This is a genomic window from Paenibacillus solani (assembly GCF_001277345.1).
Lineage (GTDB): Bacteria > Bacillota > Bacilli > Paenibacillales > Paenibacillaceae > Paenibacillus_AQ > Paenibacillus_AQ solani.
This window is the reverse complement of the sequence record NZ_LIUT01000001.1, coordinates 2,805,042-2,920,384: the sequence shown is the minus strand read 5'-3', so window position 1 is coordinate 2,920,384 and position 115,343 is coordinate 2,805,042. Positions and strand designations below refer to the sequence as shown.

Genomic DNA, 115,343 nt, shown 5'->3' with positions numbered 1-115,343 from the left:
GGATTCAAAATAGCCATCGGGCTGATTATTCTAGCTATTCTTGATTATATGTACCAACGATACGACTACGAAAAAAATATACGCATGTCAAAGCAAGATATTAAGGATGAGTATAAAAAAATGGAGGGCGATCCACTGATCAAAGGAAAAATCAGGGAACGCCAGCGTCGAATGGCAGTTCAGCGGATGATGCAGGAAATTCCGAATGCTGACGTCATCATCACTAACCCGACCCACTTTGCAGTGGCGATCAAGTATGACGGGTCCATGATGGATGCTCCGCAAATCATTGCAAAAGGCCAAGATTTTATGGCTCTGCGGATTAAAGAAATAGCGAAAGACCATGGAATTATAACGATGGAAAATAAGCCGCTGGCACGCGCATTGTACCAACGGTCGGAAATCGGGGATTCGATTCCTGGAGACCTGTTCCAGGCCGTAGCGGAAGTGCTGGCCTATGTATATAAACTTAAAGGTAAAGTGAAATAACTAGGGACCGGAGGCGTCAGTGCAGTGAAAATAAAAGATCTTTCTGTCCTTGCGGGTGTAATTGGCATCGTACTCATGATGATTCTTCCGATCCCGATATGGCTGCTCGATGTACTGCTGATTATCAATATCTCGCTGGCGCTTATCATTTTGTTGGTGGCCATGAATACGAAGGAAGCATTGGACTTCTCGATCTTTCCTTCATTATTGCTCATCACGACGCTGTTCCGTGTTGCGCTTAATATTTCGACAACGAAGCTGATCCTGTCGGAAGCGAATGCGGGTGAAGTTGTCGCTACGTTCGGTAAATGGATAGCCAATGGTGAAATAGCGATTGGATTTATCGTCTTTTTGATCCTTGTTGTTGTACAGTTCATTGTCATAACGAAAGGTTCTGAACGCGTAGCCGAAGTTGCGGCGCGATTTACGCTCGATGCGATGCCAGGTAAACAGATGAGTATCGATGCGGATTTAAACGCAGGCCTGATCAATGAGCAGCAAGCCAGAGAACGAAGAAGCAAAATTGAGCGGGAAGCCGATTTTTACGGCGCCATGGATGGTGCGAGTAAATTCGTTAAAGGTGATGCAATCGCGACGATTGTTATCATGCTGATTAATCTGATCGGCGGATTTATCATCGGAATCTCGATTCATGGCATGTCATTCGGAGACGCGATGGGCACATACTCAATTCTCACGATCGGGGATGGATTGGTCAGCCAAATCCCGGCTCTTCTGATATCCACTGCTGCCGGGCTTATTGTTACAAGAGCCTCATCGGATGGAAATCTGGCCGATGATCTGACTGGGCAGCTCTTCTCCTACCCGCACCTCTTGTATATTGTTGCAGGAACGGTTCTTCTGTTGGGGCTCTTCACACCGATTCATCTGATTACGACCGCTCCGATTGCGCTCATATTATTCATTGCTGCGAGGACGATGCAGAACAACCTGGATCGCAAACAAGTGGAAGTGGAGCAGCTGGAGGAGGAACAGCAGATTGAAGAAGTCCGAAGTCCGGAGAGCGTGATCAACTTGCTCCAAGTTGACCCGATCGAATTCGAATTTGGGTATGGGTTGATTCCGCTTGCAGATGCACAGCAGGGTGGAGATTTGTTGGATCGGATCATTATGATCCGGAGACAGTGCGCACTTGAACTAGGACTTGTGGTACCGGTTATTCGCATTCGCGACAATATTCAACTAAAACCGAATGAATATGTCATAAAAATTAAAGGGAATGTTGTCGGCGGTGGTGAATTATTATTAAATCACTATCTTGCCATGAGTCCCGGGTATGAGGACGATACTGTAACTGGAATTGAAACATCCGAACCGGCATTCGGACTCCCGGCACTGTGGATAGATGAAGCTATGAAAGAACGGGCGGATCTTGCCGGTTATACGGTAGTAGATCCTCCATCCGTAGTTGCTACACATTTAACTGAATTAATCAAGCGACATGCGCACGAACTGATTGGTCGCCAGGAGACCAAAGCTTTGGTCGACAATATTCGGGAGACCTATCCTGTTCTTGTCGACGAACTCATTCCTTCTGTACTGACGATCGGGGAAGTACAGAAAGTACTGGCTAAGCTCCTTCGCGAGAAAATCTCGATTCGGGATATGGTGACGATTCTCGAAACCCTTGCCGATTACGGACATTACTCGAAGGATCCCGACGTTCTTACAGAATATGTAAGACAGGCCCTCTCAAGACAGATTACTCAGCAATATGCCCAAGACGGAGAGGCGATGCGGGTTATTACGGTTGGACCACAGCTGGAGAAGAAGATCGCTGAGAGCGTGCAGCAGAGCGATCAGGGAAGCTACCTTGCGATGGACCCGGTGTCGACACAGAGCGTGTTCCAGAAGCTCAGCGAGCAGGTGAACCGGATTATCCAGATGGGGCAGCAGCCTATCCTGCTTACCTCGCCCGCCATACGGATGTATTTGCGGCAAGTCATTGAACGAAGCATGCAGGATATACCGGTATTGTCTTACAGTGAGCTCGAGCCTAACGTCGAAATTCAAAGTGTCGGAGTGGTGAACTTATGAGAGTGAAAAGGTATATCGTCGACACGATGCCTGAGGCGATGCAGCATATCCGTACCGATCTTGGTACGGATGCCGTCATACTAAGCACGAAAGAAACCAAAGTGGGCGGATTCCTCGGTATGTTTACCCGGAAAAAGATCGAGGTGATCGCTGCGGTAGAACAAGCGGAGAAAGCTAAAGGCTCTTCCTCAGCCAGACCCAACATTATACCGTCCGTTCCATCAGGTGCGGTGCCCAAGGCATACCAGCGAACGGCCGAACAAGCAAAGCCGGCTGCGCCGAGCTCCAAGCCCCAGATAAGTAATACGGATAACATATCCGGAGCAAAGCAAGAAGAGGACTATAATCGATTTGCCACGATTCTTAGCCAGGTTGCCGCTTCTGAACAAATGGCCAGGGAACAACAAGCAGATAACCAGGCTCTGCAGACTGCAGCTACCACAGCATTAGAGCGAAGCACGGATCTTCCTGAGTCAGCTGCTTCCCACGCCTCAATACAGTCTTCCGGCGAAAGACAAGGAGAGCCATTAACTTCTAGGCTGGGGATCAGTGGATCTGAACAAAAGGTTTTGGAAGAATTAAAAGAAATGAAGGAATGGATTGCGAGATTGTCTCGGCAAAATCTCCAAGCGAAGCCTCTTCCTGAACCGCTGCAGCATATTCGCGACAAGCTTCTGAATCAAGACCTGTCCGCCAAGCTGACGGAAGAGTGGGTCACAACCGCGGAAGAAGCCTGGACATCCAGTCAGATGCAGATGAGCGAGGCGGAGCTGCTAAACGTGATCTATCAGCAGGCAGAGAAGTTTCTTGCTGACCGCACTGGGGACGGCGTTCAGCCTGAAACACGGATTGTGTACGTTGCGGGGCCAACCGGGGTGGGTAAGACAACTACAATCGCAAAAATAGCGGCGGAACAGCTGTTCCGTAACCAGCGCAAAGTGGGTTTCATTACTTCAGATACGTACCGGATCTCTGCGGTCGAACAATTGCGTACCTACGCTTCAATTCTCAATGTTCCGATGGAGGTTGTTCAATCACCTGGTGATATGCAGCGTGCCCTACAGAAGCTGCAGGAGTGCGATCTGATTTTGATGGATACGGCAGGTCGGAATTACCGAAATGAACTGCTCGTTTCCGAACTTCAGAGCCTATTCTCTCATTCCGATCAAAGTGAAACCTATCTTGTCTTGAGTCTGACTTCGAAGAGCAGCGATATGATCGAAATAGCGGATCATTTCAACAAGTATGCACTGGATAAGGTTATCTTCACGAAGATGGATGAAACGGGGAGTTACGGGTCTTTGTTTAATCTACTGGATGCCCATAACCTGCGCCTGTCCTATATGACCAATGGTCAAAATGTACCCGACGATCTGCTGCCGGCTGATAGTGAACAGTTAAGCCGTCTGCTTTTGGGAGCGATTCGCACATGAGTGATCAAGCCCAATCGCTTCGTCAGCTCGTCTCGGCACAGCCGGGAGGCAGTCCGATAGTAAAGTCCAATAGAACCGCTAAAATCATAACAGTCAGCAGTGGAAAGGGCGGAGTTGGAAAATCCAATTTCACATTGAACTTTGCCCTGACTATGCAAGCGATGGGGAAAAAGGTATTGGTGTTTGATGCGGACATCGGTATGGCGAACATCGATGTTCTTATGGGTGTAAGCTCCCAATATAGCTTATATCATCTTCTTCGCGGAGAGAAGAAGATTGAAGATGTGATTCAGTATGGACCAAACAAGCTTCCTTTCATTGCTGGCGGGTCGGGTCTAGCCGACATGATGTCCTTGTCTGAAGCTGAGATGGATTATTTCATAACTGAAATCGAACGCATTGCTTCCGAGATGGATTATATCATCTTCGATACAGGAGCTGGTTTATCCAAGGAAAATATGAAGTTTATCGTTTCTGCTGATCAATGTCTAGTTGTCACCACGCCCGAACCGACTTCCATTACCGATGCCTATGCATTAATCAAAGTAGTGCATGGCATGGACAACCAGGTACCATTCAGCCTGGTTGTGAATCGTGCGGGAGATGAGCAGGAGGCTCGGGAAGCAGCCAACAAAATTATACTGACAGCACAGCGTTTTCTGGATCTGGATATCCAGCTGCTCGGTTCGATTGCTGATGATACGCATGTTGTTCAAGCCGTTAAGAGGCAGGTTCCCTTTACTGCAGCTTATCCACGATGCAACGCATCCAGCGATATTAGGCGGATTGCACTACGATACATGGCCGTTCCTACTGCAACGGAGTCCGAAACCTCTAAGGGAATCAAAGGATTTATGTCTCGATGGCTCAAACGTACAAAGTGATTCTTTGTTTGGATTAATGGAAACAGAGGTGGACATCTATGAAGCCTTTTCGTGTGCTTGTCGTGGACGATTCTGCATTTATGCGGAAAATCTTTTCCGACTTCATTGAGCGTGACCCGTCTTTTCAGGTCGTCGGAACAGCAAATAACGGACTCGAGGCTGTTGAGAAAGTGATGGAGCTAGACCCTGACGTCATTACACTGGATGTAGAAATGCCGAAGATGAATGGGCTGGATGCTTTGAAGCTGATTATGTCTTCAGGCCCTCGACCTGTCATTATGTTGTCAGGCATCAATGAACAAGGGATGAGAGAAACCATACTCGCTCTTGAGGCGGGAGCATTTGATTTTATTCGAAAGCCTTCCATTTCTAATGCACTGGATATTGAGCAGGTGCGTTCAGAACTATTAAAGCAACTGAATGCAGCAATGCAGGCTAAACAGCGGAGGGCGTTGTGGGAAGAAGAAGAGCAAAGACGCAAGAGTGTAGACATAACGGTTCCTCTTTCGCCAAAGCTTTCTGACAAAACGCTGAACAAAAAGCTGCAGGTGAAGGAAACGAGGTCAGCAAACAAAGGGACTGAACAGCGCAGCAAACGTTCGGAATCCCATCCGTTGCCGACGAAATTGCAACATGCCGGTGAGAAGACAGCTCGAACAAAAGGGACGCTGCCTTCTGAATTTAAGAACAAGCGCACAGAGCATATACCAGCTGTGCAGGCTAAACCTGTTGCTCCACCGGAAATTGAGAATCAACCGCCGCGAGAGACCAAATCCCGGACTTCATTGGAATTGACGGATGTAGTTGCAGTTGGTTGTTCAACTGGTGGTCCAAGAGCGTTAAAAGTTTTTCTAGAGCAAATTCCAGGTGACTTTTGTGCTCCGATTGTCATCGTTCAGCATATGCCGCCAAGCTTTACCAAATCCCTTGCACAACGACTGAATTCATTCAGCGAGCTTGAGGTGATGGAAGCGGAGCAAGATATGGTATTGGAAAGAGGAAAAGCTTACATCGCTCCAGGCGGAAGCCACATGAGGATATATCGCACTGCCAGCGGCGACTACCAGATCAAAACAAGTCAGGATGAGATCCGAAATGGTCACCGCCCATCAGTTGATGTGTTATTCGAATCCCTGCTTCCCCTGACTGGGATCAACCGCCATGCGGTGCTGATGACCGGCATGGGAAGCGATGGGGCGAGAATGATGAAAAAGCTCTACGATGCCGGCGTGACGTCAACTTATGCGGAAAGTGAACAAACTTGTGTCGTCTACGGTATGCCAAGATCTGCTGTAGAGCTGGGGTGCGTGAACTATGTTCTGCCACTTCATGATATCGCACCAAGATTGGTTCAAGCTGTAAACAACGGAAAGTGAACTTGAAGAGGAGGTGTCTCTCAATGGACATGAATCAATATTTGACAATGTTTATTGATGAGTCAAATGATCATCTGCAATCATTAAATGAAAACATGCTTCAATTAGAAAGCAACCCGGACGATATCGGAATCGTACAGATTATTTTCCGATCAGCTCATACGCTGAAAGGTATGGCAGCTACAATGGGATACGAGGATTTGGCTTCACTAACCCACCAAATGGAAAATGTACTCGATCTTGTTCGGAACGAAAAGTTAAAGATGCAGGATTATATCTTTGACACACTCTTCAAAAGCTTGGACGCTCTTGAATCGATGGTGCAGGATATTACTGAAGGTGGAGACGGCAAATCGGATGTATCCTCCATCGTGGCATCTTTACAGTCTATTGTGCGTGGCGAGGGTGCTCCGTCAAGTGAGGGAGCCGCTGATGGCGCAAGTCCAGCTGTATCCATTAAGGGTATTGAACTGGATGAGTTTCAGTATTCTGTCCTGGATCAGTCCATTTCAGAAGGGCATCAGGTTTTATATATACAAGTTACATTGCGAGAGGATTGCCAGCTTAAGGCGGTTCGGGCCTACATGGTATTCGAGGCGCTGGAAAGGTCCGGAGAAATCGTGAAGACCTATCCTGATGTTCAAGAGATTGAACAAGGTGAATTCGATCGCGTATTTTCGTTGTATTACATAACGCAGAGAGAGACGGAGGACATTGATAATCAAATCAAGTCCATCTCCGAGATTGAAACTACGAGCGTTGTAGCACTTGACCATGAATCCTTACAGCAAATGGTACAGGAGAGCGCGGCAACGGCGGAAGTAGTGAAATCGAACGATTCAGCGGCGACACCTGCGCCTGTATCTCCATCAGAAACTACTGCTAACACGAATCCTGTCAAGGAATCTAAGGCTTCTGCTCCGCGTAATACAGGTGGTGGCAATCCTTCCAGAACGATCCGTGTGGATATCGAGCGATTAGATGTGCTAATGAATCTGTTTAGCGAACTGTTGATTGACCGGGTACGGCTTGAACAGCTGGCCAGTGAGTCCAATAATCAGGAACTGACCGATACCGTTGAGCATATGAGCCGGGTAAGCAGCGATCTGCAGAACATCGTGCTTAAACTCCGCATGGTTCCGGTTGATACAGTATTTAACCGGTTTCCGAGAATGGTTCGAGATCTTGCCAAAACATTGGACAAGAAAATTGATCTAATCATTACGGGTGCTGAGACGGAGCTGGATCGCACGGTTATCGATGAAATCGGCGACCCTCTGGTCCACTTACTGCGAAATTCGGCTGACCATGGTGTCGAACCCATTGCTGACCGAATCGCAGCAGGTAAACCGGAAACTGGTACTGTGCATCTGCGTGCATTTCACAGCGGTAACAATGTTTTCATTGAGATCGAAGACGATGGACGCGGCATCTACCGTGAAAAAATCCTGAAAAATGCGATTGCAAAAGGCGTTGTCACTGAAGCAGAAGGTGCATCCATGACTGATGATGAGGTCAATCAACTGCTGTTCGCACCAGGATTTAGTACCGCTGAGAAAATTTCAGACGTTTCGGGTCGTGGCGTAGGACTTGATGTGGTTAAATCCAAGATTGTTGCCTTGGGCGGCAATGTTACGATTTACTCAACGCCGGGAAAAGGGACTAATTTTTCTGTTCAGCTTCCATTAACGCTCTCGATCATTGCGGCGATGCTCATTCAGATGGGATCCGAGAAATATGCAATTCCGCTGTCTTCCATAGTTGAAACGGGTATCATCAAACGCGGGCAAATCAAGCATGTCCATGGCAGCCGCATGGTTCAGTTCCGGGAATCGCTTATACCGATCGTCTCGCTAAGCCGATTCTTTGATGTCCCGGATTTCGATGAAGAAGCGGAAGAGGAAACCGAGATTGTCGTAATCCGTAAGGGAGACCGCTTGGCAGCACTTACGATCGATGATTTCATCGGTCAAAGTGAAATTGTTATCAAGAATCTCGGCAAATATCTTCCGGCCATCCAGGGGATTTCCGGAGCGACCATCTTAGGAGATGGACAAGTTGCCCTCATCATCGATGCAAATGCATTTATCAAATAACGGAATTTAACTGGCATGCAGGCAGCACAATCTGAAGGAGGACTTATTCATGGGAGAAGAAATCAAGGTTATTGTCTTTAAACTTGGCGAGGAAGAATACGGCATCGAGGTAGAGAAGGTTCAGACCATTGAGCGAATGATGCCGATAACGCGTGTTCCCAAAACATTTGCTTTCGTCAAAGGGGTTATTAATCTGCGGGGTGTCGTGATTCCGGTCATTAATCTGCGCGGCCGTTTTGGACTTGATGAGATCGATGCAACAGATCAAACACGGATTATTATCGTGGCTGTGAATGAAATGCAAGTTGGCTTTATTGTTGATTCCGCGAGTGATGTCATTGATCTGAATACGGACAACATTGAATCTCCACCTGAGGTGGTCGGCGGAATTAAAGCGAAATATCTTCGTGGTGTTGCGAAGGTAGGAGAGGAACGCCTTCTCGTCATGCTGAATCTATCAGAAGTATTAAACAAGAGTGAGATTATTCAGCTGGAAGGCCTTGAGGAATAGACAGTGGAACTGTTTAAACACGGCAAAGAAGTTAAGATGGATGTTCTGAAGGAAGTAGGGAATATTGGAGCGGGCAATGCAGCAACCGCACTATCCCGCTTGCTTAACAAGCCTATCGATATGGCTGTTCCCAAAGTTCAGCTATTGCCTTTTGAACAGATCGCTGAAAGCGTTGGAGGGAGCGAGCAGCTCGTTATTGCCGTATTTTTACGGGTTGAAGGCGATGCTCCCAGCAACCTCTTTTTTATCATGAGTCCGGAAGCCGGCAAGAATCTGTTGCAGAATCTGGCGGGCATTGAAGTGTCGGAGGAAGGGCAGTTCTCGGATATGGAACAGTCCGCTTTGGGAGAGATCGGGAATATTCTGGCGGGGTCATACCTATCCTCGCTAGCCGATTTCACCAATCTATCGATGACGCCGACGGTGCCGGCATTGGCGATGGATATGGCGGGTGCGATCCTCAGTTACGGGTTGCTGCAGTTTGGAGAAATGGGAGACGATGCCCTCTTAATCAACACGACGTTCCTGGAAGGGCAGAACGAGGTAGAAGGACAGTTTTTCCTGATACCCGATCCGCAAACATTTGCTCAAATTTTCGAAGCATTGGGAGTATCCTTAGAGCATGATTGAAGAACGAAGCATCACGAAGGTAGCAATGGCGGACCTGAACGTCGCAGGTCCTAGTGGTATATTGCGTACTACCGGTCTTGGCTCCTGCGTTGGATTGACGCTATATGATCCGGTAACGAAGATTGGCGGAATGGCGCATGTGATGCTCCCATCCTCAGCAATTGCTAGAGAAGGTCAACTGAATCTGGCAAAATACGCTGACACAGCTCTTCCTATCTTGTTAAACAAGATGAGAGAGCTGGGAGCCTCTCAGGCACGCATGGTAGCCAAAATGGCCGGCGGAGCTCAAATGTTCGCTTTCGCTGGTTCCGGTGACACGATGAGGATTGGTCCCCGCAATGTTGAGTCTTGCAAGGAAGGGCTCGAACAGATGGGCATCAAGCTGATTGCCGAGGATACTGGAGGAAATTATGGTAGAACCGTTGAGCTCGACTGCACAACGGGTAAGTTTACAATACGCAGTGTACAAAAGGGCATAAAGGAATTGTAGCCATGAAGGGAAAACTCCGTTTTAATCTGATAGCTGGAATAGTCGGGTTTGTGTTCACATTTATTTTTTCCATCCGTAACAATCTGTGGATGACCAGTATGTACCGGGCTCTTCTTGCATGTGCGATCTGGTTTATTCTAGCGTTCCTGATGAATTGGGTGCTGGCAGCCATTACAGGACCGCGGGTCGATGGATCAGATGATGCAGAGATGCAGAACGCTCATGAACGAGGAACTGTTCTTGATTTATCTACGCCTGATGAGGATCGGGAGTTGATGGATTTGATTCAATCCGAATCCAGCCGTAAAGAAGGCGGAGACTTTGTACCGCTGAATCCACCTAAGCTGGTCTCAACGAAAGATCCTGAAGAACTGGCCAAGGCCGTTCGTCACCTTACGGAAGAATAAGGAGGGTGAAGGCAATTGGACGAACGTAAAGCTTCTGTGCTGAACCATGCGGAATTATGGAGTGCGTGGAAGGAAGATGGAGACCATGAAGCGAAGAAGAAACTAATCGAATATCATTTGCACATCGTAGACTATGTTTCAAGCCGATTGGCCATCGGTCTTCCGAAGAACGTTTCTAAGGGAGATTTGGCCAGCAATGGGGTAATGGGTTTGATTGATGCCATCGAGAAGTTTGATTACAAACGAGGGTTGCAATTTGAAACCTATGCATCTTGGCGCGTTCGAGGCGCTATTCTGGATTCGTTGCGTCAAGGGGATTGGGTGCCGCGTTCTGTCCGTGAGAAGGCGAAGAAGATAGAAACTGCATATCAGAAGTTGGAACAGAAATATTTACGCAGCGTCAGTGATTCCGAGATGAGCGATTATCTTGACGTGACCGAGAAGGAGTTCCGGCATATGTTGCAGGAAGTAGCTGTCATGACATTGACATCGCTGGAAGATCCGATTCGCGAGGAGGAGTCTGAGACCCGAATGTCGCTTCTAATTGATGAAAAAGCGAAGAATCCTGATCATAAGGTCCATGAATTTTTTCTGAGAGAAGCCCTGATGAAGGGAATCGGTAAATTAACTCCGAAAGAGCGGACCGTTGTTTCCTTGCTATATTATGAGGATTTGTCACTCAGTGAAATTGCTGAAGTGATGTCGCTATCACCTTCACGAATATCTCAGCTTCACTCTAAAGCGATTTTGAGACTTCGGGGCGCGCTCGATAAAGATCGGGATTTGCTAATGCAAAACGACTGACGCTTGCCATTTATGAAGGGGGTTCCTGGATTGTCTGTAGATTATGCATTGGATCAATACTTTAGCGTTACGCTATCGGATGACAAAATTGTTGCCTATATACAGCTCACCAACTGGGAGAAGGATTTTGCGTGCACCGTCGAGGCTCTTGAACAATTCTTAAGAAGTCATCAGGTACGCTATGGTCTTCAGCATGATATACTGCAGCGAATTGCAAAGCATGCAGAAGAATATCAGTATAGCAAGACGCCAATAGCAATGGGAACGGAACCTGTGCACGGGCATAACGGAAAAATTCAATTTACCGTTGATTTTGGAAATGAAGCAAATCTAAAGCCACTGGAGATTGAAGATGGCAAAGTCGATTATAAGGAAGTCATTCGTTTAAATAATGTAAAGAAAGGGCAATTGATCGCGACTCGTATTCCGCCCACCAAGGGAGTTCCCGGAACAGCAGTGACCGGAGAGGAGATTCCGAGCAAGCCTGGGAAGGAAGCACATTTCAAGGTTGGGAAAAACGTCGTCGTCAATGCCGAGAACAGCGCCATGTATGCTGCGCTGGATGGACTTCTTACCAAAACCGAAAAAGGAAAGATCAATGTTTTTCCGGTTTACGAGATTAATGGTGATGTTGATTACAGTACAGGTAACATCGACTTTGTCGGCACAGTTGTCATACGTGGCAATGTGCTTACCGGTTTCCGAATTAAGGCGGCCGGCGATATCCGCGTAACGGGGTTTGTCGAAGGAGCCGAGCTGGATGCTGGAGGCTCGATCGATATATCCGGTGGTATCATCGGTTATAACAAGGGTCATGTTCAGGCAGGCCAGGATGTCAAAAGCTCATTCATCCAAGATGGAAATGTGATTGCTGGTGCTAGTGTATTTGTCTCACAGAGCATCATGCACTCCAATATCCGAGCTGCTCAAAATATCGAGTGCAACGGAACGAAGGGGCTTGTGGTTGGCGGTATTCTGCAGGCTGGAGAGAAAGTAGTTGCCCGCACGATTGGCAATAGTATGTCAACAGCCACTGTAATAGAGGTTGGTGTTCTTCCCGAGCTGCGAAATGAACTGGCCGATTTAAGGGCCCAGTTGAAGCTTTCTGTAGAGAGCATGGATAAAACGGATAAAGCGCTTTATCTGTTAAATCAACTTGCTTCCTCAGGTCAATTGTCGACTGATAAGCTGGCGCTCCGAGTGAAATTAAATGCTACCAAAAAATCCAACATGGCGGAACAATCTGATCTCAAAGACCGAATGCTGGAGATTGAAAAGATGTTGGAGGATACCGGCAAGGCAAGAGTAAATGTAGTAAAGACAATTTATGGAGGTGCCAAGATCGTCATCGGGCGGTATACCCGGTATATTAAGGACCCCACACAACGGGTTTCTTTTTACTATCATGAGGGAGATATCACCATGGTACCGCTATTGTAGGATAAAAGAGATATCATTATTGTGTGGAAACGATCCTATCACATGAGGTGATTCCATTGAGTATGAAATCGGTAGAAATGCAAATTGCGGTACCCAGAACCCATGAAGCGGGGAAGGTGCATAATGAATTTCAGCAACGTCCGATGAACGATCAGGCGCTACTTGCAGGTGAGCAACTTAAGAACAGCCGGGCAGAGGCACAGCGCAGCTCGGAAGTGAGTGAGACGGCAGAAACGGCTGTACGCGATGACGGGAGCCGTCAATCCTCCGGTAAACAACAAGACGGGGGAGAAGCGAAATCGGACGAAATGACGGAGCATCCGGCAGAGCACCCGTATAAAGGCAAGAATTTCGATGTTTCGCTCTAGATAATTTAAGGCACAAAGGGGTAATAGATTTGAAACCTTGGATATATATCGTGCTGCTTGGTATAGCGGCAGTGTTGTATGCTCTGATGCTGCCGAAACGCCGCGAAGAGACCGTGTCCAGTGAGCGGGTGGTAAAAGAAGTGGAGAGCACTCTTGAGGCTTACATGGCGGAAGTTCAGAATGAGAATGAGCAGCTTGTTGAGCTGGTTAGTCAAATGAAGCAAGAACTTACGGCTAAGCAACAAGCGCAACAAGAGCAGGTTAGCGAATTGCGTCAACGCATGCTTGTGGCGGAACAGAAACTGACCGAATCCGACACGCGGCTGCGTATAGCAGAAGACCAGCTTACCAGAACCGCTACGTTATCCGAAGGATCAGCTGCTGCCACTTCAGAGGTTGAAGATATATCTCCTCCGGTTCCTTCCATCAAATCCAGATACGCGGAGCTATTCGATCTATATGAACAAGGGAAGTCGATCGATGTGATTGCCAAGAACACCGGCTTTCAACGAGGGGAAGTTCAGCTTATCATCCAGTTGGCCAAACAGGAGGAATCCGTGTGATCAAGAACCGTACATTTATGATGGGCGTTGGCACCGGTCTTGTTGTAGGCGCAGTGATGCTCCAGCTGATGTGGGTCGGTCAAGGCACAACGGCGTCGGTAACGCAGTCTCTAACGAAGGAAGAACTGACAGCTGCTGCGGAGGAATTGGATCTGCAAGTTGTTGAACGTTCGGATGAGCTGATGACGGAGAAGCAGTGGGAAGAGAAGAAGCTTGCTGGTAATGATGGCGGCGAGTCAGCCGATTCAGATTCTGCACAGAAACCTGATTCAGAGAAGCCAGCAATACCGCAACAGCCCAAACAACCTGACGCAGATGCGGTCAAGCAAGGATCTCCACAAGTAAATAAGCCAGTGGAGCCGAAAACTCCTTCGAAAGCCAAGACGTCTATACAAGTTCGTATTCCTGCAGGTAACAATCTCAGCGATGTGGCTAACAACCTCTTGACGGCAGGCGTAATAGAGGATAAACAGGCGTTTATCAGTAAAGCCACTGAAAAAAAGATCAACAGAGCCATCCAAAGCGGTACATATTCGTTTACAGCTGGTGAAAGCTACAATTCGATTATAACCAAAATCACAGCAAAACCCTCCAGCTAGCACACTTGGTTGAGAGTGGTTTTTCTTTGTGAATCAACTCAGAAATTAATATGCTGAAGTCCCCGGTTATGTACATAAAAGACATTGCAACCTGACCCTGGTTATGTTATAGTAATTGACGGTGTTAAAACACACGCCAGAGTGATTTCATTGAGGGTGCTTTCAGGAATGAGAGTCTTAATGGAAAATGATCTTGGCGGAGGGACACACAAAAACCAAACTTAGGAGGTGCGTGAAGATGGCAGTAATTTCCATGAAACAGCTTTTGGAAGCTGGTGTACACTTCGGTCACCAGACTCGTCGCTGGAACCCAAAAATGGATAAATTTATCTTCACTGAAAGAAACGGTATCTACATTATCGACCTGCAAAAAACGGTCAAGAAAGTTGAAGAAGCTTTCAACTTTGTGAAAAACGTAGCTGGAGAGAACGGTACAATCCTGTTCGTCGGCACGAAAAAACAAGCTCAAGATTCCGTGAAAGAAGAAGCAGAGCGTTGCGGTATGTTCTACATCAACCAACGTTGGCTCGGCGGAACATTGACCAACTTCGAAACGATCCAAAAACGTATCAATCGTTTGAAGCAACTCGAAGCTTGGGAAGAAGACGGCACATTCCAAGTACTGCCTAAGAAAGAAGTTATCCTTCTCCGCAAAGAGAAAGATCGTCTTGAGAAGTTCCTGGGCGGTATCAAGAACATGAAGGGTCTTCCTAGCGCACTGTTCGTTATCGATCCTCGCAAAGAGCGTATCGCAGTAGCGGAAGCTCGCAAATTGGGTATCCCAATCGTTGGTATCGTTGATACGAACTGTGATCCTGATGAAATCGACTATGTAATTCCAGGTAACGATGACGCGATCCGCGCTGTCAAGTTGTTGACTGGTAAAATGGCTGATGCCGTTGTTGAAGCTCACCAAGGTGAAGAAACAACAGCGTAATCGGGATTTAAACGTATAAAGAATGAATTTAATGAAAAGGGTGGTTGGTAGGTGGATAACCTCTCACTGCCCTTTTTTTAAGATGTCAGGACGGATAACATATGAAATTAACATTCTTCTGGCATGCAAGAAATACTTATAGCGGACTGTGTTTTTGAGAAGGGCGCATGAATATGAACGGCATCTTAAGCAGAACGCAAACATCAACTTACCAATTTGGAGGGAATTCTAATGGCAGTATCAGCTAGTGCGGTAAAAGAACTTCGCGAAAGAACAGGCGCAGGCATGCTGGATTGTAAAAAAGCGCTGGATGAAACAAATGGTGATATCGAAAAAGCAATTGCAGTTCTTCGTGAGAAAGGCTTGTCTGCAGCAGCTAACAAAGCTGGACGTATCGCAACTGAAGGCGTTGTAGAATCCTACATTCATGGCGGCGGAAGAATCGGTGTTCTCGTGGAAATCAACTGTGAAACCGACTTCGTAGGCAAAACCGATCAATTTAAAGAGTTTGCTCGTGATATCGCTATGCACATCGCTGCGGTAAACCCTAAATATGTTCGTCGTGAAGAAGTGCCAACGGAAGAGCTTGAGAAAGAAAAAGAAATCTTGAAAAACCAAGCTTTGAATGAAGGCAAGCCTGAGAAAATCGTTGAAAAAATGGTTGAAGGCCGCATCAACAAGTACTATGAAGAGTATTGCTTGCTGGAGCAATCCTTTATCAAAGATCCGGACAAAACAATCAACACGCTTCTTAACGAGAAAATCAGCACGATTGGTGAAAACATCTCCATTCGTCGTTTTGCTCGCTTTGAACTTGGCGAAGGCTTGGAGAAAAAACAAGACAACTTCGTTGAAGAAGTTATGTCCCAGGTGAATAAATAAGCCATAAAGGCTAATATAAGTTATAGAAAAGAGTGGAACACACCCGTGTTCCTTCTTTTTTAAGAGATATATAAACAAAAACGAGATAAGATTGTTATAAATTCGGTGTAAAGGCTACCCTTATCTCACAAGAAAGAATAGACTTTAGTCTTGATTAGACGAGTAGTAGTTTTCTACTTGAGACGGATGTTTTTACCCGATTTTTATAAACCGTCAAGCAGTGCCGGTGTGTCTGTCTGTCGTTTTTCAAACGGGCGTCGAATACATAGGCGCCGTCTTAAAGTGGAGGGTTATCATTTGGAACAGCCTGTATATAAACGAGTGATATTGAAAGTCAGTGGGGAATCCCTTTCAGGGCAGAATGGATATGGTATTGATGCTGAGACGATCTCTTCGATCGCTGAGCAGGTTCGTGAAGTTGTCGAGCTTGGTGTTGAAGTCGCCATCGTATGTGGCGGGGGAAATATCTGGCGCGGCATTGCTGGCAGCGCGAACGGAATCGACCGTGCGACAGCAGACTATATGGGTATGCTCGCAACGGTGATGAACTCTTTGGCCCTTCAGGATGCTTTGGAGCAGATTGATGTGCCGACTCGGGTACAAACCTCTATCTCAATGCAGCAAATTGCCGAGCCTTATATCCGCCGTAGAGCTATTCGGCATTTGGAAAAAGGCCGTGTCGTTATTTTTGCGGCAGGAACAGGGAACCCATACTTCTCCACCGATACGACTGCAGCGCTTCGCGCGGCGGAAATCGAAGCAGAAGTGATTCTTATGGCGAAGAATAAAGTGGACGGTGTGTACTCTGCTGATCCATTTAAGGATGAAACTGCCGAGAAGTACGAGCAGCTGACGTATCTAGACGTATTGAACAAAAACCTTGGGGTAATGGACTCTACAGCTTCATCGTTATGTATGGACAACAACATCCCGCTCATCGTCTTCGCTATTACGGAGCAAGGTAATATCAAGCGCGTCGTTTTGGGTGAAAAAATCGGAACGATCGTCAAAGGGAGTGTAGACTAATGCCGCAATCGGTGAAAAAGAATGCAGAAGAACGCATGGAAAAAGCGATCTTAGCTTTGAAACGTGACTTGGCTACTTTGCGTGCAGGGCGGGCAGCTCCAGCGCTTCTCGACCGGATTACAGTTGAATATTACGGAGCACCCACTCCGCTGAATCAGCTGGCTAACATTAGTACGCCAGATTCCAGAACGCTTATGATCCAGCCTTGGGACAAGTCGTCCTTGGCCGATATCGAAAAAGCAATCATGAAATCGGATATCGGACTAACCCCGGCGAATGATGGCAATCAGATTCGTCTCGTTGTACCTGCACTTACGGAAGAACGCAGAACTGATCTGGTGAAAATGACGAAAAAATTCGGCGAAGAAGCGAAAGTGGCCATCCGCAACATTCGTCGTGATGCCAACGATGACATTAAAAAATTGGAGAAAACAGATATTTCCGAGGACGAGTCCCGGAGACATCAGGATGATATCCAAAAAACGACGGATAAGTATATCGCAGAAGTCGACAAAGTCCTCGTTGCCAAAGAAAAAGAGATTATGGAAGTATAAGAGACTTATGGCCCCTCCTGTCAATGGTGGGGTTTGTCTCTTTTTTTGCAGAAAGATGCCTGGAGGAAATGGAATGATCAAACGGGTTCGATCGTGGTTGAATCAGGAGAACAGTCAGCAGACGCATCAGCTCTCTCCGGACAACATCCCCGAGCATGTTGCCATCATTATGGATGGTAACGGACGCTGGGCAAAACGGCGTGGTATGCCGCGGATCGTTGGCCATCAGAATGGTATGAAAGCTGTCAAAAGGACGGCCATAGCGGCCAATGACTTGGGAATCAAAGTGTTGACGATGTATGCTTTTTCTACTGAAAACTGGACGCGGCCGAAGGATGAGGTCGATTTCCTGATGAAACTTCCCCAAGAGTTTTTGGCCATTGAGTTGGAGGAGCTGATCGAGAAGAATGTCCAGGTCCGCATGATGGGGCATCCGGAAGACCTTCCTTCTCATACTCTGTCTGCCATGGAAGAAGCAGTTGCGAAGACAGCCGGTAATAACGGTCTCATTCTGAATTTTGCGCTCAATTACGGCAGCCGTAAAGAGATCACCGAAAGTGTTAAGACGCTGGGGCAAGAAGTACGTGATGGGATTCTTCGTCCAGAAGATATCACAGAGGAACTGATTAGCCAGCGGCTCCTCACAGGCGAGTTACCGGATCCGGATTTATTGATCCGCACCAGCGGCGAGCTGCGCTTGAGCAACTTTATGTTATGGCAGCTGGCATATAGCGAGCTATGGTTTACAGATGTCTATTGGCCGGAGTTCACCAAGGACCATTTGGTTGAGGCGATAGCAAATTATCAACAAAGAACTAGGCGCTACGGTGGTTTGTCGTAGCCGATGGAGGATGGAACGTTTTGAAACAGCGATTGATTACCGGAATTATAGCGGGAGCGGTCTTTTTAGGATTATGTTTCATTGGCGGTCTGTGGTACCATCTTCTTATTCTGGCGATGGCGCTAATCGGTTACTATGAATTTGTACGCATGACAAATACGGCACCATTCGGTGGAACAGCATGGATTGGTTATGTGGGGGTATTTCTTTTTGTTTTCCCATGGGGGCCACTTCAATTGAATTTTAATATGCCGTGGGGGTATGTTCTGTGGCTATTATTGCTCTTATTCATGCTCGTAACGGTGATTACGAAGAATACGATTGATATCAAGCGGGTTTCTTTACTGTTTTTGGCTTCGGCTTATATCGGCATCGGATTTTCGTTCATTGCGGAATCAAGACATGCGCCTGACGCTCATGGCGTATTCTGGACTTTTTTGCTTCTGGTTTCGATCTGGGCAAGTGATGCTGGAGCGTATTTTGTCGGTCGCTCGATGGGACGTCATAAATTATGGCCCTCCATTAGCCCGAATAAAACGGTTGAGGGTGCGCTTGGAGGCGTCTTGATCGCGGTATTATCAGCGCTGCTCTTTGCATTCTTCTCAGATGGACTCCTGACGGCTGGTCAAGCAGTTCTTATCGGGCTTTCCTGTGCCGTTATTGGCCAACTTGGGGATTTGGTGCAGTCTGCTTATAAGCGGGTCTATGGCATTAAGGATTCGGGTAAGCTATTGCCTGGACATGGTGGAATATTGGACCGGTGTGACAGCTGGATCGTCGTATTTCCATTTGTACATATATTGGGTCTCCTGCCTTATTAACGAAAGGAACGATGTGCATGAAGAAAATCAGTGTACTCGGCTCCACAGGTTCCATTGGTACCCAGACCTTGGACGTTGTGAGAAAACACCGGGAACAATTTCAGATTGAGGGACTTGCTGCGGGAAGCAATAAAGAATTATTACTTCAGCAGATTACGGAATTTGCACCACGCAAAGTATCTGTTGCCACAAAAGAGCTTGCTGACAGCATCCGCCATGAACTTCCCACCGGCACCGAAGTGTTCCATGGGCAGGAAGGACTCATAGAGATTGCGGCAGGAACAGATGCGGAGTTTGTGGTTACCGCCGTTGTTGGAAGCATGGGCCTCTCATCTACACTCGCTGCCATAGAAGAGGGAAAGACTATTGGTCTAGCCAACAAGGAAACGCTCGTAACTGCTGGTCACCTCGTGACGGCTCGGGCAGCGGCAAATGGAGTAAAGCTCTTGCCGATCGATAGTGAGCATTCGGCTATTTTTCAATGTTTAAACGGAGAACGGCATGAAGATATTGAACGGATCACGTTAACGGCTTCTGGCGGATCATTCCGGGATTACACCCGTGATCAGCTCGTTAATGTTACAGTGGAGGATGCGCTGAAACATCCAAACTGGTCCATGGGAGCTAAAATTACGATTGATTCCGCGACGATGGTTAATAAGGGGCTTGAGGTGATGGAAGCTCACTGGTTGTACAATATCCCGTACGAGCAGATATCCGTCCTTCTCCATCCGGAGAGCATCATTCATTCCTTTGTCGAATTCCGTGATTCGAGTATTATTGCGCAGCTTGGCAATCCGGACATGCGGGTTCCGATTCAATATGCGTTGACTTATCCGGAGCGATGGTCTTCACCTGCCAAGAGGTTGTCTTTAGCGGAAGCGGGCCAGCTGAATTTCCGGGAAATGGATCTTGAACGTTTTCCTTGTTTAAGGCTTGCTTATGAATGTGGTAAGATGGGGGGGACAGCGCCGACGGTATTCAATGCAGCGAATGAGATTGCAGTAGCACGGTTTCTTGGGGGCGAGATCTCTTTTCTACGTATCGAAAAAATCATCGAGGAAGTGGTGCAGCAGCACCAGCTTATACCCGAGCCCGAACTGGAAACGATTGAAGAGAATGACCGGTTAGCGCGCCAATTAGCTTCCAGGCTATAGTCTGAAGCCGTTTTTTTCGAAATCTCCCTTAAAAAAATCGGATAGCTTGTGATTCTCTTGTGGACAACAGGAGAATAATGATAATCTATAGGGACATACTGCGTTTCTGAGAGAAAAGGGGGATGTAAATAATTGGAAATGGTTCGGATCGTTTTTTTAACGGTGCTTATGTTTTTTGTAATCGTGACCGTGCATGAATGGGGTCATTATTACTTTGCCCGTCGTGCCGGGATTTTGGTCCGCGAATTCGCGATTGGATTTGGTCCAAAGCTGTTCTCATATAAACGCAATGAAACGCAATTTACGCTTCGTCTTCTTCCATTCGGTGGGTATGCACGTATGGCGGGGGAGGATCCGGAACTAGTCGAGATCCAGCCCGGTCAGACGATAGCGGTTCGATTGAATGCAGAGAATCAAGTTAAGAAGATTTATTTGGATCAACTGGATAACCGCAAAAATGTGATCCGCGGCGAAGTCCAGTTTATGGATATGGTGGATCGATTGTCGGTGAGGCTTGATGTGGATGGAGAATTTCAGCAATATGAAATCCATCCCCAAGCACATACGGTGGCCAAAGGTGTTGAGACGCAGATCGCGCCAAGAGACCGCCAGTTCGGCAGTAAGACGGTTGGCCAAAGAGCGCTTGCGATATTTGCCGGTCCGGTTATGAACTTTATTCTGGCATTCGTGCTCTTTGCACTTAACATCCAGATGGCAGGCATTCCCGTGGAAAATCCTACTTACGTTCAGATTGGTGAGATTACGAAGGGCATGCCTGCAGATGAAGCCAATCTGAAAGAGGGCGACATCATCGAGAGTATTAATGGGAACGCGATCGGTGCCGATTATCAGAAGATGATTGAATTGATTTCCGCATCCAAGGACAAGCCGATGGAATGGACGGTTCGTCGTGGTGATGAATCATTCGATCTTACATTGATTCCTCGGACGATGGAGGGAGAAGAAGGCGGCAAGGTGGGAATCATCCCAGAGCTTCCTACTCGCCCAGCAGGATTTGGAGAGACGATTACCGGCTCCGGTACGGCGATGGTAGATACAACGAATATCATCTTCCAGGGATTCAGGCAATTGATTCAGAAGTTTTCCATGGATGATTTAGGCGGTCCTGTACGAACTTTTGAGGTTACGGGTCAGATTGCCAAGCAAGGAATTGCACAGCTCACCAAATGGGCTGCGATTCTAAGTTTATATCTTGGCATTTTTAATCTGCTTCCAATACCGGCATTGGATGGAAGCCGACTGGTGTTCTTAGGGATCGAGGCTTTAAGAGGTAGGCCTGTTGATCCGAACAGGGAAGGCATGGTTCACTTTATCGGGTTCGCGATGCTGTTCCTGTTAATGATTGCCGTCACCTATAACGATATTTTGCGGTTGATAACCGGATAGCCTTGAGGTACGGCTCGGTGTGCCAGCCATAACGGAGCCGTACCTTTTTTATTGCATCATATACTGTAAGTTGCTCTAATTCAGAGCAGGCTATTGTCTCGGCTTTGCTCACACATATCGCCAATAACGTCTGTCCAGCACTCACAGTTGGGAGCTGCGGCCACGCGTTTTGATCAATGGGAGGAACAGGATTTATATGTCTAAAGAATCAAAGGATAAACAATTCGTGACAGAGATCACGCCGCAAGGAGAAGATTTTTCACGGTGGTATATTGATGTTATCAAAAAAGCGGACCTGATGGATTATTCCCCGGTTAGGGGTTGTATCGTCTTTAAACCGGACGGTTATGAGATTTGGGAGCATATCCAAGAGGAGCTGGATCGGCGTTTTAAGGAAACGGGACACCGGAATGCCTACTTCCCGTTGTTCATTCCCGAGAGCTTTTTCCAGAAGGAGAAAGAGCATGTGGAAGGTTTCAATCCCGAGCTGCCATGGGTAACGGAAGCAGCAGGCGAGAAGCTTGAAGAACGTCTGGCTATTCGTCCTACTTCCGAAACGATGTTCGGGCACATGTATTCCAAATGGATTCAATCCTATCGCGATCTGCCTGTGCTGATTAACCAGTGGGCAAATGTAGTTCGCTGGGAAAAGCGTACGCTGCCGTTCCTCCGCACCAGTGAGTTTCTGTGGCAGGAGGGTCATACCGCTCATGAAACGGAAACGGAAGCAAGAGCAGAAACGATGCAAATGCTTGATATTTATCAGCAATTTGTAGAGGATTACCTTGCAATTCCGGTCATCAAGGGACAAAAGACACCTTCGGAGAAATTTGCGGGTGCCGTGGACACATTCTCAATTGAAGCGATGATGAAAGACGGACGCGCTGTACAAGCAGGTACTTCGCATTATATGGGCACCAACTTCTCGCAAGCTTTCGAGATTCAATATTTGAATCGTGAAAATACGCTGGAATATGCTCATACAACATCCTGGGGTGTCAGCACGCGTCTCATTGGCTCCCTGATTATGGTTCATGGTGATGATCGTGGCCTGGTGCTGCCTCCTAAAGTCGCACCGACACAAGTCATCATGATCCCGATCGGTCCACCGAAGACACGAGAAGCGGTAGTGGGCCGTACGGATGAGTTGTTCCGTGAATTGAAATCTGCTGGCATTCGCGTGCGTGTAGATGATAATCCGGATGTACGTCCTGGCTGGAAGTTTAATGAATACGAAATGCGTGGAGTGCCGGTACGCCTGGAGATTGGTCCGCGTGACATGGAGAATGGCGTCTGCGTCCTTGTCTCCCGAATTACAGGCGAGAAGAAAGTCGTGGAACAATCCAACCTGACTCAAGAAGTCCAGAACATGCTGGCGCAGGTGCACCAGGAGATGTTTGAGCGTGCGAAGCAGTTCCGTGAAGATCATTTCTATTCCGTGGAGACACTGGATGAAATGAAAGACAGTATGGAAGAACAACGCGGCTTTACTTTGGCAGGCTGGTGCGGTTCGGAAGCTTGTGAGGATACCGTGAAGCAAGAGACCGGTGCTACGAGCAGAAACATCCCATTTGAACCTGCTGAGAAGAAAACCAAGTGTCTTGTATGCGAAGCAGAAGCAAAACATACCGTTTTGTTCGCCAGAGCCTACTAGTAACATGATATAATGATGTTCGGATCAAGTGCTAGGAAGTTATCAAGCTTCGCATTGGATCTGGAACTCTAACATCTGGAGCAAGCTTCCAGGTGGCAGTATGACGGACGCTCTTCCTTTGGGGCAGGACGAATGGGTGCTGCCGCCCTGGAGGCTTTATTCTGTTATATATCTGCTAAACGCAGATTATCTTCATTGAATGTAGGTCACTAAGAAGTTTGTATTATCGCTTTATGCAATGCAGGGGGAGGGAACCATGGGCACAACAGATGATAAAAGGAAGCGATTTGAACTGCTGATCAAGCAGGGAGAAGTTCCGGCCAATCTGGTGGAACCCTATTTTTTGGATGGTGTGATTGAACGGGTAGAGACGAGCAGAGCCAGTAAGGACTGGAGAATAACGTTGCTTAAGGAAACCTTGGTTCCGGCAGAGGTATACCGCACATTTTGTCTAAGAATTCAGGAGAAAATGGGGCATATCGCAAAGATCAAGTTTGTGTTCCGATATGGAAGCGGCGTTTCCGAGGCTGATATCGTGCAAGAATATTGGGGACTGTTCCTGGAATGGGCTCATCGTGAAATCCCTTCGGTCAACGGATGGATGGCAAGAGCCAAGCACGAGGTGCAGGACGGACAAGTCCTTCTCTCCATGTCAGATGGCATGTCGCTTGAGCTCGCCCGTAAGAAGCAGATCGATGAGGCCATTACCCGTTTTTTCCGCCAATACTTTGATCTCACACTCCGTGTTAAGATGCAGGTCGGGGATAACGGACAGGCAGCTTATGAGGAGTTCGAGCAGAAGAAGCGAGAAGAAGAGCTTAAGGTCATTGAGCAGATCATGAGCAGCATGGAAGCTGAATTGGATGCAGAGGATGAGGAAGAAGGCGATGTTCGCCTCCAGGTCGGGTATGACATCAAGGATCAGCCGGTTCCAATCCAGGAGATTCAGGATGAAGAGAAGAAAATTACGATACAGGGAACCATCTTCGGATTGGATCGCAAGGAACTGCGCAACGGCAGTACACTGTTTACGTTCAACCTGACTGACTTCGGCGATTCTTTGCAGATGAAAATGTTTGGCAAGACGAAGGACGACTTGAAGGTCCTGAGCCTTCTTGAGAACGGAAAATGGGTAAAGGCACGCGGTCGGGTAGAATATGACCGGTTTATGCAGGTGCCCGAGCTGGTCATGATCCCTTCGGATCTCGTCGAAGTTCCTTCGCCAAAATCCCGTAAGGATAACGCAGCGGAGAAACGGGTGGAATTCCATTTGCACACGACGATGAGCACGATGGATGCCGTCACGCCGATTGACCGTTATGTTAAGACGGCTGCAGCCTGGGGACATAAAGCGATTGCGGTGAGTGATCATGGCGGTGTTCAGTGTTATCCGGATGCAGCGAAGAATGCGAAGAAGCATGGCATCAAAATGATGTACGGTATTGAGGCGAATGTTGTAAATGATGCTGTAAATATCGTGGAACAAGCCCAGCCGATTGAACTGAGCAGTGCAACTTACGTGGTATTTGATATTGAAACCACCGGTTTGTCCATTACGGCAAACAAGATTATTGAGCTTGCTGCCGTTAAGATGCACGAAGGCAAGGAAATTGACCGATACGCGACTTTCGTCAATCCGCATGAACGCATTCCGTACCACATCCAGCAATTGACCAATATCAATGACGATATGGTTAAGGATGCTCCTGAACTGGAACCGGTATTGAAGGATTTTGTTGAATTCGTCGAGGATGCCGTGCTTGTAGCTCACAATGCACGATTCGATATGGGGTTCATTCAGGCATCACTCAAGAATGCGGGAATGGATACGCTTGCCAATCCGTCTCTGGATACACTGGAGCTAGCCAGACTGGTTCATCCCGGGATGAAGAATCACCGCTTGAACACATTGGCTGACAAATATAAAGTATTGCTGGAGAGCCATCACCGGGCGATCGATGACACGATTGCACTTGCTGGTATCTTGACCGGACTTTTAAATGACGTGGAAAAAACAAAAGGCGTCAAAATGCTTGATCGTCTCAATGATTATGTGGGGACTGATCTGTCCAATACCCGTCCATTCCACTGCGGTATTTATGCACTGAATATGACGGGCAAGAAGAACCTGTACAAGCTGGTCTCCATGTCGCATACCGAGTATTTCAAGCGGGTGCCCTGTATCCCGAAATCAAAGCTCCAGGAGATGCGGGACGGACTGCTGGTGCTTTCCGGCTGTGAAAAGGGAGAGTTCTTCGAAACAGTGCTGAACAAAACAGAAGAAGAAGCGGAGGAAATTGCCGACTTTTATGATGTATTGGAAATTCAGCCGTTGACGATGTACATGCATCTGGTGGACAAAGGACTGGTAGGAAGTCCGGAAGAAATCAAAACCGCAATTTCCAAAGTCGTTCGTATCGGCGAAAAGCTGAACAAGCCGGTCATCGCTACAGGAAATGTGCACTATCTTGAACCGCGGGACAAGCTGTTCCGTGACATTACCATTCATGGGATTACCGGCTTTAGCCCGCTCAAGGATATGCGCAAGCCGGATGCGCATTTTCGGACTACGGACGAGATGCTCGAAGAGTTTGAATTCTTGGGACAGGATAAATGTTATGAAGTCGTGGTGACAAACACAAGCGAATTGGCCGACCGTTTTGAAGATTTGGAGCTGTTCCCGGATAAGCTGTTTACGCCGATCCTGGAAGGGGCGGATGAAGAGATCCGCAACACCTGCTATGATACGGCTAAATCGATTTATGGCGAGAATCTTCCTGACGTAGTCGTTGCCCGACTGGAAAAAGAGCTCGAGCCGATTATTAAATATGGATTCTCAGCGAACTATCTGATATCCGAGAAACTGGTGAAGAAGTCAAACCGGGACGGATATCTGGTCGGTTCCCGTGGTTCCGTAGGCTCCTCGGTCGTTGCTACGTTCCTCGGCATTTCCGAAGTTAACCCGCTACCCGCACATTATATCTGCACGAACAGCGACTGCAAGCACAGCGAATGGTTCCTGGACGGCAGTATACCGAGTGGATTCGACTTGCCTGACAAGGATTGTCCTGAATGCGGAAACAAGATGAAGGGCGAGGGACAGGATATTCCGTTTGAAACCTTCCTTGGTTTTAAAGGGGATAAGGTTCCCGATATCGACTTGAACTTCTCTGGTGAATATCAACCGCATGCCCATAATTTCACCAAGGAGATGTTCGGTGAGAAGAACGTCTTCCGGGCTGGTACCATCGGCACCGTGGCGGAGAAAACGGCTTTCGGTTTTGCCAAGAAATATGAGGAGCATAATAACAAGCGCTGGCGGGGCGCGGAACTGAACCGGCTGGCGTCAGGCTGTACCGGCGTCAAGCGCAGTACCGGTCAGCATCCCGGTGGTATTGTCGTTGTTCCAGATTATATCGAAGTGGAAGAAATTACGCCTGTTCAGTATCCTGCCGATGATGTCAACGCGGAGTGGAAAACGACGCATTTCGATTACCATGCCTTCGAAGCGAATCTGCTCAAGCTTGATATACTCGGACACGATGATCCCACGATGATGAGAATGCTCCAGGATTTGACCGGGGTGGATCCAACGACCATTCCGATGAATGATCCGAAAGTGATGAGCATGTTTAACTCAACGGAAGCACTGGGCGTGAAGCCGGAGCAAATACGCTCACCGGTGGCCACCTTCGGCGTCCCGGAGATGGGAACCAAATTCGTTCGTCAGATGCTTGTGGAATCGCAGCCTTCGAGCTTTGCAGACTTACTTCAAATCTCAGGGCTGTCGCACGGAACCGGCGTTTGGCTAGGCAACGCCCAAGAGCTTATCAAGAATGGCACATGCAACATCAAAACCGTTATTGGCTGTCGTGATGACATCATGCTGTTCCTGATATACAAAGCAGGCATGGAGGCGAGCCTCGCATTTAAGATTACGGAAAGCGTGCGTAAAGGGCGGGGGTTGTCACAGGAATGGATCGACGAAATGAAGAAATGCAAGGTACCGCAGTGGTACATTGATTCCTGTCTCAAAATCCAGTACATGTTCCCGAAAGCCCACGCTGCCGCATATGTTATATCAGCGGTCCGCACGGCATATTTCAAGCTGTACCATCCGATCGAATACTATGCGACATACTTTTCGGTCCGTGCCGAAGACTTTGATATCGAATTATGCTGTCAGGGATATGAGGCCATTTATCGCCGGATCGAAGAGATCGAACAATTGGGATTCGGGGCTAGTCCCAAAGAAAAAGGGATGCTGCCGATTCTGGAGATGGCGCTGGAAATGACAGCAAGGGGCTTTACATTCAAGAACATCGACCTTTATCAATCGGATGCCCTTAGATTTAAGGTGGATGGAGATTCGCTCATTCCTCCATTCTCTGCTCTGCAAGGGATCGGCGATAATGCCGCCCGGAACATTGCTGCCGCACGGGATTATGGAGAGTTCTTATCCATAGAGGATTTCCAGCAGAAGTCAAAAGCAAGTAAAACCGCCGTAGAGCTGTTGACTCAATTGGGATGTTTCCGCGGTCTGCCTGAGAGCAATCAGTTGTCATTGTTCTGATTCTAACTTTTTCTAGCTTGCTCTAGCTTGCCGTGACGCCTTGACAGTCAAGGAGTCATACTTGTCACTATTACCAGACTATGTTATAATTTTTTTGGTAATCATGGAGATAAAACCGTTGTGTAAAGAGTGGGGCAACCCACTCTTTACTCTTTGGTATATAGGAAATGAACTTGGAGGTTATGTTCTTTGAGCACATCAAAGATTAAAACGACTGTGGAAGAAATGGTGCAGCCGTATTTGGACGAACACGGCTTTGAACTGGTAGATGTGGAATACGTTAAAGAAGGAAGCAATTGGTTCTTGCGCGTGTTTGTTGATAAGGACGGCGGCATCGACATCGACGATTGCGGTTTAATCAGTGAATACCTGAGCCAGAAGCTGGACGAGAATGATCCGATTCCGACAGCTTATTTTCTTGAAGTCTCTTCTCCTGGCGCGGAACGTCCTCTGAAGAAGAAAGAGGATGTTGCCAAGTCGGTCGGCAAGAACGTATTTGTTACGGTATATGAGCCGATTAACGGGCTGAAAGAGTTTGAAGGCAAGCTGGAATCCTTTGATAACGAGGAGCTAGTCATTCAAACCGTCAAGAAGCAGTACATCATTCCATATACAAAAGTAGCCAGCGCCAGATTGGCCATCATTTTTTAAACGGAAGTTTTGAAAGGGGGAACCGATTTTCAATGAGTATGGATTTTATTGAAGCGATGAATGAGTTGGAAAGAGAGAAAGGCATCAGCAAAGATGTGCTGTTTGAAGCTATTGAAGCGGCACTGATTTCAAGTTACAAACGCAATTTTAACACAGCGCAAAATGTAAGGGTCGATATGAACCGCAACACGGGCGTCATTAAGGTTTTCGCACGCAAACTGATCGTGGAAGAAGTTCTGGATCCGCGGACCGAAATCTCATTGCATGCCGCCCGCGAAATCAATCCGCATTTTCAGATTGAAGATATTGCGGAAATCGAGGTTACGCCGCGTGATTTCGGACGAATTGCAGCGCAAACGGCAAAGCAGGTTGTTACTCAGCGCATTAGAGAAGCCGAACGTGGCCTGATCTACAGCGCTTTTATTGACAAGGAAGATGATATCGTAACAGGGACGCTGCAGCGTCAAGATATGCGTAACATCTACATCGACCTTGGCAAGATCGAAGCAGCACTGCCGCTCACTGAGCTAATGCCTAATGAGAAGTTCAAGCATGGTGACCGGATTAAAGCGTATATCACCAAGGTGGAGAACACGACCAAAGGGCCACAAATTATGCTGTCCCGTACGCACCCCGGCCTCTTGAAACGCCTGTTTGAGCTGGAAGTACCGGAGATTTTTGACGGGGTCGTTGAAATTCGCTCGGTCGCGCGCGAAGCTGGATTCCGTTCCAAAATCGCGGTTTATTCCCGCAACGATGAAGTTGATCCGGTAGGCTCTTGCGTAGGACCAAAAGGTATGCGCGTACAGACTATCGTTAATGAGCTTCGCGGGGAAAAAATAGACATTGTCCGCTATTCTGAGCAGGTTGAAGAATACGTGGCCAATGCACTGAGTCCATCCAAAGTTCTCGAAGTTCAAGTATTTGAGGATGAGAAGATGGCACGTGTAATCGTTCCGGATTACCAACTCTCACTTGCGATTGGGATCAAAGGCCAGAATGCTCGTCTCGCGGCGAAGCTGACCGGTTGGAAGATCGATATCAAGAGTGAGAGTCAGGCGGAGCAGGAATTTGGCAGACCGAAATCCCAATCAGGCGAAATGCACCAGGATTCCGTCTCTGTCGATTAATTCCAATGACGGGGGGTTGTCGTCTTGAAGCAGAGAAAGATACCGCTTCGTAAATGTGTAGCTTGTCAGGAAATGATGCCCAAGAAAGAGCTTATCCGGATTGTAAGAACTCCAGAGGATGCTGTCCTGATCGATCTTACCGGTAAAAAATCGGGACGGGGAGCTTATTTATGCGGCAAAGTTTCCTGCTTCAAGCTGGCACACAAAAATAAAGCACTGGATCGAGCGTTGAAACAACATGTGAAGCCTGAGATCTATGAACAGTTGGCACAGGATTTTATCAAGGTAGAAGATGAATTCCTGGCCGCAAAAGAGAGTGCTGCCGATGATGAATAGGGCGCTTTCTCAGCTCGGTCTGGCCATGAGGGCAGGTAAGGTGGTTACCGGAGATGAGATCGTGCTCAAAGCCATCCGGTCTTCTGAAGCAAAATTGGTTATTCTGGCGGGTGACGCCTCAGGTAATACTACAAAAAAGTTCCGCGATAAATGCGGTTCTTACAATATCCCTCTGGTAATCGGATTTGACCGGGAAAGTCTGGGCACAAGTGTAGGTAAACCCGAACGAGTTGTGCTGGCAGTTACGGATCAAGGATTCGCAGAAATGATCTCCAAGAAAATGGAGACAATGTCGGAGGTGGAGTATATTGAGTAAACAGGAAAACAAAGACAATAAACTTCGAGTATACGAATATGCTAAATCGTTGAATATGAGCAGCAAAGAAATCATCACGATACTTAAACGTTTGAACATTCCGGTCAACAATCATATGAGCGTAATGGAGAACGATACAGTATCCAAGGTGGAACAGTTTTTTAAGGATATCAAATCGAATGCAGCAGCTAAGCGGGATGGTGGAGACGCTTCTCGTAACGAGAACCGTAAGCCATCGAGTTCAAGTCCAGCAGCGGCATCCGTATCCAATGCAAAAACAGCAGGCAATTCCACGAATGTGGATGCAGAAGGCAACCGTAACGGGCAGGACGGTTTGCGTAATTCAGGACAACGAGCAACAGGCCAACAAAGTCAAAGCCAGCCCAAAAAACAACAGGAAAAGCAGGTAGGTATGAATAGTAGAACGAACCAAAACACGCAGAACAGTACAGGCTCCCAGCGTCCGAACAGTGGACAGGACAGCCGGAGAAATCAATCTGGCTCTACACAAGGAAGCCAGCAGAACACTCGTAGCCAATCGTCCAGACCGGGCGGCAGCACGCAGACCGGATCACGTCCACAGGGCGGAGGTCAAGGAGGCGCACGTCCGCAAGGCAATAATCAAGGCGGAGCACGTCCGCAGGGAAGCAGCAGCCAAGGCGGGGCACGTCCTCAGAACAGGCAGGGTGGAACCGGCGGAGGTTTTTCCAGCTCCAATAACAATAGTGGTAACAGTCAGAACCGCGGTTCCAGAAACAATAACAACAATCGTTCAGACTCCAAGCGTTTTGATGACAATCGTCAAGGGTTCCGTGGCAATAACCGCGGCGGGAAGAACAACCGTGGACGGAATCAACATAATCAGCAGCCGCCTCGTGAGAAAATCGACAACACGCCGAAGAAAATTATCGTCCGTGGCAACATGACCGTCGGTGAAACGGCGAAGCTGCTTCATAAGGACGCTTCCGAAGTCATCAAGAAGCTGATTTTCCTCGGCGTGATGGCCACCATTAACCAGGAGCTTGATATCGATACGATTCTGCTGCTCGCTGGCGAATTTGGTGTAGAAGTCGAAGTGAAAATTCCGGTGGAGGAAGATCGTTTTGAAACTGTAGAAGAAAACGATGCGCCGGAAGATTTGAAAGAGCGTCCACCGGTCGTTACCATTATGGGTCACGTCGATCACGGGAAAACCACGCTGCTTGATGCGATCCGTTCCGCGAATGTCTCAAGTGGTGAAGCAGGCGGTATCACGCAGCATATTGGTGCGTATCAAGTTGAGATCAATAACAAGAAGATTACGTTCCTGGATACTCCGGGTCACGAAGCGTTTACAGCTATGCGTGCCCGTGGTGCACAAGTAACGGATATGACAATCATTGTAGTTGCTGCTGATGACGGTGTAATGCCTCAGACTGTGGAAGCTATTAACCATGCGAAAGCAGCAGGATTGCCGATCATCGTTGCAGTGAACAAAATCGATAAGCCGGAAGCCAATCCGGATAAAGTGAAACAAGAATTGACCGAATATGAATTAGTCCCTGAGGAATGGGGCGGGGACACCATCTTTGTTAACGTTTCGGCGAAACAGCGGATGGGTCTGGAAGACTTGCTTGAAATGATCCTTCTGGTAGCAGAAGTGAATGAATACAAAGCAAATCCTGACAAGCGTGCACGCGGTACTGTCATCGAGGCCGAGCTGGATAAAGGTAGAGGTCCGGTAGCACGTATTCTCGTTCAGCATGGTACGCTGAAAGTGGGCGACGCCTTCGTAGCGGGCAATTGCTTTGGCCGTATTCGTGCCATGGTGAACGATAAAGGCCGTCGATTAAAAGAAGCGGGTCCTTCAACGCCGGTTGAAATTACCGGTTTGACTGAAGTTCCGGGTGCCGGCGATCCGTTCATGGTGTTTGAGGATGAGCGTAAAGCTCGCAACATTGCTGATAAGCGTGCAATTACCCATCGTCAATCCGAATTGAACACGAATACCCGTGTGACGCTGGATGATCTGTTCCAACACATTAAAGACGGAGAGATCAAGGATCTTAACGTGATCATCAAAGGTGACGTTCAGGGCTCGGTTGAGGCACTGAAAGGTTCCTTGAACAAAATCGAAGTGGAAGGCGTTCGCGTCAAAATTCTCCACAGCGGTGCCGGCGCGATCACGGAATCCGATATTATCCTGGCAGCTGCCTCCAACGCGATTGTTATCGGATTTAACGTTCGTCCGGACGTTCAAGCGAAGCAAACCGCCGATCAGGAAAAGGTTGATATTCGTCTGCACCGTGTAATCTATAATGTAATCGAGGAAATTGAGCAAGCTATGAAGGGGATGCTCGATCCGGAATATAAAGAAGCCGTGATCGGTCATGCGGAAGTCCGCAACACCTTTAAAGTGAGCAAAGTGGGTACGATTGCAGGATGTATGGTAACATCCGGTAAAATTACGCGTAACGCAGAAGCTCGTTTGATCCGTGACGGCATTGTCGTTCATGAAGGTAAGATCGACTCCCTCAAGCGTTTTAAAGATGACGCTAAAGAAGTGGCACAGGGTTACGAGTGTGGTATTACCTTGGTCAGCTATAGCGACGTCAGAGAAGGAGATGTTATCGAAGCCTTCATCATGGAGACGGTAGAGCGCTAACGAGTGAGGTGATAGACCATGGCAAAAGTCAGAACTGGGCGTGTGGGCGAGCAGATTAAAAAAGAGCTCAGCCAACTGATCCAAACGGAATTGAAAGATCCAAGAATCGGTTTTATTACGGTGACCGGCGTTGACGTTACCAATGACTTGTCTCAAGCGAAGATATATCTGAGTGTACTCGGCGACGATGAGCAGAAGGCGGCTTCCTTGAAGGGGCTGGAGAAAGCAAGCGGCTTTCTCCGTTCCGAGCTCGGCAAGCGGATTCGTCTCCGACACGTTCCGGAGCTGATCTTCAAATTCGATGATTCCATCGCGTATGGAAGTCGTATTGAAAAGCTGCTAACCGAAATTGGAGATCGAGAAGAGAAGTAAGGGATTTCGTTTAAGAACTCCCTGATCGCTATCAGTTTTTTTGGAGTTTCGATGTTATACGTTTTCTTATAAAGGAGAGGGCGAATGCAGACCTATGAACAAGAGCTGCAGCAGGTAAAGTCATTCCTGCTGGAGCACGATGATTACTTGGTTGTGTCGCATGTTCAGCCCGATGGAGATGCAGTCAGTTCCACCCTAGCGGTGGGCTGGCTTCTCTCATGTCTGGGCAAGAAATTTACGATGATTAATGAAGGATCTATCCCGAAACGCATGAAAATGCTATGGCATGCTGAGGACATTCTAAATCTGTCTGAACAGCAGCCGGATAGAGAATTCTCGCATGTTATTTGTGTTGATTGTGCTGATTTTGCAAGAGTGGGGTATACGAAGCAGCTATTTGCAGATGATGCAAGCATCGTTAATATTGATCATCATCCAACGAATGATGGTTATGGAGCTGTTAACCTGGTCGTACCGGAGGCGGCAGCGACAGCAGAGATTCTTTATGATTTGCTGAATTTGTTCGAAGTGAACTGGGACCCGGAGATCGCCACTGCTATTTATACAGGGCTGTTAACGGATACCGGCGGGTTTCGTTATTCCAATACATCGCCCAAGGTGATGCGAATCGCTTCTGATCTCTTATCCTACGGTGTAAACGGGCCGGAAATTGCCGAAACTCTACTTGAAGAGATGACACTCCCGCAGACGAAGATTTTGGTTGAGGCTTTAAACACCTTGAGTCTGTCGGAAGATGGTAGAATCGCCTGGGTATACGTAACACCGGAACAGATGGAGTTATGCGGCGCCGTTAGCGAGGATCTCGAAGGGATAGTGAACTACCCGCGAAATATTCAAGGCGTGGAAGTAGGGATTCTGTTTAAATCGCTGAAATCGGGTATCGTAAAGGCTAGTTTGCGTTCTGCTGGAAGGGTGGATGTTGCGGCATTGGCCCAGACTTTTGGCGGAGGCGGTCATGTACGGGCTGCAGGTTGCAGCATCGAGGGCTCTCTTCAAGATATCATACCGAGAGTAGTAGAGCAGGTGAAATTGAAGCTATGACGCAATTAGAAGGCATCTTAGCCGTACACAAACCGGCAGGCTGGACATCGCATGATGTGGTTGCCAAGGTACGGGGCATTGTTCGTTTGAAGCGGATTGGACATACAGGAACACTGGACCCAGAAGTTACGGGGGTACTCCCATTATGTCTGGGAAGAGCCACAAGAGTTGTGGAGTATCTGCAAGAACTGCCTAAAGAGTATCATGCGGTTCTGCGGCTCGGGTATGCTACGGATACCGAGGATGTAACCGGTAATGTGATCGAAACTGCAGATGAAGTGCATGTGACTGAGAGCGAAGCGCTCGCGGCATTGCAATCATTTACGGGCCGGATCTCCCAAGTTCCTCCTATGTTTTCTGCTGTAAAGGTCAACGGCAAACGCTTATATGAGCTTGCCAGAGAAGGAAAGACGGTGGAACGCAAGAGCCGTGAGGTAACGATCCACGAAATCGAAATGACGGATTTTCATCCCGGGGATGGCTATACGGATATTTCTTTCCGTGTTCTGTGTTCCAAGGGTACATATATTCGTACGCTTTGTGTGGATATTGGCAGAAAGCTGGGCCTCCCATCTGTTATGGTTAAGCTGGTGCGGACAGTATCTGCAGGAATTACGGAAGAACAGTGCTTGACACTGGAACAAATTGAGCAGTTTATGAAGGATGAAACCCTGCACACCCGGCTTATACCGGTGGACCAATCCATTCAATACCTGCCAAGGCATACCGTTTCCGAAGAGAAGAAGGATGCGGCCTTGCAGGGTCAACGCTTGTCTGCAAGAGCGGTAGAACCAGCTGTTAACAGCTCGGAGCCTATTCGCTTGTACGATATAAATGGAAATTTCCTTGGGATTTATAAGCAGCAAGAAGAGACGGGGGCTATCATTCCTGTGAAAGTATTTTCCTAAGCAAGACCGGATCTAGTGAGTGGAGGTGAGAGATCATGAGAATTGTTTCTTTGTCTTATCCTGTATCTGCTGAAATCGCAAAAGAAGCTGCCGAGCCGAAGGTCGCTGCCATCGGTCAATTCGACGGTCTTCATCAGGGACATGCCAGCGTGCTTACGACAGCGATTAATATCGCTCGGGAGAATGGAGTGCCCGCTGCACTTATTACCTTTTATCCTCATCCGAAAGATGTAATCGGTAAAGGAAATTACGAAGGATATTTGACCCCTCAGCCAGACAAACAGAGACTGCTTGAGGAGATGGGCATCGATATATTGTACATTGTCGAGTTTAATAAGGAGTTCTCCCAAATCAGTCCAGACACATTTGTTGAAGAGATGCTGTTTCCGCTGAATCTGCAAACGGCTGTGGTCGGCTTTGATTTCCGCTTTGGGCATAAGGGAGCAGGCGATGCGGCCGAACTTCAGAAGCTTGGCGATGGCAAGATGTCTGTCGTTACAGTCCCGCCATTCTTGGTTGATGGCGAGAAGGTAGGGAGTTCAGCCATTCGGATTGCGCTAAAAACTGGCAAGCTATCAGATGCAAACCGTTGGTTCGGACGAAATTATCATATCCGCGGCAGTGTCATCCATGGGGAGAAGCGAGGAAGAAAGATTGGTTTTCCAACGGCTAACCTGGAATTGACGGATCCTTATGTGGTCCCGGCCCTGGGTGTATATGCTGTCCGTGCACGCATGGATCATCAAGACAACTGGATTCCGGGTGTGATGAATGTTGGTGTAAAGCCTACATTTCATGAAGGGATCACAAAGCCGATCTTCGAAGTTCATCTGTTTGATTATGATGGAGATCTGTACAATCAGTTCATGACGGTGGATTTGGTTCAATATATTCGTAAAGAGCATAAATTTGAATCGGTTCAGGAACTCGTTGAATGGATTCAGCGGGATGCGGATGAAGCACGTAAAATATTGAACGCCAGCGAATCAAAATTTTAGGACAATTTGTTGGCAAACCGATTTTCTTTTTCAGGTAAAGTATGCTATACTCTTAGAGGTTGCCCGGAAGACGGGCAATTTTAACCTTGGCTTGGATGCTCGATCTCACCGTCGGTACCTGGGCCAATGGCGATTATAATGAGGGAGGTGAACAGGATGGCATTGACTCAAGAACGTAAACAACAACTGATTGACGAGCACAAAACTCATGAGTCCGATACAGGATCTCCAGAGGTGCAAATCGCTATCCTAACGGAAAATATTACGAACTTGACTGACCACTTGCGTTCGCACAAGAAGGATCATCATTCCCGTCGTGGATTGTTGAAAATGGTCGGCCAACGCCGTAAGTTGCTTGCATACTTGAAAAACAAGGATGTTAGACGTTACAGCGCTTTGATCGAGAAGCTTGGATTGCGTCGCTAATCATCTATAAGATGTGCCGAAAACAGCCTGGTTGTCCACTGTCCTTCTTGGAACGACAGCGGACAACCGGGCTCTTTTCTCAGTATTGTACAATTTATGTTGTCGATTTACCCCACAAAGTACTGCTTCAGCTTCATAGGCTAAACTTCGCTTTGTGGGGTTATCTTCATATAGATTCTTTTATGCTTGAAGGATGTAAGTTAAGTTTGGCATAAATTCGCTTAAGGGTATAACCAGGGGCAATTTATACGGAGAATATACTTAGACGGTTCGGATTGTTCCTATACATAGGTTCGTGATGTTGGACCGCTTGGATAGCTCTGATTAAGAAATGCGGACAGTGCTTTGCAGAGTAGGCTGAAATAGTGATTTAACAAAAAATTGTTCCCCATGAGGAGGGATTGCATGGAAACACGTGTTGAAATGGAGCTTGGCGGAAGACCCCTTGTATTCGAAACAGGGCGACTTGCGAAGCAGGCAAATGCGGCTGTTATGGTTCGTTACGGCGAAACAGCAGTCCTGTGTACAGTGACAGCTTCCAGTGAACCGAAGGATCTGGATTTTTTTCCATTGACGGTTAACTATGAGGAGCGTTTGTATGCAGTTGGAAAAATTCCCGGTGGATTCATCAAGCGTGAAGGCAGACCAAGCGAGAAAGCAATTCTTGCAAGTCGTCTGACTGACCGTCCGATTCGTCCGCTGTTTCCGGAAGGATTCCGTAATGACGTACAGGTTCTGAATCTGGTGATGAGCGTGGATCAGGATTGTGAGCCGGAAATTGCAGCGATGATCGGTACATCCGCTGCCCTGAGCATCTCCGATGTGCCTTTTAACGGTCCGATCGGCGGAGTTGCGGTTGGCCGAGTGGACGGCAACTTTGTTGTGAATCCGAATATTGCACAGCAGGAAGCAAGCGATATATATCTGGTCGTATCTGGAACTAAAGATGCGATCATGATGGTTGAAGCCGAAGCTAACGAAGTTCCAGAGGAAGTTATGCTGGAAGCGATTATGTTTGGACATGAGGAAATTAAGAAAGTCGTGGCCAAGATCGAAGAACTCGTAGCTGCTTGCGGTAAAGAGAAGATGGAAGTCAAGCTTCACGCTGTCAATGAAACCGTGAATCGCGAAGTTCGCGAATTTGCAGAAGCTCGTCTTGTTGAAGCGGTCCGGATTGAGGAGAAGCATGCTCGTCAGGATGCGATTGACGCGATCAATGACGAAGCTTACACCGTGTTCGAAGAGAAGTATCTTGAGACACCTGAGCTGTTGAAGGATGTTAAAGAAGTTCTTCATGATATCGTGAAGGAAGAAGTTCGACGTTTAATTACGCATGACAAGGTTCGCCCGGATGGCCGTGGCCTGTCCGAGATCCGTCCTATCGATTGCGATACAAGCCTGCTGCCTAGAACGCATGGTTCGGGTCTGTTTACGCGTGGACAAACCCAGGCTCTTAGCGTATGTACTTTAGGTGCTCTTGGTGATGTCCAGATTCTGGATGGCATCGATCTGGAAGAAACCAAGCGCTTTATGCACCACTATAACTTCCCGCCGTTCAGCGTAGGGGAAGCTCGCCCGCTTCGCGCACCAGGACGTCGTGAAATCGGACACGGTGCACTAGGTGAGCGTGCATTGTCCAAGGTTATCCCGAATGAAGTGGAATTCCCGTACACCATTCGTCTCGTATCCGAAGTTATCGAATCGAACGGTTCGACTTCTCAAGCAAGTATATGCGCAAGCACACTCGCTATGATGGATGCAGGGGTGCCGATCAAAGCACCTGTGGCCGGCGTTGCGATGGGCTTGATTAAAGACGGAGAGCATGTTTCCATCCTGACGGATATTCAAGGCATGGAAGACCATCTGGGCGACATGGACTTTAAAGTTGCAGGTACGCCTGAAGGGGTCACTGCTATCCAGATGGATATCAAGATCGACGGCATCGACCGTGCAATTCTCCAGGAAGCGCTGCAGCAGGCAAAAGAAGGACGCATGCACATTCTTGGAAAAATGGCAGAAGCCATTCAAAAGCCAAGAGAAACATTGTCGCAATATGCGCCTAAAATTATTACGATGCAGATCAATCCGGATAAAATTCGTGATGTCATCGGCGCCGGCGGCAAAATTATCAACAAAATCATCGAAGAAACCGGCGTGAAGATTGATATCGAACAAGACGGCCGCGTATTTATCGCATCAGCCAACGATGAGATGAACAAGAAAGCTCTTTCGATTATCGAGGGCATCGTGCGTGAAGTAGCGGTTGGCGAGATCTATACAGGTACGGTCAAACGGATTGAGAAATTCGGTGCGTTTGTTGAGATCCTGCCTAACAAGGACGGGCTTGTTCATATTTCCCAGCTGTCCACAGAGCGCGTAGCTAAGGTCGAGGATGTGGTAGCTATCGGTGATGTTATTACCGTGAAAGTTACTGAAATTGACCAGCAAGGACGGATTAATCTCTCTCGCAAAGCTGTTCTGACTGCGGAAGGCGCCAAAAGCGGATCTTAATTCGAGTTTGCAGGTATAACAGCATATAGATAGAAGGAAAAGAGGCAGAACCTATCATTCTGGCTCTTTTTTCATCACATATTTCCGCCTCTGCCCTCATAGAATGGGACAAAGCTTCTTGAGGAAAGGTGGATAGGCCGATGGATGGGAAAAAGATGGCTGTACTGCTGACCGGTGCCGCAATGGTGTCGGCTGTTGCTGTGTTCAGCGGCGCTTGGGGATACATAACGGGGCTGGAGAATAAGCCGGAGACGCATTTGGTTAACGGCTCAGAATCAGCAATGGATCTGAATTTATTAAGTCAGATTGAAGCTGAGGCGGCAAAATCACGTATCGAGCCGATCGATGCTAGGGTGGATTCGGTATGGAAGGCCATTCCCGGTTACAATGGGCTTGAGATCGATATTGAAGCTACATACAAAGCGGCATCATCGAAAAAGCGAAAAGCTGGGGATGCCATACCCTTTGTGTATCGGCAAATACCGGCCAAGGTAACACTCGATAATTTGGGGGAACAACCGATTTATCGCGGGAATCCCAACAAGCCGATGGTCTCACTGATGATTAATGTAGCTTGGGGAAATGAGTTTCTGGTGCCCATGCTGAATACGCTGGATGCAGAAAACATCAAGACTACCTTTTTCCTGGATGGAAGCTGGTTGAAGAAAAACCCGGATTTGGCTGCTGAAATTATGAAAAGGGGCCATGAGATCGAGAATCATGCTTACACGCACCCGAACATGAGCCGCCTCAGCAGAGAGCGGGCAGAGATGGAGATAAAGAAGACGCAGGATTTGCTCAAAGAAAGCCTAGGTGTGGAGAACAAGTGGTTTGCCCCACCTTCCGGTGATTTTAATCAGCAAACCGTGTCCATCGCGCATGCAAGGGGTTTAAAGACAGTGTTGTGGACGCTCGATACGGTTGATTGGAAACATCCTGCGCCGGAAGCGGTCATTCAAAAGATATCCACAAAGGTAGAGCCGGGTTTCTTGATTTTGATGCATCCCACAGATTCGTCGTCCCAAGCACTAAAGGGAATGATCGATGGGATACGTGCCAAAGGCCTGCAGATTGGAACGGTCAGCCAGACGCTTTCATCGGAGCGAATCATGCCACAAGGAAGTTGAGCCGCTTGGTAAAGTTTGATAGAATGAATGGATGGCATGAGGCTGTTAATCAGCTAAGTCAGCCTGGATGGAACAGTTAGGGGGGCCTCTCGTGAAAAAAATACTATTATCTAACGGCCTGAGAGTGGTTATGGAGCAGATCCCGACAAGCCGTTCGGTATCATTCGGGATATGGGTGAAGACCGGTTCTCGCAACGAATCTGCGGATATTAACGGGATTACGCATTTTATAGAGCATATGATGTTCAAAGGGACGGAACGTTTCGATGCTCGTGGCATTGCTGAAGAATTCGATGCAATCGGAGGCAATGTAAACGCCTTTACGTCCAAGGAGTATACATGCTATTACGCCAAGGTGCTGGATGAGCATTTTCCGATTGCAGTCGATGTATTGTCTGACATGTTTTTCAACTCGAAGCTGGATGAAGCAGAGCTGGCGAAGGAGAAGAATGTCATTCTTGAGGAAATTGCTATGTATGAGGATACCCCGGATGATTTGGTTCATGACTTGATGTCTCTATCGGTGTATGGGGATCATCCTTTGGCTTATCCGATTCTCGGTACGAAAGAACGACTGGAATCCATGGATTCGCAGGCATTGAAAGCTTACATGCGTAAACATTATACGATTGAAAACACGGTGATTGCCCTTGCCGGCAACATTAATGATGAAGTTATTGAGCTTTTGGAGAAGCATTTTGGCGGCTTTGCCAATCAAGGAAGCTCCGAGTCGCTGGCTGTGCCAACCTTTTTGGACGGCGTTCAGTTCCGTAAGAAAAAAACAGAGCAGAATCATATCTGCATGTCGTTTCCTGGATGTTCCATCGGGGATGATCTCCAATATGCGATGGCGCTGCTGAACAATGCGGTTGGCGGCGGTATGAGCTCTCGGTTGTTTCAGGAAATACGAGAAAAACGCGGTTTGGCCTATTCAGTATATTCGTATCACAGTTCCCATGCGGATAGCGGCATGTTTACCATCTATGCGGGAACGGCGCCCAAGCAGACCAAAGACGTGCTTCAGCTGACTACGGAAATGCTGCAGGATTTGGCTCAGAACGGCATGACGGAAGATGAGCTGCGCAAGGGGAAGGAACAGTTGAAGGGAAGTCTTATTTTAAGTCTGGAGAGCACAGGCAGCCGGATGAACCGCTTGGGTAAGAACGAATTGATGCTTGGCCGTCATTTGAGCCTGGATGAGATTATTCAGCGTGTCGAACAAGTCAGCATGAAGGATGTGGATGCTGTTCTTGATCGTATGTTTGGTACATCTTATGCGCTGGCGATGGTAGGAACTTCAGATAGAGCACTTGATGGGCTTGGGAGGAATGAGTTTGTTGCACTACGTTCAAATCAATAGATTACCAGGTAATGAGGATGTTAAACTTCCGGTAAAAATGTCCGAACTCGCTGCAGGATTTGACCTGCATGCAGCCGTGACCGAACCGGTCGTTTTGAGTCCGGGCGAGCGTCAATTAATTCCGACTGGCTTTGCAATTGCCATGCCGGCAGAATTAGAAGCACAGATCCGTCCTCGGAGCGGGTTGGCTTACAAGCATGGAATCACCTGCTTGAATTCCCCGGGTACGATCGATGCCGACTATCGCGGGGAAGTGAAGGTGCTGCTCGTGAATTTGGGACAAGAAGCCTTTACTATCGAGCGCAATGAGCGAATTGCTCAGATGGTGTTCAAAACGGTACCTGCTGTAGAATTTACAGAGGTGGACGAATTGTCCGACACGGTACGCGGATCAGGCGGGTTCGGCCATACAGGTAAATGATCCCGTTTAGATGAGAATAAACATAAAACAGAGAAATGGCGGTATCAGAGATCAACTCTGTGCCGCCATTTCTCTGTTTTAAACAGCGCCGCCTTCTTAAGCAAATAGTAGGCGAGCGAAGACATCCGACCTTAAGGCTCACCTTCGACAGACCTCGAAGCAGCGGAGAGAACGAAACGATTCCGGACCAGCGGTAGCGGTCGCCTAAAAGCTTTCCAAAGGAAAGCTACATCGGAAGCAGGTGCTTTGCCCCCGAATTTCTTCCTAGTTAAAATCATTCCAAGAAATTTGGGGGCAACAGCGAGGGGAGGAACGTTTCGTACGCGGAGCGTCTTGCACGAAAAAAGAAGCTGCCCTAAGGCCTTTGATTTACTGCGTTAAGGCGGTAGTTTAACGGAAATACCTTCACCTCCCCATAGGCGGCGGCATAAGATGGGTCTATACATTGGTTTGAAGAAAGGAGCGAGGCCTTCCATGCTGACTGGAGTCCGGACCGTCTTTGTTGGAGGAGACGCAAGGCAAATTGAAGTCATTCGCAAATGTGCTGAGATGGATGCCTCTGTCATGATCACCGGGTTTGAGAAATTGCAGGATTCTTTTCAGGGAGTGACGCGGGAGCCGCTTACGCCAGAGCTGTTATCGGGGGCTGATGCTCTAATTCTGCCTGTCGTGGGATGTGATGATGAGGGCCGTGTCAGCGCGCTCTTCTCTGAAGGGGCGCTTAGACTGCAGGAGGAGCATATCGCAGCGATGCCCGGACATGGTGTGATCTATACTGGCATGGCGAAACCTTATTTGCGCTCGCTATGTGACAAATATAAGATCAAGCTGGTAGAGATTTTGGAGAGGGACGATGTCGCCATCTATAATTCCATTCCGACAGCGGAAGGGGCACTGATGATGGCAATCCAAAATACCGATTTTACGATCCACGGATCAACTAGCATGGTCCTCGGTATGGGCCGTACAGGATTCACCATGGCTCGCAGTCTGCAGGGATTGGGTGCCAAAATCAGGATGGGAGTACGTAGATCAGAGCATTATGCAAGGGCCGAAGAGATGGGCTGGAAGCCCTTCATGATAAGGGATTTGGGGTCCTTTGTGTCGGATATTGACTTGCTTTTTAATACGATTCCAACTATGATAGTCACAGCACAAATCATCTCAAAAATGCCTCGGGAGGCCGTCATTATCGATCTCGCCTCCGCACCTGGCGGATGCGATTTTCGCTATGCCGAGAAACGGGGAATCAAAGCCATGCTCGCACCCGGACTACCCGGAATCGTGGCTCCAAAAACAGCAGGTATCATTATGGCCAACACGCTGGTGGAGCTGATTTCTGAAGAAATCAAGATTCGGGGGGATGCGTAGATGAATTGGAATGGAATTACCGTGGGCTATGCCTTGACAGGATCACACTGCACGCTTGAAGAAGTGATGCCGCAGATCCAGCGTTTCAAGGATGGGGGAGCGAATGTGATACCGATCGTATCGAGCACGATCATGACTACGGATACTCGATTCGGTACGTCGGCAAATTGGCAGGCACAGTTGAAAGATATAACCGGGAATGATATTATTTCTACAATTGTGGAGGCGGAGCCGCTAGGTCCATCCAAGCTTCTGGACGTTCTCGTGATTGCACCTTGCACGGGCAATACGACCAGCAAACTGGCCAATGCGATGACAGACAGTCCTGTTTTAATGGCGGCCAAAGCACAGATGAGAAATTGCAGACCGCTCGTTTTGGCGATTTCAACGAATGATGGCCTGGGATTGAATGCGGCCAATATCGCCAAGCTGCTGGTCACAAAGAACATCTATTTTGTTCCATACGGACAGGATAATCCGCAGCAGAAACCAAACTCGCTGGTGGCCAAAATGGACCTAATTCCGGAGGCGTGTTACGCGGCTCTGGAGGGTAAACAATTGCAGCCGATGATCGTGGAATATGCAACTTAATGCCTAAGTGAAGCAAACCCATCAATATACAGAATAACGGCATACTCTGAGCGATTTTTGTCGAATGCGCCCGGTTTACGCTGGAAGACGTTTAAATAATGGCATAAGCGTAATCCGGTGTCGGTGTTACGCTATATGAATCGCTGAATCATCATCGTGATCATACGTAAACGGCCAGGCTGAATAGCCGGCCGTTTCAGTCGGTCTTGCCCCCTTACATTTCCCGGGCATATTTAAACGGAGGAATATTATATGCGCATCTTAGTTCAAAAATTCGGCGGCACATCATTGTCTACACCGCAAGCAAGAAGTCATGTCATCGGGCATATCAAGCGTGAGCTGGCCAACCAATATCAATTGGTGGTGGTAGTATCGGCGATAGGACGCCGCGGCGAGCCTTACGCTACAGATACCCTCTTGGACTGGATCGAGCATAATGGTAATGCTTTACCAGACCGGGAGCGGGATTTGCTGCTCTGCTGCGGTGAGATTATATCAGCTACAACACTGTGCAGCTTGCTTCAGCATGAGGGAATCACTGCAACCGTACTGACTGGAGCACAAGCCGGATTTCTTACAGATAATCACTTCGGAAATGCGCGGATTAAGGATGTCAAGCCTGAACGGGTTCTAAATGAGCTGGAATCTCACCAAGTCGTTATTGTCACCGGTTTCCAGGGACAAACCGATAGCGGTGATTTTACGACACTTGGCAGGGGCGGAAGTGATACGTCAGCGACTGCGCTAGGGGCTGCGCTTCGTGCGGAGATGGTTGATATCTATACGGATGTCAACGGAATTCTCACTGCAGATCCACGGATTGTAGAGGATGCTAAGCCGCTTGTTCACGTAAGCTACACGGAAATCTGCAATATGGCTCATCAAGGCGCTAAAGTTATTCATCCTAGAGCAGTTGAGATTGCTATGCAGTCCCAAATTCCGGTCAGAGTGCGGTCAACCTTTTCGGATAAAGAGGGAACTTTGGTTACCCAGCCTGAGGGCTTTCGAGACTCCTATTCCGGAATCGTGGACCGCTTTGTGACGGGAGTTGCATATGTAAGCAATATTACGCAAATCTCAGTGGAATGTGACCGCACGGAGGGTCTCCAACTGAAGGTATTTAAATCGATGGCCGAACATTCTATCAGCGTTGATTTTATTAATGTAACCTCAACCGGGGTGCTTTATACGGTGTTTGACAGTGATTCGGAGAAGGCAATCGAGGTGCTGCAAAGCCTGGATTTGAAACCGAAAAGCTTGTCTGGATGCGCTAAGGTATCGGTGATCGGCGGCGGCATCAACGGAGTTCCGGGCATCATGGCCAAAATTGTAGAATCATTGAGCGAGCATGATATTCCGATCCTGCAATCCGCAGATTCGAACACAACGATTTGGGTTCTGGTGAAGAAGGAAGATATGGCGCAAGCCTTAAGAGCTCTGCATCATACGTTTGAACTTCACAGATAACCCCCATTGCTCCAGCTATATTTATATGATCAACGTTTCTTATGAAACATAATATTATTTATAAGATTACTTACGAAAGAAGCTCTCCCTTTCGGGAGGGCTTAAGGAGGAATCATTGTGGATTTCGGAAGATTGATTACAGCTATGGTAACCCCTTTTGAGCCTAATGGCGGGATTAATTGGGACGAGACCGCGAAACTGATTGAGTATCTGATCGTGGAGCAGAAATCGGATTCATTGGTCATCGCTGGCACAACCGGCGAATCACCTACACTAAGCGAAGCAGAGAAGCTCGAGTTGTTTAAATTTGCGGTGAAGCAGGCGGCGGGACGAAGCAAAATTATTGCCGGTACCGGAAGCAACGATACTGCACATTCAGCAGATTTGACGAATAAGGCAGAGAACTGCGGGGTCGACGGTATATTGCTCGTGGCTCCTTACTATAACAAACCGAACCAGGAAGGTCTGTACCAACACTTTAAGGCAATTGCAGAAGCAACCTCGCTGCCTGTAATGCTGTACAATGTGCCTGGACGTACGGGCATCAGCTTAAGCACAGCTACCACCCTGCGTCTAGCTCAAATTCCGAATATCGCTGCGACCAAGGAATGTGCTTCAATCGATCAGGTTACCGCCATCGTGGCAGGTGCTCCGGAAGGGTTTACCGTATATTCCGGTGATGATTCCGCTGCATTACCTGCGCTTGCAGTCGGTGCCTATGGTATCGTAAGCGTGGCCAGCCATATCGCCGGCGCTCAGATGAAGGAGATGATTGGGGCTTATGTGGAGGGAAAAGTAACAGAAGCCGCCAAGATTCATCAATCCTTGTTCCCGCTGTTTAAAGGACTCTTTGAATGTCCTGACCCGCTTCCGAATCCCGCTGCGGTCAAGTTTGCACTTAATGAGCGAGGCTATCAGGTGGGCGGTGTTCGTCTGCCGCTCGTATCGCCAAGTGAGAGCGAGGCAGCTTTTATCCGTAATATCCTGTCTTCTTTATAAAGCTAGTCGATAACAATAACAAGCCATTGCCTTCCAAGAAGGCGATGGCTTTTCTGCGTTTTAAACCTTTCTGTTTCGGGGCATCCTATGACACACGAAGGCGGCTGACTTGTGTTTTCACTTTTTCATCATGTATAATGAGTTCAAGTGACTGGGTGCGGTATTTTTTTGAAATTTAATATAACAATGGTACGACGTCCAAAACTATAGGAGGGTTAGATACATTTGTCTAAGAAAATAAGCAACGATAAACTATCGATTTTTGCCTTGGGCGGCGTCGGTGAGATCGGGAAGAATATGTATGTCATCCAATATGCCAACGACATCGTCGTCGTGGATGCGGGATTGAAGTTCCCAGAAGAAGATATGCTTGGGATTGATATTGTTATTCCTGATATTAGCTATTTAACGGAAAATCGCGACAAAGTGAGAGGGATTCTACTGACTCACGGTCACGAGGACCATATTGGTGGCCTCCCGTACGTGCTTAAGCATCTGAATGTTCCTGTGTATGGAACGAAATTGACGCTCGGATTAGTGGAGAACAAGCTTAGAGAAGCAAATCTCCTCGGCGAAACAAAACGGATTTTGATCAATGCGGATTCGGAAGTACAACTTGGAAACACATTGAAGGCGACCTTCTTCAAGACGAATCACAGTATTCCCGATTCAGTCGGTATCTGTATCGAAACACCGGAAGGCAATGTAGTTCATACAGGTGACTTCAAGTTTGATCACACTCCGGTAAATGACCAATATGCAGATCTGCAGCGTATGGCTGAGATCGGAAGCAAAGGGGTATTGGCTCTTCTGTCTGATAGTACAAACGCAGAGAGACCAGGCTTCACGCCTTCTGAGAAAAATGTGGGCATCGTGTTGGAAGATATTTTCCGCAAGGCGGAGCAGCGTGTAGTTGTAGCAACGTTTGCATCCAATGTGCACCGGATTCAGCAAGTCGTTAATGCTGCCGAATCCACGGGACGCAAGATTACGGTTATCGGAAGAAGCATGGTAAACGTTGTATCAATTGCAGCCGAACTGGGGTATCTTCACATTCCGGACGGAATGTTGATCGAACCTGAAGAAGTCAACAAAATGGCTGCGGATCGCGTAGTCGTTCTGTGTACAGGCAGTCAGGGAGAACCTATGTCAGCGCTAACACGAATGGCGCGTTCTACTCACCGTAAGGTGGATATTTTACCGGGAGATACGGTTATCATCGCCGCTACACCTGTTCCAGGAAACGAAAAATATGTGGGCCGTACCATTGATGAGCTGTTCCGTCTGGGAGCAGATGTCATTTACAGTGGATCCAATTCAGGTGTCCATGTTTCAGGTCACGGTAGTCAGGAAGAACTCAAGCTGATGCTGAATCTGATGAAACCGCAATTTTTCATCCCTGTCCATGGTGAATACCGGATGCAGCGCCGTCACGCTCTCCTCGCAGAGTCTGTGGGTGTCGATCCAGACAACATTTTTATTACTGATATCGGTGAAATTGTAGAAATTCAAGGCGGTTCAGCTCGCAAAGCTGGCAAAGTAACTGCAGGTAACGTTCTGATTGACGGACTTGGTGTGGGCGACGTAGGCAATATTGTACTGCGTGACCGCAAACTTCTGTCCCAGGATGGTATTCTGGTCGTTGTTGTTACCTTAAGCAAGCAAAACGGCTCTATCGTTTCCGGCCCTGATATTATTTCGCGTGGATTCGTATACGTTCGGGAATCCGAAGGTCTTCTGGATGAAGCAAACCGTATCGTTTCCAGCACACTTCAGAAGCTGATGAGTGAGAACGTGAATGAGTGGGCGTCACTGAAAACAAGCGTAAAGGATGCTTTGGGACGCTTCTTGTATGAACAAACCCGACGCAGACCGATGATCTTGCCGATCATTATGGAAGTCTAATCAGGACAATCTAATAAATCAGGCACACAGTCGCCCCTTTTTCGCAGGTAATAATTGGACGGTTTCCGCGAAAAAGGGGCTTTTTATATGCATTTTCAAGTTCACCTAAAACCTTCACAAACCGTTGAAGTAACCCCTCTCTGAGAGGGGTTCTTTGGATTGGACATACCCAGCAAAGAGATCTTTTGGATGCTTGAAGCATAAAGGAGTACCTTCATTTGCCATACTAATGAACAGCTATGCGATAGTTGCAGCAAGACATTAATGTAAAGGCAGGGATGCGTGATGGACAACGCTCAAGGGACGACTGGCGCAAAAAAAGCAGGATGGAGTGGCGAGACAGAAGCACCATCGATCATTCCCAACGAGGGTAGCAAGCAAGCGGCTGTGACTGATACCATTCAGCAGTTAGGGCAAACAGGGCTCCCAAACGGTGGAGAATCCAACGTATTTTGCATGACCATTATCGGTCAGATTGAGGGTCATATTGTTCTTCCACCTCAAAACAAGACAACTAAATACGAGCATATGATCCCACAGCTGGTGGCAGCGGAGCAGAATCCGCGAATTGAAGGGCTGCTGATCATTCTGAACACCGTTGGTGGTGATGTGGAGGCTGGACTTGCGATTGCCGAGATGATTGCCTCTCTCAGCAAACCTACTGTAACGGTCGTTATTGGAGGAGGACACAGTATCGGTGTACCGATCGCGGTTGCGGCAGACCACTCCTTCATTGCGGAGAGTGCAACGATGACGATTCATCCGATCCGGATGAGCGGATTGGTCATTGGCGTACCACAAACGTTTGAATACATGGAAAAAATGCAGGAGCGCGTTGTACGTTTCGTCACAAGTCATTCAGGAATAACAGAGGAAATGTTTAAGGATCTGATGTTCAAGACGGGAGAACTGAACAGAGATATTGGTACAGCAGTCTCGGGATCGGACGCCGTAAAGTACGGCCTGATGAATGAAGTAGGCGGAATCGGACAGGCATTAAGCCGTTTGAACAGCATGATTGCGGAGCGTAAGACGATCCATCCTGGAGGTATTACACAATGACTTGGTACAGCGTAATTCCAATGGATTATACGGGGGTGCATGTAGGGGAAAAGGCAGCCGTGTTGTCCAAGGAAGTCCGGGTGGAGGGAATATTGATGGAGGTTGAACCTCTTGAAGAGGATCAGGCGAAAATTGTCCGCTTACTGGATTGTATGCTTCAGGATTATTTGAATCCCCGGTATGCCCCAGGAGCCATTATTCGCTATATCCCGACGATGAAAGATGAGGCTTAAGGCTGAAAACAGAACATAGGTACGCCACCGAATATTATGCTATAATATGGATTCGGGGGTGACACTTTTGGCAAAACGGAAGAAAAAGAAGAAGGCAGCCTTTGCAGCCGTACTGAAATATGAAATTTATGGGATTGTATTGATGACACTCTCGGTCATCGCATTATCCGGAGAAGCACCGGTGGGGCGTTCCCTGTCCAAGATGTCGGGATTTCTGCTGGGCAAGTATTATTTTATCATCCCCCTAATTGGTATTTATTACGGGTTAATGGTGATGATTCACCGGAAATGGCCCAAGCGATGGAACAGCAGACGTACCGGTGTTCTTCTCGTGGTATTATCGCTCACTCTAATGAGCAGTATCTCAGGTCTGGAGTCTAAGCTGGCCCCAATCGGACAATTGAGCGCATCGAATGCGATGAGCCAAATACATAGTGATTTACAGGGTGAACTGCTGCATGCTGCAGAGGACGATGGTCGTCATCCTGTGATGGGCAGAGATATTAGCGGTGGTTACGTCGGAGCCCTGCAGTTTGCCCTTTTGTTCATGCTGTTCGGCAGTATAGGAGCTAAGCTGATTATGATCGTCATGCTGTTTATCAGCTTTATGCTGATTACCAATCTGTCCTACGTTGATTTGATGCGTATGTTCCGGATAAGGGTTGTGAAGGCTGGGGAGCAGATTCAGAAAAAAATGAACAGCCAGCAAACCAAATCCAGAGCCGCAGCCAAATTAAATGCGAAGGAACAGCGCATGCCATTGCCTGTGGATTTGGATGAGGAAGATGATCTGGATGATATGGAAGACATAAAGCTGCCGCGCCGCAAAGCGCCGCAATTCTTTCAGTTATTCGGCTTGAGGGGCAACAAGCAGGACGAGGGCGCACAAGCGGTTGAGGATCCGATGGATGAGAGTGCTCCTGTATTTACGGCTGGTAACGGATTAGATACGCATGAGAAGGGCGAAGTTGTCCTGTTCAGCCGTCAGGATCAGCCGGAGAAGGAAATCGATGCTGCCATCTCTACAGCCGACGCTATACCTTCGTCGCCGATTATCCGCGATTTCTTTGAGCAGGTAAAACAAGAAGGGCAGCTGGATGATGAGTATGACGAACCGGAATCCGGAATGCCTGCAGCAGCACATGAAGACACGCAGGATAATTTAGCTGCTGATTCAGTAGGTGATTCTGATACAGCAAGTGAAACGGCGATGACGGGTGACGATGGGCTGGAGGGCATGACAGCTGCAGCCCCTCCGGCTCCACCGCCCAAGCCGTACAAGCTGCCGCCGTTCCGGCTGCTGTCCAAACCGAACAATAGCGGTAAAGGCGGCGATCAGAACGATTATATGCAGACCGCTCGCAAGCTGGAGGCAACGCTTGAAAGTTTCGGCGTTCGAGCTAAAGTCCTGGAGGTGGTGAGAGGCCCGTCTGTAACCCGCTATGAAATCCAGCCGGATATTGGCGTCAAGGTCAGCCGGATCGTAAACTTGACCGATGATATCGCGCTTGCCCTTGCAGCCAAGGATATTCGGATGGAAGCCCCAATCCCAGGAAAGTCAGCAATCGGGATTGAGGTGCCAAATAATGAAGTATCACTCGTGACCATGAGAGAGGTTATGGAGACACCGACATTTCAGGACGCGGAATCCAAGCTGTCGATTGCCTTCGGCCGTGATATTTCAGGTCAGACAATTGTCGGCAATCTGGCCCGGATGCCCCATCTTCTTGTTGCAGGTGCTACAGGCTCGGGTAAATCCGTTTGTATCAACGGTATCATTACCAGCATTTTGTATAAAGCGAAGCCGGATGAAGTCAAATTCCTGATGGTCGATCCGAAGATGGTCGAGCTTAATGTTTACAATGGGATTCCACATCTAATGGCGCCGGTAGTAACCGACCCGAAACGGGCATCTCTCGCACTGAAAAAAATCGTGGTTGAAATGGAGAAGCGGTATGAGCTTTTCTCCAAATCGGGGACACGAAATATTGAAGGCTACAACAATCTGATGAAGGATAATCTGCCCGCGGTATTGCCGTATATCGTTGTCATCGTGGATGAGCTGGCAGACTTAATGATGGTAGCAGCTAATGATGTTGAAGACGCGATTACGCGATTGGCCCAAATGGCGCGTGCCGCCGGGATTCACCTCATCATTGCGACGCAGCGTCCGTCGGTGGATGTCATTACCGGCGTTATTAAAGCGAATATCCCGTCGCGTATAGCGTTTGGTGTGTCCTCTCAGGTTGATTCCCGAACGATTCTGGATATGGCGGGAGCCGAGAAGCTGCTCGGTCGCGGAGATATGCTGTTTATGCCGATGGGCTCGTCCAAGCCGATTCGGGTGCAAGGAGCCTTCATGAGTGATCAGGAGGTTGAGAACATCGTGGATTTCGTCCGCGATCAAGGTCAGGCTGAATATGATGAGTCGTTGGTGCCGGAGGTTGAGGAATCAGCGAATTCAGACGATGAACAATTGGATGAGCTTTATGAGCAGGCGGTAACCATTGTCCTGGAAGCTAAGCAGGCATCGGTGTCACTGCTGCAGCGCAGAATGCGTGTCGGTTATACCCGTGCAGCCCGTCTGATTGATTCCATGGAGGCACGCGGGGTTATCGGTCCTTATGAGGGCAGCAAGCCGCGGGAAGTATTGATGTCGATCGAGCAATATCAACAGCAGCAGAATCGAATTAGTTAAACGAGATAAATCCGGCATGCTTTTAAGTTTCACCCGGATATACAGATACCGTGAGCCGTTTCTCTTCGGAGAAGCGGCTCCTTTTTGTCATGGTGGTATTTGTTCTCCCGCTTGGTTATTGGAGGCTGGTGCATAGGAAATTGGCAGGCTTGTCATACTAACAGCAGTGAGACATGGTAAATCACAAGAGAAAGGTAGAGCGCAGATGAAAAACTCAAAAATCTGGATTACGATAAGTATCGCAGTTCTCTTATCTGCTGTTGTTTTGGTTCCGGGAGAGCTTACAGCAGATCCCTATTCGAATCCTCAGGAAGCTTTGCCCACCTTCAGTCAGCAGGTTATTCAATTCGGCTCTACAGGTGAAGATGTATATGAGCTGCAAGGCCGTCTGAAATATCTGGGGTTTTATTACGGGAAAATCGACAGTGTATTTGGTTCCAAGACGCAAGGGGCCGTTAAATGGTTTCAATCGGAATTTGGCATGGAAGTTGATGGTGTCGTTGGACCGAAGGTTAAGCTTAAACTGTATAATGCAACGAAGGACTTCCGTCCGACTGCTCCCAAGCTTCACGAAGGTGGAGGCGGTGCAGCGGCAGGTGGTGGCGGAGGTCCAGCAAACAATGAAAGCGGCAATAACAACCTAGCCTCTTCTAATTCAATGGGCCTTTCAGAGAACGATTTGAGAATTATGGCGAATGCCGTGTATGGCGAAGCGCGAGGAGAGCCGTTCGAAGGCCAGGTTGCCGTAGCGGCGGTTATTCTCAATCGGGTAAAATCACCAAGCTTCCCGAATACGCCGCATGGGGTTATATTTGAGCCGAGAGCCTTTACCGCGGTAGCCGATGGTCAAATATGGCTTGAACCGAACGAGCAGGCGAAGAAAGCAGTACAGCAGGCGCTGAGCGGCTGGGATCCGACAGGGGGCTGTCTGTACTATTTCAATCCGAAAACGGCCACCTCCCCTTGGATTTGGACCCGCCCTCAAGTCAAGACCATCGGTCAACATATATTTTGCATGTAAGCCGTATCCATCCTCAGAGCAACCGGGCCCTGTCTTCGGTTGCTTCTTCACTTTGCAATGGGTTAGAATGAAACTTAACAATGAAGTAAATCTATGGCAACGACAATCCATGATGTAAGGGGATTTGGACCTTGACTAAAACGGAATTTGAACACGGAACAGCCGGGGGAATACGAATTCATGTGTTGCCCACGAACCGATTCAAGACATTTGCGATCTCGCTTTATGCCGGAAGTCAGTTAGCTGAAGAAACCGTGACTTCAACGGCGCTGACGCCTTTTGTACTGCGGAGAGGCACCGTTTCCTATCCGGAAACAAGGGCTTTTCGCGAGCGACTGGAGCAGCTGTACGGGGCTGGATTTGGATTTGATGTGTATAAGCGCGGCGATTACCAGATCGTGCATTTCCGCATGGACACAATCAATGATTCTTTTGTTAAAAGTTCAGAAAGCCTGCTCCGATCTTCCTTTGCTTTTCTGGGCGAAGCTTTCACGCAGCCTGCCCTGGAGAATGGAGTGTTTCGCAAATCTTATGTACAGACTGAGCGTGACACAGTCCGCAAGAAGCTGGAATCCATCGTCAATGACAAGATTCGTTATGCAGTTGAGCGCTGCATTGAGGTTATGTGCAAGAACGAACCGTATCGATTGCATCCGCTAGGAGAACGGAAGGATCTTGACAATATCACGCCGGAAGGCTTATATGAATCCTATCAGAAGTGGCTCAATGAAGCCGTACTGGATCTATACGTGGTTGGCGATACAAGTTTGGATGAAGTGAAGAAGCTCGTAGAGGAGCATTTTAAACTGAATAGAACAGGTGGTAAGGATTATGTTCCTTCTTCCACCCGAACTGCATCTACCGAGACACAGACGGTTGTTGAGAAGCTGGACATAAACCAGGGTAAGCTCAACATGGGTCTTAGAAGTACAATTACTTACGGAGATGATGAGTACGCCTCGGCGCTTCTCTATAATGGTATTTTGGGCGGCTATCCACATTCGAAGCTGTTCGTTAACGTGAGGGAGAAGGAAAGTCTGGCGTATTACGCATCTTCCCGCTATGACGGTCATAAAGGCATTGCAACGATCCAGTCGGGGATCGAAGTACAGAATTTCGAGAAGGCCGTCGAAATTATTCGTCAGCAGCTCGATGATATGGCGAAAGGTGCCATAACAGATATCGAGATGTCCCAGACGAAAGCGATGATCCGCAATGTGATCAGAGAAATGCAGGATTCCGCTTTTGAGATGATCGCCTATGATTTCAACCGGACGCTGTCTGGACGTGAACGCTCGCCTGATGAGCTGCTAAACCAGGTTGAGAGCATTACAGTGGATGATGTGAAGCAGGCAGCTTCAGCATTTTCACTGGATACGATCTATTTCCTGAAAGGTCAAAAGGAGGAATAGCCAGTGGAGAGCATTCATTATGACAACCTGCAGGAAACGCTGTATTACGAAGTAATGGATAATGGTCTGCATGTGTATGTGCTGCCTAAACCCGGCTTCCAGAAAACCTATGCGACCTTTGCAACCAAATACGGCTCGGTGGATAACCACTTCAAGGTTGAAGGGGAGTCCGAAATCCGGGTACCGGACGGTATTGCGCATTTTCTCGAACACAAAATGTTTGAGGAGCCGGAAGGCGACATTTTCGCCAAGTTTGCATCTAATGGTGCCTCGGCGAATGCCTTTACAAGCTTTGACCAGACGGTGTATCTCTTCTCTGCAACGGAGAACATTCATGAGAACTTGGAGACGCTGATCGATTTCGTTCAGAATCCCTACTTTACAGACCAAAACGTGGAGAAGGAAAAAGGCATCATTGGACAGGAAATCAACATGTACCAGGACAATCCGGATTGGCGCGTGTATTTCGGTTTAATCGAAGCGATGTACAAGGTCCATCCGGTGCATATCGATATTGCCGGTACGGTGGAGTCCATCGGGACCATTACAAAGGAAGACCTGTATACATGCTACAATGCGTTCTATCATCCGAGTAACATGCTGCTGTTTGTGGTCGGAGGTGTTGACCCACAGGAAACGATGAACCTGATTCGAGCGAATCAGGCGGCGAAGTCGTATGACAAGCAAGGTTCGATTGAACGTCTATTCGATCAGGAGCCGCAGGAAGTTAGAGAAAAGCGGAAAGAAAGCCGCCTGGCTGTCTCGCTTCCGAAATGTCTGTTCGGGTTCAAGGAGAAGCAGGTTGGCTTAAATCCGGAGGACCAACTGCGCCGCGACTTAACGACAAAGCTGATGATGGACCTGTTGTTTGGCTCCAGCACGCAACTGTACCAGAAGCTGTACGATGAGGATCTGATCTCTGACAGCTTCGGTCATGAATATAATAGCTCGCCGCAGTATGCTTTCTCTGCAGTGGGCGGCGATACGAAGGACCCCGATCAGCTGCTTGAACGGATCCGCTCCGAAGTAGATAAGCTGAAGGCAGCTGGTTTCCAGGCAACGGATTTCGAGCGTGCCCGCAAAAAGAAAATGGGCGGATATTTGCGCATGCTTAATTCTCCGGAGAACATCGCCCATGAATTTACACGTTATCAATTCCGGGGCGCCGACTTATTTAAGGTTCTGCCGGTTTATGAATCCATCACCTTGGAAGATGTGAACCGCCGCTTGCAAGAGCATATTGATTGGGATCAACTGGCTGTATCGATCGTTGTGAGTCCGTAATGAAGCAAGACATGGGGAGAGACTTGAAACCGATCGGAGATATGACGGTACTGATTACAGGGGCCAGCAGAGGGATTGGAGCAGCCGTGGCGGAGCGTTTCGCCTCGGTTCGCATGAATGTCGTTATCCACTATATGAATTCACATGAAGCAGCCAACGAAGTTGCACGGCGCTGCATGGCATATGGGGCCAAGGTGTTAACGGTGTCTGCCGACCTTCGGGACAAAGAGCAAATTATGCGGATGAAAGAGAAACTTCAAAGTCATGGTATGGAGCCGGATATCCTTGTGAATAACGCAGGGGTATCCCACTATGGGCTTTTGTCAGATGTGACTGAAGAACAATGGGACACGCTCATGTCTATTAATCTAAGGGGCATGTTTCTGTGTTCCCAGGCGTTCATGGGACGGATGGTCTCCAATCGCTTTGGCAGAATTATTAATGTATCTTCGATCTGGGGGTTATCGGGCGCCTCTTGCGAGGTGCTGTATTCGACAAGCAAAGGCGGCGTTAATGCTTTTACTAAGGCGCTCGCCAAGGAGCTTGCACCTTCAGGCGTAACCGTTAACGCCGTGGCTCCAGGGGCAGTGGATACGTCGATGCTGGGGCATCTGGAAAAGGATGAAATTCGCATGCTAGAGGAAGAAATTCCTGCCGGTAGGCTGGCTCATCCTGACGAAATTTCATCTTTGGTGTATTTTCTTGCACTGCCTGAGTCAGGGTACATCACGGGTCAAGTGATTAGCCCTAATGGCGGCTGGGTGACTTGATGATTATTCGTGGTGCATTTCACCACTCATAAGTTTTGGCTGCGGGGACATATTACTATTGTTATTTAAATCTGAATTGCCACAAGCAAAAGGAGGATTTAACTTATGTCATCCGTAATCAAAAACTTCGACTCCTGGAAAAAATTTCTGGGCGAGCGCGTCGTTCAAGCTGAGAAGGCAGGTATGAGCGAAGACACGATTTCCCAGCTTGCTTATGAGATTGGTGATTTCCTTGATGAGAAGGTAGATCCGCAAAACTCGTCAAACCGGGCTCTGAAAGAAATATGGGATGTGGGTAACGAGGAAGAACGCCGTGTGATCGCACGTCTGATGGTGAGATTGGCCAAGAACCACGCCTAATTCAATGCAAAAAGCCCCCTGCTTACAGGGGGCTTTTTGTCAAGAAAAAAGAATGTAATTTTCATGTTACCGTTAATACTTGCCTTTCATTTTTATTTTATATATCATTAACGTGACCCATTTTTAATTTGACCTGTTTTATGTGCGTTTTTCGCTGGAATTTGTCGAATATTGATGGAAAAGAAGTAACAAAGAGGTGTCTTTGTGGAATCGAATCAGTGGTACATGGAATACAAGATACATAAGAACCGGCCTGGTCTTCTAGGTGATATTGCTTCTGTGCTCGGTATGCTTGAAGTGAATATATTGACGATTAACGGCGTAGAAGGTCGAACCCGCGGAATGCTGCTTGAAACGGATGATGAAGAAAAAATAATTCTGATGGGCAAAACGCTAAACAAAATGAAGAATATTACGGTTACAGCCTTGAGACCCCCTAAATTGGTGGATATATTGGCTGTCCGACATGGACGATATATTGACCGGGACTCGGATGATCGTAAAACATTTCGTTTTACACGTGATGAGCTCGGTTTACTTGTTGATTTTTTGGGTGAATTGTTCAAAAGAGAAGGCAATCAGGTTATCGGTCTACGCGGGATGCCTCGTGTCGGCAAAACGGAGTCTATTATCGCCGGCAGCGTCTGTGCGATGAAGCGATGGACCTTCGTCTCCTCTACGCTCCTTCGGCAGACCATCCGCAGTCAGCTCTCAGAGGATGAGATGAATTCAAACAACATTTTCATCATAGACGGAATTGTCAGCACGATTCGCTCCAATGAGCGCCATTATCAGCTGCTTCAAGATATTATGAAAATGGACAGCACAAAAGTGATCGAACATCCCGATATATTCGTTCGCGAATCCGAATATTCTTATGATGATTTCGACATTATAATCGAATTGCGAAACAATCCGGAAGAAGAAATCGTTTATGATACGTTCACGGGTTCTTATAGTGACGATTTATAATATTTGTTTTTGATTTGACCACGAATTTCTAAAGTAGGAGGTGATGGCATGTCCGAACTGGGACAGCAATTAAGGGAGGCACGTCTGCAAAAAGGGATGAGCCTTGATGACGTGCAGGAAGTGACAAAAATACGCAAGCGATACTTGGAAGCCATCGAGGCAGGGGATTACAAAGTACTTCCCGGCAGTTTTTACGTGCGGGCATTCATCAAAACCTATGCGGAAGCGGTGGGGATGGACTCGGATGAATTGCTTGAAGGGCATAAACAGGATGTCCCTAAAACGGAGCCAGAGGCGACCATGGAACCGGTTATCCAAAAGCGCGCCAGCAGACCTACAGCCGAACGGAATATGAAATGGCTGCCTACACTGCTGATGTGGACGTTTCCGATTCTGATCGTCGTTGTTATTTATTGGGTGGCTATCCACTCAAATGAACCAAAGGATGAACCACCTACTGGCAGTAATGAGCAGGCACAGACCGAGCAAACCCAGAAGCCGCAAACTCCGGATACCAATACGCCAGGTGATGGAGCACAGGGCGGAGAGAACGTACCGGACGATTCGGCTAACGGAGATACAACCGGTGAAGGTACGGATGGAACAGAGGGAAATGAAGTCGATGAGCCTGGAGATACTGCGACTGGAGAAACTACGGTGACCCAGGACAGAACGGAGGGTAAGAACACTGTCTTTAAGGTAACCGGCACTTCTGTTAAGGTGGAGATTGTGGCAGCTAGCGAAGGAAAGAGCTGGGTCGAAGTATACCGCGGTAGTAATGCTTCCGGTGGAGAGAAACTTGCTTTCCAGATGCTGGAGAATGGAGCTAAGTTGAGCTATGATCTGGACAGCCAGGGACTGTACATCAAGTCGGCCAATTCTGCAGCTACCACTATCACAGTAGGCGGTCAGACCGTAACAGATGGGAAATCCACATCGCGTATTGTGCTGGAGTCCGCAGAAGGCTCAGCAGGTACTTCGGATACAGAATAATTGCCTGTCACCCAGGTCATCATAACAGCATGCGGCAGCATGCTGTTATTTCACTTCCTGAAAGAGGCGATACTCGGTGACGGTGAACTGGATTGTATTCGGATTAGGTATGATCGTCAGCCTTTTGGGATATTATTTAATACCAAACGACTGGGGATACGGCATCTTAGGCTTTGGGCTGGCACATATTCTACTAGGCATACTGAGTATGTTCCGTCGTCCGGTACAGAATGAGAAGGCTGAACATTGATGGGGCAGGCTTCGTTTTCGCCAGACTGATGGTGAATAACGAAGTCTCTTTCGCCATTTAGGGGCATTGATCATACGAAATTAGACTTGTCTCACGGTTTTTCCTATAATAGAAATCATATCGTTCATGAAAGGAAGGATTCACCATGGCTTCAGAAAATTCATTTGATATCGTATCCAAAATGGATATGCAGGAACTTAACAATGCGGTTAACCAAGCGGAGAGGGAGATCGAGAACCGTTTTGACTTCAAGGGGAGCAAGAGCAGCTTGAAGCTGGACAAGGAGGCATTGGTCATCACCTCCGATGACGAGTATAAACTCAATGCTGTTATTGATATTTTACAAACCAAGATGGTCAAGCGGGGCTTATCGCTCAAGAATGTTGATTATGGAAAAATTGAACCAGCTTCGATGGGTACTGTACGACAGCGGTTGACTTTAAAACAGGGGATCGATCAGGAAAATGCTAAAAAAATCAATATTTTAATTCGTGATTCCAAGTTGAAGGTCAAGAGCCAGATTCAAGGAGACCAAATTCGGGTAACCGGAAAAAATAAAGATGATCTTCAACAGATCATGCAGATGCTTCGCAAAGCAGATCTAACGGTGGATTTGCAATTCACGAATTTCAAATAAATGCCTTTCCTTTCTAATGCAGGGATGTCACTTAGGAAGGAGCGGGGCATAGTAATTTTGACAGCGCATCAGCTGAAATATTATACTAAAAAACGATATATAAGCATTAAACGTATACATAGATTGCTGGGGGATGAATATGACAGATAGTGATTCAAGCTTCAAACCCTTAAGGCTCTTGGGAAGAGCAACCCAAATGAAGTACAGAAGGATTACCGCAGCGAGGTTCGCCGAGATTTCAAGACAACCCGTCGCAAGGGAGGTTGCTGCATGAATTTACCCAACCGCATCACGCTGGCCCGCATTTGCTTGATCCCTGTCATGATGATTTTCCTGCTGGTGGATTTTGATTTCTACCCTGCCCCCTTGGAGTGGAACGATTTTGTCCTGCCCTATAATCAATTGATTGCGGCATTGATATTTATATTAGCAGCGAGCACAGATGGGATTGACGGGTATTTGGCCCGCAAGAACAATATGGTCACGAATCTGGGGAAACTTCTGGATCCGCTGGCGGATAAACTGCTGGTGGCGGCCATACTCATATCGCTCGTAGAAATGGGGAAATGTGAATCCTGGATTGCTGTCGTGATTATTAGCAGAGAATTTGCGGTTACTGGACTACGGCAGATCGCACTTTTGGAAGGCTCCGTTGTTGCAGCAGGTCAATCAGGAAAAATCAAGACGGTGATTCAAATCGTGGCCATTGTTGCCCTTCTGATCAACAATTTCCCGTTTGTTTTTCTGGGGATTCCGTTTGACGTGATTGCAATTTGGGCTGCCGCCATCATTACGATCTATTCAGGAATCGAATATTTTGTCCATAACAGGCACCTCCTTAAAGGTACTGGGGCATAATCGCAATAGGAGCTATCCTATTGCTTTTTTCTTCCTTAGGATGGGTAAGTGATTAATGAAGGTAAATATCATGTGCTGAGACAGAAGCTACAGGAGGAATACGAATTATGAAAGCAGAAATCATTGCGGTTGGAACAGAACTTCTGCTCGGACAGATTGTGAATACTAACGCACAGTATTTATCCAGACAACTTGCGTCAATGGGAATCGACGTATATTATCAAACCGTCGTCGGGGACAATCTGGAGAGGCTTAAAGAGGCCTTGCGGCTATCCAGCAGCAGAGCAGATATCATACTCTTATCAGGTGGGCTCGGTCCGACACAGGACGATCTGACGAAGGATGCCCTGGCAGCATTCTTAAATCGGTCATTGCATATTGATCGATTGGCGATGGATGCGATTGAGCGATTCTTCCATGAACGAGGAGCTGTAATGACCGAGAATAATCGGCGTCAGGCGCTGGCTATCGAAGGCGGAACTCCGCTTCCTAATGAAACAGGTCTGGCTGTAGGGAATGCAATCTCACAGGAAGGCACCCATTATATTGTTTTGCCGGGACCTCCTAAAGAACTGATCCCAATGTTCGAACAGGAGGCCAAGCCTTGGCTTATGCAGCATGTGCTCACAAACGAGCTCCCGATCTATTCAAAGATGCTCAAATTTGCAGGTATTGGCGAGTCTGCCCTGGATCAGCAGTTGGAAGATCTGATCACAGCCCAGACGGATCCGACGATTGCACTGTACGCCAAGGATGGCGAAGTTACCGTTCGCATCTCTACAAAGGCGGCCAGTGAGGCTGAAGCAATGGACCGGTTGAATGAAATAGAAGCTCGTATCCAGGCAAGAGCTTCTGAACATATGTATGCCAATGAGGATGTGCCGATTGAGAAAGTTATCGTCGACATGATGGCGGATCGAGGCTGGACACTCAGCGCTGCTGAGAGCTGCACAGGGGGCCTTGTAGCAGAGACCGTGACGTCTGTACCCGGGAGTGCAACAATGTTTCTTGGCGGGATTATATGTTACACCAACCAGATCAAGGAGAAGCTTGTCCATATCCCGCATGCGCTTCTTGAGGGAGACGATGCACCTGGAGCTGTAAGTGCAGAAGTTGCCCAGGCGCTTGCCGAGCATGTTCGCCTGGTGACCGATAGCGATTTTGGCTTATCAGTCACCGGGGTAGCAGGTCCGGGTTATGCCGAACGCAAGCCTGTAGGTCTTGTTTATATTGGTTTGTCAGAGCGGGGCAAGGAAACCGAAGTGCACGAGTTGAATCTTCAAGGCAACCGGGAAACGATTCGGCTGCGTGCAACCAAGGCACTTCTATACCGGCTTTGGCAGCGACTCGTCGCTTCAAAACAAGATTGATAATCGGCAATTCACCAGATCATGTCCATTAGAAAAAGTAAATAATTTACACTTGGCTTGCTGTTGATTCTTGTAATGTTGGACAGCTCCAAGTATAATGAAAAGTACGGAAGAACCGTGGCTTATCGTATGATGCTGCCACGGTTCTTGTTCTTTATACATAGATGATAGGGAATATAGAGGAAGGGCTGTGGAATAAAAAAACGAATGTATGTTCGAAAAAAAGCTTGGCAAACGTGTCAAAACAAGGTATGATATAACTATCAACAGTGAAGGGTTGTGGAACAATTGTCAGATCGTCGTGCTGCGCTGGAAATGGCGCTTCGTCAAATAGAGAAACAGTTCGGTAAAGGTTCCATCATGAAACTGGGTGAATCGACCCATATGCAAGTAGAGATTGTGCCAAGCGGATCGTTGGCATTGGATATAGCTTTAGGAACCGGGGGCTTGCCTAGAGGCCGTATTATTGAAGTGTATGGCCCGGAATCTTCCGGTAAAACAACGGTAGCTCTTCATGCTATCGCCGAGGTGCAGAGAGCTGGTGGACAAGCTGCGTTTATCGATGCGGAGCATGCTTTGGATCCATCGTATGCAAGCAAACTGGGCGTTAACATCGATGAGCTGTTGCTTTCCCAACCGGACACGGGCGAGCAGGCGCTTGAAATTGCGGAGGCTCTGGTACGCAGTGGAGCTGTCGATATCATCGTTATTGACTCGGTAGCTGCGCTTGTACCGAAAGCTGAAATTGAAGGCGATATGGGTGACTCTCACGTGGGTCTGCAAGCTCGCTTGATGTCTCAAGCGCTGCGCAAGTTGTCGGGCGCCATCAATAAATCCAAAACGATTGCCATCTTTATTAACCAGCTTCGCGAGAAGGTTGGCGTTATGTTCGGTAATCCTGAGACAACACCAGGCGGTCGTGCCTTGAAGTTCTATTCCACTGTTCGTTTGGACGTACGCCGGATTGAGAGCATCAAGATGGGTAATGATGTGGTAGGTAACCGCACACGGATCAAGGTTGTTAAGAACAAGGTAGCTCCACCTTTCAAGCAGGCTGAGGTGGATATTATGTATGGTGCGGGCATCTCCAGGGAGGGAAGCCTGATCGATATCGGAACGGAACTGGATATCGTAGACAAGAGCGGGGCATGGTATTCTTATTCGGGTGATCGTCTTGGTCAAGGGCGTGAGAATGCGAAGCAGTTCTTGAAAGAGAATCCGGAGATTGCAAGTGTGATCGAGAATAAAATCCGTGAAGCGAGTAATCTGACGACGGCTGTTTCTGAACCTTCCGACAAAGAGAAGGAACAAGAAGAAATGGAAGAGCAAGAATTATTCAAAGTAGAGTAATCGTCGCTGGTTAACAATTTCAGTGATACGACCGTCCGGTGTTTTGTAACGCCTGACGGTCTTCTTTGCATTTATTTTGGACTCTAGGGATGGAGCAAGGTTTAGAAATACGAGGATGGTGAAAGGAGCGTCTTATGGAGGAGAATAAAGACATGTCGGAGCTGGAAGACGCTTCGGGTATCGGACATTTTCCGGATCATGAGGATCTGGTAATAACTTCCGTTGAAATGCTGAAAAAGCCCCGGCATCGTTATCAAATCGCATTTGGACCCTACCTTATGACCGTTCATGAAGATGTTATGCTCAAGTACCGGATGTTGAAGGGAAATGTATTCCGAAAGGACGAATTGCAAGAAATTGTCGTAGCAGATGAGCGACAACGGGCTTATGTGGAAGCATTGACTCATCTCGCCCGGAAGCCGAGAACAGCTCGGGAAATCGAACAGCGTCTGCTGCAAAAAGGCTTTGGGCCTAGCAGTATAGAGAACACATTGGAACGTCTCGTGAAAGACAAGCTCGTTGATGATGCTGTATATGCCAAGATGTGGGCAGAGCAGCGTATGACAAGCCATAAGAAGGGGAGACTGTGGGTCAAACAGGAGCTGAGGCAAAAAGGAATAAGCTCGGAACTCATATCGGATGCGTTAGACGGGGTTAGCCGCGATGAGGAATTGGCAAGTGCATTGACGATAGGCCGAAAAAAATGGCAGCAAACTTCCGGAGAATTACTGGATCGCAAACGAAAAACGGGAGCATATCTCATGCGCAGGGGCTATGGGGGCGAGCAGGTGCGACAGACACTCAACATTTTGATCAAAGAGGATCAAGGTGAATCCGAGTGGGATGAAGAAATGGAAGATTTTGAATAAAACCGCTACAGATGTGAGGATTATACAAAAAGAAGTGGTTTCGCAAGATGAAACTGACGTTTACCCATCGCTTTCCCTTGACAATATCTTTTTATAAATACTAAAATAAATATGAATCTTTTTATCATAAATTAGAAACCTTTTTCCTTCCAAAAAAGTGACTACTTTGTGAAAGATTCATTTAATGCCAATTCATAGTGAAATGTATTCCGCTGTCATGGGCGGGATTTGCGAACGTTCTTGGAACGTACGCAGTATGGACGGCAGTTACCGCCGGAAAATTTTATGTATGAATGAGTAACCTGACAATTGAACAATTTCCCAAGGAATGCCTTGGAGGAAACAACGAGGAGGTGAAACAGATGCTGGAGACATGGATCTGGATCATAATCGTTCTCGCTGTAGCCGCTATATTCTTTGGGTTCGGTTATTTTATTCGCAAATCCCTTGCAGAAGCTAAAATTTCCAGTGCCGAGCATGCCGCTTTGCAGATCGTAGAGAGTGCGAAGAAGGAAGCAGAAGCATTGAAGAAAGAAACGGTTCTCGAAGCTAAAGATGAAGTTCATAAGATTAGAGCCGAAGCTGAAAAAGACACTCGTGAGCGCCGGAATGAAATTCAACGGCAGGAACGCAGATTGTTGCAAAAGGAAGAGTCGCTGGATAAAAAAATAGAATCTTTGGAACGTAAAGAAGAACAAGTGGCGAACAAAGAGAAACGAATAGAGGAAACCCAGCAGCAAATTGACACCATTTACAAAAAGCAAACGACAGAACTGGAACGCATCTCCAACCTTACGATGGAGGATGCCCGCGGCATCATTCTCAGCAATGTTGAGCAGGAAGTTCGTCATGAAACCGCTCAGATGATTAAAGAAATCGAGCAGCAGGCGAAGGAAGAAGCAGATAAGAAATCACGCGAGATCATCACGCTGGCTATTCAGCGTTGTGCGGCTGATCACGTAGCTGAGACCACGGTTTCTGTTGTCACCTTGCCGAACGAAGAAATGAAAGGCCGGATTATCGGACGTGAAGGCCGGAATATTCGTGCGCTTGAGACCCTTACAGGGATTGATCTTATTATCGATGATACGCCTGAAGCTGTAATTCTCTCCGGATTTGATCCGATTCGCCGTGAGATTGCCCGTACGGCCTTGGAGAAGCTCGTGGCGGATGGACGGATTCACCCGGCTCGTATCGAAGAGATGGTGGAGAAATCTCGCAGGGAAGTGGACGAACGTATTCGCGAATATGGAGAACAAGCCACATTCGAGGTTGGCGTACACGGTTTGCATCCAGATTTGATTAAAATTTTGGGTCGACTGAAATTCCGTACAAGCTATGGACAAAATGTGTTGAAACATTCCATGGAAGTGGCCTATCTGACTGGCTTGATGGCCGGCGAATTGGGCGAAGACATCGTGCTTGCGAAACGGGCAGGACTGTTGCATGACATCGGTAAAGCGCTGGATCATGAAGTGGAAGGATCGCACGTTGAAATCGGCGTGGAGCTGGCGAAGAAGTATAAAGAACATCCGGTGGTTATCAACAGCATTGCCTCACATCACGGTGATACTGAAGCAACTTCTGTTATTGCCATGCTGGTTGGCGCTGCCGACGCATTGTCTGCGGCGAGACCGGGAGCACGCAGAGAAACGCTTGAGACATACATCCGTCGTCTCGAGAAACTCGAAGAAATCTCCGAATCCTTTGAAGGCGTTGAGAAATCTTATGCTATTCAAGCAGGACGTGAGGTTCGCGTCATGGTTCAACCTGAAAAAATCGACGATGCTGAAGCATTCCGCTTGGCTCGCGACATTACCAAAACTATTGAGAATGAACTGGACTATCCAGGTCATATCAAAGTAACCGTCATCCGGGAAACCCGTGCGGTGGATTACGCAAAATAGAGTTTGGACCTTAAAAAGTGGCCGAAATCCGGCCACTTTTTATCTTTGAGTCAGCCGTGTTTTGGATATCAAATAATAGGGAACGATTTCTGCCGGGAGTGAAGACAGGCGTCCCTGAAGGAGTAGATGGTCTTGAAGGTATTATTCATCGGAGATATTGTCGGCAGCACAGGACGCAAAGCGCTTAAAGCTTCCCTTGCAGAGCTGAAATCCAAATATCAACCCCACATCATTATTGCCAATGGGGAGAACGCAGCATCAGGACGAGGCATCACCTCAGCCATTGCCAATGAATTCTTCAACTGGGGCATCCATGGTATCACCTTGGGCAACCATACCTGGGATAACAAGGACATTTTCGAATTTATAGATGATGAATCTCGTATGATTCGTCCGGCTAATTTCCCTCCGGGTACCCCGGGCCGTGGCTACACAGTCATAAAGGCGAATGGCAAACAGTTAGCCATTGTCAATTTGCAAGGAAGAACATTCCTGCCAGCGATCGACTGTCCTTTCCGGGCAGCTGATGAGATTGTGGAAGAGCTGCGCCAGAAGAATAAGTGTATCCTGGTTGATTTCCATGCAGAGGCAACCTCGGAAAAAATAGCGATGGGATGGCATTTGGAAGGTCGGGTCTCCATGGTGGTTGGAACGCATACTCATGTGCAAAGCAATGACGATACCATACTTCCGGGAGGGACAGCCTATATTACGGATACCGGTATGGTGGGCTCCAAGGAAGGTGTACTTGGCATGCAGCGCGAGGCCGTGTTGTACAAGTTCCAGACGCAGCTTCCTGCCCGCTTTCAGGTTGACGAAGGAAAGTGGCAGCTCCATGCTGTATGTGTGGATATGGATGAAGAGACGGGGAAAGCCCGGAAGATCCAAAAGATCAGAATGTACGAAGATGAATGGCGAATGGATTAAAAATAAAGAAATTCGTTTAATTAAATTAGGAACAGATGGAAAATAGCAGGAATCTTTTTTCCCCTCATGAATAACATCTAGTAAGCGGAAGCAAACCATCACTCAACATTCCCAGGGGAGGTACTTACCATGGAAGTATTAAAAGTTTCAGCAAAATCCAATCCTAATTCAGTTGCAGGGGCGCTCGCTGGAGTTCTTCGGGAGCGGGGCGGCGCGGAACTGCAAGCCATTGGGGCAGGAGCACTGAACCAGGCCATCAAAGCCGTAGCCATTGCCCGGGGATTTGTAGCACCGAGCGGGGTAGACTTGATATGTATCCCTGCTTTTACGGATATTGTGATTGATGGCGAAGACCGGACGGCGATTAAGTTAATCGTAGAACCTAGATGAGTTTTCGGATGGTGAGCTATGAACCTGTTTACTCCCTGACGTGTAAACAGGTTTTTTGCTGTGAACATGCAGAAGGGAGATGTGCAGCTCGATGCGCACGATAGATTTTCATTGTGATGCTTTAAGTAAAATGTGGGAAGAGCCTAAAGCCTCCTTCGTGAATGATCCGCATATGGACGTCACGATGCAGCATTTGGAGGAAGGCGATATTGCGCTTCAAATATTCGCTATATTTTTGAGCGAGGAATATGGCAAAGCCTCCTTTGAACGGGTGTTGGCACAGATCGACGCATATCGCAGCCGTATCGTGACACCGGGTTATTTGAAGCCTCTGCTCTGGCGAGAACAAGTGCAAGAGGTCAGAGAGGGACAGCAGGGACGATATAGCGCCTTGTCGCTGGAAGGCGTGGACGGGCTGGAGGGCAGCTTGCATTACGTGAAGCTTTGCTATGATTTGGGCGTACGCTTTATGGGCATTACCTGGAATTATGCCAATTGGGCTGCTGATGGAGTTTTGGAACAACGAAATGGCGGGTTTACAAAGCGAGGGCGACGGTTGGTAGAAGAGTGTAATTCAACCGGTATCATTCTGGATGTGTCCCATCTGTCCCAGGCCGGCTTTTGGGAGTTGACCGAGCTTACGAAGCGGCCTGTTATAGCCTCACACTCCAATGCATACTCCATATGCAAGCATCCCCGCAACTTAAGCGATGAGCAGATACGGGCGTTAATCGCGATAGACGGGATGATCGGGATTACGTTTGTGCCCTGGTTTATTCGCAGCGGAACCGAGAGGGTGAAGCCGGAGGACCTGCTGCCGCATATCGAGAAAATATGCGAGCTGGGCGGCGAGAAGCATATCATGTTCGGCTCTGATTTTGACGGAATTGATCAGTGGGTTTCCGGGCTTGAGCATCCGGGCCGCTATCCGCAGTTTCAGGAGCTGCTGCTTAAGCATTATCCTGAATCAATGGTTCAAGGCTGGATGTCAAAATATGCGCTGCAATTCTTGGAACGGAATTTGCCCTCGTTGACTTCACAAGAATAAGAGAAGTTTGTGGATTGTCTGTTTTCTGACAAGTGCCTGTTTTTGATAAGAAGTATGACAATCCTGTTGCAATTAGCAGGAAAACGGAAGAAGGCCGCCAGAATCATTGGGTGTGCCTTTTTATTTTTGGGTAAAAGAGTATAATAGATGGTGGCATGTACAGCATATAGAGAAAAACAAGGAGTGAGACAGATGAGTAAAACTGTACCTGTGGGTGTATCAGCCCGCCATATTCATTTATCCCAAGAGCATATCGAGGCTTTGTTCGGCCCTGGATATCAGCTTACAGAGTTTAAGCCTTTGTCCCAGCCAGGACAATACGCGGCTAACGAAACGGTTGCGGTCATTGGTACCAAAGGTCAATTTGATAAAGTAAGAATTTTGGGGCCTGCGCGTTCTGCAACCCAGCTTGAAATTTCTCGTACCGATTCATTTGCCATCGGTGTGAAGGCACCTGTGCGCGAATCGGGAAATATTGAGGGAACTCCGGGAATCACCATTAAAGGCCCAGCAGGCGAAGTGACGATTGACCAAGGTGTCATTGTAGCCGCTCGTCATGTTCATTTTCATACATCGGATGCTGAGAAATGGGGCATCAAAGATCAGGAGCTGCTGAAAGTGCGTCTTGGCGGCGAACGCGGTCTTGTATTGGAGAATGTAGTTGCCCGTGTATCCGACAATTTTGCACTCGACATGCACATCGATACCGACGAAGCGAATGCATCTGGTGCAAAAACCGGGGATACGGCTGAAATTATTGATTAGTCTATAGCTTAGGCATATCATCAAGAACATACTGTTGGTGCTGCGCATTCATAGCATGCAATCATGCACCAAGAGAAGGAGCCTGAATCGAATGTATCGATTCCAGGCTCTTTTTTTATTTAATTTGAGGGCATATCAGGTTGAGTGAACGATGAAGAGCGTTTCAACTCTTATTAGCTTCAGAGTGGTAGCTTCGATTTTAAGATCATGATATAATGAAAAGCAGTGCCTATTTAAGAAGAATTGCCATGTATACCAGAGATTTAGCGGATTCTTAAGGAGTGACCCAGCATGTCAAAAGAAAATAAGGACTACTCCAAGTATTTTGATTTTTCAGGAGCCAAAGTTCTCTCAGAAGATGAACACGGGAAGAGAATACGAATTAATGGCCGGGAGATCAATATTCTTTCGGAGCCTAATCATAGACAGGAAAAACAACGCGGCAAGCAGAGTGTTGAAGTACTGTACGATACCGAACTGACCGAAGAGTTCCGTAGCATCGGGGCTGGCAAGCATTATATTGTATATACGTACGGTTGTCAGATGAATGAGCATGATTCTGAGACCATTAAGGGATTGCTGGAGCAGATGGGCTACCGCGCAACGGAGGATCGCAAGCAGGCGGATATTATTTTGCTCAATACTTGTGCGATTCGTGAGAATGCGGAGGATAAAGTGTTTGGCGAGCTTGGCCATCTGAAGCACTTGAAGACCGAGAAGCCGGATATGCTGCTTGGCGTTTGCGGCTGTATGTCCCAGGAAGAGTCAGTCGTTAATCGAATTCTTCAGAAGCATGGCTTCGTAGATTTGATCTTTGGCACGCATAATGTGCATCGTCTGCCTCATCTTATTCAGGAAGCGCTTTTTAGCAAGGAAATGGTGGTTGAAGTGTGGTCCAAAGAGGGCGACATTGTTGAGAATCTTCCGAAAAAACGGGAAGGCCTTCGCGGCTGGGTGAACATCATGTACGGCTGTGACAAATTCTGTACATATTGTATTGTTCCTTATACCCGCGGGAAGGAACGCAGCCGGCGTCCCGAGGACGTCATTGCTGAGGTTCGTGAATTAGCCCGTCAGGGATATAAGGAAATAACGCTGCTCGGACAAAACGTGAATGCCTACGGCAAAGATTTTGAGGATATACAATATCGTTTCGGCGATTTGATGGATGATATTCACAAGATTGATATTCCGCGGGTTCGGTTCACGACATCCCATCCAAGGGATTTTGATGATCATCTGATCGAAGTGCTGGCGAAGGGCGGGAACCTTGTTGAGCATATTCATCTGCCGGTGCAGTCGGGAAGCTCGCAGGTGCTTAAGAAAATGAGCCGCAAATATACGCGCGAGTCGTATTTGGAACTGGCTCATAAGATTAAGAAGGCGATCCCGAATGTCGCATTTACCACGGACATCATTGTTGGATTCCCGGGGGAAACCGATGAACAGTTTGAGGAGACGCTATCCCTGGTTCGGGAAGTAGGCTATGACTCAGCCTATACATTCATTTACTCTCCGCGTGAAGGAACGCCGGCTGCAGTGATGGAGGATAATGTACCGATGGAGGTCAAGAGTGAACGCCTTCAGCGCTTGAATGCAGCTATTAATGAATACAGCCGCAAGAGTAACGACAGATTGCTGGGATCAACGGTGGAAGTCCTTGTAGAAGGAGTCAGCAAGAATAATGACGCAATGCTGTCAGGGCGTACGCGCACGAATAAGCTGGTGCATTTTGAAGGCTCGACGGACCTCGTAGGCAGCTTTGTGAATGTGCGGATTACGGATACGAAGACCTGGTATATCAAAGGGAATATGATCCAGGACGCGGTTACTGCCTCGGATGCGGTATAATAGGGTAGACAAAACAGCATTTGCTGCAGCAGTGGCGGTCAGTCAAGACGTTCATGCTGCGTATATCCATATAGATGATGAAGAATTGGAGCGATGAACCTTGGGACAAGATCATGTTCGTACAAACACATACGGTATGGCAACCTACAATAGCCGCGATTTGGTTATACGTGAAGATATTTTAGCTAAAGCCGGTGAGCTGGCCGAATTAATATCCACGAGTGAAGAAGTTCAGACGTTTAAGCAGGCAGAAGAGAAGATCCAGAATCATGAACGGGTCCAAGGCTTGATCAAAACCATTAAGAAAAAGCAAAAAGAAATTGTGGCTTTTGAAACGTTCCAGAACAAGGACATGGTGGCCAAAATCGAACGCGAGATTGAAGAGCTGCAAGAGGAAATCGACGGCATTCCACTCGTGTTGGAATTCCAGCAAAGCCAAAGCGATATTAATTATCTGCTTCAGCTGGTCGTATCCGTGATCCACGATACGGTTTCGGAAAAAGTGAACGTGGAAACAGGAAAAGATACGCCGCCAAGCAGCTGCGGGTAAAAGAAACAAGGTGCGGAATGCTTCCGCACCTTTTCTGTTCATACAAAAGTATGCACGTAAATGGGTATATATAGGGCATAATAAAATAGAGGTGCATATACCGATCAGGAAATCCTTGACATCATCAGTAAATATGTCATAATGAAATTATCAAAATAATAGTTATGGTGATGGAAATGACGGATCATGAACAGATGCCTATGAATAATACCAAGAAATATAGAACGCCGGACGGTGTACCAGCTGACATCGTAATGTTTACCTTGACGAAGCGGGAGCGGAAGACCTTCACCAAGACATTGCCCATACGTGAGCTTAAGGTAATGCTGATCAGGCGCAGATCATGGCCCTGTGCCGGCATGTGGGCGCTACCCGGGGGTTTTTGCCGTGAGAGCGAGTCGATCTACGATGCGGCCAAGCGTGAATTGAAAGAAGAGACCGGTGTCGATGGTGGTCATCTGGAGTATTTGGGCGTATACAGCGCGCCTGGACGCGATCCCCGCGGATGGATTATCAGCCACGCGTTCTACGCGTTGGTTGAAGAGTGGATGCTAGAGCATCGTCAAGCCGCTGACGATGCAGAAGAAGTTGGTTTGTTTACAGTTGGAGAAGCATTGGAGGAGCTGGAGCTCGCTTTTGACCATCGGGTGATTATTATGGATGCGTATCACAAGATTCAAATGCAGATGCTGCAGACGACGATTGCCAGACAGTTTCTGCCCGAGCATTTTACATTGAGTGAGCTGTACCAGGTCATTCAAACGGTCGTGCCTGAGTTTAATGAGCCTAATTTTATCCGAAAGATCACATCTACCCGAAGCAGGCAGGGAATTCTGGAAGAGGCTCGGGATGAAGACGGCAAGCCGCTTAGCTCGAATCAATATTCCCAGCGGCCAGCACAATTGTATCGCTTTACGGATCATGCCCCGCTGCTGTCCATCTATACGTAGCACGGGAGGAGTCCTTTGTATTTTAATCGATCACATTAATCATGTTGAAGAGGAGTGTGTCAGATGAAAGCTTTAATCGTGATAGATTTCACGAATGATTTCGTGGATGGTAATCTTCCGGTAGGGGAGCCTGCTATCAACATTCAGGAGACCATCGTTGAGCTGACCAAGGAATACAATGATCGTGGTGATTTTGTCGTGATGGCCGTAGATTTACATGAGCATGAGGATACCTACCACCCGGAAACCAAGCTATTCCCCCCACATAATCTTCGCGGGACTCGGGGACGGCAATTATACGGTGAACTTCAACAGGTATATGAAGATCGCAAGGACACCATCTACTGGATGGACAAAACGAGGTACAGCGCTTTTTGCGGAACGAACTTGAACCAGAAGCTGCGGGAACGCGGAATTACGGAAATTGCCCTCGTGGGAGTGTGCACTGATATCTGCGTTCTGCATACCGCCGTGGATGCTTATAATTACGGATACCAGATTACGGTTTACGAAGCAGCAGTCGCAAGCTTCAATCCTGAAGGACATAAGTGGGCACTAAGCCACTTTGAAGGCAGTCTCGGAGCAAAAGTTGTTCGAAGCGAAGAAATTCAAACTCAATAGACAGCTTGAACCACCCGTAAAGCTTAAGACTATCGGGTAACATGGAGGATGATCATGATGCAGACAGCAGGATTGGCACTACATACGGATAAATATCAGATCAACATGATGTATGCGCACTGGATAAACGGCTCGCATCGTACGCGGGCGGTATTTGAAGCTTACTTCCGCAAGCTCCCTTTTGGTAACGGATATGCCGTATTCGCCGGTCTCGAACGAATTGTGCATTATATTGAGTCTTTGCGTTTCTCGGATGATGATATCGCATATCTGGCCAAACAGGAAGAGAAGTACAAACCAGAGTTTCTGGAGGAGCTTCGTCATTTCCGTTTTCAAGGAAATATCCATTCGATGAAAGAGGGAGCGCTCGTCTTCCCGAATGAACCACTCATTCGCGTTGAGGGCTCAATTTTTGAAACACAGCTGGTCGAAACTGCGCTCTTGAACTTTATGAACTTCCAGACCTTGATTGCTACGAAAGCGTCCCGTATCCGCCAGGTTGCCAGTGGTGACACACTGCTGGAGTTTGGCACAAGGCGTGCTCAGGAAGCGGATGCGGCCGTCTGGGGGGCGCGTGCAGCGTATCTGGCCGGCTTCCATGCCACATCGAATATGCTTGCCGGTGAGAAATTTGGCATCCCAACCAAAGGCACGCATGCGCACTCCTGGGTACAGACATTTAGGAGCGAGCAGGAAGCGTTCGATATATTTGCTGAGGTTATGCCGGACCAAGTTACACTGCTGGTGGATACCTTCGATACGTTGAAGAGTGGAATTCCTCATGCCATTGTAACGGCGAAGAAGCTGGAAGCTCAGGGAAAGCGGATGAACGCGATCCGTTTGGACAGTGGGGATTTGGCTTACTTGTCTATTCAAGCCCGGAAGATGCTGGACGAGGCTGGACTTGATTATGTCGGCATCGTTGCCTCAAATGATCTGGATGAAGGAACGATACTGGATCTCAAGGCACAGGGTGCCAAGGTGGATACTTGGGGCGTAGGAACCCAATTGATCACAGCCGCGGATCAACCTGCTCTAGGAGGCGTCTATAAGCTGGTGGAGCGTGAGGTTGACGGCGAGATGATTCCAACCATCAAAATCTCAGGCAATCCTGAAAAGGTATCTACACCAGGTAAAAAGGAAGTATATCGCATCATCTCCAAGGGGAGCGGAAAAGCGATTGCGGATTATATTTGTTTCCCGGATGAAGAGATGCCACCGGATAACGGAAAGCTAAAGCTGTTTAATCCGCTGCATCCATACATGCGGAAGAATGTGAAGAATTTTGAAGCAGTTCGCATGCTCGAACCCATATTCATAAAGGGTGAACTGGTGTATGACATGCCGGAGCTTGAAGAGATCCGAAGCTATCATAATACGCAGCTGGAGCAGTTCTGGCCGGAGTATTTGCGTAAGCTGAATCCGGAGATTTACCGGGTGAACTTGAGCGAACAGGTCTGGGACGTGAAACAGCGGATGATGACAGAGTTTATGGAACAGCATGAAGATTAGGTAATAAAGTATATTTGATGAAACAGACGTTTCCCGTATCCTGCTGATGAGCATGTGAAGGAGCGTCTTTTTGTACATGCCAGACAGAAGCACTCTCGAACATGTGATATGTGCATCTTTGACGGAATACTGGCGATAGATTATTTCTCGGGAAAGCGCACAAGTCGCCATATTCCGAGAGCATTTAGGAAGCTTCGACATTCATGGTGCAAATCCAGCTTAATATCCAGTACCTCAACTAACCAAAGGAGTGATCCGTGTGAACAACGAAACCGAATTTCACGCCTATATGCTGCGACGAGATGAACAAGGGATGCGCGGTAGCGTGGAGAATCTGAGTTTAAAGCAGCTGCCCGAAGGTGATGTTATTGTACGAGTGTTATACAGCGGGGTTAACTATAAAGACGGGCTAGCGAGCATACCGGAAGGGAAAATCGTCCGCCGGTACCCGTTCATTCCAGGCATTGATCTGGCGGGAACGGTTGTGCATTCTGATCACCCCGATTACAGGGAAGGCGATTCCGTTCTGTGTACCGGATATGAATTAGGCGTATCTCATGAAGGGGGATTCAGCCAGTATGCACGGGTAAAGGGAGAATGGCTTTTCCCTTTGCCCCAAGGCTTGTCTTTGCGTGACGCGATGGCCATAGGAACAGCTGGCTTTACTGCTGCCTTATCGATCGATGGGTTACTACGAAACGGATTAGAGCAGGGACAGGGGCCTGTTCTTGTCACAGGCGCAACCGGAGGTGTAGGAAGCTTCGCCGTATCCATACTCAGTCAGCTAGGCTACGAGGTAACAGCTTCTACGGGTAAAGTGAGTCAAACGGACTGGCTCTTGAAACTGGGAGCTCATAAAGTGATATCCAGAGAAGAGGTCGTAAATGAAGTCTCCAAGGGTGCCATATCAGGGGAGAGATGGGCTGCAGTAGTAGATCCGGTCGGGGGAAATCAGTTGAGCTCCATCCTGAAGTGCGTAAAATATGGCGGAAGCGTAGCCGTTTCGGGTATGACGGGCGGCGGAGCATTTGAATCAACGGTATTTCCGTTTATTCTCAGGGGTATCAGCCTGCTGGGAATCGATTCGGTATACTGTCCAATGACCTATCGACGAGAGATCTGGTCCAAGCTTGCTGACATTTGGAAACCTGCATCCGTCCTGCGCGAAGGTATTACGGAGTATGGACTAATGGATCTGCCTGAGGTGCTGAATACAATTCTGCAAGGTGGAGCGGTTGGAAGAAGCGTTATTACTCTGCAATAAATGAATGGTACCTCGAATAATGTTCCTCATTCGCGGCATCCTAATGTTAGGTTACCTTTGACGCCTAAGAAGGGATGAGTGAACATGATGTACCGCAGAATCGTAGGTGTAGTAATGTTATGCTGCATGTTTGCCATATCAGTCGGCTGTTCCAAGCAGATCGCCAAGGATGAAGCGCGCCTATATAATATGAGGGCTTATGAAGAAGGTTCGCGGGAGGCCCGAATTTCAGGCCGGGGCCTGAACGGGAGATTTCTTGAGGATCTTCAGGCATCCTTCGACAAGGCAAAAATGCCGCTAACCAATGAAACGTATGTCGAAGATGACATCGGCAATATGACGTATCAATACCGAATTAACTACGATGCCAGTCAATTTATCACCGTGTACATCTACCAGAATCAAGCAGCCAGAGAAAAGGGGATGACCGAAATATTCGGCGTCACCGAGGGGGATGCCAATGCGGCAGGTGGGCACAATCTGATTATTAGTGATAATGAAACGTCCATCGTGTATACATCGACTGGCGATAAGACGGACAACTATTATGAACAGGTTAAGAAAATAGCGCCCTCACTGCTTGCCAAACATCAAGGGCGAGGCAGCAGCTAGGGGTGAAACCAAGGCCGGATGCATTTATGCATCTGGCCTTTTATATTGAGTTATCGAGTCCTTCTATGTGATCATTGCTGAGGTTTATGTTTGTCCAGCTCATATTTAATATGCCTTAGCTCAGGGAGCAGAATACGGTTCATGGCCAAGTTTACCGCTCCGGTAGAACCCGGCATCGAGAAGATGGCGGTAGATCTAAGTGTGCCGCCGATCGCTCGGCTCAATATGGCTGCAGTTCCGATATCCTCGGTAAAGCTCAGGTTGCGGAAAATCTCACCAAAGCCAGGCAGCTCCTTGTCCAGCAGGGAAGAGACGGCCTCATAGGTGGTATCCCGGCTTGATATGCCTGTGCCACCGGTTAAAAGGATGATATCAATCTCTGCGTTGCTTACTGCGGTAACGATGATCTCACGAATGGCTTCAAAGTCATCTTGTACAATTTGATAAGCCGTCACGGCATGTCCGGCTTCTTCAAGCAAACGGATCATCAATTGACCACTCTTGTCCGTTTCCTGATTCCGCGTATCCGAGACTGTTATTACCATACAGTTTACGGAAGCGGAGGATTGAAGTTTATGGGTTTGCGCTGTATTCATATTATTGGCAACTCCTGTTTTAGATTATAGTGGGTCTTGCAGTGAATGGATAAAATATAGTAAACTCGCTAGCATAATCAACGATGTAAGCAAAGGAGTAGGAAATGTGGAGCGCGTAACGTCTATATATATTTTATCAGGTTTTCTCGGTAGTGGGAAAACGACATTACTAAGCCGTCTGCTTGCTCACTTTAAGCACCAGGAATTGAGACCTGCCATTGTTATGAATGAGATCGGCGAGGTCAATATCGAAGGATTGGTTGGCGATGAGAAAGTACCGACAGCAGAGATGCTGAGCGGCTGTATTTGTTGTACCATTCGATCAGATTTATCATCTGAAATTGCAATGCTGGTGGATCGTGAGCATCCGGATGTGATCATCATTGAGGCAACAGGAATCGCAAATCCAATGGAAATACTGGACGCTGTGGCAGAAGCATCGTTATATATGCGTATTCAAGTCAACCAGTTGATTACAGTGGTGGATGCGGCGCATCTGCTGCATTTGAATAACGAGCAAAAGGGGAAGACATATCGTTTGATGCAGGAGCAGATTCGTGCAGCTTCTTTTCTCGTCCTGAATAAAGTGGACCAGGTCACCGATCTCGAAAAGGAAACGGTTATGGAGTGCTTGGAGCGATGGAATCCGCATGCGCCGATCGTACCCGCGGTTCGATGTGACTTGAATATGGATGAATTGCTTAAGAGAGATACACAGGGGCATCCTAGGCACGAGCATCGTCATGGTGAAGATAGCGGACATGATCACAAACTAACGGACAACGATTGTACTCATGGACATGCTCACGAAACTCATGATCACGTGATGTCTTACACTTATTATTTCAGCAATCCTATAGACAGCGTGGAGTTTGAACGGTTTATAGCTGGGCTGCCAAGAGATGTTTATCGAGCCAAAGGCATTCTCACCTTTAGCGATACGAATAGTCGGTTTCTGTTCCAGTACGCATTTCGGGAATCTGACTTTATGAAAATCACCCCCCAAGGGCAAGTTCCGGATGTGGTGGTGTTTATCGGAGAGCACTTTCAGAAGTCGCTGCTTAAAGAGCAGCTTGAAAAGCTGGAGGGGAAGCACACGGATGCTTAGACCTGGTGTGGGGGTTAATTGGGCAATGATTCCACTTCCCTTTCTAGCGGCAGCTTGTTTCAGAGTATCCTCCACAGTTTAATACAGAGGCATAGCGTAATAAATACAAGGAGGATATTTAAATGTTAAATGAACTCAAATACAAAGAATGTATCGAAGCATGTCTCCAATGTATGAACGCTTGTAATGTTTGCTATGTATCCTGTCTGAAAGAATACGAGCTGGCCATGCTTCGAGATTGCATAACGCTCGACAGAGAGTGTGCCGATATTTGTGCATTTGCAGCGCAAGCCATGTCAAGAAAAAGCCCATTCCTTAAGGAAATTTGTGAACTGTGCATCAAGGCATGTGATGCTTGCGCCGAGGAGTGCGAGAAACATGACCATGAGCATTGCAAACAATGTGCAGAAGCATGTCGTCAATGTGCCGAGGCTTGCCGCGAAATGCTCAAGCAGATATAATACGAAGTTCCCTGCACGAAGACATCACAGCCTGATTTTCCATAGGGGAAAATCAGGCTTTTTGATGCCCTTAATTTACTAACCCGAAAATTTCCCCTAGAATAGACTGGGTAGGGAAGAAAGATGGTTATAGAGAATGAGGTAATGAAATGAATAATTCAGTAGGCAAGAACAATCGGCATATCCGTAACATGAATCGGATGGGCGTGATCGCGATGCTTCGGGATTACGGCAGTTTAACCAAGGCAGAAATTGCGGCCAAGATGGATTTGACCTTTACCGCTGTCAACAATCTGGTGGAAGAACTTATGCAAGAAGGCTGGATCATGGATGCCGGGTATGATGTTGATGCATATCGCGGAAGAAAGCCTAAGCTCATATCCCTGAATCCTGACGGTATTTACACAGTAGGAGTTCATGTCGACACAGCATTCGTGCGTGCGGGAGTCATGAATTTGCAAGGAAACATGATCCTGGAAGAACGAAGAAACTTTGAAGATAACGCCAATCGAGGCGGCGTTGTTAATGTCATTATATCGACTATTCAAGCGGTTTTGGATCAGACGGAACTTAAATCCCGAATCATTGGCATTGGTGTTGCAGCGCCAGGACCACTCGATCCGATACAAGGCAAGATTCTATCGCCCCCCCATATTCCGGGATTGCATCAAGTACGATTGAAGGGGCTGATCGAGGAGAATACGGAGCTTCCGACCTATTTGGAGAAGGATGCTAACGCAATGGCACTTGGTGAACAGTGGTATGGTAACGGTAGACATTTTAACAGTATGATATACGTGAATGCAGATATGAGTATCGGAAGCGGTTTGATCCTTGATCAGAAGCTATATCGGGTTTCTCCCTTTGGAGCAGGTGAGATTGGTCATTGTACAGTCGATATGGACGGGCCCCGCTGCTACTGCGGCAATCACGGCTGTTTGGATGCAATCGCCTCGGGTATGGCGATCATCAACCATGTGAATGAGAAGCGACTGGGGACTGCTAGTCCTCATGAGTCTCCAATGGCTAACGATGGACACGGTTTAGATCTGTCTGAATTACTCTCTGCTGCAGTCGCTGGAGACCCTTTGGCTGTCCAGAGTCTAACTAATTCGGCACAATACGTGGGCATTGCTCTCGCAAATATCATGAATATACTGACACCCGAAACGATCATCGTTGGAGGCAGTTTGGCTAACCATTATCCTGATTTCTTCGAGCATGTCAAAGAAACAGCGTACAATAGAAGCCTCTCCAGCTTCCATAATCAAATGGTGCTTCAACCTTCGGAATTAGGAGAGCATGCGGGCATGGTGGGTGCTGGAACCATGGTATTTGAAAAACATCTCAGCGAAATGGGCGACAAGGAGTAGAGCTTATCTGCTTCAAATTAAAATAGGATATCGCATGAAATGAAGATATGAAGTGGTCGAGATAACGGCGAGCAAACATGTTATCGAATAGGTGTAAGATGTTAACAGGAGTTGATCTGGTTGCAAGAGCTGCTGGGGTTAAATGGAGTGCATAAGCGCTTTGGTAAAAGTGTCGTCTTACATAACATCGATTGGAGCATCGCCCGAGGTGAATGCGTTGCGATTACGGGAAGCAACGGGGCGGGGAAGAGCACCTTGCTGCATATGATTGCGGGGCTTGCCTATCCCTCGGAAGGTTCTCGAATCGAAGCAGTATCCCCTTTACGAGTAGGATATGTACCCGAACGATTTCCTGCACTCCGATTTCGTCCTACTGAATATCTGGGCTATATGGCTCGCATTCAAGGAATGGATAAGCAGGAAGCCAGGAAGCGAATCCAGGCGATGCTAAATCTATTTCAACTTCAGGACATAATGATGACACTATGCTCTAAAGGCATGCTGCAAAAGGTAAATATCATGCAAGCCTTGCTGCGTCAGCCTGAACTTTTGGTTTTGGATGAGCCTCTTTCAGGGCTGGATGAGTCATCCCAAATGGAGATGATCGGCATATTGCGTGAAGTCAAAAGACAAGGTACAGCCATAACGATGTCTGTACATGAACCGCTGCTCATAACATCGTTAGCAGACCGGGAGACAAGGCTACGCCTGGGACGAATCCAGCGGGATGGAATGCTGGAAAACGAACCGGTGCTCGCCAGAATGAAACTGGAGTTCATTGGTGTGCATCCGGACACGATGACAGAATTGGAGAACAATAGGGGTTTTCTCTATTGGATATCACGGGGTACTCCTGCATCCATGGTCGTTGAGAGACAGGCCACAGACGATATCGTACTATATATTTTACAGTCCGGAGGGTCACTGATTCGGCTTGAGCCCAAGGATGGAGAGATGACAAGCGCTGTGGACTTCTCGACGGGACCGGAGATAGCGGGAGGGGAGACATAATGATATCAATGATTCGTTATCTGTTGGCCAGTTATACCAGGTCCTATCGATATTTTGCTCCCCTCGCTTTTATAATCATATCGGTGATGCTGATCTATTCTTATCGTCCCAATCCGATTATGAGCAGCTATGCGGTAACATCCGCTCTTCTGTTTATCGGCTCAGCATGGCTTGGCTTGAACTTCTTCAATCACGATCAAGGACGGCAGTCGATGCTACTGATTATCCATAGCGGAAAGCCGATCCGATATTATTCCGCCCAGTATTTTACCGCTGCTCTACTATCTATGATATTTAGTTTGTTTGCGGTGCTTTTTCCGGTTTTGTTTGGGATGTTTGATAAGCCGATTTCGTTGTTGGAGTTTGCGCTCGGTTATTTGGGACATGTGGCCTTAGCTTTGCTCGGTATTTCTCTCTCAGTTTTTTTTCAATTTGGCTTTATAGAGAACCAGGGAAGGGCGGCTGGCCTGCTGATCATCATCATGGTGATTTCATTAGCGGGACAGACCCTGCAACAGAAAATCCCTTCTAATATCGGGTTTATTATCTATGTGCTGCCCCCTGTCTCCACCACGATCGATTTGTTCATGCATATAGAAGATCGGTCTGCGATCAGCACCTTTGTTACGATATTATATTCATACCTATACAGCTTCATATTACTTGCGATTTATCTCTGGACGGTCTGCCGCAAGGACGCGGCAGCGCTGATTCGAAAAGTAGGTTGAAGTAGAGGGAATCTTCCTTTACCATAAGGATATACACAAATAGAAACGGTAAAGACAGCCAATACTAGAGGAGGATACCATGAAACAATCTCGACTGTTGGACAGTGACCACTCCAAAGAGCTGTTTGCCTATTTCGGATTAGCGGTGTATTATTCACAGGCCCTTGAACAGCAGCTTGCAAATTTGTTGATGCTGATCAAGCTTTCCCAAGGAAATGTGCCTTCAGAAGAAGATTTCACCCAACTATATCAGCGGAAATTAAGCAGCTCTCTGGGCCAACTGGTACATGAGATACAGCATTACTTTCCGTTCTCCGAAGAAGAAACGCTTCAATTAAAGGAAGTCTGGAAGCAGCGAAACTATATTGTCCATGATTATTTTAAAGAGCGGATTCATGAAACATTCAGTCCGGCGGGACGTTCTCGGATGATTCGGGAGTTAACCGCATTCAAGGATCAGGCCCAGGCTCTTGAGCAGAAGCTGCAGGGTTATTCGCGCGAAATGTACGTGAAGCTGGGCTTGGACGGCGAGAAAAGTGTATAGCAGGAATGAGCGCTGAGATGAAACATATTCCAGCACCTCTGCGTCAGAGATCATAGGAGGTGTAAATATGAAGAACACGATGAAATGGTTGACGGCAGTGCTTGTCGCATCTTCTTTGCTCGGAGCCAGCGGCGCTTCTGCCTTCACCGATATCCAAGAGGAGAATTCTATTTCGATGGTGAAAGAGCTGCAAGCCAAAGGAATTATACAAGGGATTAGCACAGAGCGATTCGCTCCGGCTGAGACGATAAAGACCGCGCAAGCGATACAGATGATTGTCAACCTGGCGGACCTGAAGGTACAGCCGAACTTTACGGGGCGCTCCTTTGACAGCGTGCCGAAGCATGCCTGGTATGCTAATGCTGTCAATATTGCGGCTCAGAACGGATTATCCGTATCCGCTGACATGAAATGGAATGAGCCTATAACGCGTGAAGGGTTTGCAGTTCTGCTCTCGGAAGCGATTCAGAAGACGGGTAATTATCCACTGATTATGATGTATCTGCATGTGGCTGACGAGGATCAGATGAAAGAGGAGAGCCGGGGGGCTGTTCAATTTCTGCTGTTAACCAAAATAGCAAAACTCGATGACCATGATAAGTTTTATCCTGCGAAGAGTATGACACGGATGGAGGCAGCAGAACTTGCGTACCAATCGGTTCAATTCATTGAGCAGCATCAGAAGAACAACATACCCAAGGAGCCAGGAAAGATGGATCCAAACGTGAGCATTAGCATTTCGAGGGTAGACGATGCTCAGAACAAAGTGACAGTAACCAAGCATGAGTTACCACATCCCGGGTATGGCATCAAAATCACTTCGGTCGACTATGTTACAGACAACGAAGCAGTGATTTATTACAAAGTTCTGCAGCCCGACCCGGATATGATGTATCCACAAGTCATTTCATCGGCTTCCGATGACGTCATCGTGCCATCCAAATATACCAAAGTGAATGTCCAAGCAGCCGGTATTATCGAGTTTACGAAGTAAACTGCCAATCTAATCGCTGAATAGAAAATAGAACAACAAATAAAAGGCTGCTCCAACAGATCACCAGATCTTAGGGGCAGCTTCTATTTGCGTGCAAGACGCTCCGCGTACGAAACGTTCTTCCCCTCGCTGTTGCCCCCAAATTTCTTGGAATGACTCTAGAAAGGAAGAAATTCGGGGGCAAAGGCTACCGCTACCGCTGGTCCGGAATCGTTTCGTCCTCTCCGCTGCTTCGTGCATAGTCATCCATTAAAAACAGATAACACAAGGAAAGCACGCTTTGGTAGAATGAAAGTGTCTAAGTCACTGTCCATACGAAGAATGATTGAACCGTAAAGTGTGTTTGATCTAATCATAAATTACTGAGGGTTCAGACGTTTTCTGCTTCGGGGTCTGCCTTGAGGCCGGATGGTTTTCACTCGCTCACAATTTCTTTGAGAAGGCGGCGTTTGACCAAAATAAAGAAATGGCGGCACAGAATTGATTTCTGATGCCGCCATTTTTTTGTTTTTTTGTGATTTTTCATCTAATGAGGTGTTCGTTAAAAAAACAGATCTACTTTTGGGGCAGCCTTTTATTATTTGTCACCACAGAAGCGTGGAGGTTTTCTGATTACACATGACCACCGGCCATGTTACTGTTGGAAGCGGCCATCACGGTTTCCTTATTCTCTGAAATCGATGGCGTGCTGCCTTGCTGAAGCTGATACATTTTAAAGTATCTTCCGCCTAGGGCCATCAATTCGTCATGGGATCCCTGTTCTACAATTTCTCCGCGGTGAAGGACCAGAATCTGGTCGGCGCTGCGGATCGTAGATAAGCGGTGGGCAATGATGAATGTCGTACGTCCACGCTTCAGAACCTCCAGTGCTTCTTGGATCAAGGCTTCCGTTTCCGTATCGATGTTCGCAGTGGCTTCATCAAGAATCAGGATGGCCGGGTTGAACGCCAAAGCCCGGGCAAAAGAGATTAGCTGGCGCTGACCGGCTGACAGTGTGCTCCCCTTCTCCAGTACCGGCTCATCAAAGCCTTGTGGAAGATGAGCAAGCAGTCTATCGGCACCCACGTCGCGAAGTGCTTGCTCCACTTGTTCCCGTGTAATACTCGGGTCACCCAGACTGACATTCGAAGCAATCGTACCGGTGAACAGATACGGGTCTTGCAGGACGATTCCCATATGCTTGCGGAGCCATTGCTTAGGAATATCGGTCACAGGCTGCCCATCAATGGTAATCGTGCCTTTCTGCGGGTCATAAAATCGAAACAGCAGATTGATGATGGAGCTCTTCCCGGAGCCAGTATGTCCGACAAGCGCCACAGTCTGACCCTGTTTCGCTTCAAATGAAATGTTCTTAAGTACATAGTCCTTCTTGTAAGCGAACGATACATCTTGAAACTCCACATTTCCTAAATAACGCGGCATGCTGCCGTCCGTTACCTTTTCGCCTGTTTCATCCATCAGCTCAAATACCCGTTTGGCGGAAACGATGGAGGTATCGAGGGCGGCCAGCTGGTTAACCATGCCTGTTATCGGCTGGAACATGCGGCCAAGCAGATCAACGAAGGCGTAGAGTACACCGATTGAGACGATGCCCGCACCGTTCAATGAGGCCGATCCGAAATACCAAAGCACGACTACAAAGGAGACGTTACGCAGCACATTCACCAGGTTGTGTGTGGTGAAGGAGTTCAGATTGAGCATTTTGTTCTGATGAGCCATATAGTCAGCATTCAGCGCCTCGAACTCTTCCTGGGTCGCTTTTTGGCGGCGGAATACACGAATAATGGCCATCCCCTGAATGGATTCATTAATGATAGCGTTAATCTCGCTCAGTCGGGAGCGGATAACCGTATTGTATTTGGTTGCAAATTTACGGTACAGGATAGTCCATACAACCAGCATAGGAATAACAAACAAACTGATCAGGCCAAGTCTGACATCCAGCAGGAACAAGGCGACATAAACACCCGTGATATACACGGCGCCAGAGCTGAAATTGGACAATACTGCAACGAATAGGTCTTTTACCGCTTCTGTATCATTGGTTACCCGGGAAACCACTTTCCCAGCCGGTAAATTATCAAAGAAGTTGACGGGCAGCCGCTGAATATGGGCATATACATCGGTACGCAGCTTCTGGATGACCCGATTGGCTGCGGATTGCAGCCAGTAGGTCCTGCCGAACACCGTAATCATGGAGATCAGCAGACAGATCAGGAATAGTCCGACCAGCTTGTAGATGCTGGGAATCTCTGGTTTATAAAATTGAAACAGCTGTTCCTTGGTTAACTTGACAGCCGAATACTGCAATTCTTCTGAACCGTAAGAAATGGATATAATACCGTCTTTAAAGGAGCGGTTGCCTTCAGTTCGGGCTACCGGCTCATCAATGAAATAGAAGCTGCGGCCTGCCTGAACGAGGCGTACTTCCTGTCCCTTCGTCTCACCTTCTTGGAAGCGATCCTCACGTTTATAATAAGTCCCGTTATAGGATGAAGCACCTTGAGCTTGCGACGTTTCGTAATAAGGGCGCTCGATGCCCAGAATATGCTCGTCAATCATCGTTTTTGCGATGAAGGGGCCGGCGAGCTCTGCCGCTACGCCGATAGCGAGCAGAATCAAGGCGGTGATGAAGGTGCCTTTTGCCGTTAAGGCATACCGGAATAGCCGTTTTGCCATTCCGGATTCATTCGATATGGTCGTGTCACTGGGAGTCAATTAAGACACCTCCTCCGAGGTCAGATTGTTTTCTACCTGCTGGCGTTCGAATTGTTCACGGTACCAGCCGCCAAGCTCCAGCAGTTCATCATGGGTTCCTTGCTCCGTAATTCTACCGTCTTCCAGCACAACGATCAGGTCAGCATGCTGTACGGCAGAGAGACGGTGTGTTGAGATGAGAGTCGTCTTGCCGGCGCGTTTGCTCCGGATATTATCGATGATTCTGGCTTCCGTCCGGGCGTCCACAGCGGACAAGGAATCGTCCAAGATCAAGATTTCCGGGTCACCGATAAATGCTCGGGCCAGTGAGACTCTTTGTTTTTGTCCGCCGGATAACGCTACGCCTTTCTCGCCGACAATGGTATCAAGACCGTCGGAGAGGGTAACCAGATCACGGTCAAAAGCGGCGGTGGTGATGGCTTCCATAATACGTTCGTCACTGGCATCCTTTTTGCCGAACTGGATGTTCTGACGCACCGTCTTGGAGAATAGGATTTGTTCTTGCGGAACATAGCCGATCCAGCTGTGGAGCTGGTCGGTTGCCAGAGATTCCATCGATACGTCCGATATGAGAATTTCGCCGGTTCCGGTAGGGTACTCATGGAGTAGCTGTTTCAGCAGCGTTGATTTACCGCTCCCTGTGCGCCCTACGACCCCGAGCGTCTGACCTTTATCCAGTGTAAAGTTGATATGTTTCAAATTATCAATTGTAGAGGATGGATAACGGAAGGTAACATCCTTAAACTGAATGGTTTCCGGTATATTTACTTCTGCTGGGTTCGCGGTGTCGGTAACATCTGGCGGGGTCTTTAAGGTTTCGTTGACCCGATCCAGCGAAGCGTTTCCGCGCTGCATGATGTTGATCAATTCTCCGATCGCGAACATCGGCCAAATCATCATCCCGAGGTACATGTTGAACGATACGAGATCTCCGAGCGTGATTTGATTCTGGAACACCATGTACACCCCATAGGTTAAACCGATAACATAGCTGAGGCCGATGGAAAAATTGATTGTCGGTTCGAATAAGGCGTCTACCTTGGCAACCGCAAGATTTTTGCGATATACATCGTCCGTAATGTCCTGGAAACGCTGTTGATCTGCGCGCTCCTGGACATAAGCACGTACGACACGCACGCCGGCTACAGATTCCAGAACCTGGTCGTTCATGTCGCCGAAAGCATCCTGCGCCAGCGTGTAACGCTTATGAATGGCTTTCCCATAGATAACCATGCCAATGGCAATGATCGGCATGGGCAGAATGGCCGCGAGTGTCAGTTTCCAGCTGACAATGAATCCCATGGCGAACAGGACGACGACCAGGTATATGGTGGAGTCCGTCATGACAAGCATGCCGAAGCCGGCGGTCGCTGCTACGGAGCGAAGGTCATTGGTGGCCTTGGCCATCAAATCACCGGTACGGTTACGCTCGAAGAACGGCGGGAGCATCCGCAGCAAATGATTCATGTATCGGGTGCGGAGCAGGCGTTCGACGAGATTTGCTCCTCCAAATAATCGATGCATCCATATGTAAGTAGCGCAGTATACAACTGCGACGATCCCGAGGATCATAAGCAGATACTGGATGAGAGAAGCCCAGGTGATGGAGCTGCTTACGATATCGTCAATGGCATTTCCGAGCAGCAGCGGCGGAAGCAGCTCAACCAATCCGCAGAAGATGAGCATCGCAAGACCGATCAAATACCGTTTTTTCTCTTGTTTGAAGAACCAGCCTAAATTTTTAAGTACGGCAAACACGTGATCCCTTCCTTTCGTATGTCGTTATGGCATCGTATTTCATCTGCAAAACCAAAAAAAGCATATCATCCGGCGACGGAAGATATGCTTCATTAATCTTGAACTTATCATTACGCACGGTGATCATGACCTCCCATGATTTCCGTGCAGCAGTTAGCAGCTTCGTTCTTATCGAGTTACAGCATTGGCTGCAGTATGAACGAGACTGGATGACGATGACACAGCATCTGTGGGGAGTCGATCCATATTAAATTGTAAGAACTTATGATCCAGATGATCTTGATCCATTGCAAACAGTTTCAACATGTCACTCACCCTTTCTTCTTGAATTTACATTTTATTCAATCTGATCTCGTATGGACTGAATTTTATCACCATGAACTGGAATGTGTCAAACTTATTTTTTCGTTTCGCTATAAAGATACTTGAAAAAGCCTACTGGGATAGCTCTTTATGTCACTATTTATTTATCAAAATGATTTGTAACCGAGCATATGTATGCGTTATGATAATATTACATCTCACTGGATGATACCGTCCCTAAGATCTCCAGTCCTCAAGAAGACAGGGACCACAATATATGATATCTAAAGGAGGGTGTACGGCAGCATGCAAATTCAAGTCAGTGATCAGGCAGCCCGTTGGTATAAGAGAGAGCTTGATCTTCAAGCAGGCACGTTCGTCCGCTTCTTTCCACGATATAGCTCCGGCGGGGGGCTCCATCCCGGTTTCTCGCTAGGTATTTCGGTGGAGGAACCAAGAGAAGCTGGATTGACAGAGCGATCCGAAGAGCTAACGTTTTTTATGGAAGAGCAGGATCTATGGTATTTGAAGGGGTATTCACTCCGTGTGAAATATGAGGAATCCTTGGACGATATTTTGTATATTTATGAAGAAGAGGGCGCAGTAAATTAACATGAACATGAAGTTAGACTGCAGCGTCATCTAGGGAAAGGAGGCTCCCAAGATGAGCGTATATCACCGTGATATTCGCCAATACATCGGCAAACGTTCGGTGGTCCGTGTGAAGGCGGCGGTGCTGGTGCTGAACGAGAATGGAGAGATTCTGCTCCTGAAACGGCAGAACAGGGACGAATGGGGGATTCTGCTCGGAAACCTGAGGCCCGGCGAGGCTCTTGAAGACACTGCTTCAAGAGAATTGTGGGAAGAGAGCGGCCTGACAGCGGATGATATGCGACTCTTGGATCTGGTATCAGGTCCGGAATATATGAAGAAGCATCTTGGCGGGGATGAGGTATATTATGTGATCGGGGTCTACGAAGCAACCGGTTTGCACAGCGCAATTCATTTGTCCCCGAATACAGAAGTATCACTTAAATATTTTGACTTTTCAGCCCTGCCTGCGATGGATGCGATTACCATTCGTTTGCTGGATAAGGTAAAAAAGAAGTGCTAAAAGCATATTCATGCGGCATTATTGCGACTTAAATTCCCCGCAGGGGGAATTTTTTTCGGTTAATAATGAGGAGTCCCAGCCCCATTCAACCGGGGAGGGACTCCTTTTGAGTATAAAGCACATTCTGAATATCAAGGTTGTCTGGACACTGGGAATTCCAGTGCGAAATCAAAGTCATCGATATCAAATACCTGAACAGGCAGCGCGCCTTCAACGATGCGCTGGATCAATTCGTATTGATCTGTCAGTATGGGTGCCTCCGCTCGTTGGGATGCTAACAGGAGCTCGGTTTCCACAGGGTCAAAGGATTCACCATATGGTGCGGTATCCAGGGTGTTCATAACCGATACCCGGGTAGTTTCACTCACGGGAATGTAAGGGCTCTTGGCCCAAGGAGACTGTAAGGCGCGTTCGATTTTTTTCCGGTTCAAAGGCTCTTCAAAATAGGAAATCAATTCGCCGATTTTTGTTTTGACATGCTCATCATCGGCACTGCTATTCATGAGATGTTCCTCAGTTGTATGCAGTTCATATAATTCCAGAATGGAAGTGTATGGGATAATATATTCGACGGATTTGGTTGGTATTAACAACTGACCATATATGGCGAGCATAACGGCCTCCGTCACGAAAACTCGGGTCATGACTAAATCCTCCTGCAAGACATGATACAATTTATAAGATTAGAACTAATAAAGCATTGAAGTTCATAAATGTCAACTGCTCTGAGTCTAATTACCAAGTGGATATTACGTAAGAAAGGGGCTGTTATCACCATTGAAGTCATGGAAAATCTATTATCCTTTTGTTAAGCCCTATATGAAGTGGATCGTTCTGACACTCATCATCGGCATGATTAAATTTGCGATTCCGCTCCTTTTGCCCATGATTATGAAATATGTGGTGGATGATCTGTTGATTAACCAGCAGATGTCTGTCGAACAGAAAATTCAGGATTTGATGTGGATTCTGGCGGGGACGCTTGTATTATTTATTGTCGTGCGCGGACCGGTGGAATTTTTGCGACAGTATTTTGCCCAGTTCATAACCAGCCGGATCTTGTTTGATATGCGAAACCGGCTTTATGCCCACCTCCAGCGCCTATCTCTCCGCTATTATCAGAACACCAAGGTAGGAGAGGCGATATCCCGTTTTATAAATGACGTGGAGCAATCCAAAAACCTGGTGGAAGTTGGCATGATGAACATATGGCTGGATATGTTTACTTTGCTGTTTGTACTGATCGTAATGTTCTTTATGAATCCCGTATTGACACTGGTTGCCATCTCGGTTCTTCCGTTGTATGGACTTGCAGTCAATCTGCTGTATAAGCGGCTTAAGCGTTTGACAAAAGACCGGTCGCAAGCGCTCGCAGGCATTCAGGCATACCTGCATGAGCGGATTCAAGGCATCTCGGTCATTCGAAGCTTTACTCTGGAGCGGTACGACCAGAAAAAATTCGAAGGAATCAACGGCAATTTTCTTAATAAAGCATTGGCTCAGACACGCTGGAATGCACTTACGTTCTCCATTATCAATACGCTGACCGATATTGCTCCGATTCTGGTTATCGGTTATGGGGGCTACCGTGTCATCCAAGGGGACCTGACATTGGGTACATTTGTTGCGTTTTTTGGTTATCTCGACCGGTTGTATGCGCCTCTGCGCCGATTGATCAACTCTTCTACGGTCCTGACGCAGGCCTCAGCCTCGCTGGAGCGGGTCAAGGAGCTCTTGGACGAGCCTTATGACATTGTGAACCGGCCAAATGCCAAGACGCTCAAGACGGCAGGACAGATCGAATTTGAACATGTTTACTTCAAATATAATGATGAAGCAGGCTGGGTGCTTGAGGATATTAACCTGACCATTCAGCAAGGCCAGACGGTAGCGTTCGTTGGCATGAGTGGTGGCGGCAAATCGTCGTTAATTGGGCTGATCCCGCGGTTCTATGACGTACAGCAGGGAGCCGTGAAGATGGGTGGCTACGATGTCAGGGACCTCACCCTGGACAGTTTACGCGGATCGATTGGTATGGTACTACAGGACAACTTCCTGTTCAGCGGTACGGTCCGAGAGAATATTCTGTTTGGTAACCCGGATGCAGGTGAGGATGCGATTGTTGCGGCTGCTAAAGCTGCCAATGCCCATGACTTCATCTCCCAACTGCCGCAAGGCTATGATACGGAAGTGGGTGAACGGGGCGTCAAGTTATCTGGAGGACAGAAGCAGAGACTTGCGATTGCCCGTGTCTTTCTGAAAGATCCGGATATCCTGGTACTGGACGAGGCCACCTCGGCTCTGGATCTGGAATCCGAGCATCTGATCCAGCAGGCCCTGCAATCCTTGTCAAGCAACCGAACGACGCTTATCGTGGCTCATCGCCTTTCCACCATTACTCATGCCGATCAAATCGTTGTGCTTGAGAACGGCAGGATTACTGAGCAGGGAACACATAGCGAGCTGATGGATCGTGATGGAAGTTATGCGAGACTGTACAACGTCCAGCATCTGGAGACTTAATAAATCTACTTGAATTCCGTAAAACGACAAGAAGACCCGTTCACAATAGATTGGCCCTAGAGGCCTGGTTTATTGTGGACGGGTCTATTCATGTTTCAAGAGATTACTTCTGGATATTTTTGAATACCGTGTCATAGGTCATCTGAATATAATCCAGTATCTGTCCGTGCAAGATGATGTTGTTTATTAAGGTGGTTAGGAGGAACAGAGTCATAATACCAGTTAAAGCCTGCTGAATCCGGAGGTGCTTCGTGCTCGCAATAAACATCGCGGCAAGCACAAATATGGCAAACAGATAATGTCCTGCGTATAAGTAAAGATCATACGCATAAGTAGCCAAACCAAATCCAACGATGATATGCAGCAGAATGGCAAACAGAATATAGATGCTGAACGCCCAGGTATCTCGCGACTGGATTCCTTTTATGAAGGATAGAATCGCAAGTATAAGCATTCCGAGCCCGACGATGTGAACATGAATCGGATAGGGCTTGGCCAAATTCGTTACAAAGGCTGCGATTCCCGGATCAATCATGGCTAGCTCAGGCGACAGGACGGGGCTCACAAACAGCATGTAGAAGACTCGTGAATGATGCTCGAATGAAAAAGGAGAAACATAGCCGAGTGCACCGTTCTGCACGCTTGAGAATATATTTCCGATCCATGATTTACCCGAGAACAGCAAGTGCTGGAGCAGGGTAACGATCGCCGCCATTCCCAGAAAAACAAGCATGATGATCATGAAACGTTTAAATGTACCCTTTTGCCGTCTGTCGAACTGGCTGATCAGCAGCGATCCTGCGAACGTTGCAACGTTCGTAGACGTAATACCGAAGTTAAACAGAGCCAGGAAGGCATTCGGGATGACAGCAAAACGATTCTCCATACGGCAATAATGCAGATATGCAGCTGAGAGGATAATCATAAACTGCGCATAAGCATATGAATCCGGAATGAGTGTCGTGAACAGCGAATAGGAGCTAATACCGAAGAAAGCAGCTGTCACGAGGGACAGCGTCCAGCCCGCACCGCTTCTGCGGATGATGTAATAGACCAGCGCCGCGCTGAAGGCATTCAAGATGGATTGAATGAGCAGATAGGGGAGGTTTACGCCTCCGATCATCGTCACTAACGGACTGGTCAGGAAATTAATGAATGGATGAATGATCGAGATGTTCTCCGGACCATATTCCATTGAAGGATCGAAGTTAAACAGGTTCAGTGTAAAAGGCGCCCCGTAGAACGGGCTGTGCGGCATCAACTCAGCAGCATGATCCTTAATATAATTCACGAATGGAAGATTCATGAAAATGTACCATAAGGCCAAACATACGCTTAATCCGATCGCCGTGTAGTTATCTTTTTTATGTCGAAATAAATAATTGAAAAAAGTCATGTTTTCGTCCCACCATCTTTCCTTGATAAGTACCCACCATAATTTAACCGGCTCATCTTACCAGATGAGAAGAAGCAATCCGGAGATGATGAAGGCCACACCGGCTATTTTTTGAATCCCGATGGTTTCCTTGAATACCAGTTTGGCAAACAATAGGGCCCATAAGAACGTCAGTGCGTTGGCCGGCATTACTAATGTGTAGGGAAGTTTCCCGAGCAGGTAAATGTTCAGCAAGGCCCCCAATCCATAACTAAAAAAACCGATCAGCAGCAGCTTGAGTTGTTTACGCGCGGTATAGCCCTTGAAGAACACGCTGCCCAGGGAGCCCAGCAAAGTCATCAGGAGCAGAAGTATGTATAGAAACCCGTCATTTTTCATAGGAAGTTAAAGTCACCCCGATTCCAAGCAGGGCTACGGCAGCCAGTTTTTGCAGGGTTAGCGGTTCATCTAGAAACCAATCGCCATAGAACAGAGCGACGATATAACTGATGCACATGAGAGGATAGGCGACGGACAGCTTCTCCAGAGAAAATGACTTGATCATAAGAATGGCACCAAGACCGTAACAGATAAAACCGATTCCCATGTATAGCAGATGGGTATGTCCCCATTTCCAGAACAGCTGGCCGGTAGCCGTCAAAAAAGCCGACAGGATCATGAACAGCTTGCCCAGGTGTCGAGGAGCGCTCTGTGCTTTTATCTGTTCCATCTTAAACCCTCGCATCCATGAGCGGATTTGTGATTGATCAAAAATTTGTGTTTGACAAGTCCCAGCATCGGCAGATCGGACAAAGAGTCGGAATAAGCACAGGAAGAATCATAGTCTATGGTTAGCTGCTGTTCAGTTAAATATTGCTGAATTCGGTGCACTTTTTCCTCTCCCTTGCAATTATTTCCTTCGATCATAGAGGTAAAGCGTCCGTTCTTTACAGATAGTTTCGTAGCGATCACCTTATCGACATAAGGCAGCTCTGCAAAGTATCTCATATATGCGTCTGGAGATGCCGTTACCAGCAGTACATGATAGCCTTCGCTTTTCTTATCCTGCATTTTCTTCAACGCATCAGGATAAATAGCGGGTTTTAATTCTGTTTCGTAAAAATGCTTAAGGTCGGCATCCTCCAGGTGGCGCATAGCATGAAAATAAGCGCTTTTCGCCTTTTCGGCTTGCATGAGCCCCAGTTTGTACAAGAGGGAACGCAGCACGACATTTAAGATGACCGGCGAACTGGCCGGTTTCTTACGTATGCCGAATTTCAAGAATTGAAACATGGAGTCTGTGTGAATGATCGTTTTGTCGATGTCAAAGATTGCGAATTTCGTCTTCATAAGATTTCCCTCGTTTAACCATTCTGTATTATTCAAGATAGATCAATATCCCGATGACGCTAATTACATAGAGGATCACGGTGACAAGGATATGTGTGTCTTCCAGAAGCACCCGGTCGGGAGCGCCGCCTTTTTTCTCGATATGTATCAGATAAAGATAACGGAACATCCCGTAGATGACGAGCGGTATGGTCCACATCAGGTGGACGGTTCTTCCGGACGTAAAGGTAAACAGCGAGTAAGTGATGATGGTTGCCGTGGTTACGATGCTGCTCATCTGGTCCAATAAATCGAACGAATATTGATCCAGCACTTTACGATGGGAGCCCTTGTCTTGCTGAAGCAGATAAAGCTCGTGTCGTCTCTTGCCGATTGCTAGGAAGAGGGAGAGCAGCATAGTACAGAGCAGGAACCAAGGTGTGAATGGGACATGAATAACCAGTCCGCCTGCGATGGCGCGCAGTACAAACCCGGCTGCGATAATCATGATGTCGATGATGACAACATGCTTCAGCCGGAAGGAGTAGGCAACATTCATGGCAAAATAGAGCAGCAATAAGCCGGTAAACAGCGGATTCAGTACATAAGACACGGCTAAAGAAACCATGAGCAGCAGAGCGCCGAACACAATCGCTAGCTGTGGTGGCAGAGCTCCTGAAGCCATAGGACGGTGTTTCTTCACCGGATGGTTGCGGTCCGCTTCGCGGTCGGCATAATCGTTCACAATGTATACACAGCCGGAAACGAAGGACAACAGGAAGAAACCGATGATGGTTTCGAATAGTGATCTGGGGCCTATGGTTTCAAATGAAAATAAAGGAGCTGCAAAGATTAACAGGTTCTTCGTCCACTGCTTCGGTCTTAATTGCCTGAAGAGCAGCAGAGGCATCTGTCTTAGCGGAGCTGCGGTCGTTTCTGTATTCGTTGAAGACAAAGCGTTACCTCCTGGTGGATCATATTTTACAAGGGATCATAGAAGAACCGCTAAAACACGATAGCTATCATACCATAAAATAGACTATAAATGGTAATCTAATCCCTATATATGGACCTAATTATAAAACAAATAAACCTCCCCAAAAGTTCATGAAACCCTTGGGGAGATTATTGCTCTTCCAGTATTAACTTTAAACTGAGAGAAAGTGCTGCAGCTACGATTTGCCAATAAGCAAGGACAGCAGGCCAGCAGCGATTAGCGGGCCTACAGGGACACCACGGAACAAGGCTACACCAAGTACAGTACCGACGAGAAGGCCGGCAACCACCGTTGGATTGCTGCCCATCAGTGTGGCTCCCCGGCCGCCAAGATAAGCAACAAGCATGCCAACAGCGATCGCGAGGAGCGACTTCCAGTTCAGGAAGGATTCGCCGATCGATTGCAGGCTCATTTTGCCGCTGGCCAGCGGCGACATCACGCCAATCGTGAGAATAATGACGCCGAGTGTCAGTCCATATTTCTCCAGCCAGGGGAATGCTTGTTGAAATCCGGTCACGCGAATGAACAGCAATACCAGCATGGCGACCGTAATTGCAGTGTTGCTGCTGATTATCCCAAGACCCGCCATAGCCAGCAGGATGAGTGAAGTTATGTCCATGGGGATCACTCCTTATGTTTTAGATATCAGAAAGTAAGAAGAACCGAGAGCCGCGAGTCTTTCTGATATCGCAAGAAGACAACATCTATCAACCGAAATGGTTGAGAAATGTTGTGTATCAGCTATTTGAGGCCAAATGCTGAGCAATCAGACGACCGTGGAGCCTGCCTGTCTCTATGAATACTTCATTGGCATTACGACCGGATGCAATAACACCGGCGACATAGAGTCCAGGTACGTTGGTTTCCATCGTGTCCGGATCAAAGAGCGGTTTCTCCATGTCTTCATTTAGTTCCACTCCGGAGGAGGCAAGTAGTTTACGATCAGGGCGGAATCCGGTCAACGCCAGTACAAAATCATTCTCAATGATTGATTCCTGTCCTTGATTCGATAGAACTGTGATGGCCGTCTCCGTGATTTGCACGACGCGTGAGTTCAGATGCAGCTGAATTTGGCCTTTCTGCACCAGACTATCGAATAGCGGCCGCACCCAAGGCTTAATGTTCTGCGAAACCTCTTCGCCCCGGTACACCATCGTAACTTCCGCGCCTACACGGATTAGCTCCATCGCTGCGTCTACCGCGGAATTACTGCCGCCGATGATCGCAGTTTTCATGCCGGCATAAGGATGGGCTTCGCGGAAATAATGAGTGACTTTCTCCAAGTCTTCTCCGGGAATGCCAATATAATTCGGATGGTCAAAATATCCGGTAGCAATGATGACATGCTTGGCTTGTCGAATGGATTCTACCCCGCCGCGGCGCTGCGTTTTCACCTGAAAACTGCCATCTGGCTGCTTGGTAATCGTCAGAGCCTCTTCATATGGGGATATCTTGAGATTAAAATGCTGGGCGACTTTGCGATAGTAGGCCAGTGCTTCATGCCGAAATGGTTTATCGTTAGAAATCGTAAAAGGAATATCTCCGATTTCAAGCATTTCTGCCGTGCTGAAAAATTGCATATGCGTCGGATAGAGATAGATGGAATGAACTACGTTATGTTTATCGATGATCTCGCTGCTGAGACCTTGACGGCTGCATTCAATGGCAGCAGAGAGGCCGCATGGGCCAGCACCTATAATTAAGACGTCGAGCATGGTGATCCTCCTTAAGGTCAGCATTGTGTCAATGCTTCTGTCATAATATTAGCTAACTATAAGCACTAATAATCCTACAGTAAATATACGGATAAATCCAGGTCCCGCAAAGTGAAACGAACAGGAAGAAGCCCTGAAAAGGGACGGGCAGTCCACAATACAAAAGGATGGACGGTGAAGGAGCGACAGCTTTACAAGTAAAAAGCCACCCCCCTTGTCTAAATAGTGGAGGTGGCTTATCTATAATGATCCAAGTTTTATATAAGAATTGCTGTTTAGAAGCTGGCAGCAGCCTTTTTAACAAGCTCGAGGCCCTTCGAAATAATCGTATCCGCTTCATGTGGCAATTGGTTATGGCCTTCAATGATCAATGTCTCGATATCCTGTACACCCCACTGACGAAGATTGCCCATTACGAAGTTGACGGCCATTTCTGCAGCTGCCATTGGTCCCTCGGAGTAGTTACCGCCGCGCGCATTCAGGATGATCACTTTTTTGCCGGTTACAAGGCCAACAACGCCTTCCGGTGTATACTTAAATGTTCTTCCCGCTTGGTTCAGGTAGTCGATATACGTATGCAGGACAGCAGGTACGGTCATGTTCCACAATGGGAAAGCGAACACAATCTTATCTGCAGCAAGGAACTGGTCTATATATTTAGTGACATTAGCAGCAGCCGCTTGTTCTTCAGGAGTAGCTTCGAATCCCTTGGCTGCTTTGAACATGCCATTGATAGCTGTGCTGTCATAATAAGGAAGGTTCTCGGCGAAGAGATCCAGCTCCGTGATTTGATCTTCTGGATGAGCTGCCTTGAAAGATTCCAAAAATTCATGATACATCTTCACGCTTACCGATTGCTCGATTGCTCTGTTGTTTGCTTTAACGAATAGTACATTAGACATGTATGAGAACTCCCCTTGATGTGTAGTTTACTTTATAATTTATAGTATATTTCATTTCTATCGTTTGTCAACCGCGTTAGCCTGCACGATATGGATATTACCAGAGTATGCTTGCACTTGAATGGTATCGGTTGTTTCTTTCAGCGACTCGGGCGCGGATATGGATCCGGTCCATGACTTAAGGTCATAGAAACCTCGGAAAGACGGGTCGGGCTGCACTTTCACGTTGCCGGATCTGCTCAGAATATTAACGGAAGAGACGCCCAGCAGGCCTACATTCACATTGCCGGAAGTGACCTCAATGTCCGAAGGTCCTTCCAGATCTTTCATTACAACATTACCGGATAAGTTGATCACCCGGGTGGAGGCTTTGATATCAGAGCCGCGAATATGGCCCGAATAGGTTTCTGCATTTAATTGCTCAGCTCGTATACCGCTCATATCAATGTTTCCTGACTTGGCGGAGATGGAAACCGTCTTGGAGGATGCCCCGCTAACATGGATGTTGTCAGATAACGTGGATAATTCGAGTTCGTCAAGCTTCGTCCCGGAAGGGAGGGCGATGGTGACTTTGCCTTTCGGGGAACGAAAGCCCACGCTCATAAACTGGATCGAATCAGGCAGCGTCAGATCCAAATCGATTGCACTGCCAGATGGACTAAAAGCTTGAAGAATCTCGACCTGCTTTGGTTCCAATGTACCGTCGATAGCAATATAACCTTCAGATTCGCTGCTGTCTTCAAAGACGAAGTTCATTTTCGCATCACTGATTATTTTGATCTTTTTCAAGCTGCCCGAATCTGGGAGGTCCCATCTGTTCTGGTAGCTGATAAGCTCTTCTCCGAATTTGAACTTGTTCGCTGCCATGCCGATAATTCCTATGAATATAAGTGCAATAGCCAAACTGAACAACCATTTCCGTTTCACTACACTTCACGACCTTTCACCATACGAGAATTCCATTTGGAGTATTTCGAGGTTAACGATATCAATCCAACCAGAACGGATCGTGTGGCATACCCGAGGAAAATCCCGATTCCGATCAAGGAGATGGACAGGAACAGTTTGGCTGGATAAAACGTCCCGTTAACCATATAATCAAGCAGTACAAATACAGGGCTAAGGATCGTAACTAGCGATCCCAATGCAATGGCGACACCGCCTGACCATAGTGCAGCAAGAAAAGGAATAGCAACCAAGGCGCAGAAGAACAATCCCGTTCCAATCGCATATTTGCTGAAGGTTGACGTCTTTTTCATGGCTGACTGCGAAGGTGTTTCCATATCCACATACCGATCACCTAGCGCTTCCTTGGCCATTTCAAAAGGATCACCAAGTTCCCGGGCGATTTCCTGCTCGGTACGCCCATTCTGTATGCCAATATCAAAATGGGTCTCCACTTCCTCTATGAATTCCCGGCCTTCCTCCAGGGGAAGCACCGAAAGACGCGATTCCAAAATAGCAATAAACTGTTTCTTATTCATATAAATCCCCTTCCTCAATCAGATTGGTTACATTGCTCACAAAAGTTTGCCATTCCTTTACCATAGATTTCATATAAGTCACGCCGCTGGCAGTCAGCTTATAATATTTACGAGGCGGGCCTTCATTCGATTCCTGGAGGTAGGTGGTGCAGTAACCTTCATTAACAAGCCGGCGAAGGAGGGGGTACAAAGCACCTTCGGCCACTTCGATGTGACGGGATACCGCTTGAGCCAGCTCGTAGCCATATTGGTCCTTTCGATGGATTAACACCAATACGCATAGTTCCAGAACCCCTTTTTTAAATTGAATATTGACATTCATGCGGTAGTGCCTCCCTTCCTAGGTCCATCATTATGTGGTAATCATCAGGTAGTAATTAATATTCAGTAGTGGTTACGATAACTAAGATATCATTTAATACTGATCAATGCAAGGTACTGACTAAAGAATAATTGAGCTGCAAAAAAAAGGGTCGAATCATGGGAACCTTTGTATAAGGAAGGCAGTCTCGTTTAATTCTGAAAAAGCACGGTTAATAGAAGTTATCAGAACATAAGGACATTTTTCCCAAGTGAGGAAATGGAGGGATGTACGGTATGTCTATCGATCGGTTCATATTAAGAAAGTTATACGATTGCCAGGAGGTTACAACGCGGAGAAATCTGCTGAAGTTGTTCCAGATTCGAATTCAGAGAGCGCAGCTCGCCGAAGAGCGCCATTATGGATTACAATAAAGCCTTGAATCAAAAAAAAGGGCTACCCCTCTATTAAAAGAGAGATAGCGCAAGAGAATCGTTTTCGCTTTTGCTGTGGAGAATGGCCTCGGATCCCTCGATTTCAATGCTGATGAGGGAGTTGAGGCATTTTTGCAGCGCCTTTTTGCCTGTTTGAATTTTATTATCAAGCGCACTGGTTAGCAGTTTCAGTACCTTTTGCACCGGCTGCTTGCTGTCCGTTGTAAAGTAAACGGGTACCGGTTTGTTTTGGAACATAATTAGAGTTTTCATATCAATCACCTCACGAAAGATTTTTCATGATATTTGCATTATAAATTGCCAATCTTAAAATAACCTTAAATTCATATAATTAATCAGCATACTTTTTATGAGCGTGACATTTTTGTGAACACTGGTATTTTACCCGCGGACATTGAGGATTTCCCCTATAATTAACACATAAATGGTTCTTCCGAATCAATGGATATGCTTTAAAAATAGGAAATAGGAAATATGACACAAATTGACAGAACCGTCCCTAGGGTGATATTATTACAATAATGTAACTATTTTTTGCAACTATTGAAATAGGTGTTTAGGCATTGCATATGGAATAAACAGATAAGACATTACATTTGGGGGAAGGCGGTTACCAGATGATACTCACCGTGATCAGCGGACGGAATGAAGATGATTGGTTTGATATCGACGTACCCGATGAATGCTCTGTTGAACGGCTGAATGAGCTGCTTGGACTGCGTCTTTTTCGTGAGCCTTCAGGGGAAGGTGTTCAATATATATTAGAAGCAAAATTTCCGGAAGGTTTGTGGTTTACCGTAAATGATCAGTCAAGCCTTGTTGAAGCCGGATTAAGAGAAGGTTCCTATATTCGTTTGCAGCGTGCATTCTCAACGGCAACAGAAGAGGCTCCTGTCTATGGCAGAAGATTGTTGTTTCAAGAAAGTTGAAATTGGGTAAGTAACCCATTGGTTTTAATTGAAACAGCAATATACATAATGGTACTTTTCAGATGCCCTGGATTAGGAGGAAGTAAATATGAACGTGTTATATCAACGTTCTCCACGAATAAGACCGGCTTTGCCGAATGAAGAAATGGAGATTCTGAGACCTCCAACCGAGCCGAGCAAACCGTCGTTTTCGATGATTGCCATCATTATTCCGGTGATTATGACGGCAGTGACGATTGGTTTTTATGTCTATATGAGCATGAGCGGTAAAATGGGGAGGGGTAACAATTTTTTTATTCTCTCCATCTTTATGATGCTGACATCCTATACACTGCCTTTCTTCATGTATCTAAGCAACAAGAAGACCTATGAGAAGAAAATGGCCCAACGAAATGAGAAGTATAGGGCTCAGCTGGATTTGCATCGTGAAGAACTGAAGGAGCGGCAGGAGGATCAAGTCCACATCCTGTTTGACATCCATGGTGATCCGAATGTGTGCTACAACATCGTAAAGAATCGGAGCAGTAATCTGTGGGAGCGTTCTCCCGAAGATAAGGATTTTCTGGAAATCTCCGTGGGCCATGGGCAAGTCCCCTTCCACATCCATGTGAAGCCTCCCCGTGCGGACGGGTACGACAAGGACCCTCTGATTGAGGCCGCCGAACTGTTATCTTCCGAATTTCAGACGGTGGAAGACGCTTCGATTGCTTTGCCTTTGTTCGAATCCAAAGTGATTGGAATAGTAGGCGGGAGAGAGCATGTGCTGAATATGCTGCGTGTCATGATGGCACAGACAACGGTTAGACATTCTCCTGATGAAGTGAAGATCGCTGCATTCTATGAAGAGAAGGAAGCAAGCGAGTGGCAATGGCTGCGCTGGCTTCCCCATGTATGGGATGATGATCGTTCCAGCCGTTATCTTGCTGATCGCCGAAGCCATGCTCATCAGCTTGCAGATGAAATATTTACCCATTTATACCGGCGTAAAAACAATCGCTCCGAACATGGGAAGAAAACAATTGAAACGCCTGCTTATGTCGTGATTCTATCTGCTGCTCAATTAATCGAGGAAGAGCCGCTGCTGCCGCTGCTGCTGGAGGATGCCGAAGCGACTGATGCTGTCACGATCATTTTGTCAGACCGCAAGGAAAGCTTGCCGATGCATTGTCAGCTTATCATCGAGGTGGAGCGTGAACAGGCAGCTTACACGATTAAGAAGCCGGATGGTTCTATTTCCAAGCAATCCTTCCAATCCCATCATATTAGCAGGGATCAGGTTGAGGCGTTGGCACGGTATATGGCCCCCATCCGACTGAAGCGATCCTCCGCATCCGATATTCCAAGTGTGTTGGCACTCTTCGAGATGATGGATATTCAAAGAATCGACGATTTGGATGTGTGCAGACGCTGGCAGCAAAACCGGTATCCTGAATCATTACCCGTACCCATGGGCGTGCGTGCAGGTGGTAAAAAGATTAATTTGAATCTCCATGATAAAATAGAGCGTCAGGGTCATGGGCCTCACGGGTTAATCGCGGGAACAACGGGTTCCGGGAAAAGTGAGGTCATTCAATCGATTGTTGCCTCGCTGGCATCCGAATTCCATCCACATGACCTGGCATTTATGCTTATTGACTATAAGGGCGGCGGCATGTCCAATACGTTCGTAAACTTGCCGCATGTTGTAGGTACCATAACCAATCTGGATAATAATCTGATCGAGCGGGCCAAGGTGTCGCTCAAGGCGGAGCTTGTAAGGCGCCAGAAAATACTAAACGATGCCGGGAATCTGCAGCATATTGACGAGTATTACAAACTCCTACGCAACCGGCACGGGGAGCCGCTTCCTCATCTGGTCATTATTATTGATGAATTCGCCCAGCTGAAGAAAGACCAGCCGGAATTCATGGATGAATTGATCAGCATTGCAGCCATCGGAAGGACGTTAGGCGTCCATCTGATTCTTGCTACGCAGAAGCCGGCAGGAGTTGTTGACGATAAGATCTGGAGCAACTCTCGCTTTCGAATCTGTCTTCGGGTACAAAGCGAAGGCGATAGCCGTGACATGTTGAAGATTCCAAATGCTGCCTGGATTAACAAGCCGGGGAGAGGCTACTTCCAGGTAGGCAGTGATGAAGTGTTTGAGGAGATGCAGTTTGCCTGGAGCGGTGCACCTTACATCGAAGAGAAGGATACCCCTGGAGCAGTCGTTGTTCGCGAGCTCCGAATCAACGGGAAGACGGAGCCGCTGCTTGCATCTACTCCTTCATTAGGGGCACATCTTGAAGTGCCCAAGCAGCTGCAGGTGTTTATCGATCATTTAGCCGAGACAGCAAAGCAACTAGGCATAGAGAGACTTCAAGGTCCATGGCTCCCGCCTCTTCCGGAGACGCTGGATCTGGGCAGTGTACAGCCTGATAGCGGGCAGGGGATTCCAGGCTCCTTCGAGTCAACATTGATTTCATATGTGGGAATGGTGGATGATCTGCCGAATCAGTGTCAAAGGCCGCTGATGCTTAATTTGGAACAAGGGCATTGGGCCGTGTATGGAATGCCTGGACTTGGCAAGACCACCTTTATTCAAACCATGCTGATGTCGCTGGTTAACCGGTACAATCCGGATCTATGGCATGGCTATATCGTGGACATGGGCCGAATGATGCGTGACTTTGCCGGGCTGCCCCATATCGGGGGCGTCATGAATGCTGAGGAAGAGGATCGTATCAAGCGCTTATTCCGCTTCCTGACCAAAACAGCTGCAGTCCGTAAGGACATGATCGCTGAAGCAGGAGTCAAGACGGTTGCTTCCTACAGACGTGGGAGCAGTGAACCTGTGCCGCAATACGTGGTTATTATTGACGGTTATCTTAACTTCCGCAATACTTATCCGGATGAGAACGAAATTCTGGAATATCTGCTCCGTGAAGGCGGCAGTCTGGGGATAACGTTCATCATTACGGCGAATCGGATTTCGGATATGTTCGAGAAGGTACGTAGCAATATCTCACAGGCTGTTACGTTTGAGCTTGCTGATCCGGCAGATTATTATTATGCTGTTGGACGTCCTTCTAAGGCACCGAGTCAACTTCCTCCGGGAAGAGGACTGGTGAAGGGGCAGGTTCCTCCGCTTGAATTCCAGACAGCATTGCCGGCTCCCGGGCTGGAGGAGGGGGACCGTTCTGCTTCGCTTCGCGAAAAGATTCGCGCTTATCATGAAGCTTGGCACGGTATTACAGCTCCTAGTATTGAATCACTGCCGGATAGGATACCACTTCACGTATTGCTTGAGGCATCCAAACCAAAAGCCTGCGGAGATTCAGGCAGAGCGAACTATGAGGTCCCTGTTGGCGTGATGACAGATGATCTATCGCCTTTTTCCATTCATTTGGATGATGGGCCGCACTTTATTGTGGCGAGTCCAATGGAAGGCGGTAAAACTTCATTCCTTCTAAGCTGGATGTTATCACTTGCTTACCACAATTCGCCTGATCAGCTGGAGATTTACACGGTAGACACGCGTTATGGGAGCAGCGGACTGAGTCGGATGAACCATCTCCCTCACGTTCGTGGACATGCCGAGAATGAGGAGGATTTGGCACCGCTGATTTCGACTCTTTATGAACGGGTTCAGGTTCGTACGAAGGATAGTCTGGAACCGGCGATTCTGCTTATGATTGACGATGCTGATGTTTTAAGCAAGCAGCTTACGGATTTTACGGTTAAGGATCAGCTTTCAGCGATTGTCAGACAAGGAAGGGATCGCGGCGTACATGTGGTAGTTGCCGGTGTGCCGGCCGATTTCCCGACATTTGGTGTCGACTGGTTTACGGATATCAAGGCTGCACAGAACGGATTTTTATTCGGAACTTTGGACTCCAACGATTTATCGTTCTTCAGGATTCCTTTTTCTGAATCTTCCAATAGTCCAGGAGGCCTAAAAATACTTCCTCCGGGACAAGGGTACTACGTAAAACGTAAATTTTCCAGAATAAAAGGCGCAGTTCCGTTTGACGACGAGTGGAATGCCCAGAAATGGGTCACAGAAATTCGCGACCGATGGCATGTTGTAGTTTGAGGGGAGGTGGCTCATAATGTTGACAATTCATGCTTCCAAACAAGAGACGATCACACTAGATGACAAGGAATTTTTCTTCTTGGCTGGAATTATCGGATCGGACCGATTACTTGGTGTGGAAGATCCTTTCGCCGGATATTTAACTGAAGAAATCGCAGTTGAATGGGAGAAAGCCAAGCAATCACTCCTAAGCAAGCAATATTTAATTCAAGAAGATGGTGGGGAATTGTCGATCCCACCCGAAGTCTTCTCAAGAGTGGCTATTGCTGGACTGGCGGAGCGTGCGTGCTGGTTGAAGTATGAGAATCAGGATACGGCGTTTGAAGGATATCTGCATGTAACTGATGAACGGGTTATCCAAGTGCGCAGAAGCGGCGAAGACAACCGGCGTTATATGCTCAATGAACTTGGTACGATTGAAGAAACCTGTGATCAACTCGTTAAAGATCTTGCTCTTAGCGAGCAGAACTGGGGGGACATACCGGCTTTATTGCTTAGCCGGAAGGAATTTGGAGATATTTACACTACCGCGTCCAAACAGAATAGCGGGGATATCAGTGATCGCCTGGCCAGGTTAACAGATGATGCAGAAGGTTCAATCGCGTTAGCAAAATGTATGAAAAACAAGGTATCTTCGGGGGAACTCCAGCTGTCGATATGGAACGGAACCAGCTGGGAAAGTCAAAATGCAGCATTTATAGTGAATGAGTCCATGAACTGGCTGCTGCGTATGAGCCTGGAGGGAGACCAGGACTGGTTAACAGCAGCACCAGCGACCAAAGAGCAGTTTCGGCATATGCTTCTCATGTGGCTGAAACAGTAACAGAGCCTGTATGAAAGGTGAGGACCAATGCGTATTTCTGTCGAGCCGGAGTCTCTCCGGACGTTAAGCCGTCAGCTGCAGCATAGTAGCGAAGAATATTTAGCGATAACGAGAACGCTCGATCAAGCGATGAATTCACTCGTTTGGGAGACGTCTCTGAAAGCGGCGGTTATTGATGAATGGCAGTCCGCCCGGAGTTTGGGAGAGCATCTGGGAGCTCTTCTTGCTCAATTGGGCAAGCATCTTCAAAGCAAAGCCGATCAATTTCAAGAAACGGATCATCAGTACCATACGATTCTGGAACACGCTATGATAAGCACCGTATCACCTACAGCACTGTTTGCAGCCTCCGGAATGGATAGTCGAGCGATACTGCCTGAATATGGTAATAACTCTACCGTGATATCCAACCCGAGCTCGGCAGCCGCTGCCGTGGGTATGACCAGTGGAGACAATGGGGATTCAGCCAAACAAGCCGCGCTAGCCGGGCAAAGTTGGACCTTTACAGACCCATCTTCATTTGAAATTGCCAACTAATTCCCTATCTAAAAAATGGGATCAAGGGTATGGAAAATGTTTCAAATTGGGACGTATTGGGTAATTGGAAATTAGGTCTGAGGACATTTTGATTAAGGTAAGCGCTTGGGCTAAGATTTCAAGTGTCACCAGAAAACGATTTCGAGGAGGTTACATAAATGGCAGGACGTATTTTAATTACGCCGGAACAAGTTGAGCAAGTCGCGAATCAATTTAAGCAAAGCGGTGATCAAAGTCAGCAAATTGTAAACAGTCTGACTCAATCGATCAACGGAATGGAAGGTCAATGGGACGGTATGACAAAGCAGCGCTTTTTCCAGGAATTTCAGGAAGCAAGCCGCTTGATGAACTCCTTCGTTCAAACGCTTGACAGCATTAGCAATGAGCTGAAAGCGATCGCTCAGAAATTCCGTATGGCTGACGAATCCCGTTAATAGCCATTTACGGCTTCAAGATCGCTTTATAATAGTTTAATAGTCATAGTAAACCGGGTGGGAAACAACCCGGTTTTCTTGCAATTTTAGATGAGTAGCGTATGATTTGATATGAATCGAGTTATGCAGTCAGGTAACGGAGTTAAGGAAGGGTGATGTTCATGACATTTCAGCCAAACCCGGGCGATGGGATCGTTATCAATGGAAAGTCTTATACAGTAGGACAGCATCCCGCAGCACCAGGCGTAGCCTATGCCCAGGCAGGAAGGCAAGGAATCGTCTATCAGTTGATTCCTGTGGATGGGCAGCTGCATGAGGCTAAGGCACTTAAAGTGTTTTTTCCTAAATTTAGAATTCCGGCTATGGTTTATCAATCTGAGCATATGGGAAATTATCGCGAAATACCGGGTTTGCAGGTAAGCAGTCGTGAGGTGCTCACTCCCGAAAGAAACGGAGATCTGATAGCGGAATATCCGGATTTACTATACGCGGTCATTATGCCATGGATTCATGGTTGTACTTGGTTCGATGTAATTAGTGATCAGCGTAATCTGGGTCGTTCTGAAAGCCTGATGCTTGCCAAAGCATTGGCAGCCATCGGCTCAAGCATGGAGCAGCGCGGATTAGCGCATTGTGATCTGTCTGCGCCCAATGTCATGCTTCCGTTTTTTTCGGAAGTGAAGCTGCCGGAAGGCGCGGCTGCTGTGGAGCTTGTCGATGTGGAACAGATGTACAGCCCCAAAATGGATCGGCCAGATGTTCTTCTCGCCGGTTCGCCAGGCTATGCAGCCCATCGAACGGTCCATAGCGGGTTATGGAGCGCCTATGCCGACCGGTTCGCCGGTGCCATCATTATTGCCGAAATGCTGGGATGGAGCGATCCGGCTATCGTTAATCGGGCTTGGGGAGAAAGTTATTTCGATCAGCATGAAATGCAGACTCCGTGCGAGCGTTATTTTCTGTTAAAAAAGTCTTTGGGCCAGCGATGGGATACAAAGATTTCAGAATTATTCGGCCGAGCTTGGGATAGCCAAGATTTGAGCAGTTGCCCTACTTTTGGTGAGTGGCTGATTGCACTTTCTTCCTTAAGCGAGGAAGAGGCGGTGATTGAAGAAGCACCTGCCATTAACGGTTCCGAGCCTCAGGCTGAACAATCCAATCACAGCCATGGGGAGCAGGCTGAAGAAGCGAAAGCAGAGATGATTGGATCATTTGGATTGGAGCCTGCCTCCAGAGAAGTCAATGATAATGTGGTTGGACGCTTATTTCATCAAGCACGTGACTTGGAGAAGGCAGGTAATCTTTCAGGTGCGCTTGAAATATTTCGTTCTGCGTATCATTTTGTCAAAAAAGACAGTCCGCTGGAGGTAGAGCTCGCCGCCGCAATACAGGGACTGGAGGAGCAGCTGCGTCCAGATGAAGACTCTTCCAACAAAGGCATTAAAGCATTGCTCTTATCCCGTAAATTCATATTCTCGGCTGCTGTCGCTATCATGATATTGGCCGGCTCCGCCATTACGGTGAATCAGATCCTGGCAGAAAAAGCCGAGAGCCGCCAGCTGGATGCTCAGCGTCTGGCGGAAGAGCAGGCTCAGGAAGCGCGCAGAATCGAGGAAGCGCAGCGCAAGCAGCAGGAAGAGGCTGCCAGGAAAGAAGCGGAGGCCAAGAAAGCCGAAGAAGAACGCTTAAAGGCGGAAGCTGCCAAGAAGGCTGAAGAAGCGGAACAGACACGAAAGGAACAGGAAAAAGCGGAGCTCCAAGCCAAATATGAGAAACAGGCCAAATATGAAGCTTATCTTGCGTCCCTTGAAGAGAAGAAGAAAAAGCAGGCATTACAAGAGAAATATGATAATCAGGCGAAGTACGAAGCCTACTTAGTTCAGCAAGAAGAGAAAAAGAAGCGTGCGGCCCAGGAAGCGGAAGCTGCCAGAGTTGCAGCCGCCAAAGCGGAAGCAGAGCGCAAGGCGAAGGAGAAAGCGAAGGCAGCCGAGCAAGCGCGTGCGGCGAAGATCCAACAGCAGCGCTCTCAGAACGTAATAGAACTGGTTGCCTTATATAATAAAGCATATAATTCACAGGTGGCCGGGAACAAAGACCGGGCTGTGAATGCAGCACGCGAATTTCTTGCCCTGTACAATAAGGATCAGGCCTATTACAAAACCGTTGGTAAAATGAGCAGTCGCCGCAACAACCTGCAGCACTTCTTAAGTGACAACAACCACTGGATACCAAAACTGTAACAAAAGTAAAGATAACGAGAATGCAGGGGTGAATGTTACTCACGATGAACTATACCATTCAAGCATCACAGCGCACGCCAGCGCTAATCATATACCTGATCGATATCAGCGCCTCCATGAATATGCTGATGGAGAACCGCAGACGGATCGATGTTGTATACGAGGCCCTGTCTTTGGCGATAAGACAAATGGTATTCCGATCTACCAAGGGGAATCGTTTGACTCCCAGGTACCGCATTGCGATACTCGCGTACAGCGATGATGTCTATGATTTATTAAACGGTATCAAAGGGATAGATGAAATAGCGGCGATTGGTTCACTTCCTGATTTGACGCCTAAGCGTTTCTCTGATTCGGCTAAAGCGTTCCTTCAGGCCGAGAAAATTCTACAATCGGAGATACCGAATATGCAGGATTGTCCTGCACCGCTTGTATGCCATATGACCGATGGGGTGGCAACAGGCGATGATCCGGAGCCGATTGCCCGCCGAATCATGAGCATGAGCGTGCCGGATGGCAATGTGCTTGTGGAGAATATTTTTATATCGGATCATCTGATGAGCCAGCCGGTATCGGAGCCGCGTCGCTGGAAGGGAATCTTGCCTGATACTTCGTTAGAGGATGAGCATGCGCGGAAGCTGAAGATGATGTCTTCGGTTCTGCCAGAAAGCTATCGTGAGATGCTGGTTGAAGCGGACTATCAACTGAGTCCAGGGGCCTTAATGATGCTGCCGGGCACATGCTCAGAACTGGTGTCCATTGGGTTTCAAATGTCAGCTGCCACTCCGGTAAGGTAAGAGGTCTTGATGAAACGATCATATGCCAGAAGCATAGCGTCTTTGGGAATTGGCAGGAGAGAGGCGCAAGTTGCCTCCTATTATTACGAAAGCAAGCAGACCGGGGAAGAACCGCTTACGAGGATTACAGATTCTTTTACATGCCGTTACGCCTATGGCAGAGCAGCTGAGTCGGTCATGCTCTCCGAGAGGGGACAAGACTACCTTGCGCTAAGGGTAAATGAAGACGTGTGTCATTTTGTATTGTGCGATGGGGTCGGATTGAGTTATCGCGGCGATGTGGCCTCGCGTCTGCTGGGTCAGGGATTAATGAACTGGCTGGAGACAAATGAAGAGTTTACTTCCTCATCACTTGAACGAAGACTGATGGAACTGACTCATGAAGCAGAGAGAGAAGTGAATGCTCTTTCGTTGAGTTCAGAAACGCCGCAGCTCCTCCGGGAAGTTCTGGAGGAGAAGCAGCGCAAGGGCAGCGAAGCTATGTATATATGCGGACGTATAGAGCTGCCTTCAGGATTTCGCCGAAAGGGGAGAATATGGCTGGCTTGGCAGGGTGATTCCAGGGTGCGTTTGTGGCGTCAGCACAAGGAAATCACCTCGCTGCTCGGCGATCGGTTCCACACGGCCGAACGATGGTCCTCAAGGCAAGGACCGATTGGGGGCAGCCCTCATGTATTCTCCAGTAAACTGGAATCTGATATCGGTTATCGGCTTCAAGTATATAGCGATGGACTCCTTGATCTGGACTCCATGAAAGATCCGGTTCCTGATGAACAAGTGCAAGTATTAATGAATGCCCGTCATACAGGCGGGCTGGAAGATGATGCTTCATTTCTCGAGATTATATGGTAGTTTAGAGCAGCACATTGTGCTTATCTTCATATTCAGCTGGGCCTTCGGCCCGGCTTTTTTTGTATCTGCAATTAGAAAATAATTAGATTCATGATTATAAAACTGCTCCTTTTGGGTAATCTTGTGACAGATGAGGGTATATAACGGATGATGATGAGAAGGAGTGAGTCGGACATGAACATGAATGGAGCACATGGTCGCTTTTATGGAAAAACGGCTGTCATTACGGGAGCTGGGTCAGGCATCGGGAAGGCAGCCGCTGTTCAGCTGGCTAAGGAAGGCGCGAATGTTGCCTTATTTGATCTCTTGGATGACCGCACGAATGAAGTGGAATCAGAGATCAATTCCATTCGAGAGGGTGCTGCTAGAGCTTTCGATGTGGATACAACAGATCCCGCACGCGTCGAGAAAGCGATCCTGGAAACGGTAGAGATTTTTGGCAGCATCGATATTGTTTTTGCGAACGCGGGAATCAACGGTGTGTTGGCACCGATTGATGATATGAAACTGGAAGATTGGAATAAAACGCTGAATGTGAACTTGAATGGTACCTTTTTAACGGTCAAGTTTGCGCTTCCTCACCTTAAAAAACGGGGACAAGGGAGCATCATCATTACCAGCTCGGTGAATGGTACCAGAACCTTCTCGAATTTCGGGATGAGCGCTTACAGCACCACAAAGGCAGGGCAGGTGGCTTTCGCGAAGATGGCCGCGCTAGAGCTCGCTCAATTCAAGATCAGAGTCAACGTAATCTGTCCAGGAGCGATATCCACCAATATTGATCAAAGCACGAAGAAGCAGGGAAATCTTGAGGAAATTGCAATTCCGGTGGAATATCCGGAGGGGAGCCAGCCGCTGTCTGACGGACCAGGAACGCCTGAGGAGGTTGCGGATTTGGTAGCATTTCTCGCTTCCGACCAGTCGAAGCATATTACCGGGGCGCAAATTTTCATTGATGGGGCAGAATCACTCTTATAAACGCTGTGAAGCGACAGGATTACCATGAAGAACCTGGCCTCTTGAGCTTGGCATTTTAACGATGCCCCTTTATATTAGAAGTAAGAAGGAAACGGGAGGCTGGGCGAAAATGAGTATGTTTTCCAGATTGGCTGAACAGAAGATTGAAGAGGCGATACGCAATGGCGAGCTGGATGATTTGCCTCTGGCCGGCAAGAAGCTATCGATCGATGATCTTTCGCATATACCCGAGGATATGAGAATGTCCTACCATATCATGAAAAATGCAGGTTATGTACCTGAAGAAGTTACACTTCGCAAAGAGTGCGTCCAGCTTCATGACTTGCTCTCTGCTGCCCGCAATGATGGTGAGCACGAGGAGATCAGACGCAAGCTCAGTGAGAAGCAGCTAAGACTGCAAATGCTGCTGGAACAGCGGGGACTTAGCGGCAGCAGTGTGTTCACGCAGTATGAGACCAAGGTCAGGGAACGCTTAACCCCTGATGAATAACAGACAGCGCCAGTCTTACTTCTCATCTGAGAATGAAAGACTGGCGCTGGTTGTTTGATTTGGATTAAATAGATGGGCTTCGCAAAGGAACCATCATCAAGATTTAAATAGCTGGCTTGTGATAGCATCGGTCATTCTTATTGGTGAAGAGGGAACCTTTGATAAGTCAAAGTGAGGAATTAATTCAGCAGGAGTCACTGGCTCTGGTCGATCCATGAATCCTGCTGTCCAAGCCAACCAGCCGACGATATGTTGCGGCATGATCCCCTGACCGCGAAGAAACGATATACTTAGCCCGCGGCTTCTCTTAGCAAGCCTTCTTCCTTCTGCATCTACCATCAGCGGCGTGTGTGCAAACTGAGGAGGCTGATAGCCTAACGCTTGATATAAGAGAAGCTGGCGAGGAGTGGAATCCAGAAGATCGGACCCTCGTAATACATGAGTGATGCCCATTAATGCGTCATCCACAACTACTGCTAGTTGATATGAGATGATGCCATCGGCTCTGCGTACAACAAAATCTCCCCCGTCAGATAGCTGACTGTTCTGCTCTCCAGCGATGCCATCAATAAACGAGACGCTGGTTTGAGGTACACTCATTCGCAGGGAAGGTGTCTTACGCAGCTCTCTGAGGGCAGCTTCTTTCCCGGACAGATCCCTGCAAGTTCCCGGGTAGCGCAAACCTTCTGAAGCAATACCATGTGGAGCACGAGCAGCCGCTGCAATATCAGCCCGGCTGCAGTAGCAGGGATACAGAGCCTCCGATTCCTTCAGCTTTTCTATTTCCTGTTCATATAACGAGAGACGTGCGGCCTGATGATAAGGTCTACTCGGACCCCCACAGCTAGGACCCTCATCCCAGTCCAAGCCGAGCCACTCCAAATCTCTCATGATCTGAGTAGCCAGCTCCCGGCGAGAACGTTGAACGTCAATGTCTTCAATGCGGAGTACGTATAGACCGTTCAAACTTCTCATTTGCAGCCATCCGAGTAAAGCGGTTAACGCGTTGCCAATATGCATTTTGCCTGATGGCGTCGGGGCAAAGCGACCGCGAAATGTGGCATGCTGCTCCATACATTTCACCTTCCGACTCGTTGTCATGATGTGTCTACAAGATGGTTCTTCTTATTGTAGCGTATTTGGTTCGCTTCTTTCCAGTTTGTAAACCATGCTTTTGCCCTTGACGTCAAACGGCACTTTAATATAATTAAGGAACTATAGCATTGATAATTGATTAGCATATCGGAGATGTGTCCATGACTGAGCTACCGATTCACCGCGTGATTCCACAACTGAAATTAACTTTATCTCAAAGAAATAACGCCGTTCTGATCGCTGAACCGGGAGCAGGCAAGACGACACAGGTGCCTCTTGCACTTCTCAACGAATCTTGGCTTGAAGGCAAGCGGATCATCATGCTGGAGCCCCGAAGAATTGCAGCCCGCGCAGCCGCAAGCTTCATGGCTTCTACCTTGGACGAAGCTGTGGGAGAAACCGTCGGCTATCGGGTACGGATGGACAGCAAGATTAGCAAGAACACTCGCATCGAAGTCGTGACGGAAGGCGTCATGACGCGCATGCTGCAGGAGGATCCTGAATTAATCGGCATCGGCATGATTATTTTCGATGAATTTCATGAACGGAATTTGCAGGCCGATATCGGTCTCGCCCTTGCACTGGAATCGCAAACGGTACTTCGGGAAGACTTAAGGCTGCTGGTCATGTCCGCTACCTTGGAGGCAGAGCCGGTTGCGAAGCTTCTGGGTGATGCCCCGGTTATCCTTAGTGAGGGCCGCGCTTTTCCCGTGTCTACTCATTATTTGCACTCCATCTCTCTGGATGAAATACATAAAGGTGCTGCTAACGCTATCCAGCGTGCACTCTCCGAACAACAAGGCGATATTCTTGTATTCTTGCCGGGTGCTCGAGAAATCAGGCGGACCGCTAATGAATTAACGAAAAAGGAACTCGGCAACGATATCGTTATACGTGAGTTATATAGTGCGCTTCCTGCGGAACGGCAGGATGAAGCTATACGATCTGATTCGAACGGCAGACGTAAAATTGTTCTGGCAACTAGCATTGCTGAAAGCAGCATTACCATTGATGGGATCAGGACGGTCGTAGACAGCGGTTATATGCGTACTGAGGTGTTCTCGCCGAGAACGGGTTTGCCGCAACTGATCACAAGACGCTGTTCAAGGGCATCGGCAGATCAGAGAAGGGGAAGGGCAGGACGGCTGTCAGCCGGTACATGCTATCGCATGT

The 115,343-nt window shown here is 47.7% G+C and carries 112 protein-coding genes (2 of these 112 cut by a window edge); 95 read left to right on the top strand and 17 right to left on the bottom strand.

Features of this window, described 5'->3' with window-relative positions; all coding sequences use genetic code 11:
* The 72 genes from flhB to AM231_RS12820 all read left to right on the top strand — a co-directional run.
* Positions 1-489, top strand: the end of a protein-coding gene (flhB, locus tag AM231_RS13170) for a flagellar biosynthesis protein FlhB (RefSeq protein WP_053492648.1). The gene continues 600 nt to the left of window position 1, outside the view; only the last 489 of its 1,089 coding nucleotides appear in the window; its start codon lies off the left edge, out of view; its stop codon occupies positions 487-489.
* Between the two features lie 24 nt (positions 490-513).
* A complete protein-coding gene (flhA, locus tag AM231_RS13165) occupies positions 514-2,547 on the top strand; it encodes a flagellar biosynthesis protein FlhA (protein WP_053492649.1) in 2,034 nt (677 codons plus the stop codon).
* Complete coding sequence (gene flhF / locus AM231_RS13160; RefSeq protein WP_054402960.1) at positions 2,544-3,980, top strand: flagellar biosynthesis GTPase FlhF; 1,437 nt, start codon at positions 2,544-2,546, stop codon at positions 3,978-3,980. The genes flhA and flhF overlap by 4 nt, the downstream gene beginning before the upstream one ends.
* Positions 3,977-4,864, top strand: coding sequence for a MinD/ParA family protein (locus AM231_RS13155; protein WP_054402959.1), 888 nt, complete (start codon positions 3,977-3,979; stop codon positions 4,862-4,864). Before flhF ends, AM231_RS13155 begins: the two co-directional genes overlap by 4 nt.
* A gap of 38 nt (positions 4,865-4,902) precedes the next feature.
* On the top strand, positions 4,903-6,240 hold the full coding sequence (locus tag AM231_RS13150) for a protein-glutamate methylesterase/protein-glutamine glutaminase (protein ID WP_054402958.1): 1,338 nt from the start codon (positions 4,903-4,905) through the stop codon (positions 6,238-6,240).
* A gap of 23 nt (positions 6,241-6,263) precedes the next feature.
* Positions 6,264-8,336, top strand: coding sequence for a chemotaxis protein CheA (locus AM231_RS13145; RefSeq protein ID WP_054402957.1), 2,073 nt, complete (start codon positions 6,264-6,266; stop codon positions 8,334-8,336).
* Between the two features lie 49 nt (positions 8,337-8,385).
* On the top strand, positions 8,386-8,847 hold the full coding sequence (locus tag AM231_RS13140) for a chemotaxis protein CheW (RefSeq protein WP_054402956.1): 462 nt from the start codon (positions 8,386-8,388) through the stop codon (positions 8,845-8,847).
* 36 nt (positions 8,848-8,883) lie between these two features.
* Positions 8,884-9,477, top strand: a complete 594-nt coding sequence (locus AM231_RS13135) for a chemotaxis protein CheC (protein ID WP_423212923.1) — start codon at positions 8,884-8,886, stop codon at positions 9,475-9,477.
* A complete protein-coding gene (locus tag AM231_RS13130; RefSeq protein WP_053492656.1) occupies positions 9,470-9,967 on the top strand; it encodes a chemotaxis protein CheD in 498 nt (165 codons plus the stop codon). Before AM231_RS13135 ends, AM231_RS13130 begins: the two co-directional genes overlap by 8 nt.
* 2 nt (positions 9,968-9,969) lie before the next feature.
* The gene (locus AM231_RS13125; protein ID WP_053492657.1) at positions 9,970-10,374 is read left to right on the top strand and encodes a hypothetical protein; all 405 of its coding nucleotides are present in this window, start codon (positions 9,970-9,972) and stop codon (positions 10,372-10,374) included.
* Between the two features lie 15 nt (positions 10,375-10,389).
* On the top strand, positions 10,390-11,178 hold the full coding sequence (locus tag AM231_RS13120; protein WP_053492658.1) for a FliA/WhiG family RNA polymerase sigma factor: 789 nt from the start codon (positions 10,390-10,392) through the stop codon (positions 11,176-11,178).
* A 30-nt stretch (positions 11,179-11,208) separates the two neighbouring features.
* Positions 11,209-12,618: a DUF342 domain-containing protein gene (locus AM231_RS13115; RefSeq protein WP_053492659.1), complete on the top strand. Its 1,410-nt coding sequence runs from the start codon at positions 11,209-11,211 to the stop codon at positions 12,616-12,618.
* Positions 12,619-12,674: 56 nt separating this feature from the next.
* Positions 12,675-12,986, top strand: coding sequence for a hypothetical protein (locus tag AM231_RS13110; RefSeq protein WP_053494175.1), 312 nt, complete (start codon positions 12,675-12,677; stop codon positions 12,984-12,986).
* 29 nt (positions 12,987-13,015) lie between these two features.
* On the top strand, positions 13,016-13,549 hold the full coding sequence (locus AM231_RS13105) for a hypothetical protein (RefSeq protein WP_054402954.1): 534 nt from the start codon (positions 13,016-13,018) through the stop codon (positions 13,547-13,549).
* Positions 13,546-14,148, top strand: a complete 603-nt coding sequence (locus tag AM231_RS13100) for an endolytic transglycosylase MltG (protein ID WP_054402953.1) — start codon at positions 13,546-13,548, stop codon at positions 14,146-14,148. Before AM231_RS13105 ends, AM231_RS13100 begins: the two co-directional genes overlap by 4 nt.
* 238 nt (positions 14,149-14,386) lie before the next feature.
* Positions 14,387-15,085, top strand: coding sequence for a 30S ribosomal protein S2 (gene rpsB / locus AM231_RS13095; protein ID WP_053492662.1), 699 nt, complete (start codon positions 14,387-14,389; stop codon positions 15,083-15,085).
* Between the two features lie 231 nt (positions 15,086-15,316).
* Positions 15,317-15,967 carry a translation elongation factor Ts gene (gene tsf, locus AM231_RS13090; protein ID WP_053492663.1) on the top strand — a complete coding sequence of 217 codons (651 nt, stop codon included), beginning with the start codon at positions 15,317-15,319 and terminating at the stop codon, positions 15,965-15,967.
* 297 nt (positions 15,968-16,264) lie between these two features.
* Positions 16,265-16,993: a UMP kinase gene (gene pyrH / locus AM231_RS13085; RefSeq protein WP_006211297.1), complete on the top strand. Its 729-nt coding sequence runs from the start codon at positions 16,265-16,267 to the stop codon at positions 16,991-16,993.
* On the top strand, positions 16,993-17,547 hold the full coding sequence (gene frr, locus AM231_RS13080; RefSeq protein WP_053492664.1) for a ribosome recycling factor: 555 nt from the start codon (positions 16,993-16,995) through the stop codon (positions 17,545-17,547). The genes pyrH and frr overlap by 1 nt, the downstream gene beginning before the upstream one ends.
* Positions 17,548-17,620: 73 nt before the next feature.
* Positions 17,621-18,388: an isoprenyl transferase gene (locus AM231_RS13075; protein WP_053492665.1), complete on the top strand. Its 768-nt coding sequence runs from the start codon at positions 17,621-17,623 to the stop codon at positions 18,386-18,388.
* A 20-nt stretch (positions 18,389-18,408) separates the two neighbouring features.
* A complete protein-coding gene (locus AM231_RS13070) occupies positions 18,409-19,209 on the top strand; it encodes a phosphatidate cytidylyltransferase (RefSeq protein WP_054402952.1) in 801 nt (266 codons plus the stop codon).
* A gap of 17 nt (positions 19,210-19,226) precedes the next feature.
* A complete protein-coding gene (locus AM231_RS13065) occupies positions 19,227-20,366 on the top strand; it encodes a 1-deoxy-D-xylulose-5-phosphate reductoisomerase (RefSeq protein WP_054402951.1) in 1,140 nt (379 codons plus the stop codon).
* A 132-nt stretch (positions 20,367-20,498) separates the two neighbouring features.
* Positions 20,499-21,773, top strand: a complete 1,275-nt coding sequence (rseP, locus tag AM231_RS13060) for an RIP metalloprotease RseP (protein WP_053492668.1) — start codon at positions 20,499-20,501, stop codon at positions 21,771-21,773.
* A 196-nt stretch (positions 21,774-21,969) separates the two neighbouring features.
* Complete coding sequence (proS, locus tag AM231_RS13055) at positions 21,970-23,427, top strand: proline--tRNA ligase (RefSeq protein ID WP_054402950.1); 1,458 nt, start codon at positions 21,970-21,972, stop codon at positions 23,425-23,427.
* A 256-nt stretch (positions 23,428-23,683) separates the two neighbouring features.
* Entirely contained in the window at positions 23,684-28,000 is a 4,317-nt protein-coding gene (locus AM231_RS13050) for a PolC-type DNA polymerase III (protein WP_054402949.1), read from the top strand.
* Positions 28,001-28,189: 189 nt separating this feature from the next.
* Positions 28,190-28,651, top strand: a complete 462-nt coding sequence (gene rimP / locus AM231_RS13045; protein ID WP_053492671.1) for a ribosome maturation factor RimP — start codon at positions 28,190-28,192, stop codon at positions 28,649-28,651.
* A 32-nt stretch (positions 28,652-28,683) separates the two neighbouring features.
* Positions 28,684-29,781, top strand: a complete 1,098-nt coding sequence (gene nusA, locus AM231_RS13040) for a transcription termination factor NusA (RefSeq protein WP_053492672.1) — start codon at positions 28,684-28,686, stop codon at positions 29,779-29,781.
* A 24-nt stretch (positions 29,782-29,805) separates the two neighbouring features.
* Positions 29,806-30,117, top strand: coding sequence for an RNase P modulator RnpM (gene rnpM, locus AM231_RS13035; RefSeq protein ID WP_053492673.1), 312 nt, complete (start codon positions 29,806-29,808; stop codon positions 30,115-30,117).
* A complete protein-coding gene (locus tag AM231_RS13030) occupies positions 30,110-30,433 on the top strand; it encodes a YlxQ family RNA-binding protein (RefSeq protein ID WP_207383617.1) in 324 nt (107 codons plus the stop codon). The genes rnpM and AM231_RS13030 overlap by 8 nt, the downstream gene beginning before the upstream one ends.
* Complete coding sequence (infB, locus tag AM231_RS13025; RefSeq protein WP_054402948.1) at positions 30,426-33,077, top strand: translation initiation factor IF-2; 2,652 nt, start codon at positions 30,426-30,428, stop codon at positions 33,075-33,077. The genes AM231_RS13030 and infB overlap by 8 nt, the downstream gene beginning before the upstream one ends.
* An 18-nt stretch (positions 33,078-33,095) precedes the next feature.
* A complete protein-coding gene (gene rbfA / locus AM231_RS13020) occupies positions 33,096-33,449 on the top strand; it encodes a 30S ribosome-binding factor RbfA (RefSeq protein ID WP_053492676.1) in 354 nt (117 codons plus the stop codon).
* A gap of 84 nt (positions 33,450-33,533) precedes the next feature.
* Positions 33,534-34,511: a DHH family phosphoesterase gene (locus AM231_RS13015; protein ID WP_054402947.1), complete on the top strand. Its 978-nt coding sequence runs from the start codon at positions 33,534-33,536 to the stop codon at positions 34,509-34,511.
* On the top strand, positions 34,508-35,419 hold the full coding sequence (gene truB / locus AM231_RS13010) for a tRNA pseudouridine(55) synthase TruB (RefSeq protein ID WP_053492678.1): 912 nt from the start codon (positions 34,508-34,510) through the stop codon (positions 35,417-35,419). The genes AM231_RS13015 and truB overlap by 4 nt, the downstream gene beginning before the upstream one ends.
* A 35-nt stretch (positions 35,420-35,454) precedes the next feature.
* Positions 35,455-36,417, top strand: coding sequence for a bifunctional riboflavin kinase/FAD synthetase (locus tag AM231_RS13005; RefSeq protein ID WP_053492679.1), 963 nt, complete (start codon positions 35,455-35,457; stop codon positions 36,415-36,417).
* A gap of 156 nt (positions 36,418-36,573) precedes the next feature.
* A complete protein-coding gene (rpsO, locus tag AM231_RS13000) occupies positions 36,574-36,843 on the top strand; it encodes a 30S ribosomal protein S15 (protein ID WP_053492680.1) in 270 nt (89 codons plus the stop codon).
* Positions 36,844-37,248: 405 nt separating this feature from the next.
* Positions 37,249-39,354, top strand: a complete 2,106-nt coding sequence (pnp, locus tag AM231_RS12995; RefSeq protein ID WP_053492681.1) for a polyribonucleotide nucleotidyltransferase — start codon at positions 37,249-37,251, stop codon at positions 39,352-39,354.
* A 140-nt stretch (positions 39,355-39,494) separates the two neighbouring features.
* A complete protein-coding gene (locus AM231_RS12990) occupies positions 39,495-40,481 on the top strand; it encodes a polysaccharide deacetylase family protein (protein WP_054402946.1) in 987 nt (328 codons plus the stop codon).
* A 91-nt stretch (positions 40,482-40,572) separates the two neighbouring features.
* Positions 40,573-41,841, top strand: coding sequence for a M16 family metallopeptidase (locus AM231_RS12985; RefSeq protein WP_054402945.1), 1,269 nt, complete (start codon positions 40,573-40,575; stop codon positions 41,839-41,841).
* On the top strand, positions 41,816-42,262 hold the full coding sequence (gene dut / locus AM231_RS12980; RefSeq protein ID WP_207383570.1) for a dUTP diphosphatase: 447 nt from the start codon (positions 41,816-41,818) through the stop codon (positions 42,260-42,262). The genes AM231_RS12985 and dut overlap by 26 nt, the downstream gene beginning before the upstream one ends.
* Before the next feature lie 474 nt (positions 42,263-42,736).
* The gene (gene dpsA, locus AM231_RS12975) at positions 42,737-43,633 is read left to right on the top strand and encodes a dipicolinate synthase subunit DpsA (RefSeq protein WP_054402944.1); all 897 of its coding nucleotides are present in this window, start codon (positions 42,737-42,739) and stop codon (positions 43,631-43,633) included.
* Complete coding sequence (locus tag AM231_RS12970) at positions 43,634-44,224, top strand: dipicolinate synthase subunit B (RefSeq protein ID WP_053492684.1); 591 nt, start codon at positions 43,634-43,636, stop codon at positions 44,222-44,224.
* A 252-nt stretch (positions 44,225-44,476) separates the two neighbouring features.
* The gene (gene dapG / locus AM231_RS12965; protein ID WP_054402943.1) at positions 44,477-45,691 is read left to right on the top strand and encodes an aspartate kinase; all 1,215 of its coding nucleotides are present in this window, start codon (positions 44,477-44,479) and stop codon (positions 45,689-45,691) included.
* A 117-nt stretch (positions 45,692-45,808) separates the two neighbouring features.
* On the top strand, positions 45,809-46,690 hold the full coding sequence (gene dapA, locus AM231_RS12960; protein WP_054402942.1) for a 4-hydroxy-tetrahydrodipicolinate synthase: 882 nt from the start codon (positions 45,809-45,811) through the stop codon (positions 46,688-46,690).
* A gap of 225 nt (positions 46,691-46,915) precedes the next feature.
* On the top strand, positions 46,916-48,595 hold the full coding sequence (locus tag AM231_RS12955; RefSeq protein ID WP_054402941.1) for a ribonuclease J: 1,680 nt from the start codon (positions 46,916-46,918) through the stop codon (positions 48,593-48,595).
* Positions 48,596-48,880: 285 nt separating this feature from the next.
* Positions 48,881-49,657 carry a ClpP family protease gene (locus AM231_RS12950; protein WP_053492688.1) on the top strand — a complete coding sequence of 259 codons (777 nt, stop codon included), beginning with the start codon at positions 48,881-48,883 and terminating at the stop codon, positions 49,655-49,657.
* Positions 49,654-49,890: a YlzJ-like family protein gene (locus AM231_RS12945; protein WP_054402940.1), complete on the top strand. Its 237-nt coding sequence runs from the start codon at positions 49,654-49,656 to the stop codon at positions 49,888-49,890. Before AM231_RS12950 ends, AM231_RS12945 begins: the two co-directional genes overlap by 4 nt.
* 46 nt (positions 49,891-49,936) lie before the next feature.
* Positions 49,937-52,588, top strand: a complete 2,652-nt coding sequence (locus tag AM231_RS12940) for an FtsK/SpoIIIE family DNA translocase (RefSeq protein WP_207383569.1) — start codon at positions 49,937-49,939, stop codon at positions 52,586-52,588.
* A gap of 205 nt (positions 52,589-52,793) precedes the next feature.
* Complete coding sequence (sleB, locus tag AM231_RS12935; RefSeq protein WP_053492691.1) at positions 52,794-53,609, top strand: spore cortex-lytic enzyme; 816 nt, start codon at positions 52,794-52,796, stop codon at positions 53,607-53,609.
* A 131-nt stretch (positions 53,610-53,740) separates the two neighbouring features.
* Positions 53,741-55,021: an EF-P 5-aminopentanol modification-associated protein YfmF gene (gene yfmF / locus AM231_RS12930; protein WP_054402938.1), complete on the top strand. Its 1,281-nt coding sequence runs from the start codon at positions 53,741-53,743 to the stop codon at positions 55,019-55,021.
* A 3-nt stretch (positions 55,022-55,024) separates the two neighbouring features.
* A complete protein-coding gene (gene yfmH, locus AM231_RS12925) occupies positions 55,025-56,305 on the top strand; it encodes an EF-P 5-aminopentanol modification-associated protein YfmH (protein WP_054402937.1) in 1,281 nt (426 codons plus the stop codon).
* On the top strand, positions 56,305-57,075 hold the full coding sequence (ymfI, locus tag AM231_RS12920; RefSeq protein WP_053492694.1) for an elongation factor P 5-aminopentanone reductase: 771 nt from the start codon (positions 56,305-56,307) through the stop codon (positions 57,073-57,075). Before yfmH ends, ymfI begins: the two co-directional genes overlap by 1 nt.
* 105 nt (positions 57,076-57,180) lie before the next feature.
* Entirely contained in the window at positions 57,181-57,435 is a 255-nt protein-coding gene (locus AM231_RS12915) for a DUF3243 domain-containing protein (RefSeq protein WP_054402936.1), read from the top strand.
* A 204-nt stretch (positions 57,436-57,639) separates the two neighbouring features.
* Positions 57,640-58,407, top strand: coding sequence for a DUF3388 domain-containing protein (locus AM231_RS12910; protein ID WP_054402935.1), 768 nt, complete (start codon positions 57,640-57,642; stop codon positions 58,405-58,407).
* Between the two features lie 48 nt (positions 58,408-58,455).
* Positions 58,456-59,400: a helix-turn-helix domain-containing protein gene (locus tag AM231_RS12905; protein ID WP_054402934.1), complete on the top strand. Its 945-nt coding sequence runs from the start codon at positions 58,456-58,458 to the stop codon at positions 59,398-59,400.
* Between the two features lie 76 nt (positions 59,401-59,476).
* Positions 59,477-59,650 (top strand): hypothetical protein, encoded by a 174-nt coding sequence (locus tag AM231_RS29075; RefSeq protein WP_165593399.1) that lies wholly within the window; start codon positions 59,477-59,479, stop codon positions 59,648-59,650.
* Positions 59,651-59,795: 145 nt separating this feature from the next.
* Complete coding sequence (locus AM231_RS12900; protein WP_053492698.1) at positions 59,796-60,287, top strand: YajQ family cyclic di-GMP-binding protein; 492 nt, start codon at positions 59,796-59,798, stop codon at positions 60,285-60,287.
* Between the two features lie 270 nt (positions 60,288-60,557).
* Complete coding sequence (gene pgsA / locus AM231_RS12895; protein WP_054402933.1) at positions 60,558-61,145, top strand: CDP-diacylglycerol--glycerol-3-phosphate 3-phosphatidyltransferase; 588 nt, start codon at positions 60,558-60,560, stop codon at positions 61,143-61,145.
* Positions 61,146-61,252: 107 nt separating this feature from the next.
* Entirely contained in the window at positions 61,253-62,515 is a 1,263-nt protein-coding gene (locus AM231_RS12890) for a competence/damage-inducible protein A (RefSeq protein WP_054402932.1), read from the top strand.
* A gap of 288 nt (positions 62,516-62,803) precedes the next feature.
* Entirely contained in the window at positions 62,804-63,865 is a 1,062-nt protein-coding gene (gene recA / locus AM231_RS12885; RefSeq protein WP_054402931.1) for a recombinase RecA, read from the top strand.
* Between the two features lie 134 nt (positions 63,866-63,999).
* The gene (locus AM231_RS12880; protein ID WP_054402930.1) at positions 64,000-64,734 is read left to right on the top strand and encodes a regulatory protein RecX; all 735 of its coding nucleotides are present in this window, start codon (positions 64,000-64,002) and stop codon (positions 64,732-64,734) included.
* 365 nt (positions 64,735-65,099) lie between these two features.
* Positions 65,100-66,641 carry a ribonuclease Y gene (gene rny / locus AM231_RS12875; RefSeq protein ID WP_207383615.1) on the top strand — a complete coding sequence of 514 codons (1,542 nt, stop codon included), beginning with the start codon at positions 65,100-65,102 and terminating at the stop codon, positions 66,639-66,641.
* 126 nt (positions 66,642-66,767) lie between these two features.
* Entirely contained in the window at positions 66,768-67,568 is an 801-nt protein-coding gene (locus tag AM231_RS12870; RefSeq protein ID WP_054402929.1) for a TIGR00282 family metallophosphoesterase, read from the top strand.
* Positions 67,569-67,697: 129 nt separating this feature from the next.
* A complete protein-coding gene (locus AM231_RS12865; RefSeq protein ID WP_006211249.1) occupies positions 67,698-67,958 on the top strand; it encodes a stage V sporulation protein S in 261 nt (86 codons plus the stop codon).
* Between the two features lie 91 nt (positions 67,959-68,049).
* The gene (locus AM231_RS12860; protein WP_054402928.1) at positions 68,050-69,006 is read left to right on the top strand and encodes a dipeptidase; all 957 of its coding nucleotides are present in this window, start codon (positions 68,050-68,052) and stop codon (positions 69,004-69,006) included.
* A gap of 192 nt (positions 69,007-69,198) precedes the next feature.
* Positions 69,199-69,771 (top strand): phosphate propanoyltransferase, encoded by a 573-nt coding sequence (pduL, locus tag AM231_RS12855; protein ID WP_054402927.1) that lies wholly within the window; start codon positions 69,199-69,201, stop codon positions 69,769-69,771.
* 291 nt (positions 69,772-70,062) lie between these two features.
* Entirely contained in the window at positions 70,063-71,622 is a 1,560-nt protein-coding gene (gene miaB, locus AM231_RS12850; RefSeq protein WP_054402926.1) for a tRNA (N6-isopentenyl adenosine(37)-C2)-methylthiotransferase MiaB, read from the top strand.
* Positions 71,623-71,722: 100 nt separating this feature from the next.
* Entirely contained in the window at positions 71,723-72,172 is a 450-nt protein-coding gene (locus AM231_RS12845) for a YlbF/YmcA family competence regulator (RefSeq protein WP_106406070.1), read from the top strand.
* 164 nt (positions 72,173-72,336) lie between these two features.
* A complete protein-coding gene (locus AM231_RS12840; RefSeq protein WP_053492709.1) occupies positions 72,337-73,122 on the top strand; it encodes an NUDIX hydrolase in 786 nt (261 codons plus the stop codon).
* A 63-nt stretch (positions 73,123-73,185) separates the two neighbouring features.
* The gene (locus AM231_RS12835; RefSeq protein WP_054402925.1) at positions 73,186-73,743 is read left to right on the top strand and encodes a cysteine hydrolase family protein; all 558 of its coding nucleotides are present in this window, start codon (positions 73,186-73,188) and stop codon (positions 73,741-73,743) included.
* A gap of 57 nt (positions 73,744-73,800) precedes the next feature.
* Positions 73,801-75,255, top strand: a complete 1,455-nt coding sequence (locus AM231_RS12830; protein WP_053494179.1) for a nicotinate phosphoribosyltransferase — start codon at positions 73,801-73,803, stop codon at positions 75,253-75,255.
* A 259-nt stretch (positions 75,256-75,514) separates the two neighbouring features.
* A complete protein-coding gene (locus AM231_RS12825; RefSeq protein ID WP_207383567.1) occupies positions 75,515-76,519 on the top strand; it encodes an NADPH:quinone oxidoreductase family protein in 1,005 nt (334 codons plus the stop codon).
* A gap of 84 nt (positions 76,520-76,603) precedes the next feature.
* Positions 76,604-77,131 carry a hypothetical protein gene (locus AM231_RS12820; protein ID WP_054402924.1) on the top strand — a complete coding sequence of 176 codons (528 nt, stop codon included), beginning with the start codon at positions 76,604-76,606 and terminating at the stop codon, positions 77,129-77,131.
* A gap of 71 nt (positions 77,132-77,202) precedes the next feature.
* Here AM231_RS12820 and AM231_RS12815 read toward each other — a convergent pair whose 3' ends face one another.
* Positions 77,203-77,727 carry a MogA/MoaB family molybdenum cofactor biosynthesis protein gene (locus tag AM231_RS12815; RefSeq protein WP_054402923.1) on the bottom strand — a complete coding sequence of 175 codons (525 nt, stop codon included), beginning with the start codon at positions 77,725-77,727 and terminating at the stop codon, positions 77,203-77,205.
* Positions 77,728-77,833: 106 nt separating this feature from the next.
* Here AM231_RS12815 and AM231_RS12810 point away from each other — a divergent pair, with 106 nt between their 5' ends.
* The 7 genes from AM231_RS12810 to AM231_RS12780 all read left to right on the top strand — a co-directional run bounded on the left by AM231_RS12810 (position 77,834) and on the right by AM231_RS12780 (position 83,946).
* Positions 77,834-78,835 carry a CobW family GTP-binding protein gene (locus tag AM231_RS12810; protein WP_054402922.1) on the top strand — a complete coding sequence of 334 codons (1,002 nt, stop codon included), beginning with the start codon at positions 77,834-77,836 and terminating at the stop codon, positions 78,833-78,835.
* Between the two features lie 122 nt (positions 78,836-78,957).
* On the top strand, positions 78,958-79,296 hold the full coding sequence (locus AM231_RS12805; protein ID WP_053492714.1) for a four-helix bundle copper-binding protein: 339 nt from the start codon (positions 78,958-78,960) through the stop codon (positions 79,294-79,296).
* Positions 79,297-79,445: 149 nt separating this feature from the next.
* Positions 79,446-80,669 (top strand): ROK family transcriptional regulator, encoded by a 1,224-nt coding sequence (locus AM231_RS12800; protein WP_054402921.1) that lies wholly within the window; start codon positions 79,446-79,448, stop codon positions 80,667-80,669.
* Positions 80,670-80,789: 120 nt separating this feature from the next.
* The gene (locus AM231_RS12795) at positions 80,790-81,680 is read left to right on the top strand and encodes an ABC transporter ATP-binding protein (protein ID WP_054402920.1); all 891 of its coding nucleotides are present in this window, start codon (positions 80,790-80,792) and stop codon (positions 81,678-81,680) included.
* Positions 81,680-82,408, top strand: coding sequence for a hypothetical protein (locus tag AM231_RS12790; protein WP_242615138.1), 729 nt, complete (start codon positions 81,680-81,682; stop codon positions 82,406-82,408). Before AM231_RS12795 ends, AM231_RS12790 begins: the two co-directional genes overlap by 1 nt.
* Before the next feature lie 79 nt (positions 82,409-82,487).
* Complete coding sequence (locus AM231_RS12785; RefSeq protein WP_053492718.1) at positions 82,488-82,952, top strand: hypothetical protein; 465 nt, start codon at positions 82,488-82,490, stop codon at positions 82,950-82,952.
* 67 nt (positions 82,953-83,019) lie between these two features.
* Entirely contained in the window at positions 83,020-83,946 is a 927-nt protein-coding gene (locus tag AM231_RS12780) for a protease complex subunit PrcB family protein (RefSeq protein ID WP_054402918.1), read from the top strand.
* A 612-nt stretch (positions 83,947-84,558) separates the two neighbouring features.
* Here AM231_RS12780 and AM231_RS12775 read toward each other — a convergent pair.
* Both AM231_RS12775 and AM231_RS12770 read right to left on the bottom strand, forming a co-directional pair.
* On the bottom strand, positions 84,559-86,625 hold the full coding sequence (locus tag AM231_RS12775; protein ID WP_207383614.1) for an ABC transporter ATP-binding protein: 2,067 nt from the start codon (positions 86,623-86,625) through the stop codon (positions 84,559-84,561).
* Positions 86,626-86,664: 39 nt separating this feature from the next.
* Positions 86,665-88,422, bottom strand: coding sequence for an ABC transporter ATP-binding protein (locus AM231_RS12770; protein ID WP_054402916.1), 1,758 nt, complete (start codon positions 88,420-88,422; stop codon positions 86,665-86,667).
* 98 nt (positions 88,423-88,520) lie between these two features.
* Here AM231_RS12770 and AM231_RS29070 point away from each other — a divergent pair, with 98 nt between their 5' ends.
* The 3 genes from AM231_RS29070 to AM231_RS12760 all read left to right on the top strand — a co-directional run bounded on the left by AM231_RS29070 (position 88,521) and on the right by AM231_RS12760 (position 89,839).
* Positions 88,521-88,673 carry a hypothetical protein gene (locus AM231_RS29070; RefSeq protein WP_165593398.1) on the top strand — a complete coding sequence of 51 codons (153 nt, stop codon included), beginning with the start codon at positions 88,521-88,523 and terminating at the stop codon, positions 88,671-88,673.
* Positions 88,674-89,031: 358 nt separating this feature from the next.
* Positions 89,032-89,337 (top strand): HesB/YadR/YfhF family protein, encoded by a 306-nt coding sequence (locus AM231_RS12765; RefSeq protein WP_054402915.1) that lies wholly within the window; start codon positions 89,032-89,034, stop codon positions 89,335-89,337.
* A gap of 52 nt (positions 89,338-89,389) precedes the next feature.
* Positions 89,390-89,839 (top strand): NUDIX domain-containing protein, encoded by a 450-nt coding sequence (locus tag AM231_RS12760; RefSeq protein WP_053492723.1) that lies wholly within the window; start codon positions 89,390-89,392, stop codon positions 89,837-89,839.
* Between the two features lie 131 nt (positions 89,840-89,970).
* On the opposite strand, the gene AM231_RS12755 is transcribed toward AM231_RS12760, so the two are convergent.
* A complete protein-coding gene (locus tag AM231_RS12755) occupies positions 89,971-90,483 on the bottom strand; it encodes a hypothetical protein (protein WP_053492724.1) in 513 nt (170 codons plus the stop codon).
* Between the two features lie 133 nt (positions 90,484-90,616).
* On the opposite strand from AM231_RS12755, the gene AM231_RS12750 reads away from it, so the two are divergent.
* Positions 90,617-92,362 (top strand): ABC transporter ATP-binding protein, encoded by a 1,746-nt coding sequence (locus tag AM231_RS12750; RefSeq protein ID WP_053492725.1) that lies wholly within the window; start codon positions 90,617-90,619, stop codon positions 92,360-92,362.
* Between the two features lie 103 nt (positions 92,363-92,465).
* On the opposite strand, the gene AM231_RS12745 is transcribed toward AM231_RS12750, so the two are convergent.
* The 11 genes from AM231_RS12745 to AM231_RS12695 all read right to left on the bottom strand — a co-directional run bounded on the left by AM231_RS12745 (position 92,466) and on the right by AM231_RS12695 (position 100,486).
* Positions 92,466-93,758 (bottom strand): DUF6080 domain-containing protein, encoded by a 1,293-nt coding sequence (locus AM231_RS12745; RefSeq protein ID WP_054402914.1) that lies wholly within the window; start codon positions 93,756-93,758, stop codon positions 92,466-92,468.
* Positions 93,759-93,815: 57 nt separating this feature from the next.
* Complete coding sequence (locus tag AM231_RS12740; RefSeq protein WP_054402913.1) at positions 93,816-94,136, bottom strand: EamA family transporter; 321 nt, start codon at positions 94,134-94,136, stop codon at positions 93,816-93,818.
* Positions 94,126-94,467: an EamA family transporter gene (locus AM231_RS12735; protein ID WP_054402912.1), complete on the bottom strand. Its 342-nt coding sequence runs from the start codon at positions 94,465-94,467 to the stop codon at positions 94,126-94,128. Before AM231_RS12735 ends, AM231_RS12740 begins: the two co-directional genes overlap by 11 nt.
* Positions 94,455-95,087, bottom strand: a complete 633-nt coding sequence (locus AM231_RS12730) for an HAD family hydrolase (protein ID WP_054402911.1) — start codon at positions 95,085-95,087, stop codon at positions 94,455-94,457. Before AM231_RS12730 ends, AM231_RS12735 begins: the two co-directional genes overlap by 13 nt.
* A gap of 28 nt (positions 95,088-95,115) precedes the next feature.
* Positions 95,116-96,021, bottom strand: coding sequence for a decaprenyl-phosphate phosphoribosyltransferase (locus tag AM231_RS12725; protein ID WP_054402910.1), 906 nt, complete (start codon positions 96,019-96,021; stop codon positions 95,116-95,118).
* Between the two features lie 217 nt (positions 96,022-96,238).
* Positions 96,239-96,682: a DUF441 domain-containing protein gene (locus AM231_RS12720; protein WP_054402909.1), complete on the bottom strand. Its 444-nt coding sequence runs from the start codon at positions 96,680-96,682 to the stop codon at positions 96,239-96,241.
* 118 nt (positions 96,683-96,800) lie between these two features.
* A complete protein-coding gene (locus AM231_RS12715; protein ID WP_054402908.1) occupies positions 96,801-97,778 on the bottom strand; it encodes a YpdA family putative bacillithiol disulfide reductase in 978 nt (325 codons plus the stop codon).
* Positions 97,779-98,053: 275 nt separating this feature from the next.
* Positions 98,054-98,680: an FMN-dependent NADH-azoreductase gene (locus tag AM231_RS12710; protein WP_053492733.1), complete on the bottom strand. Its 627-nt coding sequence runs from the start codon at positions 98,678-98,680 to the stop codon at positions 98,054-98,056.
* A gap of 57 nt (positions 98,681-98,737) precedes the next feature.
* Complete coding sequence (locus AM231_RS12705; protein WP_165593397.1) at positions 98,738-99,607, bottom strand: DUF4097 family beta strand repeat-containing protein; 870 nt, start codon at positions 99,605-99,607, stop codon at positions 98,738-98,740.
* Positions 99,607-100,164 (bottom strand): HAAS signaling domain-containing protein, encoded by a 558-nt coding sequence (locus tag AM231_RS12700; RefSeq protein WP_054402907.1) that lies wholly within the window; start codon positions 100,162-100,164, stop codon positions 99,607-99,609. The genes AM231_RS12705 and AM231_RS12700 overlap by 1 nt, the downstream gene beginning before the upstream one ends.
* Entirely contained in the window at positions 100,157-100,486 is a 330-nt protein-coding gene (locus AM231_RS12695) for a PadR family transcriptional regulator (RefSeq protein ID WP_053492735.1), read from the bottom strand. Before AM231_RS12695 ends, AM231_RS12700 begins: the two co-directional genes overlap by 8 nt.
* Before the next feature lie 275 nt (positions 100,487-100,761).
* Here AM231_RS12695 and AM231_RS29065 point away from each other — a divergent pair, with 275 nt between their 5' ends.
* On the top strand, positions 100,762-100,899 hold the full coding sequence (locus AM231_RS29065) for a hypothetical protein (RefSeq protein ID WP_165593396.1): 138 nt from the start codon (positions 100,762-100,764) through the stop codon (positions 100,897-100,899).
* A gap of 33 nt (positions 100,900-100,932) precedes the next feature.
* On the opposite strand, the gene AM231_RS12690 is transcribed toward AM231_RS29065, so the two are convergent.
* On the bottom strand, positions 100,933-101,172 hold the full coding sequence (locus AM231_RS12690) for a hypothetical protein (protein ID WP_053492736.1): 240 nt from the start codon (positions 101,170-101,172) through the stop codon (positions 100,933-100,935).
* Positions 101,173-101,537: 365 nt separating this feature from the next.
* Here AM231_RS12690 and AM231_RS12685 point away from each other — a divergent pair, with 365 nt between their 5' ends.
* The 10 genes from AM231_RS12685 to AM231_RS12640 all read left to right on the top strand — a co-directional run bounded on the left by AM231_RS12685 (position 101,538) and on the right by AM231_RS12640 (position 113,075).
* A complete protein-coding gene (locus tag AM231_RS12685; protein WP_053492737.1) occupies positions 101,538-101,849 on the top strand; it encodes a hypothetical protein in 312 nt (103 codons plus the stop codon).
* Positions 101,850-101,937: 88 nt separating this feature from the next.
* Positions 101,938-105,924 carry a type VII secretion protein EssC gene (essC, locus tag AM231_RS12680; protein WP_054402906.1) on the top strand — a complete coding sequence of 1,329 codons (3,987 nt, stop codon included), beginning with the start codon at positions 101,938-101,940 and terminating at the stop codon, positions 105,922-105,924.
* Positions 105,925-105,940: 16 nt separating this feature from the next.
* Complete coding sequence (locus AM231_RS12675; protein ID WP_053492739.1) at positions 105,941-106,747, top strand: hypothetical protein; 807 nt, start codon at positions 105,941-105,943, stop codon at positions 106,745-106,747.
* A 27-nt stretch (positions 106,748-106,774) separates the two neighbouring features.
* Positions 106,775-107,284 (top strand): WXG100 family type VII secretion target, encoded by a 510-nt coding sequence (locus tag AM231_RS12670; protein ID WP_053492740.1) that lies wholly within the window; start codon positions 106,775-106,777, stop codon positions 107,282-107,284.
* A 158-nt stretch (positions 107,285-107,442) separates the two neighbouring features.
* A complete protein-coding gene (locus AM231_RS12665) occupies positions 107,443-107,718 on the top strand; it encodes a WXG100 family type VII secretion target (protein ID WP_006211202.1) in 276 nt (91 codons plus the stop codon).
* Between the two features lie 161 nt (positions 107,719-107,879).
* Positions 107,880-109,958 (top strand): protein kinase family protein, encoded by a 2,079-nt coding sequence (locus AM231_RS12660; RefSeq protein WP_054402905.1) that lies wholly within the window; start codon positions 107,880-107,882, stop codon positions 109,956-109,958.
* A gap of 44 nt (positions 109,959-110,002) precedes the next feature.
* Positions 110,003-110,755 carry a vWA domain-containing protein gene (locus AM231_RS12655; protein ID WP_053492742.1) on the top strand — a complete coding sequence of 251 codons (753 nt, stop codon included), beginning with the start codon at positions 110,003-110,005 and terminating at the stop codon, positions 110,753-110,755.
* Positions 110,756-110,764: 9 nt separating this feature from the next.
* Positions 110,765-111,607: a hypothetical protein gene (locus AM231_RS12650; RefSeq protein ID WP_054402904.1), complete on the top strand. Its 843-nt coding sequence runs from the start codon at positions 110,765-110,767 to the stop codon at positions 111,605-111,607.
* A gap of 180 nt (positions 111,608-111,787) precedes the next feature.
* A complete protein-coding gene (locus AM231_RS12645; RefSeq protein ID WP_054403641.1) occupies positions 111,788-112,585 on the top strand; it encodes an SDR family oxidoreductase in 798 nt (265 codons plus the stop codon).
* Positions 112,586-112,694: 109 nt separating this feature from the next.
* Positions 112,695-113,075, top strand: coding sequence for a DnaJ family domain-containing protein (locus tag AM231_RS12640; protein ID WP_054402903.1), 381 nt, complete (start codon positions 112,695-112,697; stop codon positions 113,073-113,075).
* A 96-nt stretch (positions 113,076-113,171) separates the two neighbouring features.
* On the opposite strand, the gene gluQRS is transcribed toward AM231_RS12640, so the two are convergent.
* Positions 113,172-114,149: a tRNA glutamyl-Q(34) synthetase GluQRS gene (gluQRS, locus tag AM231_RS12635; RefSeq protein ID WP_054402902.1), complete on the bottom strand. Its 978-nt coding sequence runs from the start codon at positions 114,147-114,149 to the stop codon at positions 113,172-113,174.
* A 182-nt stretch (positions 114,150-114,331) separates the two neighbouring features.
* On the opposite strand from gluQRS, the gene hrpB reads away from it, so the two are divergent.
* Positions 114,332-115,343, top strand: partial view of an ATP-dependent helicase HrpB gene (hrpB, locus tag AM231_RS12630; RefSeq protein ID WP_054402901.1) — the start only. 1,499 nt of this gene lie beyond the right edge of the window; the window shows 1,012 of its 2,511 coding nt (coding positions 1-1,012); its start codon is at positions 114,332-114,334; its stop codon lies beyond the right edge, outside the window.

Coding starts and splice junctions, on each gene's coding strand:
- AM231_RS13075 (WP_053492665.1), top strand. CDS start 17,621: ATGATCAAACGGGTTCGATCGTGGTTGAATCAGGAGAACAGTCAGCAG.
- AM231_RS13015 (WP_054402947.1), top strand. CDS start 33,534: ATGCAGACCTATGAACAAGAGCTGCAGCAGGTAAAGTCATTCCTGCTG.
- rbfA (WP_053492676.1), top strand. CDS start 33,096: ATGGCAAAAGTCAGAACTGGGCGTGTGGGCGAGCAGATTAAAAAAGAG.
- AM231_RS13155 (WP_054402959.1), top strand. CDS start 3,977: ATGAGTGATCAAGCCCAATCGCTTCGTCAGCTCGTCTCGGCACAGCCG.
- pnp (WP_053492681.1), top strand. CDS start 37,249: ATGGAAACACGTGTTGAAATGGAGCTTGGCGGAAGACCCCTTGTATTC.
- AM231_RS12695 (WP_053492735.1), bottom strand. CDS start 100,486: ATGAATGTCAATATTCAATTTAAAAAAGGGGTTCTGGAACTATGCGTA.
- AM231_RS12655 (WP_053492742.1), top strand. CDS start 110,003: ATGAACTATACCATTCAAGCATCACAGCGCACGCCAGCGCTAATCATA.
- AM231_RS12765 (WP_054402915.1), top strand. CDS start 89,032: ATGCAAATTCAAGTCAGTGATCAGGCAGCCCGTTGGTATAAGAGAGAG.
- AM231_RS13130 (WP_053492656.1), top strand. CDS start 9,470: ATGATTGAAGAACGAAGCATCACGAAGGTAGCAATGGCGGACCTGAAC.
- AM231_RS12990 (WP_054402946.1), top strand. CDS start 39,495: ATGGATGGGAAAAAGATGGCTGTACTGCTGACCGGTGCCGCAATGGTG.
- truB (WP_053492678.1), top strand. CDS start 34,508: ATGACGCAATTAGAAGGCATCTTAGCCGTACACAAACCGGCAGGCTGG.
- AM231_RS12775 (WP_207383614.1), bottom strand. CDS start 86,625: ATGGCAAAACGGCTATTCCGGTATGCCTTAACGGCAAAAGGCACCTTC.
- AM231_RS12675 (WP_053492739.1), top strand. CDS start 105,941: ATGTTGACAATTCATGCTTCCAAACAAGAGACGATCACACTAGATGAC.
- AM231_RS12785 (WP_053492718.1), top strand. CDS start 82,488: ATGAAACAATCTCGACTGTTGGACAGTGACCACTCCAAAGAGCTGTTT.
- AM231_RS13140 (WP_054402956.1), top strand. CDS start 8,386: ATGGGAGAAGAAATCAAGGTTATTGTCTTTAAACTTGGCGAGGAAGAA.
- AM231_RS12830 (WP_053494179.1), top strand. CDS start 73,801: ATGCAGACAGCAGGATTGGCACTACATACGGATAAATATCAGATCAAC.
- AM231_RS12805 (WP_053492714.1), top strand. CDS start 78,958: ATGTTAAATGAACTCAAATACAAAGAATGTATCGAAGCATGTCTCCAA.
- AM231_RS29065 (WP_165593396.1), top strand. CDS start 100,762: ATGTCTATCGATCGGTTCATATTAAGAAAGTTATACGATTGCCAGGAG.
- nusA (WP_053492672.1), top strand. CDS start 28,684: ATGAGTATGGATTTTATTGAAGCGATGAATGAGTTGGAAAGAGAGAAA.
- AM231_RS12890 (WP_054402932.1), top strand. CDS start 61,253: ATGAAAGCAGAAATCATTGCGGTTGGAACAGAACTTCTGCTCGGACAG.
- AM231_RS13135 (WP_423212923.1), top strand. CDS start 8,884: ATGGATGTTCTGAAGGAAGTAGGGAATATTGGAGCGGGCAATGCAGCA.
- flhF (WP_054402960.1), top strand. CDS start 2,544: ATGAGAGTGAAAAGGTATATCGTCGACACGATGCCTGAGGCGATGCAG.
- AM231_RS12690 (WP_053492736.1), bottom strand. CDS start 101,172: ATGAAAACTCTAATTATGTTCCAAAACAAACCGGTACCCGTTTACTTT.
- AM231_RS12700 (WP_054402907.1), bottom strand. CDS start 100,164: ATGAATAAGAAACAGTTTATTGCTATTTTGGAATCGCGTCTTTCGGTG.
- AM231_RS12820 (WP_054402924.1), top strand. CDS start 76,604: ATGATGTACCGCAGAATCGTAGGTGTAGTAATGTTATGCTGCATGTTT.
- rpsB (WP_053492662.1), top strand. CDS start 14,387: ATGGCAGTAATTTCCATGAAACAGCTTTTGGAAGCTGGTGTACACTTC.
- AM231_RS13150 (WP_054402958.1), top strand. CDS start 4,903: ATGAAGCCTTTTCGTGTGCTTGTCGTGGACGATTCTGCATTTATGCGG.
- AM231_RS12730 (WP_054402911.1), bottom strand. CDS start 95,087: ATGAAGACGAAATTCGCAATCTTTGACATCGACAAAACGATCATTCAC.
- AM231_RS12720 (WP_054402909.1), bottom strand. CDS start 96,682: ATGGACATAACTTCACTCATCCTGCTGGCTATGGCGGGTCTTGGGATA.
- AM231_RS12945 (WP_054402940.1), top strand. CDS start 49,654: ATGACTTGGTACAGCGTAATTCCAATGGATTATACGGGGGTGCATGTA.
- AM231_RS13125 (WP_053492657.1), top strand. CDS start 9,970: ATGAAGGGAAAACTCCGTTTTAATCTGATAGCTGGAATAGTCGGGTTT.
- AM231_RS12865 (WP_006211249.1), top strand. CDS start 67,698: ATGGAAGTATTAAAAGTTTCAGCAAAATCCAATCCTAATTCAGTTGCA.
- AM231_RS12645 (WP_054403641.1), top strand. CDS start 111,788: ATGAATGGAGCACATGGTCGCTTTTATGGAAAAACGGCTGTCATTACG.
- dpsA (WP_054402944.1), top strand. CDS start 42,737: ATGCTGACTGGAGTCCGGACCGTCTTTGTTGGAGGAGACGCAAGGCAA.
- AM231_RS12640 (WP_054402903.1), top strand. CDS start 112,695: ATGAGTATGTTTTCCAGATTGGCTGAACAGAAGATTGAAGAGGCGATA.
- AM231_RS12970 (WP_053492684.1), top strand. CDS start 43,634: ATGAATTGGAATGGAATTACCGTGGGCTATGCCTTGACAGGATCACAC.
- AM231_RS12880 (WP_054402930.1), top strand. CDS start 64,000: ATGGAGGAGAATAAAGACATGTCGGAGCTGGAAGACGCTTCGGGTATC.
- AM231_RS12780 (WP_054402918.1), top strand. CDS start 83,020: ATGAAGAACACGATGAAATGGTTGACGGCAGTGCTTGTCGCATCTTCT.
- AM231_RS12860 (WP_054402928.1), top strand. CDS start 68,050: ATGCGCACGATAGATTTTCATTGTGATGCTTTAAGTAAAATGTGGGAA.
- AM231_RS12950 (WP_053492688.1), top strand. CDS start 48,881: ATGGACAACGCTCAAGGGACGACTGGCGCAAAAAAAGCAGGATGGAGT.
- AM231_RS12710 (WP_053492733.1), bottom strand. CDS start 98,680: ATGTCTAATGTACTATTCGTTAAAGCAAACAACAGAGCAATCGAGCAA.
- AM231_RS12685 (WP_053492737.1), top strand. CDS start 101,538: ATGATACTCACCGTGATCAGCGGACGGAATGAAGATGATTGGTTTGAT.
- AM231_RS12870 (WP_054402929.1), top strand. CDS start 66,768: ATGGTCTTGAAGGTATTATTCATCGGAGATATTGTCGGCAGCACAGGA.
- AM231_RS12740 (WP_054402913.1), bottom strand. CDS start 94,136: ATGAAAAATGACGGGTTTCTATACATACTTCTGCTCCTGATGACTTTG.
- AM231_RS12660 (WP_054402905.1), top strand. CDS start 107,880: ATGACATTTCAGCCAAACCCGGGCGATGGGATCGTTATCAATGGAAAG.
- AM231_RS12790 (WP_242615138.1), top strand. CDS start 81,680: ATGATATCAATGATTCGTTATCTGTTGGCCAGTTATACCAGGTCCTAT.
- proS (WP_054402950.1), top strand. CDS start 21,970: ATGTCTAAAGAATCAAAGGATAAACAATTCGTGACAGAGATCACGCCG.
- AM231_RS12650 (WP_054402904.1), top strand. CDS start 110,765: ATGAAACGATCATATGCCAGAAGCATAGCGTCTTTGGGAATTGGCAGG.
- AM231_RS12755 (WP_053492724.1), bottom strand. CDS start 90,483: ATGACCCGAGTTTTCGTGACGGAGGCCGTTATGCTCGCCATATATGGT.
- AM231_RS12905 (WP_054402934.1), top strand. CDS start 58,456: ATGTCCGAACTGGGACAGCAATTAAGGGAGGCACGTCTGCAAAAAGGG.
- miaB (WP_054402926.1), top strand. CDS start 70,063: ATGTCAAAAGAAAATAAGGACTACTCCAAGTATTTTGATTTTTCAGGA.
- AM231_RS13050 (WP_054402949.1), top strand. CDS start 23,684: ATGGGCACAACAGATGATAAAAGGAAGCGATTTGAACTGCTGATCAAG.
- tsf (WP_053492663.1), top strand. CDS start 15,317: ATGGCAGTATCAGCTAGTGCGGTAAAAGAACTTCGCGAAAGAACAGGC.
- AM231_RS13005 (WP_053492679.1), top strand. CDS start 35,455: ATGAGAATTGTTTCTTTGTCTTATCCTGTATCTGCTGAAATCGCAAAA.
- AM231_RS12815 (WP_054402923.1), bottom strand. CDS start 77,727: ATGAATACAGCGCAAACCCATAAACTTCAATCCTCCGCTTCCGTAAAC.
- AM231_RS12760 (WP_053492723.1), top strand. CDS start 89,390: ATGAGCGTATATCACCGTGATATTCGCCAATACATCGGCAAACGTTCG.
- AM231_RS12840 (WP_053492709.1), top strand. CDS start 72,337: ATGGTGATGGAAATGACGGATCATGAACAGATGCCTATGAATAATACC.
- AM231_RS13030 (WP_207383617.1), top strand. CDS start 30,110: ATGAATAGGGCGCTTTCTCAGCTCGGTCTGGCCATGAGGGCAGGTAAG.
- gluQRS (WP_054402902.1), bottom strand. CDS start 114,149: ATGGAGCAGCATGCCACATTTCGCGGTCGCTTTGCCCCGACGCCATCA.
- essC (WP_054402906.1), top strand. CDS start 101,938: ATGAACGTGTTATATCAACGTTCTCCACGAATAAGACCGGCTTTGCCG.
- dapG (WP_054402943.1), top strand. CDS start 44,477: ATGCGCATCTTAGTTCAAAAATTCGGCGGCACATCATTGTCTACACCG.
- AM231_RS12800 (WP_054402921.1), top strand. CDS start 79,446: ATGAATAATTCAGTAGGCAAGAACAATCGGCATATCCGTAACATGAAT.
- AM231_RS12915 (WP_054402936.1), top strand. CDS start 57,181: ATGTCATCCGTAATCAAAAACTTCGACTCCTGGAAAAAATTTCTGGGC.
- AM231_RS13065 (WP_054402951.1), top strand. CDS start 19,227: ATGAAGAAAATCAGTGTACTCGGCTCCACAGGTTCCATTGGTACCCAG.
- frr (WP_053492664.1), top strand. CDS start 16,993: ATGCCGCAATCGGTGAAAAAGAATGCAGAAGAACGCATGGAAAAAGCG.
- AM231_RS12715 (WP_054402908.1), bottom strand. CDS start 97,778: ATGCTCGACGTCTTAATTATAGGTGCTGGCCCATGCGGCCTCTCTGCT.
- AM231_RS12940 (WP_207383569.1), top strand. CDS start 49,937: ATGGATTCGGGGGTGACACTTTTGGCAAAACGGAAGAAAAAGAAGAAG.
- AM231_RS12745 (WP_054402914.1), bottom strand. CDS start 93,758: ATGACTTTTTTCAATTATTTATTTCGACATAAAAAAGATAACTACACG.
- sleB (WP_053492691.1), top strand. CDS start 52,794: ATGAAAAACTCAAAAATCTGGATTACGATAAGTATCGCAGTTCTCTTA.
- AM231_RS12670 (WP_053492740.1), top strand. CDS start 106,775: ATGCGTATTTCTGTCGAGCCGGAGTCTCTCCGGACGTTAAGCCGTCAG.
- ymfI (WP_053492694.1), top strand. CDS start 56,305: ATGAAGCAAGACATGGGGAGAGACTTGAAACCGATCGGAGATATGACG.
- pgsA (WP_054402933.1), top strand. CDS start 60,558: ATGAATTTACCCAACCGCATCACGCTGGCCCGCATTTGCTTGATCCCT.
- AM231_RS13145 (WP_054402957.1), top strand. CDS start 6,264: ATGGACATGAATCAATATTTGACAATGTTTATTGATGAGTCAAATGAT.
- AM231_RS12735 (WP_054402912.1), bottom strand. CDS start 94,467: ATGGAACAGATAAAAGCACAGAGCGCTCCTCGACACCTGGGCAAGCTG.
- AM231_RS12900 (WP_053492698.1), top strand. CDS start 59,796: ATGGCTTCAGAAAATTCATTTGATATCGTATCCAAAATGGATATGCAG.
- pduL (WP_054402927.1), top strand. CDS start 69,199: ATGAGTAAAACTGTACCTGTGGGTGTATCAGCCCGCCATATTCATTTA.
- rpsO (WP_053492680.1), top strand. CDS start 36,574: ATGGCATTGACTCAAGAACGTAAACAACAACTGATTGACGAGCACAAA.
- AM231_RS12835 (WP_054402925.1), top strand. CDS start 73,186: ATGAAAGCTTTAATCGTGATAGATTTCACGAATGATTTCGTGGATGGT.
- AM231_RS12665 (WP_006211202.1), top strand. CDS start 107,443: ATGGCAGGACGTATTTTAATTACGCCGGAACAAGTTGAGCAAGTCGCG.